Here is a 115343-nt window from a genome sequence, read left to right as displayed (position 1 = left end):
GCAGCTTCCGCAAATACTCTTTTTGTTGAATCAGTGCAAGCTGCGAGTTGACTTTATGTGATTGTTCCAACAACTCAAGCATGCTATGACTTCGCCGAATCTCTTCCATCACATCTTCGACAACAGACATCACCTTGTCATAGCCTTCCGTTTTGAGCAAGTAACGCACATTGGTCATTTGAAAAGCTTGATAGGCATAATCAAAATCGCTATGTCCTGTTAGAAAAATGACGCGACAATTCGGCCAACTGGCTTGAATCCGCTCTGTCAGTTCCAAACCACTCATGCCCGGCATGCGAATGTCCGTTAGAACAATATCAATTCTCGAACGCTGCATCCAGGACAATGCTTCTGTTGCAGAGTATGCCTTACATACATCAAGCTGGTCGGGGATATGTCTGGCGAATGTTTCATAGAGACTATCCGTAATAATCTCCTCGTCATCTACAATCAAAAGTCGATACATTCGTTCTCTCCTTCTTTCCACTGGATTCGAATTGTGACTTTTAATCCTTGCAGTTCACTTCTGGATAGGAAAAGGCCACTTCCTTCTCCATACGTCAGGACCAGACGTCGATGAATATTTATTAACGCGGTCATTTCATCCGTACTTCCGTCGTTATGCAAGCGTTGTTGAAGAGCTTGAATCTGTTGCTCTTCCAACTCATTTCCATTATCCTCTACTGTAATCTCGGCATATGAACCATCCATATTAAACCCAATAATTAGAAGACCGGAGGCCGTATTCTTTTCAAGGCTGTGTTCATATGCATTCTCAATAATGGGTTGAATAATGAGTCTGGGAACGTGAATATGCTCCATCTCAGCAGGTAGTGACCCAAAATCAACGTTGATTCGTCTGGAGAACCGTAATTGCTGAATCTCTGTATAGATTCGTGAATGCTCAACTTCCACTTTCAACTTCACATGATCGGTTTCATTCCGGGTGATGAATCTGAAATACTCCCCAAGCATGTTAGTAAATTGCTCAATACGCTCTGTCTCCCCTGTTCTTGCCAGTGAATTCAGAATAAAGAAGCTATTGTACAGAAAATGAGGATTAATCTGGGATTGGAGCTGTTTCAACTCAGCCCGCTGCATCATCAGTGTTTTCTTGAAATCCCGGTCGATCAGGGATTGAAGATTTTCAATCATGAGGTTGAAACGGGTGTAGAGGAAGCCGAATTCGTCCTTTCGATTATGCGCGATGGGAACATCAAACATGCCTCCCTCCATTTTTTTGAATCTTTTCACCAATAACAGTAACGGAATATGAATCAACTTGTAGCTGGAATACAGATACGCCGTGATGGCAACAAATGATGTAATGGCAAACAGCCAAGCCCAATGATAGAACTTGCTAAGCGGTTTGGTGACAATGGCCTCGGGTAAATATGTGGCTACGGATAAGCCCAGGGCGTCCATATGCAACTGACTAACATGATACATGGTGTCCCCTACCTTCATTCGAAAGCCATCCAGTGTACCTTTTATACTGTGCTCCCGGTAATTCGCGAGAATAACACCAGCTTGATGCTTATCTGTGATGGCATGCCCCGTTTTGTCCTCAATCAGGAAAGTTGAACTCTCCGGGTACAGATTAAGTCGTGTGAGTTCATTTTGAAAATGATTTGTGTCCAGCTCCACTTGAATGACAAAAAGCGGGGGCTCTCCCCTCGTGCCGGTCAGCCTGACGGCACTCAAGTTCAAGGTGTCCTCTTTTACCGTGAAACGTGTACCTTTTCCTTGCATGCTTGAACTGAAGTATAGGTAAGAACTTTTATTAAAATCATCGATGCCTTGGTTCGCGGATATACTTTTGCCGACAGAAGGGATATGTACATGAACGTTTTTGATATAAGCAGTGCTATTCTTAAATGAAGCGAGTCGTTCGGTCAGGTAATTTAATGTATCACGCCGCTCAACCTGATCCATCATGTCCCAGAGAATCGCCAGACGATTCAGTTTTCGATCCTCAACAATATCAAACTGCTGTAATTCCATCCATTCCATCTCTCTGTTCAATTCCACGACATATTGGTTCAACCGTCTCTCCGTTGACAACGATATTTCCTGGCTTGCATTGTCATAACTCCAATGATACAGATACACTCCAAGAAGAATAAGTGGAAGAACGAATACCAGATAGGTAATTATCAATCGCGCAAATATGCTGTTAAGCCATGATCTAGCAGGAATCTTGATCAATACATTCACCTCCAATGCCAAAGGCTGAGTTGGTTCCTTGTATGAATAAAGTGAACATTAGCGCTCCTTTGGCTTGCTGGTGTGAAACCATGCGTTAACTTCCGAAGTGATCTGATCTCCCCCCAGCTTGCGCCAGTTCTCTACGAATTGATCAAACTCATCGATCGACCTGCCTAGAATAATGTTCATATAGGCTTCAAGCTGAAGATCTCGAAGAATGATTTGTCGATCAACCATGGTGTCCGTAATGCCGCCAGTGAACTGGTCATAGAGAAGTTGGCCGTTCTGTTCATAAGAATCTGCAATGCTAAAAGCACCCGAAGGCCCATAGGTTTGTTTCCAGCCCCAACCGCTCTCTACATGGTTCACATCATAGGCTACAATTCGTTTATGAATGGCGAGAGCTTCATTCTGCAGAACAGAGTAGTCTCCTGTACTTCTGGCATCCCGAATTTGTTTGTATGCATCTATATTTTTATTACCGGGAAAAGGAGTCACCGGTGAAAGCATCCACACCGCTTTGGAGTCATCATTGTAGTATGTTTCATACTGTGCCTGATCCCCCCAGTTGATGTCCAGATGCAGATTCATGAGCTTAACCACGACCTCTGGATTAGAGAAGCCTTTTTTTACAGCAAAGTATTGCCCAGTGTTGGAACGTAGCGGAACGAACAGACTCTGGTCAGACTTTGCAACAATGGGATATGCCTGCCATTCTACATCATTATCCGTATCACGGGTGGTCTGAAGCATAAAGGATGTCCACTGTTCCCCGTAGAGCATCCCTATTTTTCCATCCTGAACCATTCTAGACGCTTTACTTCCACTCTTATAGCCAAAATCCGGATCAAGCTGGCCTTCACGATACATCGTTTGCAGTGCTTTCAAAGCCTCTCGAACTTCAGGCTGTATGCCTCCATAAGTAAGGTTTCCTTCTGCATCTTTAACCCATATCGTAGGGTAGGCACCGTAGCCTGACATCAGCCCTGCAGCTCCCATAACTGGATCCCATAGATGGTTCGTTAGCGCAAGTCCGTACGTATCCTGTTCTCCGTTTCTGTCGGGATCTTTCTCTGTAAACGCTTTCGAAATCTGCAGAAGCTCTTCCATCGTTACAGGTGGCCGCAGCCCCAGATTCTCCAACCAATCGGTTCTAATCCACAGGTACTGTGCAGTCTCAATGGAGGAAGAAGATTCGGGAATAGCCATCAGTTTGCCATCAATGGTTGCCGCATCAAATGCGCCTGTTCCCTCTGCCTCTAAAATACTCTTCGTAAGAGGTGAAGCATGCTCTTGGTACACATGGGTTAAATCTTCAATCATTCCAGCGTTGCTCAGTTGTCTGAGTTGATATGGATTTACTTTTACCACATCTGGAAAGCGTCCTGCAGCAAGGGATACACCCAGTTTCTGATTGTACACATCTCCATTAGCAATCCAGTCGTAGTGAATCTGAATTCCTAGTTCCTTCTCATACAAACGAGTCCAGCGATTGTCCAGCATCGTCTCCCCAGGCAATTGGTTAATCATGCGCTCAATGTCATCTCCGGTTTCCCTGACAAAAGAGACTACTATGGGAGGAGAATACCTCTCAAACACAGCGGGGAGTAGAACCTGCTGCCCATCTGGCTGCGAATGATGTTGTTTGGAATTCCCTTCGGTATGGCCTGCTGGTATCGACACAGCAAGGAACAGAATAAAGGTCCATTTTGTTATGTCCAGACATCTCTTATACATGACGACATGCCCCCAGTTCGGTTTGAACAACTCTTTTCTCTCTGGCAACTTTGAATCCATATCATTGTACAACAACTTGTAATCATTGAATACGAAAAGCCGCCGTTGGGCGGCTTTTACATATGTTCATTGTTTCTCTTCCGGATGAATCATACGATATTGGAAATTTGAAAAGTCAGCTGTCCCTCCAACCATTTGGGTTGAATATACAAACAACCCCGTTCGGCAACCCATAAAATGATCCAGTTTATATATCATTTTATGGACAATCCCGATATCTCTCCATTCAATTCCATCGAAATAGGCAAAAGAGCACTCATCCAGATTGTTCTCAAAATTTCCGAATGCTTTTAGTTGAACTACTGGACCAGATACCGGGATACGTTCATGCTCCGTAGCAGGCTCTTGGTCAATCAGATTACCAAATATGGTCGAGTCCTCACCATCTCTAGCATGCATGACCAAGTGAAACTGGTTATCCTGCTTCGTAAGAGCGATCATACCGTATGAACCGATCAGAAAGCATAACCCGGCATAATCGCCATTATTCAGACCACTGCCGTCAAGCGTAACGATTGCTTCGCAAGCGGGCCCCATTGAACGCTGGGTTAGTGTGTTGACGGCGAATGTCAGATTCGGGCTGATCTGTCCGGTTCGAACACGATAAACCCCGGGTTTCTCTGTGACGGACCAGAGTTCTTGATTAGGGGTATGATTCCATTGCCAAAAATCACGGAGGCGTACTCTTCCATCTTCTTCGGCTTCATAATTGAAACTGTCGCTACCTATTAACGGGTTATAACGGTACTCTGGTCTGGTGCTCGGAATATCAATCTGTTTTGGAGCTTTGTTCGCAAATACCGGAATACCTTGATCAAAATGGAGCGGAACCAAAACAGGAATCCGGCCTACAGCCCCATGATCCTGAAACAGCATTGCATACCAATCCCCATTCGGTGTATCCACGATGCCACCCTGAGCAACACCAGAATTGAAATAATCCATATCGTCATTAAATACTTCTCCACCAGTGAAGACATCTTCCAGAGAGTCTGCCGTATAACACGCCTGCGTTCTCCGTCCGGAAGCTTTCGTGATATGAATCAGGAATACAACATATTTCCCATTGATCTTGTAGAAATGTGCTCCTTCATAACCAAGGTGATAAGGCTGCTCTTCTTTTACAATCAAGCGATGCACTCCACCCGGTTTGGGCCCGGTCAGATCGGAGCTTAATTCGGTCAGATAAATCTCGGTATTCCCGTACACAAGATAAACTCGTTCGTCATCATCAAAAAATAAGGAGCAATCATGGTAAAATCCCTCCACTACTTGCTTCTTCCACTCTCCCGAGATGGAGGTCGACGTGTACAAGTACGTTTTACGGGTATCATTTGCGACAAAAATGACATAGAACATGCCTTGATGATAACGAAGGGAAGCGGCCCACATGCCTTTACTATATATATGTTGACCATTTTCAAGCCGTTGCGCGGGTGTATCATCCAATGTGTCGTATACATATGTGGCTACTTCCCAATGGATCAGATCATATGAACGCAGAATGACACATCCCGGCATCATATGCATGGTTGTACTGACCATATAATATGTGTCCTCTACACGAATCACGTCAGGATCCGGGTAATCAGCCCAAATAATCGGATTTGGATACATGCTTTAATTACACCTCATTTTTTCTATTAAACTTCCATTCTCTTAAAAGAATACTTGAGCTGTCTGTTGTACTTTTAAAGATAATATACAAGTCTTGCACACCTTGTGCACCCGTAACTTTGGTTGTTACCTCCATCCATTGAAGAGATTCGGTGGCGGGCGGAACAATGAGTTCTCCAATTAAAGGTCCGTCCGTGCGATCAATCCGAAGCTCCAACGTACCTTCGGTTCCTTGATTCGAAATCATGGCTGAGAACCTAGAAGGTCCTCCACTTTCAAAATCAGCCTTGGATATGGCTATCCAGCTTTCATTTTGCAGCTTGACGGCAATGATATTCGAATCTGATACAGACATCTCACCAGAGTCCGGATATTGCTCAGTGGATACTCTGCTGCTCCATCCAATTGTGGAACCTGTTACCGGCTTATAGGGATTGAAATACTTAATTTGATCCACGCCCTGATAATCTGCATGTACTTTCTTAATCTTACCCGTAGCCTCATCATGCTCGACTCGATTCACATGTGTTGAACGGTAACCTTCGGGAATATTCATGGCTTGGCATAATGTTTGGGCATGATAGACAATGTACCACTGATCTGCTAGTTGAAATATAGCCTGGTGGTTGTTGCCACCAATACCAAAGAAGTGTCCGGGATTCTGGAGCAGCGTGCCCTGATATGTCCATGGACCCATTGGTTGAACGCTAGTCATATAGGCAATCTCACCGGGTGGCGGGCTACCCTCTGGCCGATCTGCCTTGTCAAAATTGGAACAATACGTATAGTAGTAATTATTATTATATTTATGTATCCCTGAGCTTTCAAACATATAAGGCGCCTGAATAACCTTAGCTGTGCCAACGACACTGATCATATCGTCTCCCAATCGCATAACTCTTGCCGTATCAGGTCTTCCTGCTTTCCCTTCCGGAATACCACCACCAAAGTAGAGGTAAGCCTCATGATCATCATCTACAAGTACAGCTGGATCGAACAGCCAAGTTACGTCTTCCACTCCCGGAGTCTCTCTTGTAATAAGTGCTTTTCCGATAGGGTCTACCCATGGACCTACAGGTGTTGGCGCAGACAATACCCCGATTCCACTGGCGTTGTTAGCGAAATAAAGAAAGAAGCAATCCTCGCCATCCAAGATTTGATGAGCAGCTGCCGGGGCCCAGGATTGCGAAGCCCATGTTGCTGCACCTTGAGGTCCGGCAACTCTGATCTCCCCATGATCAGTCCAGTTGATTAAGTCATCTGAGGAAATAACCGTAATCCGGTTGATTGAACTATAGCTGTTTTTCTGTGGAAGACCGTCCTTATCATATTCAAGCTTATCACTTGTCATATATAAGTAGACTCTATTGTTAAATACCAGAGCATAGGGATCGGCTCCGAATTTGTGGGCCACCAGAGGGTTACCGTTGGGACGAAGCTTACCAATCTCCCTTGGAATACTCTCCCAATTGGCATCTTGGTCTTGGTTTTGCTCACCAGCAAGTGGTGTAGAATGATGATTCATCGAATTACTCCCCCTATAATCGTTATTAGTTGTGCTCTATCTAAGAAAGCGTTTGCAATACAAAAGGTATCATGATAGGATGATTACATTTTAAGGTAACCTGAATACAATTTCATTGCGTTAACCGCTCTATTTATTGCGTGAAATGACAGGAGGTACTTCATGAGTGGATCCTCTGAGTGTTTTTATGATCCCATCGAGCCTGAGCTCTTATATCTGCACCGCGTAACGACGTATAAGCTGGAAACAATCTATCATCGCCATAATGCATACGAGATCTACCTGTTTCTTCGTGGGAACGTTCACTTTTATGTAGAAAATCGATGTTACCATGTACAGCCTGGTGATTTGCTTGTAATGTCACCCGAGGAGATGCACCGAGCCTTTATACTGGATGAATCTGAGTATGAGCGCATTACAATCAATCTAAAAAAAACATACCTTTACCAGCTGTCTACGCCATCAACCAATCTGTCGTCATGTTTTGATCATCGCCCAAAAGGAAAAGGCAATATCGTGCATTTAGACAATCAAGGCTTGAAAATGATGATGCAATGGACGAACGAACTGGAGGGACTGCTTGCTTCGGATGCTTATGGCACGGACATCAAAATTAATGCAGCGGTAGCCCAATTATTGGTCATGGTTAACGTCTGGTTTCACAACAATTCATTTGTTCCCAATGACATCATGCCTGAGCTGGTTCGTGAAACGATGGATTATATTGAGGTTCATCTTAATCAAGATATTACACTTCGTAAACTTGCCGAAGCATTCTATATGAACAGCACATACATCAGCCGACAGTTCAAAAAGCATACCGGATTAACGATCCGCTCCTACATTTTGGGTCGTCGTATAGAACGTGCCAAATTCCACCTATCTGATGGAATGAGTATTACGGATGCATGCTTTCAATCGGGTTTTAGTGACTATGCCAATTTTATTCGCAGTTTCACTAAAATGGTCGGCATTTCTCCGGGCAAATATAGCAAACAACGACGTGATGCAATCGAAATATGATGATGATAACGACAAGATAATTCGCCAAGTAAAAAACATCAAGCCATGTAGGTTGGCTCGATGTTTCTCTTTTTCTTCATTTGCTTGCGAGGCGTATCTAATCTGCATTTAACCAGTTAACGAGATCATGTCCGCGGGTTAATTGATCTCTCTTCCAGTCCATAATCTAACGCGATCTTTAATCCACTCTGTATACTGCTGTTCCATGGCAACTGCACCTGCACTATCAAGTTCGGTAATCATGTTATCATATATGTCTTCAAAAGCACTCGGAGAGGATGTAATTGCTTCCGCGATCCGTTTCTGGATAATATCTTGTGTCTTCTGATACACCACGTTATAGTCTCCGCTATCCGTAGGAATCGGCATATTATAGGCTGCACCCCACTCTTTCACCGGGAACTCATCTCCGTCAGGGAACAGCTCCTTCCAGGTTGTAATACCATAACCTTTCAGCGTTTCTTTTTCTATATCAGAATAACCTTCCTGGATCTGCTCAGGATAGTTGGTTGTATAATAGTTGTCCGTTGAATCTTTGACACCGTCTCCATAATGAGCGCCAAAAATGGTGTATAAGTTTATACCGGTTTCTTTGCTGAATGTGCTATTGTCTTTGTTTTTACGCTCCTGAATATCTGCCGGTATTTTGCGAACTCCGTCTTCCACAACGTAATGTTCACCTTCGATACCCCAATTTCTTAATACTTGACCTTCCTCAGAAGAAAGCCAATCCAGGAATTTGATGGCCCGGACAGGGTCTTCAGCATCAACAGTTATGCCGATACCATATCCATCGAATCCGATATCCTGAAAATCTTTGCGTTGGAAGCTGTCGTTCAGCGTTACAGGATAGAATCCGTAAGTCATGTCGTCCTTGCCTGCACTTTTCAAAGCATTTTCCGCATCGCTGAATCCCCAAAGCGGATCAAGCACCGATAGAACACGTCCACTGGCGATTTTGGACTTATACTGATCATCCTTTTGTACAAAACTGTCTTTACCTACTAGACCTTCATTATACATTTTGTTCAACCAACGGAAATATTCCTTCTCCTCAGGACGCTTATAATGAAGAACAGCTTCATATGTGTCAGGGTTAATGAAATATTCACCATCCCCAGGTCCTCCAGTAGCCATCACTGCCGGATCGGTAACGGTGATCATTCGCCGCCATCCATCTGCACTGAGTGTCAGCGGGATTGTCGGTTGGCCATCATCCGTAGTTGGATTATTTTTATAATACTCACGCAGGACATTTTCATAATCCTCCAAGGTTTTGATCTCGGGGTATCCAAGTTCTTTGACTACTCGGTGCTGAATAGCAGCACCATTCGTGGCATCGAAGCTTTCTTGATCAATCGCACCATTCGTTGGAATCCAATATATGGATGGGTCTTCATTGCTATATTTCAAGCGATTAAAATGCTCACCGTAAATTTTTTTCAAATTGGGCGCATGTTCTTCGATCAGATCCGTCAGATCAATCATTGCACCAGCATCAACAAGTCTGCTCAGGTTACCTTTAGGGAATATTAAATCCGGGTAATCACCGCTGGCGGCCATAAGGGATATACGGTCGTTTCCTCCTCCGCTTGAGATATCGAATTCAGCATTAATGGTTACACCCGTTTCTTCCGTAATTTTCCTCCCTACAGCATCCTGCATATTGTTCCAGTTGGGACTTGCATCTGCGCCAAAGAAGGTAAACGTAATCGGACTGTTGGGGTCACTGGTATTCGATTCGGAATTCTCTGCAGCGTTTCCGCAACCTGCGGAAACCAGCACAACACTCGTTACGAGACATGCTCCTAGCATTTTTGAAACGACTCTCATTATTTTTCTGCCCCCTAAATGGTGTTAGTTGTAATAACCAATCCAGACATTAAGATGGTTCGCTATGGAGTAGTATACGCTTACATATTCAACTGTTAGTGTACGAGTACACTCCCGCCTAACCTATTCCATGCTTAAAGTATAAGGAAGTCTACTAACCCCAACCTTGATTATTAAGCCATGAAATAGCATGATCTAGACATGAGTTTGAGTAGAGTTTGAGTAGAGTCTGAGTAGAATCTGAAGACCAAAAAAGCGATGGTTGCCCATCGCCTCATCACACCAAACATACTTTTCAGTAATATAATTCCAACGTAAATCCTTGGATCTCCGCTTCAACTTCCCGCAACAATTCCATGACTTGGTCAGCGTAATCTCCAAGAATTTCTTTGCTCTTCTCAAAGCCAATCCACTGAACAGTAAGCGGCATACTTACAGCTCCAGTTAAGACATCCCACAGCGCGTCCAAATTGCCTCCGTAGTTCTCGTCTAACTCAAGCTGGTTCTGAAGAACGTGATGCAATTCTTCCTTGCTGTGAATGTGGTATCCGTCAATCTGAATATTGCTCATATTAGTTCCTCCATTTATTTTAACTGTTCAAATGACTTGTAATGATCTGTCGTCTTATAGATTAGACCGTCATTCGAATATAGAATTCGGTCGCTTCCGCGCCGTCCTCCTGAGTAATTTATATCGGCTTCATACCATATCCGGCCTTTTTTGTTGGGGAGCAGTCCTTCCCGGTTTCTGAACACGTCGCCGCCAATGCTTTTACCTGGAGCCACTTCACGTAAATTCCCTTCACTTGGTTCCCATCCCAGATCACTGGCCTCTTTCTTGGTGATATAGTTGGGTGGGAGCTCTTTATACTCCGAGATATAATTGGCAACCTCATCAAATCCCATATCCTCCGAAACTTGAGGTGATCCGATATCAAGCACAGACTCTGATGTACAACCGGAGAACAATAATGCAGCGAGGATGATCACTAACGTGTAAGCAAATTTTCTGTAAAACATAATCTTTTCTCCTTTTGATGTTCTTGCTCTTGCTGTCTTCCGTGTATAAGCCTATCATTGAATTGAAATTCAATCAATAAAAGCAGTTAACCCTGTCCCACTGAGGCACAGCCGTATCCTTCAACAAAAAAAGCCGCTAAAATAGCGACTTTAATCGTACCACGAATCATTACCGTTCAGCACATAGTTGATTATATTATTTTAATTTATCCATCCAGTTCCGCAATGCTACGACAACCTCTTCCAACTGCTCTTCTTCCGTAATAGCAGGCTGATTGTCTCCTTTTTGCATGCCATATGAGCCAAATTGACCGTGATTTCCACCCTCAATACTTACATATGTCGTTTTTTCCGGAATATTTGCTTTGGAGTTCTCCCAGTCTTCCCAGTTAAGTACTCCGTCGTCCGAGCCTGTAATCTGTAAGATAGACAAGTCCGTATTCTTCAAGCTCCCACCTTCATCTGCATAGGAAGCCAAGAAAAAGACGCCTTCCAACTTCTCATTGTGCTCAGCAGCATATCGAGATGCAAATGATCCTCCCAATGAATGGCCGCCAATTACAAATGCTTCATCGGGATGTTCCTCGATAAAGGAATTAGCCTTGTTTTGACCGAAAATCGCCAAGTTTATTGGCATGTTCGCGATATATACCCGGTGTCCCTGTTCTGCCATTTCTCTGGCAAGTGGAGAATAACTTTCAGGTTCAACTAGACCGCCCGGATAAAAAATAATATTCGGTTCAGTTACCTCTACACCCACGGGTTCAAACCGGTAACCGTCCTTAATCTTGGTGACATTAACCTGTGCATCACTTGTCATTGCCGCTTCAGCTCGTTCAGAAGGACTATACGTAACCGAATTAAGATATACGAAAGCTCCGGCTACGATGATAACGATGGACAAGATTGTCCATATGATTATCTTCTTCCATTTGTTTGTACGTTGTGCTGTTTTCAATCCTAAAACCACCTTGTTATGAGGATAATGTGTTCTCTTTTTTAACTCTCCATAAATTATACTTACCGGTAAGTATAATTACAAGGTGATTTTGCTAACTATCGTTATTTGTCATAAAATATTCATGGAGGGAAATCTAATGACAGAAAAATCATACAAACGTTTGCCAGGAAGACCCAAACATGGCGACGACGATATCTCAATTCAGCAAACCATTATTCATACAGCTTCAAAGCTATTCATGGAGTATGGCTACGAAACAGTCACACTTCAGCAAATTGGCAAAGCATGTAACGTGTCCAAACCAACCATTTATTATCATTTCACTAGCAAACCAGAGCTGTTTAAAGTCGCGTTTACAACGATGCTTCAGAATGTGAGCCGGTTAACATCGCATATGCTCGATCAAGCCGAGAATCTGGAGTCGGGGCTTGTGCGTTTGGCAGAGGCCAGACTGGCCAATCCACATGCAGAGATTGTAACGATGCTTCGAGAAGCTGAGCCTTTTCTTGACCATGCCCAAATTCAGGACATACGTGAAGCGGAGCATCATATTCACGAAGTGTTAGCCACTCATTTTCAACGGGCAATGGATGCAAACAGACTACGGACGGACGATCCGTTTTTCCTGGCAGAAACCTTCTCGACCATGATGCTAATGGGTAATCGGGAAGATAACCTGCGTAAATATGGTTCCAATTTTTCATTAGGTCAGAGACTAGTGGATATTTTCATTCGCGGAGCGCAGTAAAAATTCAGGGCAACAAGGAGAACTGACATGAATATCCCTAGAGGTACCTATGGGTTTCGATTCGCCGAAGACAAGGAGCTCCAACTGTGTGTACTGTATGCGGCTGGATGTGATTCAATAACCGATCCTTCTTATCATTGGGATGGACTCGAACGTTCGGACGGGCCTCTCCTGTTATTCCAATATACAATCTCGGGTGAAGGTGTATTTGAGTCGAATAATCGCATTCATCATGTTTCCGCAGGACAAGCTTTTTTGGCGGAAATTCCAGGAGCACATCGCTATTACTATGATTCAGCATCAAAAGAACCTTGGGAGTTTCTGTTCCTGCTGTTCAGGCCCACTCTTATTCTGCCCCATTGGCGAAAATTCCTTCGGGAAGCGGGAGAAGTTCCCTATCTTCCCGCTGACTGTACACCCATCCGACTGTTGCGGATGATCGTGACTGATGCGGCGGCAGGCAGAATCACTGATCCTCTGATCGCATCATCCAGCGTATATCAGTTCATGACAGAATTGACTCGATTACAGAAAACAACATTGCACAACAGGGAGAATTGGTCTGAAAACATTCAAATAGCCGTTGAATACATAGAAAACAACTACTCCAAGATGATCAGCATCGATCACCTTGCCGAGCATGTTTCCCTTTCCAAATATCACTTTATACGTCGCTTTTCCTCCAGTACAGGCTTGACTCCAGGTGCTTATCTGACCCGTGTACGTACCGAGAAAGCATTGGAACTGCTGCGCGGAACCACTTTTAGCATTGAAGTCATCGCCGAACAAGTTGGCTATTCCAGTGGAAGTTATTTTATCAAAGCTTTTCGCAGTATAACCGGAGTTACACCAGGTGAATTTCGTAGCGGCGGTGAAAGCCTTGTATACCGCAAATTGTTCTTCGACTAACCGCAATATTTTGCTATTCGACACTCAACATTACTGTAGATATTAATAAAATCCTTTATTATGATGAATTTAGTGAGAGCAATAATTAATCAGTAGAGGAGTATTCCCATGAATCATACGCTTGCAGCATCCACTCCACCGCTTGGCTGGAACAGTTGGGATTGTTACGGCGCGGCCGTTACGGAAGACGAAATTCGTGGCAACGCCGAGTACATGGCAGAACATCTTAAAGACTTCGGCTGGAGTTATATTACGGTCGACATTCAATGGTACGAGCCTTTGGCCAATTCTTCGCAATATCGTCCGTTCGTTCCACTAATCATGGATGAATATTCAAGGCTTATGCCTGCTGAGAATCGGTTTCCCTCCGCTGCGGGTGGACAGGGATTTAAGCCGTTAGCCGACTACGTTCATAGTCTGGGGTTGCAATTTGGCATTCACATCATGCGGGGTATTCCACGTCAAGCTGCACATGCCGGGACTTCGATCCTGGGCACCACCGCCACTGCACGCGATATTGCTCATCCGAACTCCATCTGTCCGTGGAATACGGATATGTATGGTGTCGATAGCTCAAAAGAAGGCGCACAGGCTTATTACGATTCACTCTTTGAACTATATGCACAATGGGGCGTTGACTTGGTCAAGGTAGATGATATTGCCGCTTCCAGGCTCTATGATACTCATCAGCCCGAGATCGAGATGATATCCAAAGCGATTGAGCGCTCCGGGCGACCCATGGTACTAAGTCTCTCTCCTGGGCCTGCTCCGGTGGAATACTCGGAATTTTTAGCCGAACATGCGAACATGTGGCGTGTCACGGACGATTTCTGGGACCTTTGGCCTCTATTGTTGGATATGTTCGATCGCTGCCGGACGTGGCAAGGTGTTCCCCAAGCAGGCTGCTGGCCAGACTGTGATATGTTGCCTTTGGGTCATATCGGTATCCGTTCTGTTGACGGTGGTGGAGCGGATCGCTGGACTCGGTTCACGCCTGACGAGCAGTTAACAATGATGTCGCTGTGGAGTATCTTCCGTTCCCCGCTCATTTTTGGTGGTGAACTGCGAGATAACGATGACTGGACATTGTCCCTGTTAACCAATCGTGAGGTTCTGCGAATGCATCGCGAGAGTTACGGAGCCAAAGAAGCCTTACGCAAAGAAGATCTTATTGTATGGACTGCCCAGCATACGGATGGTTCCTCTTACGTAGCCGTATTTAACACAGGAGAGAAACCTCTTCCTGTGGAGCTCGATATTGAGGAAATCGGCCTTTCGGGCTTAACGAAAGGTACCGAATTGTGGAGCAGAGAAACAGCTGAATTTACGGAGAATTCCTTAGTTACGACTGTACCTGCGCATGGTGTGCGTCTCTATCGTTTTTCTTAAGCTTGCAAAAGAAAAAGAGAGGTCTGTCGTTCATTAGACAGGCCTCTCTCTCATTTCAAGTTCATCGTTAAGATGCACTCGAATGATGAACAGTTTTGGACTTACGCCCAAATTGCAGCATATATAGCATGGTCATCGCAATAACAAACAAAGCGAGCACAATAAAAATATTACTGTACACAAAAGCTGTCTTATCTTGAATCAAAGGGTTCAGTTGAAGCGTGGTTTTTCCCCCGTCAAGCACCTTTCCTAGGGCAGCAGTAGACACAGACACTGCAATGAAGTTAAACATGGATAGCAACCCCATCCCGATTCCAATTTGCTCTTTGGGAAGCGTCTGAGCAATGGTATTTGAGACTGCAATTTGCATATAAGACTGACCCAGAACACCAAAAACAAGAAAAAAGGAAATCAAGACAGGTGTAGCACCTACAACTAACGATAAGCTTATAAAACCAACAACAAGTAGTGAAGATGCCGTATATAGTAGAAAAGGATTCCCTTTTTCATCCGCAAGCCTTCCACCTCTACGCCCGAGAAGTGCAGCTACGAGCGCAGAAGGTAGCATAATGACACCTGTCAATGCTGGGGATAGACCATGTACTTCCGAGAGCAATTGTGGCGTAGTAAATGGAATAGCAGGACTAATTGCGATCAGAAGGAATGCAATTCCCATTCCAGCTGAATAGGCTTTGTTTTGAAAAACAGCGGGTTTCACAAAAGGCACTTCCGCATAACGAATGCGCATGATGAACAGTATTAATAAGACCATCCCGATTAATAGGAACCATGGATTAGATTGGGTTAATGCGAGCAAAAGTGTAGCAACCGTTCCTGCTAATAACGCTCCGCCCAAATAATCCATTTTTTCACTGCCGCCTCTTTCATCATCCAGGTATTTTCGATAAAAAGGTAGTGCAGCAAGAGAAAGCAATGGGATTACAAATAGAAATTGCCAACTTAAAGCACTCGATACAAATCCGGCTACGATCGGAGCAAGAGCATTTCCAAGAGCAATACCAATGGCGGAGGTACCCAACGCTTGACCGCGTTTCTCCGGTGCGAAGTATCGAACGGGAATAATCATGGCCAATGCAGGTATGACCGCTGCACCAGCAGCTTGTACGATCCGTGCAACAATAACCATCCAATACTCTGTAGCCACAATCCCCAGAAGAGAGCCTGCTGCCAATATCCAAAGACCAAATGAAATTAGACCCTTTATGCTGTATTTATCGGTAAGTTTTCCGTAAGTAACTGTACCAATCGCATATACAATCAAATACCCTGTAACGATCCAACTCGCTTGAGAAGCAGTAAGTTGGAACTCTTTGCCAATCACAGGTAATACAACATTAAACATCATTCCATTCATGACTGATATGATCAGTGTGAAAACAAGAACACGGAGCAATAACGCTTCTTTATTGGTGTTCATCATACTCTCCTCAATTCTTTTGAATATAAATTGACTGTCAGTACTTACTGTCATTAAAAACCTTAAAAAAACTAGGGAGTTAATGCCCTAGTAAACGTCCATACACTCTCTGTAATGATGCCTTCCAATGAGAGCCCTGGAAAAAGCACATCTTCTTCGAGATTATTTATGAATACGCCATAATTCAATGACATGAATGAAAAAGCTTGCAGTTCAGGATTGATTTGAACCAACTTTCCTTTATCAAACATGATATTAAAGTAATTGGTTAGAATCTCCAAAAGTTGTTGAGGATGCTTTACCGTTCTCTCTCTATAACCGGGTAGATGCTCTACTTCCTTCAGGCTAATCATAAACAATTTGCGGTTACGGTTCATGATATTATGATATGTCTTGCTGATCAGCAACAAATCTGTATACAGATCCCATACGAGTTTTTCATTGAAGATCCTTGTCATCTCTTCTGCATAATGATATTGGTCAAAGGCAGTCTCTAACAAGTTTTGTTTAGTTTTAAAGAGACGAAACAAGGTTTTCTCACTTAGTCCGGCTGTTGTGGCTATTTCCTGTGTCGTCACACTTTTATAGCCTTTTTTTGAAATTAAATCGATGGCCGTCAACATTAATTTTTCTTTACTGCTAAGATTACTGCTGATGGACATGTCATATCCCTCCTTCCTGGATGTCAGTAACCACTGTCATTGATCAATGTTAACTAAAGAATTTTTTATTGTCAAGGTGTTTTTCCACTACTACTTGAGTGCACAAAAAAAGCCGCTAACTTAGCGGACTCGAAGGAAATATGATCATATATCTTTTATTTCCCATTTTTGGGGTAATCAGAATTATACGTTTTTCCGCCCATGATCAGTCTCTATTCGATAGTCATGGGGGTTATCCATGGCTTGAACGGCCAGATGAAATGCTTTTATTCTTCTTTCCAGAAGAGTCTTTTGAGGGCTACCTTCTTTGGACTTGGCATACATGCTCTCAAGGGATGGAAACAATCCAATCAAGACAAGACGGGCTTCTGCTATATCTTCCTTCGTGTATGAATGAGCTTTTTGATTCCAGTGTTTATCCAACAGTGCTAGACCAATGTAAAAAGCTTGGAGACGTTTCTGTAGCAATGTTGTGTTATTACTATTCTGAGTCATATTCACTAAGGCATTTTCCGATTTGCGGATGGTTGATTGAAAGGCTTTGATAGATTCAAGTTGTTCTTCATGTGATACGTTTTCCATGGAGTACAGACCTCACTTTCTTGCTTGATTTGGTATTCAAATATATATTAAATTAAATCACCTCATAAATATAACAAAAAAAGCCGCTAAAACTAGCGACTTTCAATGTGATAACTGTATAGTCTTGATCAGTTCTAGAGTACCTTTTCCAAAAAGCTGATCGTCCGTTCATTCTTCGGACTTCCAAATATCTGTTCAGGGGTACCCTGCTCGACAATATAACCACCGTCCATGAAGATGACGCGATCAGCTACTTCACGTGCAAAACCCATCTCATGAGTAACAATGATCATCGTCATGCCCTCGCTCGCAAGATCTTTCATTACCCCCAGAACTTCGCCTACCATCTCTGGATCAAGCGCCGAAGTCGGTTCATCAAATAACATCACATCCGGGTTCATGGCAAGCGCACGAGCGATAGCAACCCGTTGTTTTTGCCCACCCGAGAGTTGACTGGGGAAACTATCCGCTTTATCAGACAACCCGACACGATCGAGTAGGCTAAGGCCCGTTTTTCGAGCCTCTTCTGCGTTTAAAACCCCTAATTCTCTTGGCGCAAACGTTATATTTTTCAAGACGTTAAAATGAGGGAATAAGTTAAAATGTTGAAATACCATTCCGATATTTTCACGCGCTTTATTAATGTTGGTTTTAGGATCATTGAGATCCTGATCATCCACGATAACTCGACCAGCTGTGATATCTTCCAATTGGTTGATGCAGCGCAAGAAGGTACTTTTTCCTGAGCCGGAAGGCCCGATGACACAGACCACTTCACCTTCGCTGACAGCCACATCAATTCCCTTAAGAACCTGATTTGTGCCGAAACTTTTTTTCAAACCTTCAACTTTAATTTTAGCCACGACGAACCTTCACCTCCAGATAATCAGCAATTTTGGTCAGTGTGATGATAACAATCAAATACATAACAGCAACCGTTAACCAAATGTCAAAAGAGGAGAACGTTCTTGCAATTACAATTTTACCCGATTGTGTCAACTCTACGAGACCAATAACGGATAAGATTGACGTATCCTTCAGCGTGATAACCATCTGGTTAATGAAGGACGGAATCATAACCCGCACTGCCTGCGGAATGACAATCTTAATCATTGCTTTGCGATAAGGAAGTCCCAATGAACGGGCAGCTTCCATCTGACCACGATCAATCGATTGAATCCCGCCTCGGATAATTTCGGTTACATACGCCCCTGCATTCAGACTAAGTGTCAGAATAGCCGCCAGGAACAATGGCATCGTGAAACCCATCGCCTGTGGAATCCCGAAATAGATAAAGAATGCCAGGACAATCAACGGAATGCCGCGGAAGATATCCACAAATACGGTGGCAACACCACGAAGGAATTTGTTCTGTCCCACTTTCATAAATCCGAAAATCAGACCGATGATAAACGCGAAGAACAGGGACACAATTGTGTATATAAGTGTGTTTCCCAGACCTTTAAAAAGTGCAGGAAGAGATTTCTGAATGAGCTCCCAACGACTCTGATTAGCAACAGTCGGAGCGTTCTCACCAAGATATTTCTCGGTAATGCGCTTATATTCACCATTAGCTTTGATATTGGCGAGACCTGTATTAAACATCTCCAGAAGCTCCTGGTTTTTCCCTTTGCTTACTGCAAATCCATAAGGAGCCCCTTCTTCTTTGTCAGTAACAATTTTCAAGCCGTTTTTCTGATTGACCCCATAAGCCAGCACAGGATAATCTTCAAAGCAGGCTACGGAATTACCGGTTTTTACATCTTCATACATTTGGTAGGACTCATCAAACGGAACGATCGTAAATCCATACTCTGAAGCAATGGACTCTGCAAAACTATACCCTTCTGTTCCGGTTTTTACAGCTACCTTTTGTCCACGAAGGTCTTCATAACTCTTGATTGTGTCATTGTTGGCACTTACCCCCATAACGACACCTGATTCAAAATAAGTATCGGAAAAATCAAATTTTGCTTTTCTTTCATCCGTAATACTCATCCCTGCAATGACACCATCAACCTGATTGGCTTCAAGTGCCTGCACAGCTGCATTAAAACCCAGAGCTTTGATTTGATACTTGAAATTTTGGTCTTTGGCGATGGCATCCAGCAAATCCATATCGATACCTACAAAATCACCATTCTCATCTTCATATTCGAATGGAGCAAATGTGACATCAGTTCCAATAACATAAGTTTTACTGGAATTGGATGTTGCAGCGGCTTCCCCCGCCCATCCTGATAGACCGCTCACCAGGAGCAGCATCAGTGAAAGTATAAAAAATGAGATCTTCGTTGTTTTCATGTGTCCTCCCCGTCTCGGTGTTGTCCGAATAATCATTATTTTCTTTGGAATCGGTATTACTGTTATGCTTCTTGTCGATCTTCTGCACATTTGATTGTTATTATTTACTGTATATTAACAATCAATGCTTTGCCTTTCCACTTGCAACATTTTCCTCCGTCATTTTTTTCCAACCAGTAAAAGCCCTCTTAATACTTACCCTCTAGGTTAGCTATGCGAAACCCAATATTACATTGTGGATCTCATAAAAAGGTACATTTACTTTAAATCCTATTATTTAAAATTTAAAACTCAAAAAAGCCGCGATTTCCGCGACTTTTTGTTGTACAGTTTTTTATCATCTATTAATTTTCTCTGGTTGTCAATACAATCTCGAACTTCGAACCAGCTTCACCCGCGAACACAATGGTTCCGTTCTCAGGCAATACAATTTCATTTTTTCCACTGACCACTGTATGATTAATACCTACACCTGCTTGGTCATATACAGCAAATGCGCTGTTTGAAGACATCTTGACCGTCATTTCTTTACCTGCGGCCGATGCCGGAATTGAGTACCATGTAGCATGACCATTCGCTTGAATTGTTGTCTTCGAATATCTTCCCGCATAGATCGGTTTTATGATTTCTTGAGCAGCGTAGACATTGCCTCCGGCAGTAACGTATTCCACGCCATTTTCCTCATAGAAATTGAACTCCATCGTGTCACGTCCGGCTACTCCAGGAATTTGCAATTGGTTTACGGCTTGGTTAGCTCCAATAATTTTATTGGTATAGATATAACCAGGCAGCTCATTAAAAGTATGAATGGGAATGCTCGGCATAGCTGCGTTGTACAATGTTGATGTGTATTTTTCATTGACCAACACATACGCTTTGCCTTCCCGTTTCTGCCATGCGGCCTTTACTTCTGCAGACAATTCATTAGTTTCAAGCTTTTCTGCCTTATATTCCGAGGAAGCAACTTGTCCGAGTCCGGGAACAGACTGATACGAGCGAGACCACAAGTATGTGTTTCCGTTGACTTCCTGAACGAATTTAAGCTTTTCCGTACCCTCATCATTAATGAATGAGCCATCAGCATTGTAAGTATATGTCTGATTAGGGCTGTTAGGAGACGACAGATAAGATATCGTCATTTGTCCGCCATCCTGCACGGTCAAGTTCATTAACATGTTTGCACCACCGCCATACGTACCCGTATGCTGTGTAAGTTCCTTCGGCATGGTTGTTTTTACCGATGCGCCATGTGACTTCTCCGGCTTACGCTCTGGAATAATATTCTTTTCCTCAAGCGCACCAAGCAACAGTTCAGTTGCCAGCAATTGATCCGTTGAGCTGTGACCACCCGAAGAGGTTACGGCAGCAGCCATATTATATTCCGGTAACACAATCAATGAAGAATGATAGGTTATCGTATTGCCGCCTTTGCTTACTGCCTGGATGCCATAATCATTAAAAGGAAACAGGTTCACGCTGTCCCACCCTAAGCCATATCCAATGGACGAATCTCCTTCTTCCGGCCACATGCCTCTTTTGTATTCTTCTTGCTCCATGGCCTCTACAGATTCCTGTGAAAGAACAGATTCAACCTCACCTGTAAAGATTTTCGAGAATTGAACCAGGTCTTCTGCGGTGGAATAAATGCCTCCTGAAGCAATCATATTTGTAGTCTCTAATGGAAGTTTCTCCTCTTGTGACGGGGAATACGTTGCTGCCATCTGGCTAAGGTCCACAATATCCTGCGGTGTTTTAGTATGATCCATCCCAAGTGGTTCCGTTATGTAACGGTGCATGAAAGTGGTGAAGCTCATGCCGCTGACGCGCTCAACCAGAATTTCAGCTAATGTAAAACCATCATTACTATACACCGAGTATGCGCCAGGATCGGCCTTCAGATGTTGCGTTCCCAATTGTTCCAGTAACGTATCATGTGCGTAGGTATCATGATCTCCAAACAGGATTGCACTGTTACTTGACGTTCCGAGAAGTCCGGATGAATGATTCAGGAGCATACGTGGTGTAATCAGCTGGTAACGTTTGTCTTTCATTTTAAAGTCCGGAATATACTTCGCGACAGGCTCATCAAGATCGATTTTGCCTTGGTCCACGAGCTTCATTACGGCGGTTGTGAGCACCATTTTGCTAGTTGAACCAATGCCATACATTGTTTCAGATGAAAGCGGAATGTTGTTTTGCAGATCATTTTTGCCTGCCTGACCGGAAATTACAATCTCACCTTGATCCATCAGTGCGTACTGCACACTTGTCGTAGCGTATGATTCGGTAAGTATCTTCGCCTTAGCACTTGCTGCCTTTTTAGTTACATCATACGTAGGGCTACTACCGTTACTGGTAGCCGGTGTGGCCATGGCAGACATTGGGGACATCATCGCAAGCACCAAGGTTATAGCGGCGATAGAAGTTCGTTTCCTTCGTGTCAATCTCATCTTCTCCTGTCTAGTCTATGGATTAGGGATCTCTGTGGTAGTACTTCAGCAGTGTAACCGAAGAAGATGAACTGTCTGTGGATTGAATATGAATCGAGTATGAACCAAGCAGGACCGCCCAAAATAGATTGAACACATGATAAAGAGCCCTTTAGTACTGCTTTGTTTTGTTTACAAAAAAACTTTTTCCATGATAATATATCAATCAATGGAGTGCCAATAACGTCCATAAATACATAAGTAAATGCAATCCATAACGCCCCCACACTGGAGTTGAATCCATGCTAAAAGTTAATCGGAATGACCATCGCCCGATCTGGCAGCAACTTCTGGATCAAGCGATTCAACATATTACAACCGGAAAATGGCAACCAGGGGAATTGCTGCTCCCATCACGTGAACTTGCTCAATTAATTGGTGTTTCACGCTCAACCATACAGATTGTGTACGAGGAATTATTTAGCCGAGGGTATACGGTAACTTCCCGTCGGGCAGGGACAAGGGTTAGTGATTGGGCATACGCACCGCGTTCATCAGAAGAAACCACGAATCAAGGGCCGCTTCCTCCCGAACTGCCTGCACTAACCGAATCGATTGGTCATCTGCATCGTTGGTTTGGCAATAGAGACAATCGCAAAATAGAAATTGATTTTAATCCCCACGAGCCTTATCTGGATGAAAGTTTCACTAAAGCCTGGAGGCAATCTTTTTTACAAGTTTCCACTGAATCCAATCTGGATCTTTGGGCTTATGGTGATGCCAGAGGGTTACTGGCGTTAAGAGAGCAGATTCAGCGTTATCTGTCACTTGAACGAGGCATTCATATCGATGTTGATCAAATCTTGTTAACATCAGGTGCACAACATAGCATTGATTTAATTGCCCAGGCACTCTTACGTGAGGGAGACAGAGTCTCCGTAGAAGATCCCGGTTTCCCTGCCGCTTGGATGGCGATGAACTACCGCCGGATGCAAGTCGACTCTGTTCCAGTCGATGAGTATGGATTGTGTGTAGATCGTATTCACCCACAGACGAAACTCGTATTTGTCACACCTTCTCATCAATGCGCAGTCGGCGTTATTATGTCGGAGCCACGCAGGCAACAATTAATGCACATGGCAGCTCATCATCGATATTGGATTGTTGAGGATGATTACGATAGCGAATTTAGGTACCGTGGAGATCCGCTCCCCACTATATTCAGTCAGCAGCCTCAGAATACGCTGTATATGATGAGTTTCTCCAAAATGGTTGCACCTGGCATTCGACTATCCGCTATCATCGGACCCAAAATAGCCATCGATCGCCTTACCCAAGTTCATGAATTAACCTATCGTCATCTGCCGATTATGGAACAATTAACGCTAACTCATTTTATTGAGCGTGGTCATTTTATGCGCCATATGAGAAGAGTTCGGAACATATATCGACGCAGACACGAAGTCATGACAAAAGCCATTGTTGCCTCTGGGCTAGGCTCACGATTTACATTAAGTGGTGTAGAAACGGGATTACATATGCTTCTAGAATCTGAAACGTCATTTGACGAAGAAGCGCTGACGAATGCTGCCCTTGATCAAGGTGTGCGCGTGTATCCGCTTAGTAGATATTGCCTGGAGAGTCATCGAAAAGGATGGATATTAGGTTTTGCAAAAGTGGATGAGGATCAGATTGAGGAAGGCATAGATCGTCTTGCAAAGATTGTACTATGATGGAGAACATGCCCTCCAATCGGATTTGAAAGGATGTTTTTTGATGAAAATTTTAGTATTAGGAGCTACCGGACGGGTTGGAAGTCATTTCGTCTCTCTTGCCCTACGGTCCAATCATCATGTAACTGCACTGGTTAGAAGCCCGGAAAAGCTACAAATCAGCGATGACAATCTCGTTATGTATCAAGGAAACGCGTTAGTTAGAGAGGATATTCTTCACGCCATACAAGGTGTGAATCTCGTTGTTAGTTCCTTAAGTACCGATGGAACGACTACATTAACGCAATCCATGGGACATATTGTTGAGGCTATGGCTCAGGAGCGTATCAAAAGAATCATTACCATTGGTACAGCAGGAATATTGGAAAGTCGAACGGATCCTGGCTTGCTTCGTTTTCAAACGCCCGAGTCCAGACGCAAGTCCACGCGGGCAGCTGAAGAACATCTGGAGATGTACAACATTCTCAAAGCTTCAAAGTTAGAATGGACCATCGTGTGCCCTACCTACTTATATGATGGAGAATCTCTAGGTAAGTACCGGGTTGAGCGTGACTATTTGCCTGACGGCGGAACTTCTATATCTGTTATCGATACTGCGGAGTTTGCCTATCAGCAATTAACATCTGATGAGTATGTACAGTCTCGTGTAGGGATAGCCTACTAGGGCGTGTCTTAAACTTCACTTATGGTGTATATCTTCTGTTCAAAAAGTAAATTTCAATGTAAGCAAGCAAAAATAAGAGCCTGCAATTGTTATCCATCAGGAACAATTGCAGGCTACAGATATGTCTGCTGTTACTATTTAAGGTCTTCATATAGAGGGAATTGCGAAGTGATTTCGCGTACACTTCCTAATATCTGATTTTTCACCTTCGAACTCTTTGGATTTTTGAAAGCAAGCCCTATAAGCTGACCGATTTCTTTCATTTCCCTGGCTCCAAGTCCTCTGGACGTCATAGCGGGAGTCCCAAATCGAATACCGCTCGTGACCAATGGGCTTGCCGTATCGTGGGGGATTGCATTTTTATTTGCCGTGATTCCTGCTTCATCAAGTATGGCTTCGGCTTCTTTGCCTGTAAGGTCGATGGTTCGTAAGTCAACCAACACCATATGATTATCTGTTCCCCCTGATACAAGGGAGAGTCCTTCATTAATTAATGTTTCTGCCAATACTTTGGCGTTATCCAGAACACTCTCCATATATGAGGTGAAATCGGGTTGTAATGCCTCACCGAATGCCACCGCTTTCCCCGCTATGACGTGCATGAATGGACCACCCTGAATTGCCGGGAATACAGCTTTGTCGATCGACTGTGCCCACGCCTCCCGGCACAAAATAGCTCCCCCTCGTGGTCCTCGTAAGGTCTTATGTGTGGTAGTTGAAACAAAATGTGCATGTGGTACCGGGTTAGGATGCAAACCTGCGGCAACAATTCCTGCTATATGAGCCATATCTACAAAGAAAAGCGCTCCCACTTCGGAGGCAATCTGGGCAAATAATTCAAACTCAATGGTCCGCGTGTATGCACTTCCACCTGCAACGATCATGCGTGGACGATACTTATGAGCAAGTTTACGTACTTCGTCAAAGTCAATAAGGCCCGTTTGTGCATCGACACCGTATGGAACAAAATTGTACAATCTCCCTGAAAAATTAACAGGACTTCCGTGTGTTAAATGACCACCATGGGATAAATTCATGCCAAGGATTGTGTCACCGATCTCCACCGAGGCAAAATAAACAGCCATGTTTGCCTGAGCACCGGAGTGAGGCTGCACATTAGCATGTTCAGCTCCAAAAAGCGCTTTAAGGCGGCAATTGGCAATCTCTTCGACCGTATCAACGTGCTCACACCCACCATAATACCTTCTGCCCGGATAGCCCTCCGCGTATTTATTGGTGAACACCGTACCCGTTGCTTCCATCACAGCTTGACTCACAAAATTCTCTGATGCAATCAGTTCAATCGTATTCCGCTGCCGTGCAAGCTCTTGCTGGACAGCACTTTCTACTACTTTATCTTGCTTCTCCAAATGTTTCATGAACATCTTCCTCTCAGAATTATAGTTATCTATTCAATCCAACGTGTTTTTTGGGAAATTTAATATTCATCAGTAGATGTGCCATCATTCCTGCAAACAGTCCCCAAAATGCACCACCAACGCCAAGTAAAGTCACATTCGCTGCTGTCGCCAAAAACGTAATCAATGCAGTTTCACGTCCCTTAAGGTCCGTTAATGCATTGGCAAGACTGCCACCAATGGTTCCAAGTAAGGCCAATCCCGCTAATGTTGCAATAAAGGTAGCAGGAAGAATTAAAAACAGTGCAGCTAATGTTACGCCAAAAATGCCGACAAAAATATAAAAAACACCACAAGCAATTCCTGCAATATACCGCTTTGTAGAATCCTCATGTGCATCTTTCCCTGTACAAATCGCTGCTGTAATAGCTGCCACGTTAAAGGCATGTGATCCGAATGGAGCTGCAAGAAGCGAACCCAAACCTGTTACAGCCAAAATGGGATTGGCACTTGTCTTGAATCCATCATTACGCAGAACAAGCATTCCGGGCATATATTGCCCTGTCAAAGTAATAATGAACAGCGGTAGCGCAACGCCAAGTAAAGCATTTAACGAAAATGCTGGAACAACAAATACAGGCGATGCGACCGCCAATTGGATCGTACTGAAGTCTGTTTTTCCCATGCATATCAAATAAAGCAAACCGATTGCCAATATGCCAACAATGGCGTAACGGGAAGTAAACCTTCTTAGCACGATATAGCCTGCAAACAGTACAATCACAAGCAAAGGATCTACCTTCGCCCCTCCAAAGGCCGATATTCCAAACTGTAGCAAAATACCTGCTAACAATCCGGAGGCGATGCCTGGGGGAATAATTCGAACGAAACGTTCAAACATGCCTGACCAACCCAAAATAATAAATCCGACTGCCGAAATCATGTAAGCGCCAATTGCTTCTGGATAAGGGGTTACCGCTAATGCTGAAACGAGAAACGCCACACCCGGTGTAGACCAGGCTGTAATAATCGGTTCCTTGTATCGATAACTGAGCCAGATTCCCGTTACTCCTACCCCAATCGAGATGGACCAAATCCAGGAAGTGGTCATTTCCGGGCTTAAACCAGCCACTTTTGCAGCTTGAAACACAAGAATAAATGTACCCCCGTAATTAACAATTACGGATATTAAAGCGGCTATGACCGGCGATATCAAATCACAACCACGTAACGAAGGGGTTGCTGTCTTCATATTTAACACTTCCTCTCACCTAATCATCGATGCGTGTGTTTTCATTCCAGTAATACTCGTCCGGTAAATATCGTGGGCCAAATACACTTGTTCCTACACGGATCACTGTAGCTCCTTCTTCAATGGCGACTTTGAAATCACCGGACATGCCCATCGACAGAATATCCATTTCAACACGTGGGATGTTTTTCTCTTTAATCTGAGTGCGAATACGGTTTAACAAACGAAAACAATGCCGTGTTTCTTCGTTCGTCGCATTCAGTTTTCCAATGGTCATTAAGCCTTTCACGTTTAACGTTTCGAATTGAGTTAACTGCTCTACAAGCTCGGCGGCTGTTTCTGGAGAGGCACCAAATTTACTTTCTTCGTAGGACGTATTAATTTGCACAAGAATATCTAAAGTCTTATTCTCTTTGAGAAGCTGGTTATGTAACGCCTGACCCAGTTTCAGACGATCTACAGAATGGATGAGCGTTACATATTTGACAACGTCCTTTACTTTATTCGTTTGCAGATGTCCGATAAAATGCCATTCCACCTGTTCGTGTTGCTGCATAAGTGGAAATTTGTCCCGAAGTTCCTGAGCTTTGTTTTCTCCGAATAGAACTTCACCTGATTGAATAGCTATCTCTAGTTTCTCAAGCGGTACCGTTTTGGTCGCGAGCAACAACTTGATGTCCTCTATGTTGCGACCTGAAGCCTGGCAGGCCAATGCCATTTGCTGTCTTACAGCTTGAAGATTTTCTTCTACTAGATGTTTCATATCAGCCACCATCTTTCTATTCCGCCTAGGAATGTGGGTTAATTGAGATTGCTCCTCCTTATGTATTGAATGTGTAGAACGTCATGCAAGTGTACCAACAAATGGATTGGTTATACATATCCAAAAGGACTCTTTTGGAGCAGTCCAAAACTTCAAAAGAGCCTACAATTCAATTGGGCCACCTTTCGTGAGCTTTTAAAAGCCAATAATCTAATTAAACCGATACCCTCACAATTTTAAAATATAAAAAAGCCGCTAAATTAGCGGCTTGGTTTAATTCTATGTTCATGTCCATAACGAAGAAACATGTTTTATGATGATTTACTCGTTCACATTTTCCTTAGTTACCAGCTTCAATTCAGCCGGAATCGATGGCTCCACCTGCTTGCCACTGAGCACATCCAGAGCTGCTTGCAGCGCCAGTTGGCCAATCAGTACAGGCTGCTGAGCGACTGTTGCCGTCAATTTCCCATCTTTAATGGATTTGATTGCATCATCATTGCCGTCGAATCCGATGACCGGAATGTCTTTACCTGAGCTTTGAATCGCTTCAATCGCACCAAGTGCCATCTCATCATTATGGGCAAATACTGCCTGCACGTCAGGATTACCTTGTAGCAAGTTCTCCATGACATTCAATCCTTTGGACCGATCAAAATCAGCAGATTGTTTGGAAACCACATCGAGTTGCTTGTCAGCCACTTCGTGGAAGCCTTTACCCCGTTCTCTTGTTGCAGAAGCGCCAGGCACACCCTCAAGTTCAATGACTTTGGCTCCTTCACCGAGTTGTTCCACGAAGTATTCCGCTGCCATGCGTCCACCCTTAACATTATCCGATGCTACTAATGCTGCCACTTCGCCTTTGTCTGCGGAGCGATCCAGCGTGATCACGGGAATGCCCACACTATTGGCCGATTGAACCGCTGTGGAGATCGCCGCAGAGTCAGCAGGATTAATCAGAAGTGCACTGACGCCTTGCTGAATGAGATCATCCACATCATTGGTTTGTTTGGCCGAATCATTCTGTGCATCAACCACAATGACCTGCACTCCCTGTTTTTTGGCTTCAGCCATGACTCCATCCTTCAGTGATACAAAGAATGGATTGTTTAGGGTAGATATCGACAAACCTATTTTCTTCTGTCCGTTACTTTTGGAAGGGTCAGGTTTGGCCCATTCCGGTGGCTCCAGAGAGCACCCGGCCAGAACAATGATCATCAGCATACTTACGAGTGTTAACGTCCACTTTTTCATATATATTCTCTCCTTATGCTGTTTTCTTGCGGTCCAGCAGGACAGCAATGGCAATGACGATACCTTTTACAACCATTTGGTAGAATGAGTTTACTTCGAGCAAGTTCAATCCATTATTCAGTACGCCGATAATCAGAACACCGATCAGGGTACCGACGATTCGTCCACGTCCTCCAGCAAGACTTGTACCACCCAATACAACTGCTGCGATTGCATCCAGCTCATAGGATGTACCGGCCGTTGGTTGCGCTGAATTCAAGCGAGATGTCAAGATTGCACCTGCCAGAGCAGCGAGCATCCCTGTGAGGGAGTAGATCATAATTTTCACGCGATTAACTTTGATACCCGAGATAATAGAAGCTTTCTCATTACCACCGATAGCGTACGTTTTGCGGCCAAAAGCCGTTTTATGCAAAATAATCCATAGAATCATGAAGGTAATCAGCATCGTGATTGCAGGTACCGGAATGCCCAGCAGGTATCCACGGCCGAACAGTTGGAACAACAGGTTATCCCCGAGTCCTGTAATTGGATTACCATTGGTGTACACCAACGTTAATCCTCTGAATATTGTCATGGTTGCCAATGTAGCGATAAACGGAGCCATTCTGCCTTTGGTAATCATCAATCCGTTCACCATACCCATGACACCACCGAGTGCTACACCGATAATGATGGACAAGATTGGATCCAGACCGGACAACATCATGTTTGCTACAAAAGCACTGGATAAAGCCAGGATCGATCCAACGGACAGATCAATTCCACCCGTCAGGATAACAAACGTCATACCGAAGGCAATCAGCGCATTAATCGAGACTTGACGCAATAAATTCAAGATATTAAGCGGTTCCAAGAAACTTGGATTCAACACCGATACGATGAGAATAAGAATGATTAAGCCGAGCAGCGGTCCCAATTTTTGTATCACGCTTGAGAAACGGAAGCCGCTTTTAGCCGTTTTGTTTTCCTGCATTGTTGTCATATCACTGTCCCCCTGTGGCCAATGTCATAATGTGTTCTTGTGTTGCTACTTCCCTTGCAACCTCGCCACTGATGTGTCCTTCATGCACAACTGCGATTCGGTCGCTCATGCCAAGCACTTCAGGTAGCTCCGACGATACCATGATGATTGCAACCCCACGGTCTGTAAGTTCATTCATCAATTCATAGATTTCGCGCTTCGCTCCGACATCCACTCCGCGTGTAGGTTCATCCAGGATAAGTACGCTTGGACCGATACCAACCCATTTCGCGATAACCACCTTCTGCTGGTTACCCCCGGATAGATTCCTTGCCGCCGTCTCGGAGGATTGCGTTTTGATCTGGAGACGTTTGATCAATGTATCTACGAAGTCTTGTTCTTTCGAAGCTGAGATGAAACCTTTGTTGGAGAAACTGAACAGATTCGTCAACGCCATATTCTCGCGAATAGAAAAGTCTAATACCAGCCCCTCATCCTTGCGGTCTTCAGTAATAAACCCGATTCCATGTTTCACTGCATCTGCCGGTTTACGAATGTTCACTTTTTTGCCGCGGATGAAGATTTCACCGCAATCCAACGAATCCAAACCAAAGATGGTTCTCATGATCTCGGTTCGTCCAGAACCCATAAGTCCTGAGAAACCGAGTATTTCTCCCGCTCTCACGGTGAAGTTAATATTCTCGAACAACCCTTTGCTGCTTGCATTCCTTACTTCCAGCACAACTTCACCATAAGAAGGATTCCGGACAGGATAACGCTCGGTAAGTTCACGACCTACCATTTTCCGTACCACTTCATCAAAGCTTGTCTGTGGAATTGGCTGAGTGTCTACCGTTCTGCCGTCACGCATAATGGTAATCCGGTCACAGATTGTGAATATCTCCTCCATGCGGTGAGAAATATACACGATGGATACTCCGTCCTTCTTCAGTGAGCTGATTACACCAAACAGTTTCTGTATCTCGCGCTCCGTGAGTGCCGCTGTTGGCTCGTCCATAATGATAACCTTGGCATCTGTCATAAGTGCTTTGGCGATTTCAATCATCTGCTGCTGCCCGACAGAGCATTCTCCCGCAGGACGTTCCAATGGGATGTGAACGGATAGCTTTTCAAACTGTTCTTTGGCAAGCGCTTTCATCTGTCTTGTATTAAGTAGCCCGAAGGATGATGTCATTTCCTTACCAATAAAGAGATTATCCAGGACTGTCATTTCAGGCCATACGTTTAGCTCCTGATGTATAAAAGTGATACCTAACTTCTCTGCTTCCTTCGGACTTGCAAAATAGTTTTCTTCTCCGTCTATCGTAATGGTTCCCTGATCTCGCTCATGGAGACCAATCAGAATGTTCATCAGAGTGGATTTACCGGCTCCATTCTCCCCCATTAAGGCATGAACTTCACCATCTTTTAGTTCAAAATCCACTCCGCTTAGCACCTGGTTGGTGCCAAACGCTTTATGAATGCCTTGCATCTGAATGTGCATTACGCAGCCTCCTTTTAACCGAAATGGACTCCCGATTGTAAAATGCAATTGGCATAAGGGGTCGCTTCACCTGTGCGGATGACCGCCTTCACCTGCCGGGTTAATAATTTGAATTGTTCGTGACTGACGGAAGCATCGATGGCTTCTTCACCGAATTTCTCCGTGATGAATTGCATAGCTACAGGATTGCCTTCGCGAATTTCTTCTGCCACAATAATTTTCTCAATGACCATATCTTCTGCGATAAGCTCTACCACTTCCTGAAAACTTGGTGTTCCCAGTTTGAGGGCCAGATCGATTTTAACAACCCCGTCCGGTACGGGTAGACCTGCATCCGCAATCGCAATCATGTCCGTATGGCCCAGATCAGACAGAATCTTGGAGATGTGACTATTCAACATGCCATTTCTTTTCATTACAAGCTCTCCTCTACTTCATCACGCGTCGGCATGCCGCCCTGCGCTCCGAACTTGGTGACTGACAACGATGCAGCCCGATTAGCGAATCGTATACTCTCTTGCAACGGTTGGCCTTCAGCCAAAGCAACTGCAAATGCAGCGTTGAACGTATCCCCTGCACCGGTACTATCGACCGCCTCCACCTTATAAGTTGGGACTAGAATTTCCTCTGTGCCATCAAAATAACGAACCCCTTTACTGCCCTCCGTAATGAACAGTTTGTTCGGATATTGGCGCAATGCCTGTGCCGGACTCATACCCTGAAACAAAATCTCGGCTTCATGCTCATTCGGTGTGATATATGCGGCGTTATCAATAACCTCTTGGGGCAAGTTTCTCGCTGGTGCTGGATTAAGTAATAATGGTGTTCCGAACTCAGCACACATTGCACTGACATGAACAACAGTTTCCTCCGGGATTTCCTGCTGAATCAGTACGATATCTGCATTGCGGATCACTTCCGCTGCTTCATCGACATATGCAGGCGTGACTTCGCGATTTGCCGCTTCAACCACTACGATACTATTATCACCTTCCGCAAGAATGATATGAGCCGTTCCACTTTCTAAATGTGTAACCGGTTTCACATTTTGCGTATTTACAGCATTTGTTCTGAAGTTCTCTAAAATATCTTTGCCAAAGGTATCGTCGCCTACCCGGCCGATCATCGCAACCTCGGCCCCCAGTCGTGCAGCGGCAACAGCCTGATTGGCTCCTTTGCCACCAGGAACCGTTTTGAAGCTGTCTCCAAGAACGGTTTCACCCGCCCCCGGCCGTCTTGACGAAGTAACAACCAGATCCATTGAACTGCTTCCTATTACACATATTTTAGCCATCTGATCTCACCTTTCTCGTAGTGCCCCGTTCGATGAAGCTTACGGGCAACTGTATGTTTTTGTTCTCTATTGCAGCTTGTTCCACAAGCTGGATAAGTAATCCCGCCGCTTCTCTTCCCATCTCGTATGCTGGCTGATGGATGGTGGACAATGCCGGCGATAACAGGCTGCTCATCGGAATATCATCGAAGCCAATCACTTGTACGTCATCAGGAACCTTCCTTCCGACTCGTGATGCCTCATGCAGTACGGCCATGGCTGCGATGTCATTGCTGGCAATCACCCCGTCTGTGTCCGCATACTTCCTGAATAATTCTTCAGCCCATATACCTGCCTCGTTAATTGAAAATGAGGTCGTCTGGATTACCCGGTAGTCTAACCCAGCATCACGGATGATTTCAATCGCCCCTTCAAATCGATCCTGAGCTGGTCTGATCTGTGACGGTCCCTGCATAACTGTGATCCGGCGACTGCCGCGTTTGATAATTTCCCTTGCAGCTAGTCTTCCACCTTCCCTACCATCCGCATACACGGATGGACGATCCAGTGATGTTCTATCCAGAAACACAACGGGAATCTTCAGGTTTTCATATATTGAAGAATGAGGGTAGTTCGTTGAAGAGATTACACCGACCACATTGTTCTGGATAAACGTCTGGATGTAATCCTGCTCCTTTCGTTCATCCTCATCACTATTTCCAAATATCAGTCTGTAATCCTGCTCCTGCATCCGGTCCTCTACACCGCGGGCCAACTGCGGGAAGTAAGGGTTGGCAATATCCGGCAACAACAGGCCAATCAGTTTGGACTTGCGTTTATATAATGAGCGAGCCACTTCATTCGGCGAAAAGTTAAGCGCCTTCACAGCATCTTCCACTTTCTTGCGCGTGTCGGCATGTACATAACCTCTATCATTAATGACTCTGGATACGGTGGCAACAGATACGCCAGCCAGTTGAGCTACGTCTTTAATTGTTGTCATGAGCTGCTCTCCTTATGTGTAACCGGTTACAGACATTAAATTATCATATTATTTTCAATTTGACAAGCGTTTTTATTCTGGAAATTTCTCCAAGTATACATAAATCTTCACTAAATCCACCTATATCATGGTTTTCACCTGTCAGGGAGATTGATACTTCGTAGACGTAAAGAGGCCATCACTCGATTAAAACTCAGAGTGATGGCACCCAGATCAACACAAGAATCAGCAATCTCGCTGAACTTAAATAGCCTTTAATGTAACAAATTAGGAGTAACCTTTTCGATAAAATCAATTCATAGCTTTTATTTTATAACTTACCGTAAACTTCATCTGTAACAGGTTCCAGCCACTCTGGTGTACCTGCAGTAATCGCAATATGTTCAAACCAACTATCTTTAGCGGCCCCATGCCAGTGTTTTACACCATCATGAGTCACGATAACGTCGCCGGCTTTTAGGAATTGAGCAGGTTTCCCTTCTTCCTGGTACCAACCTTCCCCACCAGTCACTAACAATAGTTGAAATCCACCGCGGTGAATATGCCAGTTATTTCGGCATCCCGGTTCAAACGTCACATTCCCAACACCCACATTCACTTTGTGATCAGCAACCAAGGATTGAAGATAACTTTGCCCTACAAAATATTGTGCATATGCTTCGTTTTTTTCTCCTACTGGGAATATAACTCCATGTTGAACTTCTTCATGTTTAGCCATTTTATTTACCTCCAATATGATCTTTTGGATTAATACGTCCTGTTCCTAAGATGACCTAAAATATATTTTGCACACATACGTGCGATATCGCACATTTGTGTATAATATAGAATAATTGCACTGCTACTGCAAGGATCAAATGAACCCGATCTGTGCCTTATGGCGCAAAGGAACCACATCTGTGCAATTACTCTCTGGAAAGAAAGGTGATTACTATCGTTTCTATCACAGATCGAAGAGTACTTAAGTCTCAAGAAGCTATCAAATCCGCTTTTATTAGACTTATGAACGAAAAATCTTTTGACACTATTACGATGCAAGATATATCAGATCATGCTAATGTCGGCCGCAGAACCATATATCATCACTTTTCGGACAAATTCGACTTGCTGGATAAATTAATTGAAGAACATATTGAAGAACTAAGAAGATTATGCAAGGAAGCATCCGATCTGGATTTTATAGAAAGCAATGTACTTTGGTTCGATTATTTTGAAATGCACTATTCATTCTTCTCAGCTATGATACAGAGTAAAGGAGCCCCTTTTTTCCGCAGTCGCCTCCTCGCTCTCGTCATCGAAGAACTGGAAGATGAGGTGAATATAACAGAGGGAAAAAATAAAGGACTAACGAAAGATGTCATCCTTACGTTTTTAGGTACAGCTCTCGTTGGTATAGTGGAATCCTATTTCACGAATGGGTTACCCCGGAAACCTCACTTTGTCGCAGAACAAGTTGGCATTTTATTCGATAGAAACTTATAAAAAGACGCTTCATGAACCGCTCCTTCTTAAGAATCTTACCACCTGGAGAGCGGTTTATTAATTATCATTACAAATATTAGCGATATGTGATATGGTCAGTGAGGATAGTAGATTCGTACATACATATGTGCATGAAATGCGAGGAGAAGATTGAGAGTGATAGAGAGAAATACCCTTGAAAATCAAAAACCGAGTAAATTTAGTGATCCCATTTTTGTCATGCTCATAGCGAGCCTTTGTTGCTTGTTATGGGGAAGTGCGTACCCGTCCATCAAACTTGGATATATCGCATTTAACATTCTGCCGGAAGATATTGCTTCCAAGTATGTATTTGCAGGATATCGATTCACACTGGCGGGCTTGCTGCTATTGCTACTGTCTCGTATCGTTAGAAAAGAGAAGCTTCAATTGTCCCGGCCTCAGTGGGCAAGCCTTATCATGTTAGGTATATTGCAAACCGGTTTGCAATATATGTTTTTCTACGTTGGCGTAGCCAATACGACGGGTGTCAAAGGTTCCATTATGAATGCAACGACGACCTTCTTCAGTGTTGTTCTGGCCCATTTCATCTATAAGAACGACAAATTAAGCAGAAATAAAATCGTTGGCTGCTTGCTCGGATTCGTTGGCGTTATTATCGTAAACTTTCATACGGATCTGCTTACTTTTTCCTTTTCATTTACAGGCGAAGGCTTCATTATTATAGCAGCACTTGTGTTTTCCGTTACAGCCCTTTACGCAAAACGTCTCACCGCGACCATCGATGTTCTGATCATCACAGGTGTCAGCTTATTCGTCGGGGGACTGGTACTTACGCTGTTAGGTCTATCACTCGGCGGTCGGGTCACCCATTTCACCCTGGAATCCACCAGTAACTTAATCTACCTGGCTTTGCTGTCATCCGTCGCATTTTGTTTGTGGAATATGCTTCTCAAGTATAACAAGGTCGGAAGAGTGTCTGTATACAACTTCCTTATCCCTGTGTTTGGAGCATTATTATCGGCTTTATTCTTAGGCGAAACGATTTTCGAGCTGAAAAACCTGGCTGCATTACTGTTTGTTTCGGTCGGCATTTATTTAGTCAATCGTGTGCGTTCTGTGCAAAGCTCTAATAACATTCCAATAAAATAGACTACCCGTCCACTTCCATGGACAACAAAAAAAGCCGCTGATCAGCGGCTTTTTTTTGTAAATATGATGAAGCTATGCTTTCATTTCTTTACGATGCTATACCTTAATAAATACTCGTAAAGTCAATCAAGTCCTCTTCTTCTTCATAATTGAATACAATGGCGTGATTACCCAATTGGTATACCATCTCATAACCACCAACGACTTCATTGTAATATTCTGAGGAAGGTTTTCCCATCCATATTCTTACATTCCATGGTGAAAGATTCTGCTTCTCATTGTACAAATCAAAAACGGCAATACGTGATTTATTGGTAAGCTCGTGCATATATGAATCAAATCCAACGCCGAATTTAGAATAATAATAGAACGCTCCCCATTCTTCATTTGAACGAGAATTGGGTTTCCCCAGCTTTTTTTGCGCATTTTGAAGCGTCATACCAATCTTGATGTCCGTTCGCCCAGGCAATGCACCTTTTAATGCAGCGTCCTTCAGGCTTTTCAGGTAAGCACGATCGCCAACACCTGAGTTCGGCCAATCTCTTGTACGAAGGTTGCGCGTATCTTCCAACCGCATTTCCAATTTGTTCACATTCAGCTTAAACGTATCTACCCCATAGACGAATTGAAGGTTGTTGTAATTTTTGAACTGCACTCGGGTACCTGAAAGAGTACGGATTCCATCATCTCTGCTTGCAGAGTAGGAATCGTCGATTTTTTTACCCTTATTATCGACATATGTTACACGGCGCAATTCCCCGGAACGAACAATATACGTTTTCACCTCATTGAAATTAGAAGTTCCCCAATCGGTGATCATCAACATGTCTGGTGTACTAGCCTCTTTGCTTTTCACAACAAAGTTCCAGGTTTGAGGCAAAATAATCGTATTCAGATCCAGTTTTGCTGCTTGCACTGTTCCGTATGCTGCACCTTTTTTCAGCAAGGCCGCACGATACGTTCCTGAATAACTCTTGTCGCCTTTTTTATTGTTCGTCCAACCATTTTCTTCGGTCAGCGTACTTTTCTGTTCATCATAAGCAAAAATATAAACGGTGTATGCAGTTTGCTTGGCATCACGAAGCGTAAATGAAAGCCGGCTCATACTTTCCAGCTGTTTGGCTGAGATTTGCTCTCCTTTGGCAGCGGCATTGGGTGGTAGCAGAAGCAATGCGCTCAGAACATAGCCGATTATGGTAAGTAAGGCTAGGGAAGCCCATTTTGCGTTGTGTTTAGGGTATATCATTGTTGACTCTCCTTTGAGTAAAAAATAAAAATCTAAAATCTCTTTTTTAATTTTAAATCGTGCATAATCTCAACATTCAAACAGCTACTTGCTAGATTGTAATCTTGATCAAACTATGTAATTAATATAGGTTCATATTCAATAAGCATGTCCTCCTACTAGTACTATTTTCCTAAGAATGATAACATACCCTTTCTAATAAAGAAATATATAACAATCCAATTCATTGTTTTTAATCCATATCACATAAAAAAGCCGCTGATTAGCGGCTCTTCATATATATACGAAAACGATATAATTATAGGCAGGAGTATATCACATTACGTAAGCGTCGTTGAACATATCCTTCCTGACTGTTCAGCAAATGCTGGGCATACATGACCGTAAGCTCTGAATCCGGATCAATAATAGCCATACAACCAGCAGCACCACTCCATCCAAATTCACCAAGCGGACTCAGCGAACCACTGCGTGCTTTGGAGATATGTGTACGGACACCTAATCCATAGCCGTATCCATACATATGATCCCACGAATAATCACCGCGAGTCATCTCGTTCAGATGATCCGTTCGCATCAGTTCCACTGAAGCTTGTGACAAAATGCGTACACCTTCAGGACTTGTACCACGTCCAGTAAGTGCGTTCAGAAACCGTGCATAATCGCTAACGGTTGATAGCAACCCTGCGCCACCGCTCTCCAGCTCGGTACCTACACGGAATCCATTACCATCCATACGTACAGCCTTTTCAAGTTCATCATTGTAAGCATACTGCGGAATAAGGCGTTTCTGCTGCTCATCGTTCAGATTGAACGCTGTATCGTTCATGCCAAGTGGTCCGGTGATTTCGTCCCGGAGATACGCACCAAAGCTTTTACCACTTACAACTTCCACCAAGGCTCCGAGCACATCATGGCACATGCTGTAATTCCAATGCGTTCCTGGCTCAAACAAAAGCGGTTCCTTCGCAAGCGCTCTCGCGAACTCACGTGTTGGCAGTGTTCCGTGGGTGCTTTTTACAGCTTCCTGAATGCTTGGACTACCCACGTCATAGGAGAACCCAGCCGTCATGGTGAACAAATCGCGTACTGTAATGGCTCTTGTCGCCTTTTCCAGTCGAATCTCTCCGTTCGCCATCGTTTTCTTCACCGTCATATCGGCATATTCCGGCAGATAATCGGACAGTGGATCACTTAACAGCATTTCACCTTTCTCCACTAGTTGCAGTCCTGCCACGCAGGTCATGATTTTGGTCATGGAGTATAGATTGAAGATTGCTCCATCGCTAATAGGCGTTTTGTCCTCCAGATTGGCATAACCATTACGGTAATGGAAAACGGTATCATTTCGATGCATCACCAATACCTCAGCCCACGGTATACGCCAGGATGTCATGCGGTCAATAAATGTAGCAAGCGGTTTAAAGTCCATTTTTTCCCGTCCTTCTATGTAAAATCGTTTATCATTTTGCGATGTGGTCCATGCTCACTCCACAATCCACATAGTAATAATATACGACCTTTTACAACGATTGACCACCATCTATATCCTCTCTTTTGTGCAACTACCATACATAGTCCTCTGTTGTTACAATGCTTCGCATGAATAAGCCGATCCGTGAAAGGATCGGCTTATGTTGTAACGTTTTAGACTTCGCCACGTCTGTTCTCAACCGATTTCATACGATTTTGATCATCTGGTACCCGGTCAACACTGAACTCTTGGCCAGCTTCAACCTCACCATGACCTGAGATATTTCGGGAAAAATTAGTGAACTGCCTTTTTTGCTCATCCAATTCGTGTTTTTGTTTCAATAGCTCTTGCGGGTCCTGCTTTGTCACTATGTTAACCTCCCATTAATAAAACCATATTATTTGTTCGCACTACAGAAGTTTTCCATAAGTGAACTCTAGTTATGCATGAGGTTCAAAATGCTTACATAAAATGAGCTCAAGCTTGCCATTAGCATCAATAGTTGAAAGAGCCTGTTTAGCCGTTTCACTATGGAAAGGGTGCTTGTCCAGAACTGTGCACATCGATTATAGAGGAGAGAACAACTGATGAAACGTCTGCTCTTATCCTATCCGCTTAGCGTAAATACTCCAGTATATAAAGATAATCCTCCAGTTGAGATCCAGCAGCAATCAAGCATAGCTCAAGGAGACCCGTACAATCAATTTATCATCACATCCCTCAACCATAGCGGCACTCATATTGATGGGCCTTGGCACTTTAACCCCAAAGGAAAAAAACTGAGTGAGCTTCCATTTGACGATTTTATCTTCCACTATCCCACGATCCTTGACATTCCCAAAAGTGATGATGAATTGATCACTAAAGCCGATCTGGAGCCATATGAGCACCTGATTGCAAGCTCTGATTTGCTGCTCATACGCACAGGTTTTGGGAAGCTCCGTTCCTCAGACCCTGTTCGTTATAGTGATCATAACCCTGGGTTTGCCGCATCTGCTGCCAGTTACCTCATGGTGTTTGATTCACTACGAGCAATTGGCATGGATATGATCTCTGCGGGCTCTTCACTACATGAGGATGAAGCTATCGCTTTCCATCAGAAGATTTTGGGAAAAGATCGCGTAGATGGCAAATTCATTCTGGTCATTGAGGATATGAATTTAAACCAGGATTTATCAGATATCGGCGTTGTTTATGCTGTGCCTTTGTTTATTGAGGGAGTTGACAGCAGTTTTAGTACCATATTCACTGAAAAATGTTAGCAGGAGCAGCCCGAAGTATTCATAAATAATATGTATTGTACACAAAAAAACGCGCCAAGAGATCCTCTCTAGCGCGTTTTTTATAGTGATTAATATTGTTAGTGAATATCTTTCTTTTTGAAATTGCCGCCTCTTACTTCAGCTACATCGTATACAACTACAAAGGCAGATGGGTCAATTTCATGAATAATATCTTTAATTTTACTCTCTTCCATCCGGTTAATGACACAAGTAATTTCCTTGAATTGTTCATTAGAGTATCCACCGTACGCCTCGGTGTACGTTGCACCACGACCTAGTCGGTCACGAATGGTTTCAACCATAATTTCAGGTTGATTCGTAATAATTTTAAATGTTTTGGAGCCGCTCAATCCCTCTTCAACAATATGTATTACTTTGGAAGCAATAAAATACGCAAGTCCTGACAAAATCGCTCCTTGCAGACCGAACACGGTAGAAACGACAATAAAGACAAACATGTTGAGGAACAGAATGAGATCACTGGTTCCAAAAGGTACTTTGCGCGAAAGGAGTACAGCCAGCATATCTATGCCATCCAGTGCCCCGCCATTACGTAATGCAAGTCCCATACCAAAACCGATAATAATCCCGCCGACAACCGTAACGAGCAAAGTATCGCCTTCGATGATGGTTGGTACATGGTGCATCAGACTAGTGCTGATCGCCAGTGAAGCAATACCGATGATCGAATATAACGCAAAACTTTTACCAATCTGCTTGTACCCGAGCCACACAAATGGAATATTAATAATCCCGATGAGCATCCCGAGTGGTAATCCAAACAGCTGTGATCCTACGATACTCAGGCCTGTGACACCACCATCCGAGACATTATTCGGGATCAATATGGCTTCCAGACCATATGCCGTTATAAATCCCCCAATGATAATCAATAATACTTTGGAGAGGATCTTTAACTTGTTTGATTTTTGTTTCCTGATTTGATGCATTCCATTTCCCCCTTGATGAGCAACCGATAAAAAACAGTCTATAATAAAAATCACTGTTTTGGCAAATAGATCGGCATTGGTATGTGTTATATCATTGCCCGATGAACGTACGGTACGACGAAATTTTATGCTCAAGCATCTCATCGGCTGTGTTAAGTATGTGCATCTGTTTTTGAATTGACTCTTTATGCTCCTCCAGCAGCTTTAAGCGATCTGCCGCTGTATGCTCCCCTTCCTGGAATAAGGATGCATACTTCTTAATGGTAGCAATGGGCATCTGGGTCTCTTTTAGTTTGATCACAAATTGAAGCCATTTCAGGTGGGACTCGTTGTATCTCCTGTCTCCACTGGCATCTCGGAGAGGGGTTACAATCTGTTCTTTCTCATAATAACGCAACGTATGTGCACTGATATGGAGTAAATCTGCCACTTCACCAATGGTATGCATGGTTAACCTCCCCTCTATATTCGAGCTTGACTTAGAGTAAGCTCTAATCAGTATAATCAACTCGTGCTCACATCACAATAAAAAACGAAATCAGATCCAGGAGGAATTCCCATGAAATACACAGTGATTACCGGTGCCAGTTCAGGTATTGGATATGAAGCGGCATTAGCTTTTGCAGCTCGTGGCAAAAATATGATCCTGGCAGCACGCAGAACCGATGAATTGAACAAGTTAAAAGGAAAAGTTGCTGAAATCAATCCTGATCTGGATGTTGTCATTCGTACAGTGGATCTTTCCATTGGCACTAATGTGCATGAATTCTATGAAAGTCTTAAGGATTATTCTATTGAGACGTGGATTAACAACGCCGGATTCGGGAATTTTGCTTCCGTGGGCGAACAACACCTGCCCAAAATTGAGCAGATGCTTCATCTAAATATAGAAGCTCTTACGATTCTTTCTTCCCAGTATGTACGTGATTATGCAGACATCGATGGCACACAGATCATTAATATTTCGTCTGGTGGAGGATATACAATTGTAGCCGATGCTGTAACTTACTGCGCAACCAAGTTCTATGTAAGTGCCTTTACAGAAGGGCTTGCGCAGGAGTTGAAAGGCAAGAACGCAGCATTGCAAGCCAAAGTGCTCGCTCCGGCTGCAACCGAGACGGAATTTGCGAAACATTCCTTTAATGTAGAGGAGTTTGAATATGAGGGCAGAGTTCCCAAATTCCATACGGCGAAACAAATGGCTGGTTTTTTGCTGGAGTTGTATGACAGTGAGAGTGTAGTCGGCATTGTGGACGGGTTAACGTATGACTTTAAACTCAGAGAACCGATCTTTCCATACGCCGCAAGAGCAGCCTCGAAACCACAAAATTAAGCCGAAAACTGAAGTCGAAACTAAGTATGCTCAATACCGATAAACATTCATCTAACCTCACTGATAAACATCATTAAATCTAATCGTTAAACATCAGTTAACGTTAAAAAGGGAACCTGTCTCCAGGTTCCCTTCGTTGTATTTATATTCAATGCTTACTATATAATGAAGTATTATGCCAGCCTCATTTTGAAATCCTGATATCCAAATTCGCGAACAACTTCGCAATCGCCGTCTTTTCTTTTGACTGCAATCGCTGGAAGTGGCATGCCGTTGAACGTGTTGGTTTTCACCATGGAGTAAATCGCCATGTCCTCGAATACCAGACGGTCACCTTCTTGCAAAGGCTGATCGAATGAATAATCCCCAATCACGTCCCCAGACAGACAGGTTTGTCCACCTAGGCGATACAGATGGGCTTTCTCGCCCACTTCGCCCGAACCGATCAGCGGCGGACGATATGGCATTTCCAGCACATCCGGCATATGGCATGTAGCTGAAGTATCCAGAATGGCGATGTCCATACCGTTTTTATGGAAGTCCAGCACAGAAGTCACCAGATAACCGGCGTTCAGCGCAACAGCTTCTCCCGGCTCCAGATATACTTCCAGGCCATAATCATTCTGCATACGCTTGATGCAAGCTTCCAACCTTGGAATATCATAATCTTCACGTGTGATATGGTGTCCACCACCGAAGTTGATCCATTCCATTTGTGGCAGCCATTGTCCGAACTTTTCAACAACTGCGTTCAGCGTAGTCTCCAGATCATCGGAATTTTGCTGACACAGCGTGTGGAAGTGCAGTCCGGAGACACCTTCCAACAGATCTGCTTGGAAATCCTCTTGTTTCGCGCCAAAACGCGAACCCGGAGAACACGGATCATAGATCTCGTGCCCTTCTTGGGTAGAGCATTCAGGATTGACGCGCAAGCCGACCTTACGGCCAGCCTTCAGCGCCTTATCCTTGAATTTGGCAAGCTGTGAAAAAGAATTAAAAATAATATGGTCGCAGATGGAGATAATCTCGTCGATCTCTTCTGCGCGGTATGCCGGAGCAAAGACATGGTTCTCTTTGCCCATTTCCTCGTGGCCCAGGCGTGCTTCATACAGACCGCTCGCCGTAGCACCGCTCAGGTATTCTCCAATCAGCGGATACATCGCAGTCATGGAGAATGCTTTTTGAGCCAGCACGATTTTGGCACCTGTACGCTGCATAACACCGTTCAGGATTTTCAGATTTTTCTCGATAAGCCCCTCGTCAACAACAAAACATGGCGTCGGTAATTGCTCGAACCGCATTTTAACGAACAAGCTCCGATTCTTTAACTTCTTCTGGCAGCTCGTCAACGAGTACCGGGTTGAAGTCTTCTACCCATGGGAGACCCCATTTGTTCAACTCTTCCATGAATGGATCCGGGTTGAACTCTTCTACATTGAATACGCCTGGTTTGTTCCATTTGCCTGTCATGACCATTGCTGCACCAATCATAGCTGGAACGCCTGTTGTGTACGAGATCGCTTGGGAACCCACTTCTTTGTAGCACTCTTGGTGATCACAGATATTGTAAACATAATATGTTTTGTCTTGACCATCTTTTTTACCTTTGAAAATACAACCGATGTTTGTTTTACCTACAGTGCGTGGTCCAAGGGACGCTGGATCAGGCAATACTGCTTTCAAGAATTGCAATGGAATAATTTGTTTACCTTCATATTCAATAGGCTCGATTGAAGTCATGCCTACATTTTCAAGAGCTTTCAAGTGAGTCAGGTAGCTTTGACCAAATGTCATGAAGAAACGGATACGTTTCAGACCTGGCATGTTTTTTGCCAAAGATTCCAGTTCCTCATGGTACAACAGGTACATGTCTTTCTCGCCAACTTCTTTGAAGTCGTAGACACGTTTGATTTCCATCGGTTTCGTTTCGATCCATTCACCGTTTTCCCAGTATCTTCCGTTCGCAGAAACTTCGCGAATGTTGATCTCAGGGTTAAAGTTGGTTGCGAAAGGATAGCCGTGGTCGCCGCCATTGCAGTCCAAAATGTCGATGTACTCAATTTCGTCGAAGTAATGCTTCAGGGCATAAGCGGAGAATACGCCAGTTACACCCGGGTCAAATCCACTTCCGAGCAAAGCAGTGATGCCTGCTTGTTCAAAACGCTCTTTGTAATCCCATTGCCAGCTGTATTCAAACTTCGCTGTATCATGTGGCTCATAGTTAGCTGTGTCCATGTAATTTGTTTTCGTTGCAAGGCAAGCATCCATGATTGTCAAATCCTGATACGGCAAAGCAAGGTTCATAACGATATCCGGTTTAACTTCGTTGATCAGAGCGATCAGTTCGTCAACATTGTCAGCATCAACTTGTGCTGTTGTAATTTTTGTTTTTCCGCCGTCCAGCTTGGCTTTGAGTTCATCACATTTGGATTTTGTACGACTCGCGATGCAGATTTCCTCAAAAACTTCGCTGTTTTGAACGCATTTGTGTACTGCCACGGAAGCAACGCCGCCGGCGCCGATGATTAGTGCTTTTCCCATTTTACATTCTCCTATCCCAATATGTATTTTTTTTAATTGGTTTAATTTGTTTGATACAGTAACGACAACAAGACAACAAAAAAAGCAAGGTGAAAAATGCCCGCAATCGCGCATCATCACACTTGCTTATCGATATACATCATAAAAAAGACGTGAAGTCTCCATGACCAAAAAAGTTCACAAGAACTCCTTTGGCGGAAAGCTCCTTCATGTATATCAATATTGGATCAGAGTCTATATAGCAAATAATTCGCCTTTACCACTCTTATTGACCGTTTCACAAGTTGATGTGCAATTGCACTGGTTGTAAAGTAACCAACTTATAAAATTTGAGCTTTGAACTCAATCAATAAAGCAACGTAAGTTGCCAATCGGCGTTTGACCCGGCTGTCCGTATGGCCTTAACTTCCTGGTGAAGTGGTCAAAATTATCTGCTGGAAAGCTCTAATTCATATTGATAAATCAACTTCCCAAAATCACAGGTCTTACACTATCAGACGTTGAAAAAAAAATCAAGCAATAATTAAAAATTAATTTTTTGTCCGAACGAGGACTAAGAATGAAATTGATATCCTTCGAATACTTTTAAGCCTTCTGCGCCCAGTAATTCCCCCACTACTTCAGGCTTTTGAGGACTTTTCTCAAATACTTCTTCACAGGCGATCATAATGTTGCTGCCAGCAATTTCCGCTAATTGATCATGGGCCGAATGGTTCGTTACCATCTTTGCGGGCTTGCAGAGCAATCTCAATGGCTTTATGCATGAAAAATTCATCTTTATTCATAAGGTTTACCTCCACCACAAAAATTATGTACCCAACTTTATCCTTCACATTTAGCATTGTACAATTCCTTGGCATGCTTCTTGTTCATTCCATTCTATCATCATCACAAATAAAGAGTATGACGAAAATTCGTCATACTCCATTGAGTCAACCTAAGTTCATCTATTAAAATTTAACAGGCAATGATGCCAATCCTTGTGATGACAAAGCGGAGTGCCAATGAATCTCTTCCTGGGGAACACTGAGCTGAAGATCCGGCAGTCGACGTAAAAGCGTAGTAAACGCCACGTCTCCCTCCACACGAGCAAGTGGAGCGCCAAGACACATATGGATGCCGTGTCCAAAGGCCAAATGCCGTTTTATTTTGCGTTCAATATCCAACTCTTCGGGGTCATTGAACTGCTGCTCATCCCGATTCGCTGATTTCAACAGAGGAATCACAACATCTCCCTTTTGAATCAATTGTCCATCCAGTTCCGTGTCCTGCGTTGCATAACGGGGACCTGAAGAAGTGGCGGGTCCGTTATATCGTAGCAACTCCTCCACCGCAGAAGGAACCAGATTCAGATCTTGTTTAAGTTGTTTCAGTTGTTCGGGATGGGTCAGAAGAAGATAAGAGCCAGTTGCAATCAGATTGGAAGTTGTCTCATGTCCAGCAAATATTAATAATGTGATCATGGATATTAATTCATCCTCATTCAGTCGATCCCCCTCCTCCTCAATCGCAATTAATTGACTGATGAGGTCATCTGAAGGTTCTACTCGTTTGTTCGCCACAAGCTGAGCGGTATACTCTGCGAATGATCGCAAATGTTGCGCTACTGCAGGGTCCTGTTTACCAAAACCAAGACCTTTTGCAATGGCTTCAGACCATACATGGATCTGAGGTCGATCTTCCTGTGGTATACCCAGCATCTCGGAAATAACGTTGATTGGAAATGGATAGGCATAGTCTTTTACAAGATCCATCTCTCCTTTCCCTTCAAATTGATCAATTAATTCATCGGCAATTTCCTGGACACGCGGACGCAGGCTTTCCATATATCTTGGAGTGAATGCTTTGGACACTAAGCTTCTCAATCTTCGATGATCCGGTTCATCCACAAAGAGCATCGACTTTCCGGTAAAAAAAGTTTGAGGTTCCGACGAACCAAGCTCGCCTGAGAGATTCTTTCGAATATCATTGCCATGATCAATCGAGTTCATATCGACCGTAAATCGAGCATGATCTTTCAACACTTCCATGGCGACGTCCATCCGAGTTACTATCCAGGTTTGCCCTTCACCACCCATCGGATTAGGAATAGGGACAACGGAGCCTTTGGCACGCATCTGTGCAAACATGGCAAATGGATCTTTACTATTTTCTTCGCTAAATAAACTAAATTCTACTTTTTCTGAGGTCTGGTTATTCGAGTTAGTCATATACATCTTCCTTTCGAAGTGAAGTTATTCAAATCTATGGAAATATATGTTCATTTCGATTATATACCACTCGTATATTTAATTTCAAATTTCATAGATATAACGTCAATAAACGACTGTTATAACAATATTTTATTCATATACGTATAGTATAATATTGATAATTATAAGCATAAAAAAGTATAAAAAAAGAGGTCAGCTATTAGCCAACCCCATATTAATTACGTTGTTTCACCAGTTCCAAATACCACCAACAGGCTTCGGTCACTCTATTGGCTTCGGATTGAAATGCACTGGACTTGTACTCTTTGTGAAACGCTTGAAGTACCACTTCGATTACAGGAATATTTATATCCTCTTTATCTTGTAATAACGCCAAAAGCCCCTTCGAAAGTTGCTTCAATGAAGCAGACTCCTTGGATTTTTGAACACGATTGTTGAACTCATCAAAATCTTCCAATAGATTATCGAGGTCCAGACCCTTATCATGGTTACGCTCATCCGCATTCAGGAAATAGAGTGACTGAAAATCGAAAATATGTTCATTTCTCTGGTGCATTGTTCTTAGGATCACTTCAATGTACGTTAGTACTTTTGGAACCAATTCGCTCCATACCGGTTTTTGCGTATTTAAACTTCTTGATGTGTTGGCAATCTGATGTAATATGCCGTAGCACAATATTGCCCCTTCGTTGGCATATAAGCTAATGTCGTTCCCATACACCTGAACCAAGCGTGTAGACAGCCATTTTAGGTGAACTGTAGCCAGTTTGGCTGAGTTAATCTCCCCTGAATAAAAGCCAGTCCAATATAATTCCCATACTCGCTCTTTATTAGGTACGGACATAGGAATCGCAATCTGGTCTACGAGCAGGTCATAATCCGATGTATAGTGATTTTGTTCAAGTTCTTTGCGAATGAAAACATCCTCTTGCATGCGCTGATCAATAATCGAATATAAACAATCTTCTTTTGAACTGAAGAATTTGTAGAATGTGCCTTTGGATACACCTGATTGATCCAGGATCATCTGGATTGTTGTATTTGCATAGCTATGCTCTAAAAATAGTGCAAGTGCTGTTTCCAATAAACTTTGTTTACGACTACTCATATCTCGTTATCGCCCCAAGTTTTTTTATTGATTATAACATTCAATTCCTCAGGAGTTGAAGCATTGATTCACAGAATAGCCGTCATATAAAATAATTGCACAATGAGTAAATTTGCACAATGGGCAACTTGTTGTTATGATAAACCTCACAAAGTGCATATTGAGTAAGTGTGCTCTTCTTAAAAAGAATTAAACCATAGTCATGGTGTGGGAGGTGAACGCATAAGCGGAGAATAATGATCAAACGAAACTTGCGACATTTGAAGAAAGAAGCAACTGAAAAAGCGCTTGCTGGTGCTGCATATGAACTTACCCTTGAGCATGGGCTTGATGGCTTTACGGTTGAAGATATCGTGCATCAGGTGGGTTGTTCACGTAGAACATTTGCAAACTACTTCACATGTAAAGAGGAAGCCGTAGCAAGAGGTGCAATATCCGTTCAGAATACAACGGAACTCGAAGAGTTACTTACCGAAATGCCTGAACATGCCTCCTTGCTTGACGTACTGTATAACCTGATCAAGATGCAACTTACAACAGAACTAATTGGAAGGCTTCATCAGCTACTCACGCTATCCCAAACCTATCCCGTGCTTGAACCGCATTACCTTGGAGCCATGCACCGGATGCAGACGCAGGCACAAGATACCTTATTAGACTTATCCAACGGGAAGTATGACGAGATCTATACTTATCTTCTGATTAACGCACTATATGGAACGATACTGCCATTAATTGATGGAAGACTCAATGTGTTGCTACCGGGACAAGTCGTGACTGAAGATACCCAGCCCGGTGCTATGACCTTCGATCAATTTTTGGAAACGACGTTTAGTCATTTGCGGGCAGGATTCGAACATGCCAACCATCCACATTCATCATAGAGGGAGTGTAAAATAGATAAATGTCTACATTATTATACAGAGTGGGGAAAACCGCTTTTAGCAAACCTGCAACCTTCATCATTGGCTGGGTATTAATTCTGGGAATTGTCATCTCCATGATCAGTATCAATGGTATTCACATCAGTTCTGAAATGAAGATTGAAGGCACAGAGTCGCAGAAGGTTCTAGATCAATTAGCAAAAGAATTGCCAGCCGCCTCCGGCGGTCAAGGAAGTGTTGTGTTCAAGGCACCGGACAACGAGCGTTTGGATACGCCTGAACGTTTGGCTGCCATAATGAAAGGTGTTAATGAAGTTTACGCATTAGACAAAGTCCTTAACCCTGCGGATTATGCAGCTGAAGCGAGTAATTCAGGGGCTTCTGCTGAGATGGCTCAGAATGCTCAGTCTGCGGGTGCGGCTCAATCCGCAACAACCACGCCTCCTCCCTATGGACCTTTGATGGTGGATGGTGTTCCTGTACCTGGTATGCTGATCTCTTCGGACGGCAGTATCGCACTGTTTCAGTTCCAATTTACAATCGAGCAGTCTGCCATAACGCAGGATATATTTGATTCCGTTATTCAATCCGTTATGACGGTAGAGAAAGGAACCAACATTACGGTCTTGCCTGGCGAAACGCTCAAAGCGGTATCGATTGGGGTCGGCTCCGCAGAGATTGTTGGACTGGTCATTGCTGTAATTGTATTGCTGATCACACTCGGCTCCGTCGTTGCAGCAGGTCTGCCTCTGATCACCGCACTACTGGGTGTTGCGATCGGAGTAGGTGGAGCATTCTCAATCTCCAAATTCATCGAAATGCCAAGTGTCACTTCCGTTCTGGCTCTCATGGTTGGATTGGCTGTTGGAATCGATTACGCTCTCTTCATTGTTAATCGCCAACGTCGAATGATCATTGATCAAGGCTTGAGCGCAAAAGAAGCAACAGCCAGAGCCATTGGTACATCGGGCAGCGCAGTATTTTTTGCCGGGTTAACCGTCATTATTGCACTATGCGGTATGCTCGTCATTGGTCTCACATTCTTGTCTACGATGGCTTTGGTTGCAGCAGCCACCGTACTCATCAACGTATTCGTTGCTTTAACCCTGTTGCCGGCTTTACTGGGATTGGTAGGAGAACGCATCTGTTCCGCCAAAGCTCGTGAGAAAAGCAAGAAACATCCTAAAGCCGCTAGTCACGGAGTTGCGGATAGATGGGTGAAATTCATTATCAAGAATCGTTGGGCTACCATTATCGCCATCATCGTCATTCTTGGTTTTGCCGCGACGCCGATTACCAAAATGGAAATGGGTATCCCCGGCGCTTCCTCAGCGAATCTGGATACAACCGCAAGACAAAGCTATGATGCCATCTCCGAAGGCTTCGGAGAAGGATTCAACGGGCCCCTTATTCTGGTCGCAGAGCCTAATCAATCTTCCGCAAAAGTTACACCGGAACTCTTGGGCGGTCTGATGATGGAACTTCAAGGTCAGAATAACGTTGCACAAGTCACACCGCTTGGTATGACAGAAGATTTAGCTATTTTCAGTCTCATTCCAAAAACGGGTCCTAACGATAATCTCACTAAAACACTAGTCACTGATCTACGCGCGACTGATTCCAGCATCGCACAGACCTATGATGTGAAACTTGGAGTTACTGGACTTACAGCTGTAAACATCGATATGTCAGCCAAATTGGCGCAGGTATTCCCTATTTATGTAGGCATCATAATCCTGCTCTCACTGATCATCCTGTTACTCGTATTCCGTTCAATCATCGTTCCCATCAAAGCAACGATTGGCTTCCTGCTTAGTATCCTGGCTACATTCGGGATCACGACTGCTGTATTCCAATGGGGCTGGCTGCATTCCCTCTTTGGTTTCGATACTGGCGGCCCGCTATTGAGCTTCATGCCGATCATTGTGACAGGTATCCTGTATGGCCTCGCGATGGACTATCAAGTCTTCCTTGTTAGCTCCATGCGGGAATCCTATGTTCATGGTCATCGCGGGACCGAATCCGTCGTTCATGGGTACAATCAGGTAAGTCGCGTGGTTGTTGCCGCAGCAGTGATTATGGTCTCTGTATTTGCAGGATTTATATTCACCGATGATGTCATGATCAAGCAGATTGGTTTCACCTTGGCGGTAGGCATTCTGATTGATGCTTTCATCATTCGAATGGGATTGGTCCCAGCCATCATGGCTATTTTCGGAGATAAAGCTTGGGCCCTTCCGAAATGGCTGGATCGCATTCTGCCAAACCTGGATGTTGAAGGCGAGAAGCTGATTGCTTCCCTTCATGCTGAAGAGCATGCCAACACGAAGTCTGGATTAAAATAATCATTCCACTCGTAAAGGTAAAACCAGGATTACTCATCACAACTACATTCACCAATACAAAGACCTCCTCTGTTTTTTAAACAGGAGGTCTTTTTTTCTGCTCCAAATTATGCAGTGATATCTTCAATATGGACATTATAGCGCGGGGATTGAGAAGCATTAACAAACGCCGCAAATAACTTTTGACTAGAGTCATCTACTTTGTAGCTGTACTCTGGATGCCACTGCACAGCCAAAACAAATGAACGGTTCGGCATGACCACGGATTCGACGAGTCCATCTTCAGCGACTGCCACCGCCGTTAATTTATCCGATAACATCTTGATCCCCTGATGGTGATAGCTGTTTACTTTTATCGTATCGGTTTGCAAAATATCAGAGAGCAGATTATTTTCCTCAATATGTACATCATGTACAAGATTCGTATACGGCGGACTTTGCTGATGATTAACGATCTTGTTCCCATGAAGTTGAAGGCTAGTCGGAATATCTTGATACAACGTACCACCCAAAATAACGTTAAATAGCTGTAGTCCACGGCATATGCCAAAGGCAGGTTTATCAAGCTCAATTACCTTTTGTAATAATACCGACTCCATCCTATCGCGTTCAATACATAACTCTCCACAGGTGACCTCTGCATGCTCATGATACAGCTCAGGATTGAGATCATGTCCCCCGGTGAACAGGAACCCATCGAACTCATTAGCCAATGTTCCTATAATCTCAGTATCTGTTGTCAAAGGCAGCATAATCGGAATCCCACCTGCTCCCTCTATTGCGTTCATATAATCCGGAAGCATCCAGTAACTTTTTTTGTCAGTATCATATAAAGGCAGTACACCGATCATGGGCTTTTTCATGGCTTTACCTCCCAGCTTTTCATTCATTTTATCAGATCTCTTCATATATAAATTCACTGAATTATTGCATTATCCTACCTCTATTGTCTGCGAACCCGTTTCATCCGGAATGCTAGAAAGGATATGTTGAGGATGAGTGATCACATTCTTACTCCTCTCTCTCTAAGCTAAGCGCACAAAAAGACGCTCCCTTTGGGGAACGCCTTTTGCTTAACACGTTTCGTTTCACGCTTACTTACCTCTACTCTAGAGCTTAAACCGGCGAACCAGTGCTTGCATATTCTCAGCTGTTTTGGATAGCTGTGCAGAAGATGCGGATATCTCCTCCATTGCCGCCATTTGCTCTTGGGCTGCTGCTGAAGTTGTCTGAGCGCTATCAGCCGACACTTTAGAGATATGACTCATCGCGGCAACGGTAGCCGAGACTTCTTCCGTACTGGCTGACAACTGTTCGGAGACAGCGGATATCTCCTGAATTTGATCCACGATATGAGTTGTATATTGCTCAATGTTGGATATGGTTGCAGAAGCTTCTTGGCTGATCCGCATTCCCTCACCAACTTGATTGCGAACTTTATCATTCATAAGGGATGTCGATTTGGCAATCAGATCGAGCATTTTGCTAATGGTAGCGCCAATGTTATCCGCACTTTGTTTGGAGTGCATGGATAACGTGCGCACCTCACCAGCAACAACAGCAAAACCTTTACCGTGTTCTCCTGCTCTTGATGCTTCAATAGAGGCATTCAGTGACAGAAGGTTGGTTTGCCGAGAGATATCCGCAATCGCTTCATTCATTCGATTGGCTTCGGCCGACAGACTGGACAGCTCATTAATCAATGCCGAGGTTTCTTCAACAGCTCCCAGAATATGTTCCATTTGTTCTCCCACCTGGTTAATGGTTTTCCCACCATTAGCAACAGCGCGCTCCGTCTCTTCAGCCGAATCAACGATGGCACTCGCAGATTCTGCAATTGTACTGATGCCTCTCGCCATCTCTTCTACGGCATTCGCGGTTTGTTCCGAATTTTCCGCCCCAACGATAGCTGACTCTGCAGTCTGTTGCATGGTTACAGCCACATGTTGTACCGATTGGGTAGTTTGTTCTGTACTCTCCTGAATCATCTGGGAAGAGTGACTTAACAACGATGACGTCTGATGAAGTTCGGCAACCACCGATTGAAGGGAACTGGTCATTTGGTCAAAATCATTGGCCAATATGCCAAATTCATTTTCAGTTTTAAGATTAACCCGTTCGGACAGATTCCCTTCGCTTACGCTGCGAGTGGCCTTTCGCAGTTTTTGCATAGGTACAATAAAAGACCTCAGAATAAAGAAAATAATAACTCCGGCAATCAATACAGATACAGCAATGACGGTTAGACTCGATAACATGATGGGTTTCGCTGCGGCGATGAAGTCTTCATGGCCCATCAAAGCAATGACATTCCAACCGGTCAAAGCATTAACACCGTTATATACCTCCAGATCATACGCCAGATCCGTTCTAACAAATTGGGAGAATGCCATCGGTTCATCGGAACTTGAAGCCGTATTTGGATGAACTGGAATTCCTTCGATGAGCGCTCCACCGAGTTCTCCTCCCCCACCTTTTACAATGGCACCGGACCAAGCCGCGATTGTTCGATTGGCGTCAACCACAATCAGGCTCCCATTACCTCCCACATCCACTTCAGATATTTCTTTTGCTAATTGCTCCAGATCAAGTTTAATACTTGCTACACCATGTTGATTTGAAAGAGCTTTTGAAATTTCTACATAAATCTTCCCGGATACCGGATCTTTCATAATGCTCGAAAAGTAGAGTGATCCATTGTTACTTATACCATTGGTATACCATTCTGCGCTGCGTGGATCATATGTTGCATCCTCTACTGCTGGAGATAATATGAAATCACCTTGGTCGTTACCCACAGTTATGGCAAGAATATCAGGATATGTATCAGCTAATTGGTCAATTCCTACTTGTACCGCTTCGGTATTCGCCTGACTGGGAAGGGAACCATACATACTGTCTATATAACTCAATAATTCTGCTTTTTCCCCTACCAGATTGTTAATATGCTGTCCTGTCATCGTTAAAATTGTATTGATGGGATCTGTCATTTTTTGTTGCACCTGATCTTTGGCACTATGATACGAGAAATAACCGATAAGTGCAGTTGGGATAATAAGCACCGCAAGGAAAGCTGCAATGAGTCTAGTACTCATTAATCGTAAACTGGCTCCTCCTTTCTTATAAAATGACCTTTTTTTCTTTTCTTTTTCCAAAGTGAATCTTCCTCTCTGTATTCATTTTTAGTAGAATCAACCGGCAAGTAAACGCAAAAAAACCCATATATGTACACACCCAAAGAAACTTTGAGCATGTATATACATAGGTATTGCCTGAATGAATTCAGTAACAAGCCGTATTTGTTTCGTATTATAGCATAAATAAAAAGGGTTTGTTAGCTATGATTGGTTCTTTATACCAGGCATCTGTTGTTTATATTCCGTAGGACTTAGCCCCGTATACTCTTTGAACACCTTCGAGAAATAGTGCTGATCGCTAAACGATAGCAAATCGGATACTTCCTTAAACTTCATGTCCGGTTGGCTTTCCATCAGTCTGCAGGCTTCCTGAATGCGAAGCTGGGTGTAATACTGAACAAATGTAATTTGTGTTGCATGTTTGATTACTCTGCTGACATATGACGGGCTGACGTGAAACTTCATGGCAATGTCGTTCATCGACAATGGAGAGTACTTATTAAGTTTTACGTAATCGTCAATCTGTTCGAATAGGATTGCCTTGCTTTTGCGAACGTGGGATTGCAGCATATCGAAACACTGTCCCGTCCATTCCGTTAGTTCCCGGCAAAAATCGGCATAGGACTGTGCCTGGACGAATTGTTTTGCCCGAAGCTCCAACCCCAATCTCATGCCCGAACCCTGTTCCTCGTACAGATGAGCAAACGTATCTACGATCAATCCAATAAACCGCTCCACCTCGGTCATATGTACATTATCCTCTGCCCATCGATTCAACAATTCAGATAGCTTAAGAGCAAACCGTTCTTTCTGCCTGGCCTGTATCATCTGTACAAAAACAGATTCCAGCACCGGATCCAGACAGCCTGACTCGGATCTGGCCATCGACACCGGATTCCCGGTATCCAACACTATTCCTTGTTTCAACCGTTGCTGCTCAGACATAATGGACGACATGCGGTGATAGAGCTCAGGCAGATTACCAGACTCAGCGAATAGGAGTTGTCCTCCAATGATTGCATCGATGTCATGCGCAACCAAATGCCGTCGCAACGCTTCAATACATTCATGTACGGAAGAGTACACCTCAAGTGCACTTTTGTTGACAAAAGCGATAAATTGATATGGGGTTTGACTGGTGTACACACGACAAGAATAGAATGTAAAAAAATTCTGCACTATAGCCTCAAGCTCCACCTGCACCCATCGTTCATGCCCTGCGGTGAAGGGTTGTTTACTCATAATAATCATCATCTGGCTGAATAAGGGCGGAAAATCCTCCCCTTGTTTCAGCGCAGTCTCACATTGGGGATGAATGATTTCCTGCAAATCCAGCAGTTCCTTGGACATCTGTTGATCAAGTTGGTCAATGACCCGGCCCATGACTTCTTCAAGCGCCTCTCGTTCGACAGGTTTTAGCAAATAGTCAAACACTTGCAGGTTCAATGCTTTTCTTGTGTATTCAAAATCGCTGTACCCGCTAATTAGAATGACCTTCAGATCCGGGTTGGCAAGCTTGGCTTGCTCAATCAGGGACAGTCCATCCATTTTTGGCATTCGAATATCCGTCAACAACAGATCAATTGATGACTGCTTTATCGCCGCCAAAGCCTCCTCTCCATTCGTTGCCGTAGCCGCTACACGAATCGGGAAGCTCAGCGTTTCCAAGAGCATTTTAATATTACGTAATATCGGTTTGCTATCCTCTACGATCATCGCATTATACATCGCCTATGCCTCCTAGTTATGTCGTGTCTCACATCTGCTTCCTTCGGAGTTTTCAGACACGCCCTAGTAAAAATCCTTCGTCAGTGAGCCGATGATTTGAATCGTTGCTCCATGTTGCTCTTCCGCATGATTGTTAAATATATTAATAAAGAGCCGGTTGTTATACATTAGTTTGAGTCGATTGACACTGTTGATAATCCCCATATTACCAAGGGCTGTGGCACGATCGGCCGTCTGGTTCATTCCGGAGCCCGATGCCTGAATATTGGCTATAATCTCCTGGATCTTCTCCGGTGGAAACCCCTCTCCGTTATCCTTGATCTCCAAAGCCCATAGTCCGTTATATTGCTTCACGGTAATCCGGATATGCCAGGGCGGCGCGGTGTTGGCAAAGGCATGTTCAATGCAGTTTTCCACAAACGGCTGAATGACCAACCGTGGTAACCGGATTTCGTTCGCCAGCTCGTCAGCAGAGATTTCCCATTCTAGATCCTCCTCGTACTTTTGTTGTACAAGGGACAGGTAATGTCTCGTATGTTGAAGTTCCTCAGCCAAAGTCACATGCGCGTATGGTGAAGAGACAATATAACGCAGACTGTCCGAGAGATGTTTACACATATCAGATACAACTTTGGTCTTGCCCTCTTGGGCGGCAATACTGATCAGGTATAGAACATTATGAATAAAATGAGGTGCAATCTGGGCTTGCAGCGCTGAATTACGCGCCTTTACTTCTTCATGAAGCGCCGATTTTTCCCGGTCAATCGATTGCTGCAGCCTCTGCATCAGATCCTGAAAGGCTTCATTCAGCAACAATAGATCGTTATTTTTCGGCGTTTCATCCACTTTCAGATTCATATTGCTGTAGTTCATGCGCCAGATCTGGCTGCGTAGCTTGCGGATAGGCAGCAGCAGGTTACGCGTCGACAGGAAGATATACACGAACGAAACCAGCATCAGTGCTGTAATCAGCAGAATGGACATCGTCTGAACCGAATGGATCGAGCCTAGAACAGATTTTTTGGGCGTTATGATATACGTGATCCAACCTGTACTGGGTGAAGTGGAATGCGTGATATAATTGTCGTCTTTGTCGACATCTAATCCCTCGTCTAATGCAGGCTTCGTCCAATTGGCAAATGTCACACCCGCTTCCGTGCCTGTCATCTGCTCTCCTTGTTCATTCAGAATATAGACATCCCCTGCTGTAATGCCTTCCGTAAGGTTCTGTATATAAGCCTGTTCCATCTGAATGCTAAGATAACCGTACACCTTGCCATTCTGATCATTGATCGTACGAACAAAGGAAATGGTATCGGCTTGGCGCAGCAGAACAAAACCACTCTCTGTCCAATCTCGTCCGACTTGACTACTCTCCATCATGGTGTTCAGGATGGCGGGCGGATTACCCGAACCCAGATACGACGTCAGGAGAACGCCGTGATTGTCATAGATGGACATGTCCTTGATATTCATGCTCGGCCCGATGGCCTGGAACATGATGTCTTTAATGATCCGAATCTGTTTCAGTCTTTCATAATTACTATGTGCTGAGGAGCTCTTGTCCATGGCCGCAAAAATATTTTTGCTGGATAATATTCGCTGCGACATCTGGTTCTGCTGCTCCACGTAGAGATCCACTTGCTCTCTTACCTTCGTAGCGGTCACGAGCGCATCCTGCTCCGTTTTCAATTTGAGCGGGCGGACAACGATCACATTCACATAAACGATAAAACAGCCCAGCACAAACAAAAGCAGAGCCAGAAACGTCAAAAACACCTTCGTCTGCAAACTGAATTGAGTGGTTTTATGTATGAACTTCGCCATTATTAGAGATGCCCTCCTGTTCTGACATGATGTGAAATCCCTTACATTGATGTCTACTCTATCACGGTACTCCATGAAATGATAGCGATTTCAAGTTCAGGATTTTACACATCAACGTTCAAGCACAGACATGTACCGGGGAGAGAAAAGAATCTATAATCGGACTTGTAAACGGATTCACTACACGTTTTAGAGGGGGATTTGCATTGAAAACAATAAAAAGAAAAAAGGCGATTTCCATTATTCTGGCCAGTTTATTATCCATCTCATTAACCGCTTGTGGTTCAGGGGATACGGATTCAGGTACAGCTGCTGGCGGGGACAGCAAGAGTGGCAAAGTCACATTGGAGCTGGCGATCTCCAAAAGTTCTCAGGACTCTGCCTTCATCCAGCAGGACATTCTCGATGCATTTGAAAAACAAACGAACATTCGCGTCAATTTGCAGCTGATTCCAGCAGAACAAACGACGACAGTACTGCAAACCAAACTGGCTGTAGATGAAACGCCTGATATCATTCAATACAATCTGGCGAGTGCTGTCACGGATCTGAACCTTGAACGTAACTTCGAGATTCTGGACAACGAGCCTTGGGCAAGCAGAATTGTGAACAAGGACGTCCTCTCTTCCGGTGGTCATCTCTACAGCTTCCATGTCAGTCAGGATACAGGGATGCAAGGGGTTGTTTACAACAAACAAATCTTTGAAGAACTCGGGTTGTCGATCCCAACGAACTACGAAGAATTCCTGGCCATCTGTGAAAAAATCAAAGCCAGTGGCATTACACCTGTATTCATGCCTTACAAAGATGCCTGGGCTGCCAACATCTGGCCCGCTGCAGCTTTTGCCGATTTTGTAGCCAAAAATGATCCGACGTTTTTTGATGAGTTGAACAGTAACAAGAAAAAATGGTCCGATATTCCGGAATTCAAAACATTTCTGGAACAACAGTATGAAGTGTACACCAAGGGATACACCAACACTGATGTACTTAGCGACAGCTATGACATGGCAGTAGGTAAATTCCTGAACAAGGAAGTAGCCATGATGTTTATGGGCGATTGGTTAATTGAAGGCGTGGCCGAGCAAGATCCAAATATGGAACTGGGTGTATTCCCGATTCCATCGTCGGATAATGCCAGTCTGGGTGCAAGTCCACTCGGCGGACAACTGTTCATTCCGAAGAAATCCAAACATTTGGATGAAGCGAAGCAGTTTTTGGACTATATCGCTTCCAAAGATGTCGCACAACAGATCGTGGATTCCAAAGGATACGTATCCAATTTCAGTGACGTTACTACACCGGAACTGCCGGCATACAAACAGGATATTGTAGACAATTACATTACGCCGAAGAAAACCGTGCTAACAACGGATGCATACATGCTGGTTGATCGCAGTGAATTGTACCGATTGTTGCAGGATCAATTCGCTGGTGGATTGTCACCAGAAGAAGTGCTGAAATCCTGGGATGAGAAGTTCAGTCAGCTGATGCAGGATAAAGGCGTAGAAGGTTTCTAAAGAGTGAAATATAAGGCAGCATAACAGGATCGAACGTTATGCTGCCTAGCTATAACGGAGTGTGAGACATGAAAAGAACTAAAAATCTGTACTCGTATTACATGATATTTCCCGCACTGATTATCTACTCCATCTTTTTCGTTGTGCCTGCTCTTGCCGCTTTCTATTATTCATTCACAGATTGGCGGTTGGACCGGCTGGAGTTGAAGTTCATCGGGTGGGATAATTTCGATAAGATTTTCTCAGACAAAACGTTGATTTTGGCACTGAAAAACACGGCGATTTTTGCGATTGTCACTGTCGTCGGCAAGAATGTCATCGGCCTATTACTGGCCGTTGGACTTAACATGCGATTAAGAACAAAGAACCTCCTGCGTGCGATCTTCTACTCCCCTTCCATTCTCAGCATACTCGTGATCAGCATTCTGTTCACTCCCATGTTGCGTACCGAAGGTACCATCAACAATTTGTTGGAATCTGTAGGATTACATTCGTTAAGCCAAGCTTGGCTAACCAACCCATCGATTGTAATCTGGACGATTGCCATCGTCTCCATCTGGCAGAGCGCCGGGTTCCAGATGGCCATCTATCTGGCTGGCCTGCAGTCCATTTCCCAGGAGTATTACGAAGCCGCCAAGATCGATGGCGCAAGTTCGTGGAGAAGTTTTTTCAAAATCACACTGCCACTCTTGCTGCCCGCCATTAACATTAACCTGATGCTGACATTGATCGGTGGACTCAAAGTATTCTCCGAAGTATATGTCATGACTGGTGGAGGCCCGGGTAACGCTTCCCAGGTCGTAGGCACGATCATTCTGCGGTCTTTCGGCGAAGGCAACTGGGGACTTGGAACGGCGGTCAACACCCTTCTGTTCGTGGTCGTTACTATTATCGCTATACCGCTATTGATCTTCATGCGGCGTAAGGAGGTTACGGAATAACATGGGCTATACACGCAAACTCGCCATCCGCAACTATATCGTGGAAGGTTTCCTGATTCTGGCCTCTCTTATCGTTCTGTTACCGCTTGTCATTCTGATCTTTGGTTCATTCAAAACCAGCGCCGAAGTGCTCAGCTTCTCCCTGAGTTTCCCGGAAACATGGCAGTTCTCGAACTATGTTCGTGTCTTCCAAGAAGGCGGTCTGTCGCGAGCATTCTTCAACAGTATTTTGATTACTGGCGTATCTTCCATCATTAATATTGTTGCTTCTTCGGCAGCGGCATTCATTCTGGCACGTAGGGAAACCAAACTATCCGGCACCATCTACATGTATTTCTTCATGGGACTGATTGCGCCAATGTCGATTATCACGACCATACGGGTTGTACAGGGATTGGGGTTCTACGGCAGCATCACGAGCGTTATCCTGATCTATGCCGCGTTAAATACAGCCTTCAGCGTATTCTTGTACAGTGGATTCATCAAAACCATTCCACGAGCACTGGACGAAGTGGCCTTTCTGGAAGGAGCAAGTGTGTTCGGCGTGTTCTTCCGCATTGTCACACCGCTCATCCTGCCCGTTAACGCAACGGTAGCGATCATGGTGTTCATGTCCGTATGGAATGACATCACGATTCCCGTGTACTTCCTGACAGACAGTTCCACATGGACGATGCCACTATCGATCTACAATTTCTACGGCAAATATAGCCGGGACTGGAATCTGATCTTTGCCAATCTCGTGCTCACTTCGCTGCCTGTATTCATCCTGTATCTATTCGGGCAAAAATATATTGTCAGCGGCCTTACTGCCGGTGCAGTTAAAGGTTAAACCTTATATTCTCGCAGAACTCTGATGCATTTAGAGGAATCCGAGGGAATTCTTAAGCATTTTAAAAATGCTTAAAGATAGACGTAAAGACCCACCTTAATTGGTGGGTCTTTTCTTTGTATGTTCTGCAATAAGATCAGATCTGCAATACCTTTTTACAACAACGTTTAACGCCTTCACGATTATTATTTTCAATAGGTGTCATACAGATTCGCAGGTAACGCCTGCACAAACGGTGACCACTTGTTCGTTGTATAGAGATGAAGTCGGTGCATGGCCCGTGTACAGGCCGTATATAGAAGTTTACGATCATATTCCTGGCTGTAAGCTTCTGGTGAAGCATCATAGACCAGGACAGCATCGAACTCGACACCTTTCGCGAGGTACACAGGAATAACCATGATTCCTTTTTCAAAAATCTGTGTATCCTTCGTTATGAGTTGTAACCCTTCGCCTCCTTGACTTTGTAACCTTTCATGGGCTTCCCGGCTTTCAGCCGCGGTCTTCGTTATTACAGCGATGGAATCGAACCCCTCTGCCTTAAGCGAAGTGATGTCTGCCAGAATCTGCGCACCACGCTGCTTCTCGTCCTTCAATTTTTTTAAAAGAGGCTTCTGATCTCTCCTTTCAAACGGTCTAATCTCTTCTCCCCCTGGTAACATCTGTCTCGTGAATTCAACAATCTCTTGGGTTGAACGATAACTGCGTACCAGACGGATCAACGTGGTTTCAGCTTCTCCATAAAGGTGGATCAATGGCGAGTTGGATGCTGCTAACTCCGTAGCCTGCATAAAGATTGCCTGCCCGAAATCCCCCAGTACGGTCATGCGAGCACGAGGAAACAGTTTCTTGAGATATTCGTATTGAAACGCCGAATAATCCTGACCTTCATCCACGAAGACATAACGAATCTCTCTATTCGTCCGAACGCCCTCGATCAATTCTTTTACGTATAGGTAAGGAGTAGCATCCTCATGGAAAAGCTTGTTCTGGAGGATCATCTCCTTGGTTTGTTTGCATATCTCAGCCCAATGCTGCGGGGGGATTGCCCCATTCGTTCGTTCCCGATAAGCGTCTTCATCTGCAAATAGTTGTTCATATATACCTTTCACATCCACGAACTGGAATTTCCGCACACTCTTCCTTAAAGGTTTAAACATGTCTTTCACCAGTTTCTGACGAAGCAATTCCTCTTCCCGCACTGCAAAGTTAAATGCACCCTCATCTTGCTCTGCGCTGTTATTACCGTTATCCCGTGCTGCATACTTTTCCGCGACATCGAACACAGGCTTTTCTTTGTGCAACATCCCGAAAGCTTCCACATATTCATCGGTGTCCAGATAATTCAACTCCTCCTGAACCCAGTCGGTTTCACGTTCCAGACGTTCCAGCGTAACGAGTTCTCTCAGCAGCCATTCCTGCACAAGAAGAATTCGGTTGGACAGTGTCAGATTTTGATCCAAACTGTAAAACTGGGTCTTGATTCGGTCTGCAGTGATGAACTCACGTTCCCGAAATCGAATCCCATTGAACAGCATCCCCTCTCCTCCCAACCACTTACCGTAGTTTTGGAGCACTTGAAGGAATGTCTCCGAAGCTTTATACTTGATCGCCTCCATACGAGCTTCATATCCTGGATCTCCCTGGGCTGTCAGCACATATTCAATCTGATCAAAGGCATCCTCTGGTCGTAAGGAGGAATCCAGCCAATAATTCAGATATTCCTGAAAAGTGGTCTGCTGCATGTTCTCTTCGCCAAGTTCCGGGAGTACGGTGGAGGTATAACTGGTAAACATCGGATTCGGCGAGAAAAGTACAATCTGATCTGCTTTGACAGTCTGCCGGTGTTTGTATAACAAGTAAGCCACTCGCTGTAAAGCAGCGGACGTCTTGCCACTGCCAGCTGCTCCCTGAACGATGAGCATTCGGCTTCGGTCATCACGGATAATGGCATTTTGTTCCTTCTGGATGGTTGCTACAATGCTTTTCATTTGTGAGTCTGCACCCTTGGCGAGTACTTGCTGCAACAATTCGTCACCAATCGTCTCATTTGAGTCAAACATGCTAAGAAGCTGCCCGTGTTGGATCTGGTATTGACGCTTGAGCTCCATCTTACCCTCGATTTGTCCTGAAGGAGTGTCATAACTTGCTGGCCCGGGAGAGTGATCATAGTACAAACTAGCAATTGGCGTACGCCAGTCATAGATTAGAAAGCTCAATCCATCTTCATCCATGAAGGAAGATACACCGATGTAGATCTGTTCGGTAAATGTCATGCCTTTTTCCTTATAATCAAAGCGACCAAAATACGGTGTTGGAAGCAATCTCTTTGTATTTTTCCATTGTTGCGTTAGCAGCTTGTGCCCTCGCTCCCTCTCGGCCAACACTCTGGATTGCTGATTAATGGTATAGAATGCATCTTCAAAATCCGTGTACGAACCCGTGTTAATCGTCACTTCTTCCCAAAACCGTTTACGAATTTCGGCAGCCTGTTCATGCAGTCCTTCAACCTTCGGTTCTAGCTCGTCGAGTCTTGCCTGAAGCTTGCTCCTTACCTGCACTAATCTTTCCTCTTCCAACTTCCATTCAACGGTTTTATTCATGAATGAGTCCACTCCCTTTTCCATTTATTAGGACCAAAAAAAGAGCATTGACAAATCGGAATGTCGGATGTAAAATTAAATTAGGATAAATAATGATTCACCCTTTGTACATAATCAAAATGTCAATTGCGCTATAGATTATATCATGGCGTTTTTTCTAGTTCAATCTTTTTTCACTGTCTGAGTTGGAATTCAATAATAATTGATCATGCATAAGGTGTCCCTTGAGTTATAGGGGGCATCTTTTTTTATGTCCTCTATCTAACGGATTCAAGGATTGTGATAGGATTAGGCAAAAGTTTGATAGAAATGTGGTACACGCTGGTTCATTCGTTATGACATAATAATGTGTAAATAGGTCACCATACAGGTGGCAATAATAAACATTAGAAAGGATTTGAACATAACATGGAATATACGAAACTTGGTAACACTGGCTTGGACGTATCTCGATTTTGCCTGGGATGTATGGGGTTTGGAGACGCCAGTAAATGGGTTCATCAATGGGTATTAAATGAAGAGGACTCTCGCCCCGTGATCAAAAAAGCGCTGGATCTGGGCATCAATTTCTTCGATACAGCCAATATATACTCTCTGGGTACGAGCGAAGAGTACCTTGGTCGGGCGTTGAAGGATTACGCCAATCGGGATGAGGTAGTCATTGCAACCAAAGTACATGGACAAATGCATAAAGGACCCAACGGCTCTGGCCTTTCCAGAAAAGCCATCCTGAGTGAAATTGATAAAAGTCTGAAACGATTGGAAACGGATTATGTAGATCTGTATATCATTCATCGTTGGGACTACAACACGCCTATTGAAGAAACCATGGAAGCCTTACATGATGTGGTGAAGTCCGGTAAAGTAAGATATATTGGCGCTTCAGCTATGTTCGCTTGGCAGTTCCAAAAGGCATTACATGTAGCAGAGAAACATGGTTGGACCAAGTTTGTCTCCATGCAGAACCACTTGAACCTCATCTACCGTGAAGAGGAACGCGAAATGTTGCCTTTATGCAAGGAAGAAAAGATTGGTGTGACTCCTTACAGTCCTCTTGCTTCAGGCAGGTTAACCCGTGACTGGTCCGTATCAACGCTTCGATCCGAGACAGACGAAATCCAGAAATCCAAGTACAATGCGACCAGTGATGCAGATCGACTTGTTGTTGAACGGGTTGCATCCATTGCAGAAAAATACGGTGTCCCTCGTACTCACATCGCACTTGCTTGGTTGCTACAAAAAGATACTGTAGCGGCTCCAATTATCGGTGCCACCAAATTATCACATCTGGAAGATGCTGTAGGTGCTCTTTCCGTTAAGTTGACCTCAGAAGATGTGACATTCCTAGAAGAACCTTATGTACCTCACCCTGTAGTAGGTGCTCAATAATCGCCTATAGGTGCTTATAATGTAGAAGCCCCCCTCTTTCCACATACGGAAGTTGGGGGTCTTTTTATGTGTACGATCTATTTGCGCCAAAATGTTGAACATTCTGCCTTATCCGCGATATTAAACTCAATCATTCTCTCAAGCAACGAAAAATCAATCTCCTGCTTCCACTTCATCCGCACCAATTCTTTGGTGTGATCATAACCGGCTTTAATGATCTCTTCCGAAAAACGATTAATTCCTGCCTTCTCGGGAGCAACAGCCAAATGTTGCTTGGATACACTAAAACCGATAATGAAGGTATCATGGTCGGTAAACATCGGTTGGTTCCATGCTATTTTTTGTTTTAAATTCGGGAATCTTTCAGTGATCCAGTTCAACACTTCTTCCGTTCGTGCCTGGTGTTCCGGGTTATCGATGCGTGCTATAAATTCTGCAAAGGTCTCCATTGGTTTCCCCCTATATCATGAAATATACTATCTAATTTGCCCCATTCAAACTCATTCTATCATGAATATCTAATTCAAAACTCCTTATCTGCCCGATAACTCAAAACGATAAGTAGCTTGCTAGACTTTAAATGTTTTCCTTAATCCAAGAACGCAACTGTTCAGCACAGAATGCGCGTTCATCTGGATCGGATTGAGAACCCTTTGTCAGATAAAGTTGATCATTCACGTATCTGGGATAAACATGCAGATGATAATGCCATACATCTTGATTACCTGCAGGTTCATTATGCTGTCGTGTAGAGATTCCTTCACATCCATATGTACTTTTCATTGCCAATGCTGTAAGTTGAGCCGCGCGGTGAATTTCAACAGCGTAGTCCGCAGGTAGTTCAAAGATGTTCTCGAAATGTTGATTTGGAACAATAAGAACATGTCCTTTATTGTTTGGCAACCATTTGCCTGCTATAAATGCCGTTACCTTTTCATTCTGATAGATGATATCCCTTTGTTTGGTTCCCTGACCAGATCGCTCGATACCCCAAATACCACAAAATGGACATTCGTACCCTTCAGGCTGATGTGAAAATAATGCTGTCATCTTTTAAACTCCACTCCTATGCATTTTTTCTAACTAGCTATTAGACGTATGCAACTTCTTTTCGTTGCGTTCATATAAAAGAACAGAAAAGCAGCTGACCTTATCGGCAGCTGCTTTCTTCTAATTTTAAAAGATCAATAATCACACTTCACAATTACAAGGTGTTGATATCAATAACAAAGCGATATTTCACGTCGGAAGCCAGTACACGCTTATAAGCTTCGTCAATCTGATCAGCCGAGATAACCTCAATGTTAGGCGCAATATCATGTTCTGCGCAGAAATCAAGCATCTCCTGCGTCTCACGAATGCCACCGATCATGGAACCTGCGAATGAACGGCGATGACCGATGAGAGAAAATACGTTTACGGCTAATGGTTCTGCAGGAGCACCCACGTTCACGAGTGTACCATCGAGCGTGAGCAGTGAGAAGTACGCGTTAATATCAATATTGGCACTCACCGTGTTAATCATCAGATCAAAGGTTCCTGCAAGTTTTTCGAAGGTCTCCGGTTCGCTTGTGGCAAAGTAATGATCTGCACCAAATTGCAGTCCATCTTCTTTTTTGCTCAAGGATTGGGAGAGGACCGTTACTTCTGCACCCATCGCATGTGCGATTTTGACAGCCATATGACCTAGCCCACCCATACCTACAACGGCAACCTTCTTACCTGGGCCAGCTCCCCAGTGATGAAGTGGTGAATACGTCGTAATACCGGCACACAGCAAAGGTGCAGCTGCATCAAGTGCAATGTTATCAGGGATACGAACGACGAAATCCTCTACGACAACAATATGAGTTGAATATCCACCTTGCGTAGGCTCACCGTATTTGTCTACTCCAGCATAAGTTTGAATATTTCCTTTGAGACAGTATTGCTCTTCACCTTTGCGGCAGTTAACACATTCACCACAAGAGTCGACCATACATCCGACCCCTACTCGGTCACCAACCTTATATTTGGAAACTCCGCTTCCTACATCAGTTACAATCCCGGCAATTTCGTGCCCAGGAACGAGTGGATAGTTCACAGGACCCCATTCACCGTGGGCTGTATGGATGTCAGAATGGCAGATACCCGCATATTTAATCTCGATTAATACATCATTGGTATCCAGATCACGTCGTTTAATTTCAGCACTTCTGAATTGTTGGTCTGGTCCGTCGACGGCTCTGGCTTTAGCTATAATCAATGGTATAACCTCCTCGTAATTTAAAGTCCAAAATAATCTTACTCCCTCTAGTTAACTCTAGGTCAAATGCTTATCTTATTTTTTTATATCCAACGTACTTTGACATCCAATAATCCAACATGGTAGAATTCACTCGGATCAATCCTAGAGTTAACTCGAAGTCTACCCCTAGTAGAAAGGAATTCATTCTAAATGACCTATTCAATCGGTGAAGTTGCCAAAAAATTAGACCTTACGGTATATACATTGCGTTACTATGATAAGGAAGGACTTATGCCTTTTGTAGAACGTACCACGAACGGAACTCGGTTGTTCAAAGATTCAGACATCGACTTTCTAAAGATCATTCAATGCCTGAAGCTGACCGGGATGCCAATCAAGGACATCAAAGATTTTATTGAATGGTGTTCTGAAGGGGACTCCACCCTGAAGCAAAGATATGATATGTTTACGGAACGAAAAGCTAGCGTTGAAGCCCAAATGGAGGAACTAAGAAAAACCATGGAAGTCATTGAGCACAAATGCGCCTACTACGAAACTGCTCTGAAGGCTGGAACAGAAGAGATTCACAGATCAAAACCAACAGTAGATGCCATCACCAATTGATGGTTCATCCTTTCTATTTTCAAAAATTAGCGCACACAAAAAGTAGCTTGAAGTCCTTTAACGGATTTCAAGCTACTTTTTGTGGTACGTCTCTACTCATCTTTTCTCCAAAAGTTTTATCGATACATTGATAATTCGATTTAATTTTTCTTTATCCGTCGAGGTTCTGTTCATGGCTCGGATGCCGACAGAAATATTGTGCAGGTACTCTGCCATTTCCTTTGCATCATGGTCTGAGGAAAATTCTCCATCCCGCTGTCCCCATTCGACGATCTGCTCGAACATTCGCTCTGTATCGTTAAATGATTCAAGGGACCGGATATCTACGTCCGAATCGCGTGTGCCCAGTTCTACTGCCGAGTTCACGATCAGGCAACCCGATGGTGTATCCTCTGCTTTACTGATCAACAATCCATAAATTGTATGCAGTGCTTCCACTGCCGTCTTGGACGCTTTAACTTCTGCAAGTAATGTAGCACTGATCTTGCCTTTATAACGATCCATAGCCTGCAAGAACAATGTATGTTTATCATCAAATGTATCATATATACTTCGGCGATGTATTCCCATATGCTCCACAAGGTCACTCATCGACGTCTTCTCGTAACCTTGTTCCCAGAAGATCTTCATTGCTTTATCCAACACTTCGTTCACTTCAAACTCTTTACTTCTAGCCATTTGACTTCCCTCCCAAAATCAATCTAACACATCGGGAACGATCAGTAAATAAAAGAGGCAGATAACTCTTTTCCTTCTCATCTGCTCACGGATTAGCCGATCCGTAAGTGTATATCTTCTGTACTTGTTGTATATCATGACCTGTGTACTTGTGAATATGTAACAATCGGTCAGCATGTCTTATCTATTTACATCAAATGTTTGCCTAATCCTATCCGTTTTCTACCGTCTTGGGTCAATATGCGATAGAATGTGAGTTATTATGATATTGTGCGAAAAAGGAGATCTACGTATGTCTGATCGATTACACGAACATCAAGACGAATTAGCCAGTCGCATTGACCGCTATTCCAACAAGGATGGGGTGCACCCGACGGCTATCCCTTCATTATTTCTAATCCGTGAATCGGTTGTTACTGAACCTATATTTAGAGTGAATGAACCTTCCTTCTGCATTATCGTACAGGGTCAGAAAGAGGTGCTGCTGGGACAGGATCGTTTCCGATATGGCCCAGGAAGTTATATCGTGGCAACCGTGGACTTGCCGGTAAGTGGACAAGTGATTCAAGCCTCGTCTGAGGCTCCCTATCTGGCCCTGAAACTTGAATTCACATCCAGTGAGATTCTGGAGGTATTGAACCACTCCGATTTCCCAGCAAAACCGAGAAAAACGACGAAACGTGCGATGTTTGTCAGCCAAGCTGAGCCATCTCTGCTGGATGCAGTTGTCAGGTTAACACGTTTGTTGGAAGATCATTCGGAAGATATTCCACTGCTTGCTCCTTTGTTCAAGAAGGAAATTCTCTATAAAGTTCTGAAAGGGCCCCATGGGGTTGCCTTGGAGCAAGCTACCATGGAGGGTAGCCACACCTATCGAATCAAAGATGTTATTGATTATATTATGAATCACTCTGATCAAAATTTTCGGATTGAGGATCTGGCGGATTTGGCGAATATGAGTACTGCCTCGCTGCACAGACACTTTAAAGAAGTCACTGCCATGAGTCCGATTCAGTTTCAAAAACAACTTAGGTTGCAAGAAGCTCGGCGCTTGTTATTATCCAAGTCCACCGATGCAGCAGATGTAGCATTTCAGGTAGGTTACGAGAGCCCTTCACAATTCAGTCGTGAATATTCTCGCATGTTCGGATTACCGCCCAGAGAAGACATTAAACGCCTGCGAGGTAAAACCGATGAGACGACGACCATCTCTTGACTGGTTAGTGGCTAATATCGTTCCTTAACTTGTCTGGGTTAAATACAAAAAGGACTCCTTCTGTGTTGTCAATCGGAGTCCTCTCTTGTTCATGTATTGATATAGATCATAAAATAACTAATTTGTTAAAAACCAGTCGTATATTGTTTTGGAACGTCCGTGTTTTTGCGTAAAGTAGACGCCGCTTCCAATGCCCAGTAAGGATTTCTTAACAATCCCCGGCCAACTGCAACCAGATCAGCTTCTTCATTTCCGATGACTGCGTTCGCCAAGGTAGGATCATCGAGTCTTCCAACAGCAATCACAGGCACATTAAGAGCCTCTTTGATTGCTTTAGCGAGAGGCACTTGATAAGCCGCGTGAGTTCCTGGTCTGCCCCACGCAGCAATCTGTCCCTCGCCACCAGATGAGATGTGAAATACGTCAACGCCTGCCTCTTTATAAGCCTTGGCAAACTCGGAACTTTCGTTAATGCCGTAGCCACCTTCTACATATTCTTTTGCTGAAATGCGCATTATCAAGGGCATATCTTCGGGCATCTCTGCCTTGGCAGCCTGAATAATCTCCCGGCCAAATAACGTTAAATCTTGACCATATTCATCTTCGCGCTTGTTCGTTAGTGGAGAATGGAATTGATGAATCAGGTAACCATGTGCACCATGAATCTCAATCGCATCAAATCCCGCTTTCACAGCACGAGCTACAGCACTCCGGAATTTTTCAACCATGGCTTTCACTTCACCCGTTGCGAGCGCTCTCGGTTGCTTGGAATTCTCATCAAAGGCAATCGCGGACGGAGCAACTGGAACTTCGGCATCTTCTGCCTTGCGGCCTGCATGTGCAATCTGGATACCCACTTTGGCACCATAACTGTGACACGCATCGACAATCCGTTTCAGAGCCGGGATCTGTTCATCAGACCACAGGCCGAGATCAAAGTCTGTAATACGGCCATCCGGTTCGACATCTGTCATTTCAATGATAACGAGACCTGTACCTCCCACAGCACGACTAACGTAATGCATAAAATGCCAATCTGTTGCTATACCATCTTTCTGATCAACTGAATATTGGCACATTGGAGCCATTACAACACGGTTTTTGAGCTCTAAACCTTTAAAAGAATATGGACTAAACAAATCTGTCATCATATTAAAATCCTCTTTTCTTAAAATAATCAAAATGCATGCGCAAGCATTAAATTTACCATATTAATTTTCCCGTATATTTTACGAAATCACATCAACCTTATACTTCATCACATAAAGGTATTTGAATCCACGCTTCCGCAATATGCGTGCAGCCTTTTTGGATTGGAGTATGCCAGGAGACATAATAATCACGTTATCTTCGCGATGTAGGTATTTTTCCCATGTGAAAGCAAGACGTCCCACTGAGATGTTAATGGTATCCGGTGTAGGATTATCCAAGTAATCTGTTGCATCTCGGATATCGATCACCTTATATTGTCGAAAATCACGATGTTGTCTGAGATATTCTTCATAATCTATATATTTAAGATTAGGCAGCGGCCAAAATGGACGAACAGCAATGAAAATTCCTATCACGGACACCAGTATAAATCCAATCATCGCAAAGCCCTCTCTTACCTCTAGGGTTATCGTAAAATGTTTCTCCATTTGATCACACGACTAACACCTTCATATTCAGTACCTCCTTGAAAATAAATCCCCGCACACCATATAGAAGCATGCGCATGCATTTAATTTACCGGATATATTCAAACGTGTCAAGTCTTCTTATAGGGTAAAAATATGATGTTACCCTATAGTTTTCACCCTAAGACTTAAAACAATTTTTTTGTAAGGTTCTCTAATTGAGTCTCGAATCCGTCTTTTTCAAGTTCGGTTTGCAAGACCTGGTTATAGGTTTGAAGTGCTTTGTTATATTTGTTTTCACCAAGGTTAGTAATACGAGTGTAGATCCCACGTCGGTCATCTTCGCATATATGTCTTTCCAATGCCCCACAGTCTTTCGCTTCCATCCTTACTACAAGTCTGGATACCGCACTTTGGCTCAACCCCACCAATTCTTGCAGTTGAAGCAGACGTAACTTCTTTTCCTCTGCATTCGATATAAAATGTAAAACATAAAATTCTTTCAAAGATAGATCATATTCCTGAAGCAGTGCCAGTTCCAACTTCTCATTCAGATGGGTATGAATGTTAGACAAAGACAACCATACATTTAATAGTTCACTTTTTTGTTGCAATTCTAGATCACCCCACTTGATAATAAATGTTCATCAACAGTTCTCTTATTGTATCAAGCTTAATTAGATTGGTCAAAATCCATACATGATCGACCTATATAAATTAATGCCGTCATAAAAAGAGCATTTCCGCGTCTTGTAACGACGCTTGGAAATGCTCCAGTACTATCAATTATGCTGTTCAACCTTACTTCGTCGAAAGCAGACTATCGGAAATAAACTGCAGTTGACCTTCCAACGTTAACGGATCGTTATAAGAGTCTGAAGTCGGGTCAAGCTGGAACACATGATTGGCCTTCACCGCAGGCAAATTCTTCCACAATGGATTATCATATACGATCTTGGGATCAGTTTTATCTCCCGACCATGGGCTGGTGAAGATGATATCCCCCGCATACTCCGGTAATAGTTCCATCGAGATCGATGCCCAACCAGTTCCACTGTCAATCGCTTCAGCTTGAGCCTTGGCAGGTGCCTTGAGACCAAACTCTCCATAAATAATTTCACCGCCTCGGCCGTAGTTGTGACCAAATACAAATAATCCTTTGGCATACGGATTCAGAATGGATACCGTGCGATCACCCACAGCTTCCTGAACCTTAGGCTTCATTTCGTTAATCTTTGCTTCCCATTTAGCATTCCATGCTTTAGCTGCGTCTTCTCTATTGGTGAGCTTACCCATTTCAAGCATGAGATCCTTGAAATTGCGCTTACCATAATCAATCTGTACAACTGGCGCAATCTGCTCCAGCTTGTCGATGCCCTCTGTGCCTGTGTACACAATAAAGAGGTCGGGTTTTAAGCTGATCAGACTCTCTGGTGTAGGTTTTTCACCCAGATCACTGGTGCCCGCTGCAGCAAGTTGATCCTTAATATACTTGTTGTTCATCGCACCTGATAAAGCGCCGACTACTGGTGCATCCAGGGCAACAAAGTACCCTGTCGAAAATGATGTCAAATCAATAATACGCTTAGGATTCTTGGGTACCTGTACTTCTCCTGCATCCGATTGATATGTAACGAGTTCCTCTTCGGCAGTTGCCGTTGGTTCAGCGGAAGAAGCTGAATCCGATTCAGTCTTGGTTTCTGTCTCCGTAGCTGCATTCGTGCTGTCCCCGTTCGTACTATTGTTCGTGGCAGACTGGGCACATGCACTAAGTACAATCAGCAAGATGAGTGCCATTATGATCCATATTGATTTTGTCTGTTTACGCAAAATAAACCCACCTTTTCGTTGATATTGATAATCGTTATCAACGATATCATGCTCTGCAGGATTTGACAAGCTATGTTTATTTCCCTCAATCTATGAACTCTAACTTGCAAGTCACCAACTTAAACGGCTATCATCAATAGAGTAGGCAAGTCATTTTTATTAAAAAGAGAGATCATTGGAAAGACAATGAAACGTATTCAAGGAGGACAACATGGAAGAGATTATATTGTGGTTAAAGTATTTGTTTTTAGGTATTGTTCAAGGTGCGACGGAGCCGATTCCCGTCTCCTCTAGCGGTCATTTGATCATCGCCCAGAAACTGATGGGCATTAAGCAGAATGGATTGTCATTTGAGATTTTAACAAACACGGCATCACTTATCGCTATTATTTTTATTTTCCGGGAAGATATCAAAAAGTTGATTATTGGCGCAGTTGGTTACCTGAGTACTCGTAAAGAAGAATATAGAGCAGACTTCATGTTTTGCTTATACATAATTATTGGTACGATCCCTGCTGCTGTTGTTGCGGTCCTGTTCAAGGATCGCATTGAAGAAATTTTCTCGTCCGTATATACCGTTTCCATCGCGTTATTGATCACCGGGGTTGCCTTGTGGTTGATTCGTAATCTTCGTGGTCGCAAGCAAGACGGTGATCTGTCTACGAAAGATGCGCTGTTGGTGGGTTTGGCTCAGGCGGTCGCTCTTATTCCAGGCATTAGCCGCTCTGGAGCGACGGTAATTGCCTCCATCGCTGTCGGCATGAAACAGGAAACGGCTTTGAAGTTCTCCTTTATGCTGTACATTCCCATAAGCATTGGTGGACTCATCATGGGTGTATCGGACATTGCCAATGATCCGAACCGATCACAGCTGGCTATTCCTTATCTAATCGCATTCATCACGACACTATTCGTTACCTATTTCTCCATGAGATGGTTTATGGGCATTATGGCGAAGGGCAATCTGAAATACTTTTCGTATTACTGTTTTGCCGCAGGAACATTGTTGCTGATCTTCTTATAAATATGACGTATACAAAAGGAACAACCCACATGGGTTGTTCCTTTTGTATACTATGGATAGTGCCATATTCCATGAAAGCACTGTTTAAAATGCCGCTCTATAATGTTAGACTGGGCTCTTTATCTCTCTTGTTAACCCGTTCTGTCGCAACAAACATGATTCCAAACAGGAAAAGTAAAATTACAGGGACCATCGACATCCCCCATTGGCTTGCAATAAGCCCCATACCTAACGGAATGAGTGTTGACCCCGTATAGGCACTAGCCATTTCAAGTCCAATTACACTTGGGGATGCCTTCTCTCCGAAGCGTTCGGGTGATGCATGAACAATGCTTGGATAGATTGGCGCTCCACCTAATCCCACGATCAATAAAGCACCTGCAGCAACCCAATACGGAATCGGCATAACCAGGATAACCAGTCCGAAGCATCCAACGATTCCACCATATCTAATGAGCATTTTGCTGGATACATGAGTCGAAAGAAAGCCTGAGATGACACGTCCCAAGATGATGCCAATGAAAAATAGGGAGGAAAGTGCTGCGGCAGTACCTGGAGATACTCCTTTGCTACCTATGAAGAACGAAGCCATCCACAGACCGGCTGCAGTTTCGGAACCATTATAACAAAGCATGGCAAGCATCGACATTTTCACGCCAGGGATGCGTATGGCCTCACGATTGCTCACCCGTTTCTTCTCATCAGCAGACTCCTCTACTCTTTCCTTCTCGAAAATTCTCCATAGAGATAACGTTGATAATAAGATCACCGCGATCCCAAGCAGAATTAATCCTACAGTGACGTATCCTGCACGCCAGTTGTTTGCTTGATTCAGCCAATATGCCATAACGAGTGGGCCTGTCACTGCACCAATTCCCCAGAAACAGTGCAACCAGTTCATATGCTTGGCCTTGAAATGCAATGCTACATAATTACTTAGTGCCGCATCCACCGAACCTGCTCCCAGACCGAGAGGGATCGCCAGAATCAGTAAAAACACAAAATTCTCAGAGAATGAGAATCCCAACAGAGCGATCGTTGTTGAGAGGATACTGAATAGTGTGACTTTACCTGTTCCAAATCGGTGTAACAATCGACTGGCCGAGAGACTGGACACGACTGTACAAAATGAAACAATTAACGATATGTACCCTGCCATTTCTGTTGTCGCATGTATATCGTTCTTCATAATGGACCAGGCACTGCCAAGTAAAGCATCTGGCAATCCAAGCCCTATAAATGCGAGATAGATAATAATTAACAATAACGTGACCATCTGGGTATGCTCTCCTCAGTTTGTTTAATTTCTGACTCTCATTGAACCACCCATATAATAATATTGATATTTTTATCCGTAATCTTCCTATATTTTGACTTGATATATCAGTATTCTGATATGTGGGCAACCAATTAATTATTCCTATCCATCAGGGATGAATAGATGCAAAAGATAAGTCGCCGATAAGGTGACTTACACCCTTTTATCCTGCAATTGCAGCTTGAACAGAAGAATTTTTTTTGAGGCATCGTAAATCTCCTTTACTTCAAAGTAAGGTTAGTATAAACTGAGCCCAATCCAATAAATAGTACGGTCTTTAAGGATAGGTACTACCCGAAAGGATAGTGTTAATGATGAGTATGGCTGAATACCACGGTAAAGTTAAAAACATTCAAGATACCCCTTTTGGATATACGTTGTCCGTTATTGGTGGTAAATGGAAAATGGTGATTATGTATCTTCTGGCAGAAAACCCGCCTGTTCGCTTCAATGAACTGAAAAGGCAGATCGGAGCCATCACGTATAAAACGCTGAGTTCACAGCTCAAAGAACTCGAAGCAGATGGCATGGTAGAGCGGAAAGAGTACCCTCAAGTCCCTCCTAAAGTCGAGTATAGACTGACAGTCAAAGCTGAGAGATTACTGCCCGTTTTGGAAGGATTGTGCGAATGGGGCGCTCAACATCAAGACCCATCGATCATGCATTCCGCAAAGGATTAAAATCCTTGGTCTATCCTTTCAAAAACCGGATAAGTTAAAGCTAAAAAAGTCGCCCATAGGCGACTTTTTCTTGTATCTTATGCTCCTCTACCCGTTCAGTGAACAGAAGTTATGATTTGTGCGTAGCATTTACCTTTTCGTGTGCGAGGTCTTTCTGGTAGGCTAACACTTTGTCCCAATTGCCACTGAACACAGGGATTCGATAATACCCTACGCGCTCATATAGCGCTGCAGCTTCCGGCTGCAAGGGACCGGTTTGCAGTTTCAGGTTGGTATAACCAAGTTCGATTGCAAGACGCTCCGCCTCAGCCAAAATCGCCTGGGCTATCCCTTTACGGCGGTAGCCACTGCGTGTATACATGCGTTTAACTTCTACAGATGTTTCATCAAGGGGTCTAAGTGCTCCGCAACCAACCGGGTATCCGTCGATCCTGGCAACGATAAAAGCCGCCCGTGGCACCTCAACGTCGGACAGTTGAAATCCCGCCGTTCCATCACCGCCATATAACAAACCGAGTTCTTCACTCAGTTCCTTGATCAATTGCAGCGAATCCTCGCTCCGAATATCTTCAGCTGCTGCATGCACGATATGTGTCACCCCACATACCCCCTTTATCTTATTGGACTTATTGGTTTTAATGATATATCTAAATTATCATTCCCAACAGCAAGCGTCAATTCCCCCATCCATTGAATATTTCTATAAGTATTCACGTATCTTTTTGCCGTCTTTATTCGTTTACCTAAGTAATATAATGATCTTTTTCTATATCAATTTATTTTTTGGAGGTCGGCATTATGGAAATTCTAAAAGGAATAGAGATGTTACAGCTCAATTTTGAAGGGAATGTGATTCACCCTATTCTAATACGGGATGAAGAAACAGCTGTGTTAATTGATACCGGTTTCCCAGGGCAATATGACGATTTACGTCGTGCGTTAGAAAAGTTAGGCATGCCGATCAGCCAACTTAAAGCAGTAATTTTGACGCATCAGGATGTGGACCATATCGGGTGTCTTCCCGAGATTTTGCAAGATTGTGGCTCACAAGTCAAGATATATGCGCATGAACTGGATAAGCCGTATATTGAGGGACAGCTGCCTCTTCTCAAAGACGGTCACCTTGAACATCTTCCAAAGGGCAGAGTAGATGAAACGGTGACTGATGGTCAGGAACTTCCGTTTTGCGGTGGAATTCGCGTTATTCATACACCTGGTCATACGCCAGGTCATATCAGTCTTTATCTGAAGCAAAGCAAGACACTCATTGCCGGAGATTCAATGTACAGTGTGGACGGCATGCTTGGAGGCATTCATGAACCAACTACCCTGGATATAGAGATTGCCCGGTTATCATTGAAAAAATTTACCGAACTCGACATTACATCTGTGTTTTGTTATCACGGAGGACTGAGTCATAGGAATGTAAATGAACAGATCTCAGGACTTACTCAAGAGTTATAAATAATAATATTGCTGTTCCACGAAAGGGCCGTCTAAACCAGTAACCATCCATAATTCTTGGCATAGTAGTTCTATGGTTTGGCATACTGCAAAATGGCTGTAGCCGCACGAATTCGCAGCTCTTCTTCTTCACTGTGCAACGCTTCCTTCAACACATGAATAGCTGCTTGAATTGTGGCTTCATCTATTCCTGTTGAGAAAGTGTGTGTTGCTTCAGTTGCTATGCCGACTGCAAGTCCGCGATCCAGCTGTGCTTGTGAAACGGGATGTTCAAACTTTGCAAGGGTGGATGAATCTTTTAGCAGTGCCTGAACTTTGTCATTTAGCTCAGCGAGAGGAATACGACCCAACCATGTAACCCCGCGGCGGTGACAGATCAAGTCCTCTTCTGTGCCAGCAGAATCATCGTAATAATAATCCCCGATATCCCCAACATACGTCCATTCATCATCGCTAATTAATACATAATCTCCATCCTGCATGAGGTTAGCAAACATATGTAGTGTCTCGAGTGCTCTCGCCAATTCCGTTTCATCCAATCTAGCGTGTTGAACCAACTGTTCCTTCCATAGCTCCGGGGGCGTTTGTTCCAGATCTCCTGTACCGGACCAAGCGATACCAATATAATTTTCTTCCAAAAATGATGCTACTCTGTTGATTCCGTGCACGGTAGACTGGATGTGATACAGATTCATGCTTATCGCCTTCCCTTCAATCATTCGTATGAACATAGTTAACCATTGTAACATTAGCGGTGTCTATATCAAACGTAATGATCTCTTTCCCATATGGCGGGTTATGTGGACCGTAGAAAGTTCTGACTTCCAGAACGGTTCGAAAGCTATAACCACCTTGTGTGCGCCTTTTAAGTTCCAATACGTTCATATCATATAGCCCATAGCCAGGGACCGGCATATGATTTTCTTGATAATAGCTGGTAATCTCACGGGCAATGTATGGGTTGAGTATCGTAAGTGCTAATGCCTTATAGTTTTCTTGTTGTACAAACTCAGGATCTGCATATGTAACATCTGTGGATAGGAAAACACTATTTAACATTAATGTTATAGCTGCAAGTATTGAGAGAAAAATTTGTTTTTGAATTACCATACTCATCCACCTTTTTACTTTCTATTATCCCGAGCGAATGCAAAAGCATACAAAATATGATTACGATCTATTATTTATCCTTAGCTGAGTCGGAAGGTTATTCTGTCATCGGAGTGGCAAGTGTAAATACTCGTTAATTCAACTTATGTATCATACACCTTTGGATATAGTCTCAGGCTATAACTAGGTATAATTTAATGGAATTACATTATAACTCCGGATCTGTGATAAATTTTGTGTAACATAAAAGCAGAGGGGTTTTAAACGATGACAAAAAGTAGTGTATTGGGATATCCGCGTATTGGTGCTGATCGGGAATGGAAGAAAGCGTTGGAAGCGTTCTGGGCAGGCAAATTGGAGGAAACAGAATTTCACGCACGTTTGCAGGAGATCCGCTTAGATCATTTGCGCAAGCAGCAAGCGCAAGGCATCGACCTCATTCCGGTTAATGATTTCAGTTATTACGATCATATCCTGGATACGGCTGTGATGTTCGGCATTATTCCTAAACGTTTTGCTTATGATGGTGGCTCGGTTCCGTTGTCCGTATATTATGGCATTGCCCGGGGAACAAAAGATGCCGCTGCGAGCGAAATGACAAAATGGTTTAACACCAACTATCACTACATCGTACCTGAACTGGATGGGGCTTCCCCAACTCTGACGGAGAACAAACCCCTTCTCGCTTATCGTGAAGCAAAAGAAAAACTCGGCATTGAGGGAAAACCGGTCATTGTTGGACCATTAACCTTCCTGAAACTCTCCAAAGGATATGATAAATCCGAGACAGACGCATGGCTGGATCGCTTGCTTCCACTTTACACTCAATTACTCCAGGAACTTGCGAGTGAAGGTGTTCAGTGGGTTCAGATCGACGAACCTAGTCTGGTCACCAAATTAAACGATGAAGACGTACAGCGCCTTAATAAAATATATGAAACTTTTGCAGCAGCCGTTCCAGGCCTGAATATTATGCTGCAAACGTACTTTGAATCTGTCGAAAACTACAGCGACATTGTGTCATTGCCAGTGCAAGGTGTAGGCCTAGATTTTGTACACGGACTCTCTGGTAACACACAATCTATTCGGACATCCGGTTTCCCGGCAGACAAAGTGCTCGGTGCAGGTATTATTGATGGACGTGGGATCTGGAAAGCTTCCCTTCAAGCAAAACTGAAGTTGCTGAAAGAATTGGCTGAAGTCGTGACGCCTGAACGTATCATCGTGCAATCATCCTGCAGCCTGCTGCATGTGCCCGTTACCACTGAACGTGAGGCAAAACTTACATCTGAACTGAAGAATGCTCTTGCATTTGCAGATGAAAAGCTGGATGAGATTGTTCTTTTGACTACAGCCTTATCTTCACCAAGTGCAGAGATTACGGCCAAAATAGACGAAGCAGAGCTTCCTCTTCAGGCACTTCAGCAATCCGAAGATCGGAACCGCACCGCTGTTCAGAAAGCCGTTGCTTCCATCAGTGTTCAACAGCCAGAGCGCTCCCGTCCTTTTGCCGAGCGTCATGAAGCTCAACAGGCCAAGTGGCAATTACCACTCTTCCCAACGACAACGATTGGTAGTTTCCCACAATCTGCTGAAGTCAGAAAAGCACGTCAGTTGTGGCGCAAAGGTGAGTTGAACAACGAACAGTATGCTGCCTTCATCCGGGAGCAGATTGATATCTGGATTAAGCTTCAGGAAGAGATCGGAATTGACGTGTTAGTGCATGGTGAGTTTGAGCGTACCGATATGGTTGAGTTCTTTGGCGAGAAACTGGCCGGCTTTGCCTTTACACAGTTTGGCTGGGTACAGTCATATGGTTCCCGTTGCGTGAAGCCACCTATTATCTTCGGGGATGTTGCGTTTACGGGTGAAATGACGGTGGAAGAAACGAAATATGCTCAATCGCAGACAGAGCGCCCTGTTAAAGGTATGCTGACTGGCCCGATTACCATCATGAATTGGTCGTTCGTACGCGAAGACATTGCTCGGGAGCAGATTGCCTATCAATTGGCGTATGCGTTGAGACAGGAAGTCGAAGCACTTGAACAGGCAGGTATTGGTATGATCCAGGTCGACGAACCTGCTGTTCGTGAAGGGCTTCCGTTGAAAGAAAATGAACAAGCCGATTACCTGGCCTGGGCAGTCAAAGCGTTCCGTATCTCTACATGCACAGTGCACGAAACGACTCAAATCCATACACATATGTGTTATTGCGAATTCCATGACATGATCGATTCCATCGAAGCCATGGATGCCGATGTTATCTCCATCGAGACATCCCGTAGTCACGGGGAACTGATTCATAGTTTTGAAGAAAATACGTATGAACTGGGTATCGGTCTTGGCGTATATGATATCCATAGTCCACGTGTTCCAAGTGTGGATGAAATGAGCAGCATGATTGAACGTGCCCTGCGTGTTCTTGATCCGAAGCTGTTCTGGATCAACCCGGACTGCGGATTAAAAACCCGTGGACAGGAAGAAACAGTTGCTTCCCTGCGCAACATGGTTGATGCAACCAGAATCGCCCGTTCAAATCACGCTTCAGCTGCTGTATTGTAATCAGCTGCGAAACATCATATTTTCAAAAGCAAAGCCGGACACCCCTTCGTTAAATGGGTGTCCGGCTTTTTATGTTATATTTTTGTAGTTACTTTTATCATAAATTCATCTACTCTAAATTTGGGCCATCTCGAGCGTTCCTGCCCCTTTTCTCACCATCCAACTCTTACGACTAGATACTCTCTTCCAGCCATTGCTGCAATGGGATGTCTTCAGTCAATTCGCCGAACAATATATGTCGGAACTTCCCTTCCTTATCAATGACCAGCGTAGCGGGCAAACCCGTAATACGATACATGCCTGATATGTTACCCGTCACATCAATGATAACCGGAAAATCAAACGCTTGTTTATCCATAAACTCACGAATCGTACCCTTCGATTCCCCCACGTTAACAAACAGGGTTTCCACATCATTCTGATAGTCCTGAGCAATCTGATGAACGAGCGGCATCTCCCTTACACAGGGCGTACACCATGAAGCCCAAAAGTTGATCATGACGGCTTTGCCCCGATAATCCGACAACTTGACTTGCTCACCTGCTGAATTTACCGCTCTGAACTCAGGAGCCACGGCACCCACTTCAATGGCGTTGCCTCGCTCAGACTCGGGTGTCGACACATTTTCGTAAATGGCCCATGCACTTGTAAGCACTGCGACCACGCTAATCAAAATGGTAAGTATACGCTTGTTATTAAACCTCTTATTCTGCAATGAACTCACCTTCACTTTAAGCCAAGACTTTGATGAAATGCTGCATGGAGCGAACCAAATTGATCACGAAAATCATGGGTGGAGCCCTCTCCAACATTGCGTCCATGGTTCATAAATATTACCTGATCCGCAATATCGTCTGCGATCTCCAGCTGATGGGTCGAGAACACGACCATGTGGCCATCCTGTTTGATACCCTTGAGCAGCTGAGCTAACTCCTGCATCCAGAATGGGTCCAATCCATTCGTTGGCTCATCCATGATAAGAAGTGGAGGTTTGGACAGTACAGCCTGGGCGAATAACACACGTTGGCGCATGCCTTTGGAGAAGTTCGTAACCCTTTTGTTCTTTTGATCCTCCAACCCGACCATGATGAGCACTTCCTGCACTCTCTCCTTCGGAACTTTCCTCAGAGAAGCCCAGAATAACAGCATTTCCTCCGCACTCAATCCCTGATTGAATTGATAATCATCCGGCATATATCCAATCTGCTCTGAATAACGCTTGCGTTCCTTCAACCAACGCACATTGTTCACCACAACCTCACCGGAGGTAGGCCGAAGAATTCCTGCGATCATACGCAGCACCGTGCTTTTCCCTGCGCCATTCCCTCCACAGAGGGCAAGCACTTGGCCAGAATTCATGTGAAAGGAGATATCCTCAACAATTGGTTGCTTTTTAATGGATTTTCCCAATCCCAGTACTTCGAGTCCCACCTTATCCATGAGAACGCCCCCTCTCCCAGATCACGTATATGGTCAGGACAGAGCAGGTTATCCAGAACAGGCATATCCCGAAGAAAATCCAACTGCCACTTGGTTGCTGCACCCATTCCACCCATTGATAATATTCCGGTCCCAGAATGGAGCCGCCTCCCAATTTAATGACTACAACCAATCGCACCAGCTCTGCCGGATTGATGAACGTTAGCATAACCAGTAGCGGTTTCACCCACAGATAAGGCATCAATCCCAGCACAGAGAGCAGTAACGTCGGCCATCCAATGACAGCGAAAAACCATACGGTCACCGAGATGGTCAATGCCTGCCACCGATTGCGCGACAACGAACCGATAAATAGAGCCAGCGTCAGGAATAACAACACCAGTCCACGCGAGAATGCCAGAAATAGAAGATATGTCATGACATCCAGTGAATTCCCGATTACTCCGCTAATCACTCCCATCAGGCCGTATCCAAACGCAACAATGGTGATTAATACAATCGACAACCCAACATACTTGCCCACAATAAAGGACATCGTACCGATGGGATATGTCGCCAACAATTGCCAACTTCCATCTTCCTTTTCGGATGTTAATGAGAAGGAACCGAGGAACAGCGTCATTAGTGGCAAAAGGTAGAGAATCAGATTCAACATCGAACCTGTTGTGCCCGAATATCCTTGAACCAAATTCTGCGAATTCAGGAGTAACAAGCTTAAGCTAAATGTGCAAAAAAGAATCAGAAACGAATACGCCCAGGGATTGCGAAATCCCATCTTCACTTCTCGTCTTGCAATCTGTATCATATCTGCCATCATTGATCACCATTTTCTATTGTCATACCTAGTGACCTGACTCTTCTTTCATCTCACCTTCCTGGTGTGTGCCTTCACTTTCCTCTTGTTCACCATGTTCCTGTTCCTCGTGCCCATGTTCACCCATCATGTCCATATTCTCTGTATTCTGTTTCCAGTCATGCGATGCAAGATCCTCAGCGGTCATAACGGTCCCCACACCTTGCTCTGCAACGAATGCTTCAGCCGAAGCCTTGTCCTTAAAGTTAAGAATCCCATAGGCCATAGGCGTGCGCAATGAAGCATCATATACATACGTGGCTTTGCTGTATTCAATCCATTCCTTGTCATTATAATCACGCACATAGTCCATGCCGATGTTATCTGTGCCATTTTCTGTTTTCCACTGGTTCATGCAGCCGATATCATCGAACTTGTAATTTTGGCCGTCTTTCGTAGTGAGCTGTGTTGCATATGCATCGTCCTTCACCTGCATTTTACAGATCGCACAGATATCCACATCTTCATTAATCGGCAATGCCGCGTATTTTGTTCCGCAAGCTGTTAACAATACGATGCCAAACATAAGTACCATAAGCATTGACCATCTTCCGTTCAAGCTTTTGTTCATTTTCGTAATACCCCCATATTGATAATTATAAAAGTTGCTATACCCAACAGAACTAGTCCAATGATCCAAACCACATGGTTACCTGTAGCTATTTCCACTGGCATGTGCAGGTCAGATCCCTTATCCATGCTCATTCGTGGCGACTTGTCGGTAGTCCACTGTTCTCTGCCTTCTGTAAACAAGTCACTCAGAAAAACCATGCCCGGTGATTGAAAAAAGAGCTGATACGCAGAATTTCGACTGACCAGTTGCTCATAAAAAGGATTAATGGCATAGGAGATTTCACTGATTCCGTCCTGATTTAGATCGAGCCCCTGAAAGGAGTCCCAGTAATTCTCCATCATGACATTATTCGAGCTATCCAAGGCCGAAGCTTCAATAACATTGGATATCAATTGGTTACGTGTAAACTCGTTAGCTTCTGCCAGAACCAGCTGGATGCCAACAAAATTCCGAAGCACCGCATTGCCACGGATCTCATTCTCCGAAGATTCAGCAATATTCATGCCGACACGGTTACCCTCCACCACATTGTTGAGAACGGAAGATTGATGTACGTCATACAACAGAATGCCTTGGGAATGAACATTGGTACTCTGTTTGCGAAAAGAATTACCAGATATAACCGTATTCTTGACGCCCATGATCATGGCACCTGTCATGTTCTCCTCTCCGGTATTATCCATGACAGAAGAACCGTCAATGTACATGCAATGGATGCCATACCTTGTATGTACCAGCCTGTTATTTCGAACGGTAGATTTGCGACTGTTCTCCAGATAGATGCCATCCCTCATGCCAGTGATCTCATTGGAGTCAATATAGCTATCATGGGCGTTATACAGATCTATTCCATTGCCTTTCTGGCTGCTGGTTGCAGAACCAGACCCCACCCAAGTGATCTTGTTCCGCTGAATCGTTGCCTGACTCGAATTCCGGATAATCATGCCAAAACCCTGGGTCTGAATATGCAGATCCGTGATCTCACTATTGTTCCCTTCAACCTGAATGGCTGCAGTCTGTTCATTCGTATCATGTTCAATTGTAAAACCGCTCAACTTTACCCCATGCGAACGAATCATTACTGTAGATGTGGCTTCCGCATTAACAACTACGACCGTAGAGTCACCCTGAATGGTAATGTCCTTATCAATCGTTACGGGGCCTGAATATCGGCCTGATTCAAGTACAATGACATCTCCGGATGCAGAACGGTCAATTATAGGCTGGAGGGGAATGAGATCACGTTCTACAGAGGCGGCGATGGCCTTATCCTGCGGGAAATACAATAGGGTAATCAGCATGCCAATCAGAAAAGGTAGAGCCAGACCACTGCTTTTCTTGCAACAGCCGAACACACGCAACCTTTCCCAAAAATTACTCATGATTCATCCCGCGCAAATCTGGCTCCTTGTTGCTGAGGTGTATTGCTGTGGCGTTGTGTTTAACAGATCTTACGTCAATCTCAAACATACTTGGGCTGTACACACCATCCCTCCATTCCACTCAGAATCAACTCTCCATGTTCCTCTTCCATTGAAGCAACGTAATAAATGAAGCGTTATCACAATCCTGATCACAGTGTACTTAAAACGAATTTTTTTCCATATAGCTCAATTAGGCTATAGACAGCACATTTTTGTGTCGATATTGTGATGTAACCAAAAAAAGCCGCCATAATGGCGACTTCTAAGTGATCCGATTATTCAAATGGATAGGTCCAAAATGTTTCTTTACCAAAGCGTTTCTTGATTTCTTCATCATTCAGCTCACGATTTCCGACAAGTTCTGCTGCCTGGAATTGTGAACGATGGGCACGAATGGATGCCATCTTTTGACTTAAGTATCCAGTCACATCAACGAATACATCTGCTTTGCCAATGAACTGTTCATGATTATTCGAAAACGCAACACAGTGAACCACTGGGCGCTCAGCTACAGGAAGACGAGTAATCGTGCGAATGACGGCTTCTCCGGTAGCATCATGATCGGGATGAACACTGAAACCCGGATAGAAAGTGATGACGAGTGACGGTTTCAGTTCCTCAAGCAGTGCCATAATACGATCGTCGAGCAGCTGCGGGTCTTCAAACTCAATCATTTTATCGTGGAAACCAAGCATTCTTAAATCCTGAATTCCAATCGCTGCGGAAGCTTCAATTAGTTCTTGCTTGCGAATCGCAGGCAATGTGACTCTGTTGGCAAAGGGAGGAATGCCCATGTTGCGCCCCATCTCGCCAAGTGTCAGACAAGCGTAGGTTACATGGGCACCGCCATCTATGTATTTGGCTAACGTACCCGATACAGAGAAAGCTTCATCATCCGGATGTGGATACACCACCAAGATTCGCTCATGCTCATTGTGTGTAGTATTCATGGTTTTTCCATCCTCCACTTTCATCAGAACATCTCCCGACTCAGTTGTAACGCCACAACCAGCTTGCCTTGAGTGTCGTGACCAGCCAGAATAAGTCTTTCGTTTTCCAGTTCGTCAATATGTGTAAGACCCTCGGCATATATCCATCCCTGAGTGGTTTTTAGACCTACCCGGTATGGACCCGTACCCGAAATAGAGCCCTGCGTATATCGTATGGCCGCATTGGTAATGAATGCCGAAGCCGGATGCTTCGAACTGTCATAGTGATGTGCATATGCACCAGACGTGAGTTCGAGATGTACGTATAAGTCCTGATCAGCAAGTTCACTGATTCGGAGCTGAATATCTTGAGGTTTGATCGGTTGCATGGCGGCCTCCTTATTTAATGTAATTGTTCGAATTCCATTTTAACATAACCACGAGAGAATATACATGGAAGGACCGAGTCATCACGGTTGAGGGATACAATGTTGAAAAACAAGAACAGATTTGTGCGTTTTTTTCTCTTTTTAATCACAGAAATATCTATATGATGAAGTGTAGGCAAAAAATCGCCTATAATGAACACCCTAAATCTTAAATAAATCTTGCTCCAACGTGTTGGGAAAGGAGTTAAATTTGAAATGAAACCGATAATACAGCTGCTTCATTTCGGCTATCATCAGGCGATGAGCTGCATATTTCCTGTAGCGATCTTTGGAACATTGGCCCTATCCAGCGTAATCCCAATTCCTTTTCTTTATCGATATGATGCCATCCTGCTCGTATTACTTGTTGTGCAGTACCTGATGTATCGAAGCGGCTTGGAAACCCGGGATGAAATCAAGGTCATCTGTGTATTTCACATGATTGGCCTGGTGTTGGAGATCTATAAAGTATGGATGGGCTCATGGTCATACCCTGAGCCAGCGTACACCAAAATCTTTGGTGTCCCTCTTTATAGTGGATTCATGTATGCAAGTGTAGCCAGCTTTATGTGTCAGGTGTGGCGAAGACTGCGAATGGATATGACTGGCTGGCCTGGTTTATTACCTTCCATTCTGCTCGGAGCAGCCATTTATATCAACTTTTTCACCCATCATTTTATTCCCGATTTTCGCTGGTGGCTGACGGCGCTTGTATTTATTGTCTTCTGGAAAACGTGGATTATCTACCGGGTGCGAGCAACAACCTATCGAATGCCGTTATCCATTGCTTTTGTTATTGTTGGTTTCTTCATCTGGACTGCGGAGAATATCGCTACATTCTTCAATGGCTGGAAATATCCTGATCAGCATGATGCCTGGCAACTGGTTAGCTTTAGCAAGATCAGTTCGTGGTTCCTGCTGGTGATCATCAGCGTCATCATCGTTGCGCAGCTCAAACATGTGAAAGCCAATCGAACAACAGATGATCCTGTGTAATATCCATCATCACATCTATATGAATCATCTTTCAACATTCAATGAGCCGCTGTCATTCGCATCTTCAATTCGTTTGCTTGCTATAAGTTCGCCCTCAACATTATAAGCTTGAATTATATAAGGGATATCTGCTGCGGATGGCAGGAAGGCATACCAGATCAGCTGGTCCCGACTCACTTCAACCAATTTGGTTTCTATCGCTACTGGTTTTCCATTTTGCTTGATCTCAACAGTTACACGTCTGATGATTGGGTCTATTATGTCACCAAACAACATGGGAAACGGGGCCGAGACTTTATCCAACTTCGGTATATTCATATAATTCAAAGCAAACTTGGTGTCTAGACCCTCACTTATGGAATAACCCCCGCCCCATACCCATTTCCATCCGAAAATGTTCTTGCGGGTATACTCCATTTGAAGATTACTGTTGTTTTCCCGCCCCTTTTTTTGTGTGAACAAAATCATGCCTCCGTCTACGGCCTCCTGATGAATAAATTGGGAGGTATAAAACTCACCTCTAAATTCCTGAACTGCGCTCTCAGGACTGTTCGCTATAGGAATATGTATAGGTTCACTCAATCCCCAAAGCTTGGATATCCGTTGATCAGCTAGCCCGCCTGCACGTTCATTCATATACATATATGTCAGGACTAACAAGGGGGACAGTAAAATTACCATTGCCGCGATTAGCAGGATTCTCCTGTTACGTTTGGACATCTCCAAGTGCACTCCTTATAATAACGATGAAATATTAAATACAATCACTCTGATATTACCATAATTAGCATATGGATTCTTGGTTGAGTCCAATTCGTCCAATCAAAAAAGGTCGCCAACGGCGACCTTTCAAGTCATTCATCGAAGCTATTCTCCCAGAAAGATGACTTCGGTTTCCAATTCAACCTGGAACGTATCATATACTTTCTTCTGAATAAATTGGATCAGATCCATATAATCCTGGGCAGTAGCGTGATCCACATTTACGATAAAACCTGCATGCTTCATGGAGATCTCTGCGCCTCCGATGCGAGTGCCCTGCAAGTTACAATCCTGAATCAGTTTACCGGCAAAATGTCCTTCAGGTCGTTTAAATACACTTCCACAAGAGGGGAACTCAAGCGGCTGCTTGGATTCTCTCAGGAACGTTAGCTCCTTCATTTTGCTTGCAATATCTTCCTTGTTTCCTTTTTTGAGTCCGAATTCGGCCTCCAGTATGATATAGTGATCCATCTTGAAGAGACTATTTCGATAACCAAACTTCATCTCTTCTCGCGGGATCTCCAACACTGCACCGTCTTTGGTGATCACAGTTGCTCGTTCAACAACATCTGCGATCTGACCGCCATAGGCACCCGCATTCATATAAAGTGCGCCCCCCGTGCTTCCGGGAATACCACAGGCAAACTCCAAACCAGTTAAGCTATGCTCCAAAGCAAGTCTGGATACATCAATGATGTCAACGCCGCTTTGCGCAATCATGCTGTCCTCATTCACTTTAATTTGATCGAAATGACTAAGGGAAATGGTTACGCCACGGATGCCTTCATCTTTAATGATGACGTTGGAGCCTTTGCCAATAACCGTCAGCGGCAATTGATGTATGTTGGCAATCTCTACGATTTTAGTGATTTCGTCTATCGTTGTTGGATGGATGAGGATATCTGCTTTGCCACCAATTTTAATAAACGTGTGATTTTTTAGCGGTTCATTAAATTTCACTTTTTCCAAAGGTATGTGTTGCTCAAAAATATTCATGATTTTCTCTCCCTGCGTTCTCAAAAAGAACATGATTCCTCTATTTTAAATGGAAAAGCACTCACATTACAATCCATCACAGTTATTTCAGTTCACTGAGCCGTATAATGTATCCTTTCTTCCCTCTATTCTGATATATGATATTCACCTAACCATGAGGGATGTTACTTTCTTAATTCGTATGAGCAAAAATATAAAAAAACGCTACTGACAACTTCAGTAGCGTTTAGTGTGTATCTCAATTTAATTGTTGTGTAAATCAAGGTTTTACGTGGTTGGGATATCCGTATCCGTCAGCTCCACGGACAGTTTCCATAGACGAAGAGCTTGCTCAGGATCAATCGCATATTCCTTCACCCCGTAGAAACCTCCATCTTCGGGAGCCATTTCACTGATGTCACAATCCTCGCAGTAGACACCGCCTTTGCCCTCAAGCTGAGGAGAGGTTGCTGCCCAGACTTGCGTTGCCGCCCCCTGCTCAGGTGTTTTGAACGCCGGATTGGCGACTTGTCCAGATTCATCAATCCATCCCAGAGCAATCATCTCATCTTTCGGCATATGACGCTGCAACGGCGTCATTATTCCACCTGGATGAACCGAGAACGCACGCACTCCCTGTTCAGCACCACGTCTGTCCAGCTCAACGCTGAATAAAATGGTTGCTGTCTTGGACTGTCCATAAGCAGGGAATTTCTCATAACCATGTTCAAACTGGATGTCATCCCAACGAATTGGTGAGAAATGATGTCCCGCTGATGCCAAGGAAACAACACGTGCGCCACCCTGACTTGAGAGTGCTGGCCATAACAGATTAGTCAGTGCAAAGTGGCCTAGGTGATTGGTTGCAAATTGAGCTTCCCAGCCCGGACCTACCCTTGTCTCCGGACAAGCCATGATACCCGCATTAAGAATCAGCATGTCGATATTGCGATCACTCTCCAGAAACCGCTCGGCAAAAGCACGAACGCTGGATAAATCAGCGAGGTCCAGTGCATCTATCTCAACACCTTCCAGACCAGAGAGTGCTTCCTGGGCAACCGCTGGACGACGCGCAGTCACCACTACCCGCGCCCCCGCACTAACAAGCGCACGTGTCGTCTCGAGCCCCAATCCTGAATAACCGCCTGTTACAATAGCAAGCTGTCCTGACAAGTCGAGATCTCTCAATACATCCTGCGCTGTACTGTTATGGTTGAAGCCAGAGCCCATTTTACGTTGTAAAGTTTTGAAATTATTTTCTTGTGTCATATTGTTCAACTCCTTGGCAATAGTTTTTCTTTTGCCAAGTCTACACCTTAGAGTGTGGTCTAAGTCAAATGGGTTATTCCCCATGGCAGAGAATCGGAACCCATAGTTCCAGCCTATGAACTTATCCATAATCAGTATTTCCCTTGTTTCCTTCCAGTTTGTAAACTATGGAGAAAACCTCAAGGAGTGATGAGCATATGGAACTCTCAGTAAAGCAACTGTTCGATAAGGTAGCGCAAGATTATGATGTGCAGCGAAAACAGCTTATCCCTTGTTTTGATGATTTCTATGGAATGGCTCTGAATCTAATGGAATGTTCGCTCGATTCGCCACGTATTCTTGATCTGGGTGCAGGAACGGGGCTTCTCTCAGGATTAGTCCTGCAAAAGTATCCCAACGCACGATTAACCTTAATCGACATCAGTGATCAGATGCTCGAAGGGGCACGTCGAAGGTTTGCTGATGCTACACATGTAGAGTACTTGGTCGGGGATTACTCAAAGTATAACTTTACCAGTTCCTACGATATGATTATTTCCTCCCTGTCTATTCACCATCTGACCCACGCTGACAAGAGAAAGGTATTTGAAATTGTACATAAGCTGTTAGAACCAGGTGGTCGCTTCATTAACGCAGATCAGGTTCAGGGAAGAACCCCCGATACAGACACCTATTACCGCGAGCGGTGGTTAGAAGCAATTCATCAAAGTGGTTTGTCTGAGGAAGCCATCTCGGCTTCGATTGAAAGACGCAAAGTGGATATCAATGCCACGCTGGAGGATCAGTTTGTGTGGTTGGAAGAAGCGGGGTTTCCTGTGGTTGATTGCATGTACAAATCCTTGGACTTTGCGGTATTTTACGCGCAAAAATAAGAAAGAGACCGGATTAGAAGCGAATACTATGCCATGATCCGGTCTTCTCCCTTAATTTTCATTCTGAATCACTTATTTCAGCGATGCTGGAAGCTTAACCCCAAGAAGTTTGCCTTCGGCTTGAATGATGATCATTCCGTTTGTCTTCAACGTCGTGTTGTGCAGGTCACCACCGGTGGAGACTCGAAAAGCAGGCTGCCCCGTCATCATGTTGAGTGCAAGCAGGGTGCCGTTACGTTGCGCTCGATACATGCCTTTACCATATACATCAATCTGAGAAACGGGAGCATCACCATGCCACTGCACCTCCTGACCATTTGCCAGCTTAATGCCTGTGAGCTCTCCTGTATTGGCATTTTTGAAGATCAACCGTTCCTGTGTAATGCCAACCCACACCATATTTTCTCCATGAGGGCTATGAAAAGTTCGAAGTGGCTTGGGTTCCGACTTGGTTGAGGTCAACGAGTACTCCGCTATCTTATCCCCTTGTAAAATGTATAGTTTATCTTTACTCGCAAAAATTCCGCCATACCCTTTCACATAGGGTGGATCACCAGGAATTTTCCAAGTGTACTCCTGACTTCCTTTTAACATACCAGTCTTCAAGTTGTACGCATTAACTTTCCATTTGCGTTCAGGTGAAGACTCGTCATATTCCAACATCGGAGAATAGTAGTCCGCTGAGTATACAAGACCGTCTTTGATCTGCAGAGCCTTCCCCTGACCAAAATGACCCCATAGCTTCTTGCCCGTTTTCTTGTCATATGCATTAAGCTGAGTGGACGTGAGTGCTCCTTGGACTAAAAAGGTTCTCAGTACCACACCATTCGACTCTTCAAGATATTCGGTACCATGGCCTTCACCCAGCGGTTCATCTGCCGTCCAACGCAGTTTACCTGACTTGATATCCAAAGCAAACGTTGTACTCCCCTTAATCACGTAGAGGGTATCCATCGTTGGAATCAAGACTTCTGTACGTTGATACGTATCAATCCAGGTGGATGTGACAGATTGCCATTTTGCTTTGCCTGTTTTTGCATTCAAGGCATAAGGCTTATGATCACTGGTCAGTCCGTAAAGGATGCCGTTTTGATAGGTGATGTAAGGTGTCAGATCTTTGCCGTAAGTCCACAGCCGTTTACCTGTTGTCGCATCGAGTGCAATCAGCTTTGAACCAGCAAACGTGAATACTTTGCCTTCTTCAGCAATAGCATTAGCTCCGATGTACGTCTCATTCATATTCAGATAGTTATCTACATTTGCTGTCCAAGTAGGTTTCAGTTCAGGTACAGTGATTCGCTGATACGAATACCAGTTACGAATGGATACATCCGATGCTTCAGCATGTGCCTGAGATGGCAGCACGCCAAGGACTCCGTGAACCATCAGTATTCCGGCAGTAAGGCCAGCAATGATGGGTCTGCCTGTTCTTCTTTTCCATTGCTTCATTGCGTGACGTTTATGTCGATTGATCATAGAAAGTGATTCCTCCTGTGAAAAATGAGCCTATATATAACTTCATAAAATATAACGAGCAGTGAGGCCGAAAAGTTACCCGATTGTTAAATTATTCTAAAACATCAAAAAAGCCGCCATAAGGCGACTTCCTGAATACGACATTATTTATAGACACGTTGGGAACGTGAATTTGTAAGCGAGATCCCTGCTTTACTTTAATTCAATCTGGAATACATCACCGGCGTCACCACCAAAAACGATAAAACCACTTTTCGGGAGATTCGTCGATTTCTGATTGGTTGCTACAGAGAAGTCAACCATTTCCCCTTGTTCATCATACACTGCGTAACCTCCGCTCTTCGGAGAATCCACCGTAATGGATTTGTTCGCCGATCGGGCGTCGATCGTATACCACCTTGCTTGACCGTTTGCCGGGATAGTCGTCATTCCTTTTTTACCACCAAAGATTGGATTAATTGCATCCTCTGCAATGTATTCCTGCCCATCCTGGATCAAAATCTCGGCACCATTCTTCGTGTAAAATTGCAGATCAAATGCGTCTCTTCCGTTCATCACAGGAATCTGGGCGATATTCTGTGCATTATTCGCATCCATGATTTCCGTGCCATTGGCGAAACCATTTTGAGCATCAACAGACAGATTTTTGATCAGCATCGATGGAAGCAGATAAAAGATCGATGTTATTTTTTCATCCAGTGCGTAATATTTCGAACCGTCACGAGCTGTCCATTTCTCTTTTGTTGTTGCGTCCAGCGCATGTTGATCCAGTTTTTGATAATCATATGTGTTCATTATGGTTTGGCCTATGCCTGGTAGCGTTATAACGCCATTAACTTTAACATACACCTTGTCATTACGTTCCTTCACAAAACTGACTTTCACGCTGCCATCTGAACTAGTAAAATGTTCATCGCCTGTGTACACATAGTTCTGCTCTGGAATAATACCACCCAGCAATGCTGGCAATTTGAACTCGTCATCCTTGATCTTTATGTCCAACGTCTCTCCTACCGTACCATAGAGACCGGAGTACGCGCTTAATTCCCTGGGCATCTTCACTTTGTTGGGTGACGAGAAGGTCTGATCGGGTTTAACCTTGTCAATGATACCTTGATCCGCCAGAACTTCCAGCAGCACTTTGCTGGCAAACATCTGATTGTAGACGGAAGATCCGCCAGAGGATAGGACCGCCATTGAAATATCATGTTCCGGTATGGTGATTAACACGGCATGGTACAACATGGTATCTCCGCCTTTGGCAAGCGCTTTAATCCCATAATCGCTAAAGGGTGCAAGGTCAACCGAATCCCACCCCAAGCCATAATTGATCGTATTTTGCTCATCTGATACCCACATGCCCTTACGATATTCATGTGATTGCATGGCCTTCACTGCAGATTCGGAAAGAATATCCGGTCTGTTCCCCATTAAAACCTCTCCGAATTGACTCAACTCCTCTGCGGTGGAGTACACTCCGCCTGTACCGATAATGTTTGCATTTTCGGTCGGCATCTTCATTGCAAGTGTTGGCCAATAGGTTTCGGATAACTGCTTTCTATCAAAGTCATCCAGTGGCGTCTTCGTTGAATCCAATTTCAACGGCTCGCTGAAATACTGGTCGATATATTCGCTGTAGGTTAACCCACTTACCCGTTCCACCATAAGCTCCAGCAACTGGAAGCCATCATTGCAGTAGACAGAATAAGCTCCCGGCTTGGATTTCAGTTTTTCGGACTGGAGTTTGAGCAATAGTTCGTCATGATTACGGGTGTCATTATCGTCAAACAACATGCTGTTTCCATAATGTGTGCCGTAAAGACCGGATGAATGGTTCATCAACATACGCGGTGTAATTTGAGTATAGCGCTCATCTGCCATTTTAAAGTCCTTGATATACGAAGTAAGCGGCTCATCCAGATCAATTTTGCCGGAATCAACCAGCTTCATGGCAGCTGCCGTAACAACCATTTTGCTAACCGAACCTATGCCATACATGCTTTCCTTGTCTATTGGCTTCTGTGATGCCTTGTCGTGCAATCCAACACTATCTGATAAAATGAATTCCCCTTCATCCATGATTGCATATTGGACACTGGTGACACCGTAGTTTTGCACCATCTCCGTGGCGATCTGCTCCGCCCGTTCCTCAATCGTTGTAGTGGTATTCGCCTCTGCGCTGACACCTGACATCGGTGTAATTACAAGTACCGCTGTACATAAAAGACTAATTAATTTTTTCATCCTCATGTCCTCCCTCACATATTCTTATGAATGGATTCATCATATCTCAGAAAAGATTTAACTAGCGCGAACGGACCCTGAATGGAAAAAAACAATCCCCGAACGGTAGGTTCAGGGATTCTCGGAGTGAAATGGAAGCACCACCATGTTGTTAAACTTCCGATGCTGATGCTCAATGCTCATATGTCCACCATATTTCTCGCACATTCTCGATATATTGGTTAGCCCGATCCCATGGTACTCCGGATTGGGCTTCTCACTTTTCAAATCAACGATCGGTTGCTCTACATGATTCATAATCTGGATGACAAGTGCGGATGATGTGGAGTGAATGGCAATGAGGACATATCGATCCTCCGCCTGTCTAACTTTCTTGGAGGCCTCAATGGCGTTATCGAGCATGTTACCGAGCACCACACATAGATCATATCGATCAATCTGGATATGTTGCGAGTGAAGCTGGATTTTGGTATCGATTTTGATTCCATTTGCCTGCCCCATAGCCAGGGTATTCGTAACGAGAGCATCAATCACCAGATTGCCGGAGTTCACCCGCTGATATGCACCTTCAATGGTATGTAATGTAGACTTGATATGGTCACCTGCCGCCGCCAATTCGTTACGTTTGATACATTCTTCAATATACAGAAATTGCTGATTGATATCATGAATGATGGATTTAATGTTTTTGAAACTGTGAACGGTCTTCTCATAGTTGGCATCCTGGTAGTCCATCTGACGCTGTAACTGGCTATTTTCATGCGTAAGCTGTACCTTTTCCACCATATTATCGAATACATAAACAATGAACACATTGAGAAATAGAGAGCCTAGTACAGAAAAAACGTAGAAAATGTTTTTTTCACTATAGATGGAGGCCACATTGATCTGATAGATCGTAATGATCGGCACGATGAGAAACAGCAAATAATAACGATAATGCACAGCAAAACTTCTACGTTTGGCGACTAGACGGACAACTTGAATAACAATGAACATGATACTGCAACCTAGCAGCATCACCTTGGAGAGAATCCAGTGGTTTTCTCCATTGAACTGTTCCCAAGAGATGAAATCTCCAGTCGATTCCAAAACGCCGAGAATATATACAGCTATCGTATTCGCCATCGTAATTAAGACCCCGTACAGGATGGTAAAAACAAGCTTGATTTTAAGCTCCACATCATAGGATTGTGCCAGACTGAAGATTAATACCAGGGCAATCGCTGTCGAAACGATGTCGGAGAAGGAAGTTGCCAAATAAAAATAATCCAGGACAATAAATGCCATGAAATAGATCGCTCTCTTTGGCTTCCGCTTGGACTTGCCCAGCACAGAATCAAAATAAAAATTCGCCTGAAACGCCATGAGCAAGGTCACGAAGATGATGGAAAAAATCATATAGGTATCCATATCATTGAATCCTCATAATCATAAATTTAGTGTAAGCGTCTTTAACTTCCTTGACTTTGGATCGGCCTATGGGCAGCTCTGTCCCATTTAACATAACGACTTGAGTACCGGAAAACTTCTGCACATGCATCAGATTAATGATAATCGAGCGATGAATCTGCAAAAAACCATGTTCTTTCAAACCGGTAGCATAGCTTGATAGAATGCCTTGGGTCTCATGTACATGTTCCTGTGTCACAAAATTCAATTTGTTCTTGATCGTTACACTTTTGACCACCTCAATCCAAAGAATATCATCATATTTCAGCAACAGTTCATCATAATCTGACTTGATTAATACATACTTTTTGTCCAATGCCTGAAAATATTGACACAGCTTGATCATCTTTTCCTCGAAAACGTGCGGCTGTATTGGCTTGATCAGATATTGAAAGGTGATGACATCGAAGCTCTCCACCATGTATTCCGGATAACTGGTCAAGAATATAATCTGTACATCCAGAAATTTCATGTTCCTGATCTCTTTGGCGGTCTGAATCCCGTTCATTTCGCCCATCTCCACATCCATGATGAGAATATGAAAGGTATCTCCAACCTCTCTATAGTGTGAGAGTAATTGTTCGCCAGAGGTGAATAAGCTAATTTGAAAATCAAAATTGGTTTTTAAGGATAAGGAAATCAGCATTGATTTCACACGTTCTCGTTGCTGCTCCTCATCATCACAGATTGCAATATTAAACATGGAGGGACATCCGCCTTTCATCAACATCGACTCTGAATTTCACTCTCGAATATACTATTTTAGCATAGGTTTCGGAATCGAATTGGGATGAAATGCAATATTCTGACCCTAAACTGTAAGAGAATAAAGAATGTCAAAGACCCCTCCACGAATGGAAGGGTCTTATAAGCGCATATTTCAAAAAAAATATTTAAGAATAAGAAATCTGCTGCCTCTTCTTCACCAGTCTTAGATAAACAACTGGCGCAGTTCCTCGACTTCCAAACGGGTAGCTGGCTGGTACGCCGGACTTTGTACATAACGCTGGAAGCTATATAACAATTGTCTTCCCTCCAGCGTAGTCAATAGACTCTCCAGATTCAGAGCACCCATCAGTACTCTCCCATTCCGCACCCTACACTCCATCAATAGTCCGAGCTTATGGTTCCGTTCAAAATTATCAATGGTCTGCACAATTGGTTGCAGATCTTTACTCAGCTCATCCAAGATGATCGATGATGATTCGGAAACGATGCTCCACCACGGATAGGTCGAGTATTCCTCTGTGACAAAATGTTCGAAGGCCGGATGGTCCTGTTGAATCAACAAGCCCATTGTGCCTACAGGTACTTCTCTTTTCATATTCTCCGATATCGATCGGAACATCGGGTAAGACCAGAAATCGGTGCTATAGAAACCTTGAATCGCGTGTTGCATCTGATTGGGGTTCGGGAAAAGTAAAATATCCTCGCCCTGCTCAAGCAGAGCCAACGCTTGGTCCGATAGCTCGGTAAAGAGGTTAAGACCGCTCAGATCCACTTCGAGTTGATCCGGGTAGATCCACAAGTCGTAAGACTTACGGATATCCGTGCCCGGAATGGATAATTTCAGCTCCACTTTGGTCATATTGGAGACATCAGGGATACGAATACTAAGATCCGTGATACTCACATAATGTTCTCCATGGAACGCTGGTAAGTCAGCTTTCCCTTCTACAAGGATACCATCTTGTTGCTGCTCGCCTTGTAACTCCCATTTCAGTTGAAGTCCATCCAACACTTGTCTCCGGAAGTAACTTAGTTCAATGCGCACTTCGAACAATTCACCAGCTCGATAATTATATTTGGGGAATCTCGCGAGCAGCACCGCATCGGAACAGAACGTTCTCCACTCCTCAGGTGTAATCATGCCTTTGGAATCCATGAATGCGTCCAGTATACCTACCAGCGCTGTTCCCTGACCACTGAAATCCTGGAGATCCAGCAGCTGGAACCCGGCTAATTCCTTTGAACGAAAAGCCGCTTCCAGTTCCTCTTTGTAACATGCGACCGCAAGCTTACCAGAGGCTCTGAAGTAGGCTTCTGCCAGATGTCCCAACCCTTTGGCTTCCAGGCGTTCTCGGAACACTTCGAAGTTCTTCGCTTTAAGGGAGCCCGTATACTTGTTGATCTCCTCGAAATTGGGAAACGTGGCGTACTGTCCAATTTCATGCGAGATGATCGGTACATGTGAGACGAGTTGATCACTTCCGGCTTCAGCCTGCACGGTTTTGGAACCTGTGCCATACTGGATTTGAATCTCTTTGTCCCCCGTTTGACCAGAAGGGTCAGCGTCGCTGCCTTGCTCAGGTAGAATGTTTGAATCGTAATCTTTCAACGTATTTGGCATATCGGTTTGCACGTGACCAAGCGGAGCATCACACATCGCATAAGATCCCCTGAACAACCGTTCTTTGGAGAACCGCACCCCGCAGAAGAATTCACTCTCCTCCAGAATGTCCGGCACGAACTGAAAGTTATTCGAACCTTCGGTATATAGATGACGATGATCGTATGCTTTGTATGCCTTCAAAATGGAATTCAGTCTGTCCTTACTGCCCCACAGTTCATTTCCCAAGGACATCATCACAAACGAAGGATGATTACCAAAAGCTCGCAGCATCGCAAACCCCTCGCTGATCAAGTAATCCTGCTCTGCTTGATTATGCCCCTCTGTTGTTTCATCCGTAATAGTTCCCCAGAACGGGAGCTCAGGCTCCATATAGATGCCTAACAGATCCGCAGCAATAAAAGCAGCCTCTGGAGGACAACAGGTATGGAAACGGTAGTGATTAATACCGTAGGACTTGGAGATGCCAAGAATGCGAACCCATTCATCCACATCTGTTGGCGCATATCCTGTGAGCGGAAAGATCAGCCCGTCATGTTTGCCCCGAAGAAACGTTTTGCGACCATTAATCGTGAATTTGTCCCCAGCTGCCCGGAATTCCCGTAATCCTGTCCATACTTCGGTGGAGTCCAGTATTTCCCCGTTCTCGTCTTGCAGCTGAATGTGAAGTTGATACAGATTAGGCTCATCATCACTCCATAACATGGCATCTTCACCAATCTGGTACGTCAGCTGGATCTCCGGCGAATCAGGGATGAAGATCTGCTCCTCCGTCGTATGAACCGGATCTGCACTAATAGCAACAGCGGATACCCCGATTCGCACGCCCTGCAGATCACCAACAAATGCTGCTTTAATATCGAAAGCTCGACTCGACAACACCGGGTAAACTTGAACATTATGCAGATAAACACGCTCAAAAAACTGAAGTTCCATTTTCCCCGTGATCCCGTTCCAATTCGTCTGCGTGTCTTCGGATGTAAGGTGCCCACCTTTGGTTGGATAATCGGTATTATCTACTCGAATCGTAATGGTGTGAGTACCGGCGGTTAGCCCTGCCTCCATCTCATAACGGTGAGGTGTGTTCAGACTGTTTTGCGTACCCCATTCAACCCCATCGATCCAGACCGTGGTAACCCTTGTTCGTTCCAGATGCAAGAAGCAACGTTTATTCGCTAGATGTTCGGGAATATCGATCTCACGTGAAAACCAGGCATATCCTTCAAATAAGTACTCATCTGTCAGCGCACCGATTAACACATGTTCGTTTCTCTTGCCTTTGGCCGCGTGAGATGTGGTATTGGGCAATGTAATGACGTCTGAGAAATTCAGACCTCGCTCTACCTTATGTTCATCGAGTTGAAGTTTCCAGACACCTTCCAGATTAAGTGCAGCTATCATCATGTTGTCTCCTTTTAAGTTCGTCTAATGGATACAAGTAATCGCTTCCAAATAACAGAAACCGTTTTCGGTAAATCATACCTGTATTATAAACTTGATAGCCCCCCTCGCATAGGTCCTATGAATAAAATAACGCACCTCTTTTCAAAACACAGTCTTTAAAGCTAAATAGTATCTTTTATCATTTGGACGAATGATTATAAATTTTCTAGAACATCGTCAATATTATTCCATTCATAGGTCAGTTCGTTTAACATTTTTCCACCGATCCCAATTTGACTTGTTTTGACTAATTCAGCACCAAAATGTTCATAAAAATAGCGAGTTTTATTTCCCTCAAGAACGTCAACAAATATCCTGTTATAGCCCAATTCTTTGAAATGTTTGAACAGTGCTTTGAATATCTTCCTTCCTATGCCCTGTCCTTGATATTCCTCAAATAGATAAATAGAGGTTAAGTCCCCCGAATTCGTCACTTTATTGGTTTCTCTCTTAAAAGCATCTGCGAAACCTATGATTTGGCCTTCTGTATTTTCTGCAACAACAACATAATTATCTTCTTTTGCAATGTTTTTCGTCCACAGTTTTGTTCGTTGTTCATAAGATAAATTCTTTAGAAATTCATCTGAGATAATGCCTTTATAAGTTGTTCTCCAACTATCAACATGAACTTTCGCGATACCTGATGCATCATTTAATATTGCTTTTCTTATTATCATTTACGCCCCAACCTTTCCTCGTAGATTGATGACTTCATTATAGAACATTTTTGTAAGCAAATATCAACAACGATCTTTAACATAGGCATTAAAAAAGTCGCCAATACTGGCGACTTCTTGAGATACATATGCTGTATCCTGAACAATTTTAGAATATGGTGGGAATCATACCCCCGTCCATACGGATCGGAGATCCTCTAAAGGCTGAAGCATACGGGCTGCATACAAAAGCGGCGAGTCTGCCTATTTCACTTGGCTTGATGAATCGCTGTAATTCAGACTGAGGCAGATTGCTTTTCATAAATTCCTTCTCTTTTTCCTCGAAAGTCAACGTCTCATCTGGGTATATGCCATCAATGATCTCACGCACATTCTCAGACAGGGTTGGCCCTGGCATGATCGTATTGATCGTAACTTGGGTGCCTGCTGTCAGTTTGGACAAACTTTTGGATAATGACAGTAGCATTGACTTGGTCATGCAATACTGAGGCATCTGGCCTGAGGGCATGAGGGCTTCTTCACTTGCTATGAAAATAATACGACCGTCATTGTTCTTCATCATTTTAGGTAAATAAAATTGGGACAGACCATTGGCCGCCAGAACATTGGTACGGAAATATTTTTCCCACACTTCATCGTTCACGTCTTCATAACTCATGATTTCATATATGCCCATGCTATTGATTAATATATCAACTTCAGGAAATTTCTCAAATAAGGCTTGGCGTTGCGCCTGATCAACAAGATCAGCCGTTGCCTTTTGCGGAGAGGTGTCTGGAAAAGTGGTCTTGATTTCACGAACTGTTCGTTCCACCTCTTCATCATTGCGTCCATTAATCAGCACATGAACACCTTCTCGGGCGAGTTCCATGGCAATCGCTTTACCGATTCCTTTTGTTGATCCTGTAACTAAGGCTGTTTTCTCTTTTAGTCCCATATCCATCCTTCATTCTCCTTCTTGATTACAACTATCCGGCAGCGGCTTCTTGAATATTGCCAACAGCTTCATGCACCGGATAGTTATAATATTACGAGGTCTGAAGGGCTCAGTAACTAGCACCTTGCGCCAGAGTTATTGCCTGACACGCCAATTCGAAGGTGTATCTCCTTCCCAGGTCCGGAACGCACGATAGAACGAATTCTGGTCTTCATATCCAACCAGGAATGCTACTTCTTTGATATCGAGCGAAGGATCTGCCAGGTACTCCCGGGCCTGCTCACGTCTGGCTTCGGTTAATAATTGCTTGAAATTTGTGTTCTCTTCCGTCAGTCGCCGTTGCAAGGTACGATCACTCATGCGAAGCTCTTTGGCGACCGTCTGGATGTCAGGGCGTTTTCCTGTGAGGTTACGTTTCAAGATCCATTTGACCACTTCAGTAACGGAACGACTGCTCTTCTGTTCATCCAGCGACCGATCCAGAGCCGGGGTCAGAATCTCCAGTAACTCCTCGTTATACGAGAGAAATGGAAGACTCAGATCTTTTCGCTCTAGCGTCAGCCGATTATGGTTGGAATTCGTATCGACTCCGCAGCCGAAGTAAGCCTCAAGGGTATATACGTTGCCCATAGGTTGGGAGAATTCGACCCTTTTGGCCATCAAAGGCTGGCCTGTGCCCCTCCGTCCAAGTTCGAGCAGAAATACCAGTGTAATACCGACCAGTAATGGCGGACCCGGTACCTCCTTATGTAACCATTCGAGTTCAATGATACATTCCTCCCCCGCTTCGGTAAGCTGCAAACTCTCGGGAGGGCACATTTGCTTGTAACGAACCATTCGATTTAACGCATCATGATAATCACGAGCATGGTACATCGCCAGCACAGGCGGAGGATACTTCGATATCTCATATCCGGTTGCAAGTTTGATGATGCCTTCGGCAGTTTCTCCAATGAGATCTGAATAAGCCTGCCAGATTGCATAGTACTGAGATTGAGTCACTACAGGTTTATTTATTGTCTCAAGAGATAGTTGTGCTGTGCGAGCGATGTCTTCTGCACCAATCCCTATTTGATGTAATCCGGCCCAAAAGCCTGGGTGAACTTTAATTCGATCATTCGGTTGAGATTGCATACATCCAGACTCCTTTTACTTGTTCCATTTTTCATTCTGATTTCTAATTATAGAACGGACGAAGCTATTTTTGAATCTTACCTCGCAGAGCCACTTCCCATCACCATAACATAAATGGAAGAGGCCCTTGCTGTTCAGCAGGGACCTGTTCTACTCTTCTAGAAATCTTTAACCGTTTCAACCGCATATTGCGGCAGAGGATTGCCAGTTAAGGTTATTTTGGTGATTGCAATCAGTTGTTTATCCGACATGAACAGCTTTAGGATTGTTCCTTTGGTCGTTAGTGTATCCGTCACTTTAAGTGTTTCAGTATCATACTGTTTAATCAAGCGATCTTTTCCTGTGAAAAAGGTTTCCTTATGCGCTGAATGTACAGCTACATAGTCAAACGGATCAATTGCAGTCACATATTGCATATTACTTGCAGAGTTATTGGTAGCGGACAAAACCGTACCGGCTCCGTTTAATACGTACTTTCCATCAGGTGAAATGCCAATAACCGTTGAGAACTTGTAATCACCGTGATATGGAGAATCCTGGTTACCAGTAAACTTGCCATCCACTAACCGAAACATCTCAATATCTCTCGGCGAAGCATCGGAGTCAACAGCATAGATCCGATCTTCCGCTGGATGCAGGACCATGTGACTTCCTTGTCGTATGGTTGCACTGGAGATCTCCTTCTTTGTCGCCCGGTCATAACTAATGATAGAGGTCCATTGCCCGGAGCCCGAATTAACGTAGACGTGACCGGAATGATCTACCTCAATCTCATATGGATCGATTCGAGTATCCCACTGATCTTTGATTTTAAGCGTGTCAGCTTCAAGTACAACGATCTGTCCTCCCTGCTGCTCATCAAAGCGGTATGAACTGTAATCAGCATTACTGAATATGACATAGATCTCACCATTTGCATGCAGAAGCTTTCTTGGAGGAGTACTGAATGAAGTGGACTCTGCCAGAACCTTATTGTCAGCGTAGCGATAAGCAAAAATCGTTGATTGGTTCTCATCAATTGCATAGACAACGGAATGATTCGAATCTGGAATGGCTTCACGTACTGTTCGGCCCATTAGATGAACATTCTGGCTAACAGTTGATGGCTGTTCTACAGTTGGTTCTTGTTCCGTCACTGCTGTTTCCCTGAATTGATCTTGGTTAAGCACAGGAATGGACGAAAAGGATAATGCCGTGTATTTCTTGATCCAACGGGATGCATAATCAATGGGAATAGCAAAGTTCAAATCCCCTTTTTCTATACCCATTGTATTTACCCCAATGACTTCACCTTTCATATTAAGCAATGGTCCTCCGGAACTGCCGTTGGTGATGGGAGCCGTAGTCTGTATCAGCCTGTCACTTCCGTAGTTTCGAATACCGCTAATGATCCCTGTCGAAATCGTGTTTTGAAGTCCTTCAGGATTACCTATGGCTACTACAGGCTGCCCCGTAGTAATTTTGGTCGTCAGTCCTACATGAAGCGGAGGAATATTTGTACGCATGGATGTTTTGACTATTGCCAAATCGAGATTCTCATCCGCTGCAATGACGCCTTGTACGTCATAATACTGGTCCTGACTCGTCTGGATCATATAACTGCTGGAATCAGCAATGACGTGATAATTGGTTAAAAACAATCCGTATCCGATCGATATGGCACTACCGAATCCGAGATAATTATCATCCTTGTCATACGACTCCAGCATGACTACACTCTGTTCCAGACGGGCAACTTGTTCTGTGGACAATGTTTTACCCGTATATGGATCTTTCGAATAAGGAGCAAGTACAAACTTCAAGTAATCAACGATTTCTCTATCCCGTTTTGCATTAAGAATAGTGGTATTACTTACGACGATAATGCCCCGGTCAAAAAACACCTTTTTAGCAAACGCTTCGCTTACAGCCCTTAACGGGATGAACACTCTGCCTTCTTTGTATTGTGCCGGAGCATCCAATGCAAAAGATTTGCCGTTAATGAACATCTTGCTGCTGCCTAATGTTACTTTGATAGATTTACCTGAGGCTTTAATTGTAGCTGTGGACGTTTTCGAATCCCATGCCACTTGTGCTCCCAGACTCTCGCTTATGAAACGCAGAGGCAGGAGTGTCCGGTTATTTTTAACCAGAGGAACGATATTAAAATTGGTTTGGTCAATCAATGTGTCCGTATTATCAACGACTGCGTTTGGGCTGCCAAGCGAGAGCATGATAGCCCCTTGGAATGTTGCATTAAAATCAAACGAATCTTCTTCTGCGTAACCTGTAAAAGGTGTACATGATAACCCCAAAATCATGGTTACCATTATAACAAGTGTGCGTTTCATCATTTTCTTGCTGTCTCCTCGTGATGTCAGATGATAGGCTGTTGCCTTTGACAGTTTACAGGAATTCTACCTATATTTCCTCTGGTATTATATTGTTTTTATTTACATATATCGGATAATCATGGAGCTCGAGTGGATCGCGGGAAGGAGACCGCATTATCCTTCCGGATCATACAAAAACACGACTACCCATGAATGGTCAGTCGTGTTCAAGTCAATCATTCAATATATTATGAAAGAATACCATTTTACAATGTTAGCTACTCGTTCAACGCGGTTTTGATCAGTGCGTTTACCCGTGAATTAAACAGCAGACCGATATGGGATACAAGGGAAACAGAGATGTTGTTCGCCCCGTTCAACCGCGAAAGTGCTGGGGACACAATCGTGTCACTGGTGGAATAGATCGAAGTCACCTTTATCCCACTAGGTGCTGTAGATGTGGTCAATCGATTAGCCCCACCAAGGGTAATTAATTTGTCCACTTTGGAAGCGCCGTCACGGTTAAGTATGTAATACAGACTATTCGCTCCGCCCATGCTATGCGCTACAATGTTAACTTTTGTGTGACCTGTTTGTTGCAGTACATCATCTACAAAACGACTAATTGCTGCGGAGTTCAATAGTTGGTTTCCTTGTTTGCTAGGGAGGTCAATGGCAAATAGTTCATCTCTCGTCCACCCTTGACTACGCAAATAACTCTCAATTGCTGTAAAATTGCTATCTGAACCAGTCAGTCCATGTACCAATACAATGGGTGTACGTGCCGTAGCTGCGGAAGCCTGTGAACTGGATCCTATCCCAGGTACCGATACAGCAAGGATCAAACTCATGAATACAACAAGTAATAATTTAGCCTTTTTCACTTAATCCAACCTCCTGTAAAATGATTTATATTCCATATATTACAAGATAACATATGGAATATAAATGAATCTTTAGTCTCATTTTTACAGTAATGTATAAATTTCACTTCGGCTAACTTGATTGCTTTTTATCAAACTCTAGTTCTCTACTTCCTATCCTTCAACGATATCTGCACGTAGATCGGTTGCAATCTCAATCATTTTGGGTACAATAGCTTCGTTAGAAATAGCTACATAGATGTCCCCCATGTACAAACGAAAAGCAATCTGTGTTCCCTCAAGTTCCCACATAAAAAAATCCCCATCGATGGACATGGTGCTCTCTGCTCCAACAATGTGAAGAACCGGTGAATAGGTAAATTCGGGCTTGGACTCGAAGTAGAGTTTGCACTCTTCCAGGGAGATGGATTGTTCCGCATTGCTATCTTGTATGGACCGGGTAATTCGAAAACGCTGATTCATTGAGATGCCTCCACCACTTTATATATTTTTCATGTTCTACAGCATTATATTTTCTCATTTCCATCTTCCACTGTCAAAACCATACATGCTCTATTCTTCGAATTCATATATACTGAGTACAGTGCACAACGAATTGCTACAATCAGGAGGCGTCAAATCAATATGTTAAAAACAGAATTCATTGATGTACTATCCATAGTCTCACATAAATTATATGATTCAGCTGCTAATGTCATGGACACGGCAAGCAGGTTAATTCCTGCAAATACGTTTTGTATCGCTCAGTTGGATCATCTCTCCACCAAAGTTCTGAATGTATATAATCGCGACAAATTAATCCTGGGTGAAGGGCTAGTCGTTGATAACGCCGAGTCATACTGTGCACTCGTGACAGAACATGCCCAAGGCCCGTTGGTAATTAATAATAATCTGACTCATCCGTTAACCAAACATATGGACGCTACAGAATTCGTAGGCGGTTGTTCATTTGTCGGTGTGCCCATACATAATGAGAACGGAGAAATTTACGGCTCCCTTTGCTCATTTGATCAGGATTTCTATTCCTATCAAGAAAAAGACGTGGATCTGCTTCTCTCCTTGTCTTCATTTTTCACAAGCCTTCTGGAGATGGAAACGACGCTGCAACAGTTAAAACATGCGGAAGAAACCGCTGCAAAAGTGCTGGAAGAGAAGAAAAATCTCCTAGCCGTCCTTAGCCACGAAATCCGTACCCCGATGAATGGTGTTCTTGCCATGGCCAATCTGTTGCAATCGACCAGGCTCAGTGAGGATCAATCGTTATATGTTAATGTCATTGAATCAAGTGGCGCCAGCCTTCTGTCGATGATGGATCAAATTCTGGACTATTCCAAAGCAGAAGCTGGTGCGATCTCTCTGGAGATCAAGCCCTATAGTATAACTGAAACTGTTGATCATGTATTACAATTATTCTCTTCTGAAGCACAGAAAAAAGGAATTCGTTTATATGCAGAGTACAATATTAATGATCATTTGATGCTTATGGGCGATCAGCATAAAGTTCGTCAGATTCTCATCAATCTTGTTGGGAATGCGCTTAAATTTACGGAGAATGGTGAAGTATGCATCTCTACTCAGGTAACTGCTGATACCGAAGGTACTCTCCATGCGTCCTACGAAATAAAGGATACAGGCATCGGCATCCCGCAGGATCGCCAGGATCTGTTGTTCAAATCCTACTCACAGATTCATGGTAATTCAGGAAAGTATGGCGGAGCGGGGCTGGGCCTGTCCATCTGTAAACAACTCGCCGAATTAATGGGTGGCGTTGTATGGCTTAAAGATTCCAGTGATTTGGGCAGTCAGTTTGTCTTTAATATTTCCAGCACTGCACCCACCGTCCAAGCGAATATCTGAATGATGAATATATTATTCTATCTGAAACAGATAGGAGGTATATACATTGACGCAATTTCTAGACGCACGGACATCCCAGAATGCCGCCTTGTTTAATTCCATCTCCATACCGATTCCAGTGATTAATACACCTCAACTATTTGCACAGATTGGTCTGCAAACGGCTGGAGCTGGAGCCAATCTACGAGTTTCATTAAAAGGAACCATTACGGTGCGACTACCGCTTGCACTCTTTCAAGTTAGAATTACTATTGTTAGAGGCACCGTTGCTACGGATCCAATTGTGTACTCTGCTAACTTCACGTATGGGCTAAGCGGTCTCCTTAACCCCGAAGTTATTGTTTTCTCTGCCAACGACTACAATCCACCGATCCAGCCACAAATAACGTACACTGCTTTTATCAGTACTAACCTGCTCGGAACGGTGAGGGTGGGTCCAGAAAGTTTCGATGGATTTATCGTTTCGGATTAAAATGCATGTGTCCACCTGTTCCCCCATACTCTTAGCCTGTATCAACATGGGCTAATTGGTATGGGGATGTTTTATTTCTGTCGAATTAGTTTCCAAAATAAATATCTAGTTTGCCGGTAGGCGGTGTTGTAGCCATCCAGACGGCTGCCAGATTATCAGGACTAACCGTAGCTGCCGCTATGTAATCTCCGATCAGAATCGTAGGCATCGGTGAGTTACCATTGGGATTAAACGATGTGGTTGTAATTCGACGGTCGGTGAAGCTCGCCCCGCCATCGAACGATTCTGCCACAAAAACGTCCAGAAGGAACCCGTCAATTCGGTTGCTGTAATAAATAACCCTGATCGTCCCGGCAAACGGTGATACGGTTATGGAAGGAAAGAAATTCTGCGTGCCTGGAGGGGCACCTGTAATACTGATCGGGTCTGACCACAGGAGACCATCTGGAGATTCGCAGAGTAATACATTGGTATAGCCAGCTCGTGCATCATTCCATACGGCATATACGGTTCCACTGTTAGGTCCAACGGAAATATCTGCTCCTAGACTTAGATTGGTCTGTACCCGAAAAGCGTAATTCGGTACAGGTAACGGCGAAGGTGCTGGCACAACGGATGATATAAACGTTGCCTGTCGCTCGATTGGGGGCTGATAAGTAATTCCTCCATCGTATGAAATACGCAAAAGCGCAGAGGGACTGGCAGGCCCCGTTATGATATACCCTGCATAAACTTCACCCGAGAATCCAACAGTCAGCGCTGCCCGGTCATGAATTCCTCGCGGATTCGACTGTCGGTCAGGTGGCTCCCAGGTTAGCCCCTGCGAGACCGACCGTTGTGTAAATATGGCGGAAGAAGTCGTAGCAAGTGGTGTATACCCTACATATGCGTTGCCTCGATATGGGCTACCCGGAGAACGGTCTACAGCAATGAAAGGCTCATCATTATGAACAATGGTACCGAAACCCGCCTGCACGATAACCGGTGGCTGCCACGTTAGTCCATCGTCAAATGAGGTGTAACTTGCAATTGTCCCATCATTAACTCCGTTAAACAAGTGAACGGTAACGATAAAGGTATTGGGAAACGTATAATCTATTGTGGGTGCCTCTGCTCCTGCATACCCTGCCGGTTGAGGAAGTAGAGTAGTGGACCATGTACTGCCACCATCAATGGAACGATAGAATCCAGTCAATGTCGGTCCGGTACTGGTATCTACGGCGACCACGCACATGACATTGGGGGTCAGCGTGTTAACCGCAATGGAAGGTTCGAATTGGTTGCCTGCTAATGCTCCAGTAATATTCACAACTACCATCTGCTCATCTCTCTTCCTTTAAGGGATATTTGTGAATCGGTCAATTAATGTCATCTCGGATTGGAGCACACGCTGGATGATCTGACCTGTAGAATCAACACCATATACATGAATGATGGTGCTTGTAGCGCTAAAATAATCACTTTGCACCTCGAAAAAAGCGGCGTTGATCAGTGGATAGATTACGGTTCTAGTCGCTTGAGGCAATAATTCAAACAGATCATGACCAATAGGTACGCGCGCAGTTTGAGATGTGTCCCATCTGAAAACTTCAAGCTCAATATTAACAGGAGCATTAAGCGAGTCATTGATGCATGTCACAATGAGCTGAGTGGATTGAGTTGCACCCGTGGTCGGATTGTATATAAAACCCGTAGAGTTTGGCAAAAAGCACACTCCTTCCGCAATGTATAGTAAAGTATATTGCGATTCTTGCTGCCAGTATGACTAATCTTCGACTCTTATATTGGAACCATATGAAAATTTTGTTATGCTACATATGCTAGATTACTAGATTACTTTTAAAACAAGAATCTACTATTATGTACCGAGTTGGAGGAAATAGACGATGTTCATTAAACGTGTTGGAAAAATTGCTGCGGCTACAGTGATAACTCTCTCTGTCCTTGGAAGCACCCCAAATATCGGTGGAGCCTATGCTGCTCCGGCCATTACCGTTCAACTGGACGATGTCCCCTTAACGTTTGATGCAGCTCCACGCATGGATAAGGGTGTCACTTATGTTCCGTTTCGGACGGTTGGAGAGGCTCTTGGTATCAATATAACGTGGAACAGCAAAACGCAGACTATAAAAGCAACGAATACTGTCAAAGGTCAAACCACCGAGGTAGTATTAACGGTAGGCAGCACTACAGCAACCGTAAACGGAAAGAACGTAAAACTTCCTGCGCCACCAGTTCAGCGGGAAGGACGAGTGCTTATTCCGCTCAGTTCATTCAGTAACCAATTCGGTGTACAAGTAAGCTGGAATCAGTCAACCAAGACGGTCTCCCTCGTCTCCCCACAACGCGAGATGCACCTGAGAGCCTTCTATGCATTGCAATCCTTTCAAGAAAAGGATCTCATTACTTCCATGAATTCTGTAGCATTTGGCTGGAGCCGCATTGATCGCGAAGGTCAGTTTACACTCCAGGGGGAAGAGTACCGTCTTCCTGCTGCTGCGGGTGATATTACGCCGCAGTCCATCGTTGCTGACGCAGCAGATCAGCATATCCAACCGCAATTAATGGTATATGCATTGGACGGAAACGGCGAACTGACCAAAATGTTGAGTGACACCAACCTGCGTCAGAAATCGATTGATGGTATAACCTCTGCTGTTACTGAGCACGGTTTTGGCGGAGTGGTTCTGGATTTTGAAGGCCTTGGCTTTCGATTGGATGCGGCTCAGCAACAGAAGTTGCTCAATGTTTATGTGAAACAATTAAAGAGTTCCTTGCCTCAGGATACAGCCTTATCACTAGCAGTCCCGCCTCTAAATAGTGCTTATAAAGGTTATGATTACAAGACACTTGCCTCTATTGCAGATGACCTTATTATTATGGCCTATCAGTATAATCCGGTTGGCACCAAATCTCAGGTACCTGAGCCCAATAGTCTTGTAGATCAGGCGATTCAATTAGCCATACAGGCCGGTGTCCCGAAGAGCAAGCTTCTGCTCGGGATCAGTCTAGGCAGTGAAACGCCCTCCTCTGTAGATGATAAGCTCGGTCTTGCCAAACGTTATGACCTCAAAGGAGCTGCGTTCTGGCGTCTGGGTCTGTTCCGTTCCTACAATACAAAGATGGAAGATGCCGTGAACGCTTCTGTGATCAAAGAATAGACATCTTTAAGTGGATGCAGCTCACTTAAAATAAAAGAAGGACCTCATCTCTGGTACGTAAAGACGTGGTCCTTCTGTTCCATATTCTCACTTCATTATTTTATCCACGCTTCCAAATACAAGCTTCATAACCTGGGTAGGACCAGGAAAACGGGGCTGAAAGAGAAGGATGATCCCAATGGCTGTCGTCACTGCAGTAATCCCCGCACTCACTATTCTGGCTCGCTTCTCTTTGCTACTCTTCCACTCTCCATACATTATCGCAGCCGCCAGCATCAAAATTCCAAGGATTGAGCCTATTTTCATACAATCACCTCATTTCTCAGGCTTATAACAGGAGCAATCTCTGTTCAATTTTCGTCCTCATCAGGTATCCCCTGCGGTCCTGTTGATTTTCCGGTACGTACTACATGTGCATCCACTTTGACTTCCACGTCCAATTCAGGATAGAGGGTTTCCCAGTTCTTCTCCTGCTTCTTCCATTGATTTGGATAATATCTACGAAATTCAACAGCAAATTTGAAGAAATCGGTGCGCAATTCCTTCTGTGCCATCTCTAAAGCATCTTGAGCCAGAGTTGTAAGCTTAGCTGACCATTCCTGTTCCAATTTAGATAACACAGCAGGATCAGTCAGATCGGCCTCCGTCGTATTTAACACCACTTCTCCCCGGGTTTGGATGTCGACCTTCATACTCCACTGTTGGTTTACAATCCGAGGTTTTAAGACCGTTTGGATTTCAATGGGCTGGATCGAAAAAGAACCTTTTAACGGCTTAATTTCAACAGGCATTATAATGTTGTTCAGTTCTTTTGCAAGTAATAATACACCTACACTTAATGGTTCTTTGACCGTCTTGACGTAGCGATCCTCCTTATACAAGCTCAAACCTTTTACATATGGAGTGGTTGTCAGTTTATCCTGATCGGGCTCCGGGGGTAAGATTAACATGCGAGACAAGATGACGGAGCTACCTGGACCTTCGATCGATTTACCTAGTTCAAGAGCAGTCATCCGTGTACCCAGCTTCATATTGGCCATTTCTCGCAATGACTCTGCAGAACTTCGCTCCAGAGGATCAAGCAAGGCAAGGATATCTTTCGCCGCCCTTTCGCTGGAAAAGACATATGCATGTTCCCTGAATTGAGGGTAGCGCAAGAAGAAATCGATGTACTCTCGGATACCACGTTTGCCGGCTTGCTCACTAATGATGATGACTTCGCAGTGGCCCCAGAACATATTCCGGGGAACCTTACGTTGTAACCGATTCAATGCCTCGGCAATTGTAAGTCCTTCCGCCGTTCGAATCATCGTAACCCCGCTTGGACTGCCTCCGCTCCCACTGCTATCTCCTGCACTGGCCTTTCGCGGAATGAAAATCTGTGAAGTCAGTTGTACTTTGCCATCTTCGTAATCTATACCCGTAGCCAGCACAATAGCCAAATCGTTAATCTCAATGCGATCCCAGCATCCACTTAAAAGTACACAACACAATATTGGCATTAGTAGTACTCTATATATTCGCAAGTGCTCCTCCCCCATCAATCAGGTGTTCGCTTGATTCTTTCGAAAATGTGCCCACCCTTTCTTCAGCCATGCGACACCGTAGATCATAGCCGGAAGGATCAATAAAATGCTGATCGTATACAAGTTAGCTGAAGGCCCAATCAGACTGGATGCACCCGATCCGCCGGACACAACCCAGTAGGCATATACCATGCATAGAAACGAAAGCGGCACAACGACGGGTTTGTAATCGTTCAAACCGAACCATTCTGCTGTGGATGTCGCAAAAATATAAAGAAAAACAGAAATTTTGACGAAGATTCCAAAAATCCAAACCGCAATAATCAGGGATTCAATATGTTGCAGAAAGTCTGCAATGGTTATG

At 44.0% G+C, this 115343-nt stretch carries 105 protein-coding genes (2 of these 105 only partly in view); 27 read left to right on the top strand and 78 right to left on the bottom strand.

Annotated features, from left to right (window positions below; all coding sequences use genetic code 11):
• From NKT06_RS14675 to NKT06_RS14655, 5 genes are all read right to left on the bottom strand, one after another.
• Window positions 1-466, bottom strand: the beginning of a protein-coding gene (locus NKT06_RS14675) for a response regulator (RefSeq protein WP_253435624.1). Its footprint begins 1160 nt before the window's first position; the window shows 466 of its 1626 coding nt (coding positions 1-466); its start codon is at window positions 464-466; its stop codon lies off the left edge, out of view.
• Entirely contained in the window at window positions 451-2217 is a 1767-nt protein-coding gene (locus tag NKT06_RS14670) for a sensor histidine kinase (RefSeq protein WP_367399893.1), read from the bottom strand. The genes NKT06_RS14675 and NKT06_RS14670 overlap by 16 nt, the downstream gene beginning before the upstream one ends.
• A gap of 48 nt (window positions 2218-2265) precedes the next feature.
• The gene (locus NKT06_RS14665) at window positions 2266-3945 is read right to left on the bottom strand and encodes an extracellular solute-binding protein (RefSeq protein WP_253435617.1); all 1680 of its coding nucleotides are present in this window, start codon (window positions 3943-3945) and stop codon (window positions 2266-2268) included.
• A 126-nt stretch (window positions 3946-4071) separates the two neighbouring features.
• On the bottom strand, window positions 4072-5622 hold the full coding sequence (locus NKT06_RS14660) for a glycoside hydrolase family 43 protein (protein ID WP_253435615.1): 1551 nt from the start codon (window positions 5620-5622) through the stop codon (window positions 4072-4074).
• Between the two features lie 7 nt (window positions 5623-5629).
• Window positions 5630-7147, bottom strand: a complete 1518-nt coding sequence (locus NKT06_RS14655; RefSeq protein ID WP_253435613.1) for a glycoside hydrolase family 43 protein — start codon at window positions 7145-7147, stop codon at window positions 5630-5632.
• A 162-nt stretch (window positions 7148-7309) separates the two neighbouring features.
• Between NKT06_RS14655 and NKT06_RS14650 the strand changes: the two genes are divergently transcribed.
• Window positions 7310-8170, top strand: coding sequence for an AraC family transcriptional regulator (locus tag NKT06_RS14650; RefSeq protein WP_253435610.1), 861 nt, complete (start codon window positions 7310-7312; stop codon window positions 8168-8170).
• Between the two features lie 138 nt (window positions 8171-8308).
• On the opposite strand, the gene NKT06_RS14645 is transcribed toward NKT06_RS14650, so the two are convergent.
• From NKT06_RS14645 to NKT06_RS14630, 4 genes are all read right to left on the bottom strand, one after another.
• Window positions 8309-10003, bottom strand: a complete 1695-nt coding sequence (locus tag NKT06_RS14645; protein WP_253435608.1) for an ABC transporter substrate-binding protein — start codon at window positions 10001-10003, stop codon at window positions 8309-8311.
• A gap of 295 nt (window positions 10004-10298) precedes the next feature.
• Entirely contained in the window at window positions 10299-10574 is a 276-nt protein-coding gene (locus NKT06_RS14640) for a barstar family protein (protein WP_253435606.1), read from the bottom strand.
• Between the two features lie 14 nt (window positions 10575-10588).
• On the bottom strand, window positions 10589-11023 hold the full coding sequence (locus NKT06_RS14635; protein ID WP_253435603.1) for a ribonuclease domain-containing protein: 435 nt from the start codon (window positions 11021-11023) through the stop codon (window positions 10589-10591).
• A 196-nt stretch (window positions 11024-11219) separates the two neighbouring features.
• The gene (locus NKT06_RS14630; RefSeq protein WP_253435600.1) at window positions 11220-11981 is read right to left on the bottom strand and encodes an alpha/beta hydrolase; all 762 of its coding nucleotides are present in this window, start codon (window positions 11979-11981) and stop codon (window positions 11220-11222) included.
• 139 nt (window positions 11982-12120) lie between these two features.
• Here NKT06_RS14630 and NKT06_RS14625 point away from each other — a divergent pair, with 139 nt between their 5' ends.
• The 3 genes from NKT06_RS14625 (at window position 12121) to NKT06_RS14615 (ending at window position 15030) form a co-directional block, all read left to right on the top strand.
• Entirely contained in the window at window positions 12121-12732 is a 612-nt protein-coding gene (locus tag NKT06_RS14625; protein WP_253435597.1) for a TetR/AcrR family transcriptional regulator, read from the top strand.
• A gap of 27 nt (window positions 12733-12759) precedes the next feature.
• A complete protein-coding gene (locus NKT06_RS14620; RefSeq protein WP_253435594.1) occupies window positions 12760-13641 on the top strand; it encodes an AraC family transcriptional regulator in 882 nt (293 codons plus the stop codon).
• A gap of 108 nt (window positions 13642-13749) precedes the next feature.
• Window positions 13750-15030, top strand: a complete 1281-nt coding sequence (locus NKT06_RS14615) for a glycoside hydrolase family 27 protein (RefSeq protein ID WP_253435590.1) — start codon at window positions 13750-13752, stop codon at window positions 15028-15030.
• A gap of 67 nt (window positions 15031-15097) precedes the next feature.
• Here the strand turns inward: NKT06_RS14615 and NKT06_RS14610 are convergent, their stop codons facing one another.
• From NKT06_RS14610 to NKT06_RS14585, 6 genes are all read right to left on the bottom strand, one after another.
• On the bottom strand, window positions 15098-16471 hold the full coding sequence (locus NKT06_RS14610; protein WP_483311573.1) for an MFS transporter: 1374 nt from the start codon (window positions 16469-16471) through the stop codon (window positions 15098-15100).
• Window positions 16472-16539: 68 nt separating this feature from the next.
• Window positions 16540-17130, bottom strand: coding sequence for a TetR/AcrR family transcriptional regulator (locus tag NKT06_RS14605; protein ID WP_253435587.1), 591 nt, complete (start codon window positions 17128-17130; stop codon window positions 16540-16542).
• A gap of 183 nt (window positions 17131-17313) precedes the next feature.
• Window positions 17314-17712: a hypothetical protein gene (locus NKT06_RS14600; protein WP_253435584.1), complete on the bottom strand. Its 399-nt coding sequence runs from the start codon at window positions 17710-17712 to the stop codon at window positions 17314-17316.
• Between the two features lie 134 nt (window positions 17713-17846).
• Window positions 17847-18575 (bottom strand): amino acid ABC transporter ATP-binding protein, encoded by a 729-nt coding sequence (locus NKT06_RS14595; protein ID WP_253435581.1) that lies wholly within the window; start codon window positions 18573-18575, stop codon window positions 17847-17849.
• Window positions 18568-20016: an amino acid ABC transporter substrate-binding protein/permease gene (locus tag NKT06_RS14590; protein WP_253435578.1), complete on the bottom strand. Its 1449-nt coding sequence runs from the start codon at window positions 20014-20016 to the stop codon at window positions 18568-18570. The genes NKT06_RS14595 and NKT06_RS14590 overlap by 8 nt, the downstream gene beginning before the upstream one ends.
• A 344-nt stretch (window positions 20017-20360) precedes the next feature.
• Window positions 20361-22466 (bottom strand): serine hydrolase domain-containing protein, encoded by a 2106-nt coding sequence (locus NKT06_RS14585; RefSeq protein ID WP_253435575.1) that lies wholly within the window; start codon window positions 22464-22466, stop codon window positions 20361-20363.
• 281 nt (window positions 22467-22747) lie between these two features.
• Between NKT06_RS14585 and pdxR the strand changes: the two genes are divergently transcribed.
• A complete protein-coding gene (gene pdxR, locus NKT06_RS14580; protein ID WP_253435572.1) occupies window positions 22748-24178 on the top strand; it encodes a MocR-like pyridoxine biosynthesis transcription factor PdxR in 1431 nt (476 codons plus the stop codon).
• A gap of 43 nt (window positions 24179-24221) precedes the next feature.
• Window positions 24222-24842, top strand: a complete 621-nt coding sequence (locus NKT06_RS14575) for an NAD(P)-dependent oxidoreductase (RefSeq protein WP_253435569.1) — start codon at window positions 24222-24224, stop codon at window positions 24840-24842.
• Window positions 24843-24976: 134 nt separating this feature from the next.
• Here the strand turns inward: NKT06_RS14575 and NKT06_RS14570 are convergent, their stop codons facing one another.
• The 10 genes from NKT06_RS14570 to NKT06_RS14525 all read right to left on the bottom strand — a co-directional run bounded on the left by NKT06_RS14570 (window position 24977) and on the right by NKT06_RS14525 (window position 34931).
• Window positions 24977-26221 (bottom strand): serine hydroxymethyltransferase, encoded by a 1245-nt coding sequence (locus tag NKT06_RS14570; RefSeq protein ID WP_253435566.1) that lies wholly within the window; start codon window positions 26219-26221, stop codon window positions 24977-24979.
• Window positions 26222-26246: 25 nt separating this feature from the next.
• Window positions 26247-27452: a benzoate/H(+) symporter BenE family transporter gene (locus tag NKT06_RS14565; protein ID WP_253435562.1), complete on the bottom strand. Its 1206-nt coding sequence runs from the start codon at window positions 27450-27452 to the stop codon at window positions 26247-26249.
• A 19-nt stretch (window positions 27453-27471) separates the two neighbouring features.
• Complete coding sequence (locus NKT06_RS14560; RefSeq protein ID WP_253435559.1) at window positions 27472-28215, bottom strand: YggS family pyridoxal phosphate-dependent enzyme; 744 nt, start codon at window positions 28213-28215, stop codon at window positions 27472-27474.
• A 321-nt stretch (window positions 28216-28536) separates the two neighbouring features.
• Window positions 28537-29469 (bottom strand): ribose ABC transporter substrate-binding protein RbsB, encoded by a 933-nt coding sequence (gene rbsB / locus NKT06_RS14555; RefSeq protein WP_253435556.1) that lies wholly within the window; start codon window positions 29467-29469, stop codon window positions 28537-28539.
• Window positions 29470-29482: 13 nt separating this feature from the next.
• Window positions 29483-30445 carry an ABC transporter permease subunit gene (locus NKT06_RS14550; RefSeq protein ID WP_445252824.1) on the bottom strand — a complete coding sequence of 321 codons (963 nt, stop codon included), beginning with the start codon at window positions 30443-30445 and terminating at the stop codon, window positions 29483-29485.
• A 10-nt stretch (window positions 30446-30455) separates the two neighbouring features.
• Window positions 30456-31937, bottom strand: coding sequence for a sugar ABC transporter ATP-binding protein (locus tag NKT06_RS14545; RefSeq protein ID WP_253435551.1), 1482 nt, complete (start codon window positions 31935-31937; stop codon window positions 30456-30458).
• A gap of 14 nt (window positions 31938-31951) precedes the next feature.
• Window positions 31952-32353: a D-ribose pyranase gene (gene rbsD / locus NKT06_RS14540; RefSeq protein WP_253435549.1), complete on the bottom strand. Its 402-nt coding sequence runs from the start codon at window positions 32351-32353 to the stop codon at window positions 31952-31954.
• Complete coding sequence (rbsK, locus tag NKT06_RS14535) at window positions 32353-33231, bottom strand: ribokinase (protein WP_253435547.1); 879 nt, start codon at window positions 33229-33231, stop codon at window positions 32353-32355. Before rbsK ends, rbsD begins: the two co-directional genes overlap by 1 nt.
• Window positions 33224-34213 carry a LacI family DNA-binding transcriptional regulator gene (locus NKT06_RS14530; RefSeq protein ID WP_253435545.1) on the bottom strand — a complete coding sequence of 330 codons (990 nt, stop codon included), beginning with the start codon at window positions 34211-34213 and terminating at the stop codon, window positions 33224-33226. Before NKT06_RS14530 ends, rbsK begins: the two co-directional genes overlap by 8 nt.
• A 310-nt stretch (window positions 34214-34523) precedes the next feature.
• Window positions 34524-34931: a cupin domain-containing protein gene (locus NKT06_RS14525; RefSeq protein WP_253435543.1), complete on the bottom strand. Its 408-nt coding sequence runs from the start codon at window positions 34929-34931 to the stop codon at window positions 34524-34526.
• A gap of 206 nt (window positions 34932-35137) precedes the next feature.
• On the opposite strand from NKT06_RS14525, the gene NKT06_RS14520 reads away from it, so the two are divergent.
• Both NKT06_RS14520 and NKT06_RS14515 read left to right on the top strand, forming a co-directional pair.
• The gene (locus NKT06_RS14520; protein WP_367399859.1) at window positions 35138-35695 is read left to right on the top strand and encodes a TetR/AcrR family transcriptional regulator; all 558 of its coding nucleotides are present in this window, start codon (window positions 35138-35140) and stop codon (window positions 35693-35695) included.
• A gap of 156 nt (window positions 35696-35851) precedes the next feature.
• Window positions 35852-36826, top strand: a complete 975-nt coding sequence (locus tag NKT06_RS14515; protein ID WP_253435541.1) for a DMT family transporter — start codon at window positions 35852-35854, stop codon at window positions 36824-36826.
• Window positions 36827-36929: 103 nt separating this feature from the next.
• Here the strand turns inward: NKT06_RS14515 and NKT06_RS14510 are convergent, their stop codons facing one another.
• The 3 genes from NKT06_RS14510 to NKT06_RS14500 all read right to left on the bottom strand — a co-directional run bounded on the left by NKT06_RS14510 (window position 36930) and on the right by NKT06_RS14500 (window position 39914).
• On the bottom strand, window positions 36930-38072 hold the full coding sequence (locus NKT06_RS14510) for a DUF4309 domain-containing protein (protein WP_253435539.1): 1143 nt from the start codon (window positions 38070-38072) through the stop codon (window positions 36930-36932).
• A gap of 298 nt (window positions 38073-38370) precedes the next feature.
• Window positions 38371-39504: a serine hydrolase domain-containing protein gene (locus NKT06_RS14505; RefSeq protein WP_253435537.1), complete on the bottom strand. Its 1134-nt coding sequence runs from the start codon at window positions 39502-39504 to the stop codon at window positions 38371-38373.
• Between the two features lie 215 nt (window positions 39505-39719).
• Complete coding sequence (locus tag NKT06_RS14500; RefSeq protein WP_017688524.1) at window positions 39720-39914, bottom strand: hypothetical protein; 195 nt, start codon at window positions 39912-39914, stop codon at window positions 39720-39722.
• Between the two features lie 219 nt (window positions 39915-40133).
• Between NKT06_RS14500 and NKT06_RS14495 the strand changes: the two genes are divergently transcribed.
• Window positions 40134-40808 carry a cyclase family protein gene (locus tag NKT06_RS14495; protein ID WP_253435533.1) on the top strand — a complete coding sequence of 225 codons (675 nt, stop codon included), beginning with the start codon at window positions 40134-40136 and terminating at the stop codon, window positions 40806-40808.
• A 98-nt stretch (window positions 40809-40906) separates the two neighbouring features.
• On the opposite strand, the gene NKT06_RS14490 is transcribed toward NKT06_RS14495, so the two are convergent.
• The gene (locus NKT06_RS14490) at window positions 40907-41779 is read right to left on the bottom strand and encodes a YitT family protein (RefSeq protein ID WP_253435530.1); all 873 of its coding nucleotides are present in this window, start codon (window positions 41777-41779) and stop codon (window positions 40907-40909) included.
• Between the two features lie 91 nt (window positions 41780-41870).
• Window positions 41871-42227: a MerR family transcriptional regulator gene (locus NKT06_RS14485; protein ID WP_253435527.1), complete on the bottom strand. Its 357-nt coding sequence runs from the start codon at window positions 42225-42227 to the stop codon at window positions 41871-41873.
• A gap of 111 nt (window positions 42228-42338) precedes the next feature.
• Between NKT06_RS14485 and NKT06_RS14480 the strand changes: the two genes are divergently transcribed.
• Window positions 42339-43112 (top strand): SDR family NAD(P)-dependent oxidoreductase, encoded by a 774-nt coding sequence (locus tag NKT06_RS14480; protein ID WP_253435523.1) that lies wholly within the window; start codon window positions 42339-42341, stop codon window positions 43110-43112.
• Window positions 43113-43285: 173 nt separating this feature from the next.
• On the opposite strand, the gene nspC is transcribed toward NKT06_RS14480, so the two are convergent.
• The 5 genes from nspC to NKT06_RS14455 form a co-directional block, all read right to left on the bottom strand.
• A complete protein-coding gene (gene nspC, locus NKT06_RS14475) occupies window positions 43286-44413 on the bottom strand; it encodes a carboxynorspermidine decarboxylase (protein WP_253435520.1) in 1128 nt (375 codons plus the stop codon).
• A 1-nt stretch (window position 44414) separates the two neighbouring features.
• A complete protein-coding gene (locus NKT06_RS14470; protein WP_215078946.1) occupies window positions 44415-45653 on the bottom strand; it encodes a saccharopine dehydrogenase family protein in 1239 nt (412 codons plus the stop codon).
• Between the two features lie 553 nt (window positions 45654-46206).
• Window positions 46207-46377: a hypothetical protein gene (locus NKT06_RS14465; RefSeq protein WP_253435516.1), complete on the bottom strand. Its 171-nt coding sequence runs from the start codon at window positions 46375-46377 to the stop codon at window positions 46207-46209.
• A gap of 226 nt (window positions 46378-46603) precedes the next feature.
• A complete protein-coding gene (locus NKT06_RS14460) occupies window positions 46604-47863 on the bottom strand; it encodes a cytochrome P450 family protein (RefSeq protein WP_253435512.1) in 1260 nt (419 codons plus the stop codon).
• 217 nt (window positions 47864-48080) lie between these two features.
• Window positions 48081-48974 (bottom strand): TetR/AcrR family transcriptional regulator, encoded by an 894-nt coding sequence (locus tag NKT06_RS14455; protein ID WP_253435509.1) that lies wholly within the window; start codon window positions 48972-48974, stop codon window positions 48081-48083.
• 236 nt (window positions 48975-49210) lie between these two features.
• Here NKT06_RS14455 and NKT06_RS14450 point away from each other — a divergent pair, with 236 nt between their 5' ends.
• Window positions 49211-49858: a TetR/AcrR family transcriptional regulator gene (locus NKT06_RS14450; RefSeq protein ID WP_253435506.1), complete on the top strand. Its 648-nt coding sequence runs from the start codon at window positions 49211-49213 to the stop codon at window positions 49856-49858.
• A gap of 20 nt (window positions 49859-49878) precedes the next feature.
• The gene (locus tag NKT06_RS14445) at window positions 49879-52203 is read left to right on the top strand and encodes an MMPL family transporter (protein WP_253435503.1); all 2325 of its coding nucleotides are present in this window, start codon (window positions 49879-49881) and stop codon (window positions 52201-52203) included.
• A gap of 107 nt (window positions 52204-52310) precedes the next feature.
• Here NKT06_RS14445 and NKT06_RS14440 read toward each other — a convergent pair whose 3' ends face one another.
• The 4 genes from NKT06_RS14440 to NKT06_RS14425 all read right to left on the bottom strand — a co-directional run bounded on the left by NKT06_RS14440 (window position 52311) and on the right by NKT06_RS14425 (window position 58895).
• Entirely contained in the window at window positions 52311-53066 is a 756-nt protein-coding gene (locus NKT06_RS14440; protein WP_253435500.1) for a gamma-glutamyl-gamma-aminobutyrate hydrolase family protein, read from the bottom strand.
• Between the two features lie 246 nt (window positions 53067-53312).
• Entirely contained in the window at window positions 53313-55298 is a 1986-nt protein-coding gene (locus tag NKT06_RS14435) for a methyl-accepting chemotaxis protein (protein WP_253435497.1), read from the bottom strand.
• A 243-nt stretch (window positions 55299-55541) separates the two neighbouring features.
• Entirely contained in the window at window positions 55542-57068 is a 1527-nt protein-coding gene (locus NKT06_RS14430) for a response regulator transcription factor (RefSeq protein WP_253435493.1), read from the bottom strand.
• A gap of 63 nt (window positions 57069-57131) precedes the next feature.
• Entirely contained in the window at window positions 57132-58895 is a 1764-nt protein-coding gene (locus NKT06_RS14425; RefSeq protein WP_253435489.1) for a sensor histidine kinase, read from the bottom strand.
• Between the two features lie 206 nt (window positions 58896-59101).
• Here NKT06_RS14425 and NKT06_RS14420 point away from each other — a divergent pair, with 206 nt between their 5' ends.
• From NKT06_RS14420 to NKT06_RS14410, 3 genes are all read left to right on the top strand, one after another.
• A complete protein-coding gene (locus NKT06_RS14420) occupies window positions 59102-60415 on the top strand; it encodes an ABC transporter substrate-binding protein (protein WP_253435486.1) in 1314 nt (437 codons plus the stop codon).
• Window positions 60416-60483: 68 nt separating this feature from the next.
• Entirely contained in the window at window positions 60484-61356 is an 873-nt protein-coding gene (locus NKT06_RS14415) for a carbohydrate ABC transporter permease (protein WP_253435483.1), read from the top strand.
• 1 nt (window position 61357) lies between these two features.
• On the top strand, window positions 61358-62188 hold the full coding sequence (locus tag NKT06_RS14410; RefSeq protein ID WP_017688542.1) for a carbohydrate ABC transporter permease: 831 nt from the start codon (window positions 61358-61360) through the stop codon (window positions 62186-62188).
• 191 nt (window positions 62189-62379) lie between these two features.
• On the opposite strand, the gene helD is transcribed toward NKT06_RS14410, so the two are convergent.
• Window positions 62380-64791, bottom strand: coding sequence for an RNA polymerase recycling motor HelD (helD, locus tag NKT06_RS14405; RefSeq protein WP_253435479.1), 2412 nt, complete (start codon window positions 64789-64791; stop codon window positions 62380-62382).
• Window positions 64792-65199: 408 nt separating this feature from the next.
• Here helD and NKT06_RS14400 point away from each other — a divergent pair, with 408 nt between their 5' ends.
• The gene (locus NKT06_RS14400) at window positions 65200-66180 is read left to right on the top strand and encodes an aldo/keto reductase (protein WP_253435475.1); all 981 of its coding nucleotides are present in this window, start codon (window positions 65200-65202) and stop codon (window positions 66178-66180) included.
• A 77-nt stretch (window positions 66181-66257) separates the two neighbouring features.
• Here NKT06_RS14400 and NKT06_RS14395 read toward each other — a convergent pair whose 3' ends face one another.
• The 3 genes from NKT06_RS14395 to NKT06_RS14385 all read right to left on the bottom strand — a co-directional run bounded on the left by NKT06_RS14395 (window position 66258) and on the right by NKT06_RS14385 (window position 68425).
• The gene (locus NKT06_RS14395; RefSeq protein WP_253435472.1) at window positions 66258-66629 is read right to left on the bottom strand and encodes an iron chaperone; all 372 of its coding nucleotides are present in this window, start codon (window positions 66627-66629) and stop codon (window positions 66258-66260) included.
• A gap of 127 nt (window positions 66630-66756) precedes the next feature.
• Window positions 66757-67230 carry an HIT family protein gene (locus NKT06_RS14390; protein ID WP_253435469.1) on the bottom strand — a complete coding sequence of 158 codons (474 nt, stop codon included), beginning with the start codon at window positions 67228-67230 and terminating at the stop codon, window positions 66757-66759.
• 154 nt (window positions 67231-67384) lie between these two features.
• Complete coding sequence (locus NKT06_RS14385; RefSeq protein ID WP_253435464.1) at window positions 67385-68425, bottom strand: NAD(P)-dependent alcohol dehydrogenase; 1041 nt, start codon at window positions 68423-68425, stop codon at window positions 67385-67387.
• A 192-nt stretch (window positions 68426-68617) separates the two neighbouring features.
• On the opposite strand from NKT06_RS14385, the gene NKT06_RS14380 reads away from it, so the two are divergent.
• On the top strand, window positions 68618-69031 hold the full coding sequence (locus tag NKT06_RS14380; protein WP_253435461.1) for a MerR family transcriptional regulator: 414 nt from the start codon (window positions 68618-68620) through the stop codon (window positions 69029-69031).
• Window positions 69032-69127: 96 nt separating this feature from the next.
• Here the strand turns inward: NKT06_RS14380 and NKT06_RS14375 are convergent, their stop codons facing one another.
• Window positions 69128-69709, bottom strand: a complete 582-nt coding sequence (locus NKT06_RS14375; protein WP_253435458.1) for a TetR/AcrR family transcriptional regulator — start codon at window positions 69707-69709, stop codon at window positions 69128-69130.
• Between the two features lie 292 nt (window positions 69710-70001).
• Between NKT06_RS14375 and NKT06_RS14370 the strand changes: the two genes are divergently transcribed.
• Window positions 70002-70925 (top strand): AraC family transcriptional regulator, encoded by a 924-nt coding sequence (locus tag NKT06_RS14370; RefSeq protein WP_253435455.1) that lies wholly within the window; start codon window positions 70002-70004, stop codon window positions 70923-70925.
• Between the two features lie 125 nt (window positions 70926-71050).
• Here NKT06_RS14370 and NKT06_RS14365 read toward each other — a convergent pair whose 3' ends face one another.
• The 4 genes from NKT06_RS14365 to NKT06_RS14350 form a co-directional block, all read right to left on the bottom strand.
• Entirely contained in the window at window positions 71051-72073 is a 1023-nt protein-coding gene (locus NKT06_RS14365) for an NADH:flavin oxidoreductase/NADH oxidase (RefSeq protein WP_253442569.1), read from the bottom strand.
• 81 nt (window positions 72074-72154) lie between these two features.
• Complete coding sequence (locus NKT06_RS14360; RefSeq protein WP_253435452.1) at window positions 72155-72517, bottom strand: rhodanese-like domain-containing protein; 363 nt, start codon at window positions 72515-72517, stop codon at window positions 72155-72157.
• Window positions 72518-72732: 215 nt separating this feature from the next.
• Window positions 72733-73158 carry a MarR family winged helix-turn-helix transcriptional regulator gene (locus NKT06_RS14355; protein WP_253435449.1) on the bottom strand — a complete coding sequence of 142 codons (426 nt, stop codon included), beginning with the start codon at window positions 73156-73158 and terminating at the stop codon, window positions 72733-72735.
• 187 nt (window positions 73159-73345) lie between these two features.
• On the bottom strand, window positions 73346-74374 hold the full coding sequence (locus NKT06_RS14350; protein ID WP_253435446.1) for an ABC transporter substrate-binding protein: 1029 nt from the start codon (window positions 74372-74374) through the stop codon (window positions 73346-73348).
• 211 nt (window positions 74375-74585) lie between these two features.
• Between NKT06_RS14350 and NKT06_RS14345 the strand changes: the two genes are divergently transcribed.
• The gene (locus NKT06_RS14345) at window positions 74586-75398 is read left to right on the top strand and encodes an undecaprenyl-diphosphate phosphatase (RefSeq protein ID WP_253435443.1); all 813 of its coding nucleotides are present in this window, start codon (window positions 74586-74588) and stop codon (window positions 75396-75398) included.
• A gap of 97 nt (window positions 75399-75495) precedes the next feature.
• On the opposite strand, the gene NKT06_RS14340 is transcribed toward NKT06_RS14345, so the two are convergent.
• Window positions 75496-76674, bottom strand: coding sequence for an MFS transporter (locus NKT06_RS14340; protein WP_253435440.1), 1179 nt, complete (start codon window positions 76672-76674; stop codon window positions 75496-75498).
• 356 nt (window positions 76675-77030) lie between these two features.
• Here NKT06_RS14340 and NKT06_RS14335 point away from each other — a divergent pair, with 356 nt between their 5' ends.
• A complete protein-coding gene (locus NKT06_RS14335; RefSeq protein ID WP_253442567.1) occupies window positions 77031-77396 on the top strand; it encodes a winged helix-turn-helix transcriptional regulator in 366 nt (121 codons plus the stop codon).
• Between the two features lie 109 nt (window positions 77397-77505).
• Here the strand turns inward: NKT06_RS14335 and NKT06_RS14330 are convergent, their stop codons facing one another.
• Window positions 77506-77994: a GNAT family N-acetyltransferase gene (locus tag NKT06_RS14330; protein ID WP_253435436.1), complete on the bottom strand. Its 489-nt coding sequence runs from the start codon at window positions 77992-77994 to the stop codon at window positions 77506-77508.
• A gap of 200 nt (window positions 77995-78194) precedes the next feature.
• On the opposite strand from NKT06_RS14330, the gene NKT06_RS14325 reads away from it, so the two are divergent.
• On the top strand, window positions 78195-78860 hold the full coding sequence (locus NKT06_RS14325; RefSeq protein WP_253435433.1) for an MBL fold metallo-hydrolase: 666 nt from the start codon (window positions 78195-78197) through the stop codon (window positions 78858-78860).
• A gap of 71 nt (window positions 78861-78931) precedes the next feature.
• Here the strand turns inward: NKT06_RS14325 and NKT06_RS14320 are convergent, their stop codons facing one another.
• Both NKT06_RS14320 and NKT06_RS14315 read right to left on the bottom strand, forming a co-directional pair.
• Entirely contained in the window at window positions 78932-79555 is a 624-nt protein-coding gene (locus NKT06_RS14320) for a hypothetical protein (protein ID WP_253435430.1), read from the bottom strand.
• Between the two features lie 16 nt (window positions 79556-79571).
• Window positions 79572-79970, bottom strand: a complete 399-nt coding sequence (locus NKT06_RS14315; protein WP_253435427.1) for a DUF3888 domain-containing protein — start codon at window positions 79968-79970, stop codon at window positions 79572-79574.
• Between the two features lie 267 nt (window positions 79971-80237).
• On the opposite strand from NKT06_RS14315, the gene metE reads away from it, so the two are divergent.
• Window positions 80238-82532 (top strand): 5-methyltetrahydropteroyltriglutamate--homocysteine S-methyltransferase, encoded by a 2295-nt coding sequence (gene metE, locus NKT06_RS14310; protein WP_253435424.1) that lies wholly within the window; start codon window positions 80238-80240, stop codon window positions 82530-82532.
• 172 nt (window positions 82533-82704) lie between these two features.
• On the opposite strand, the gene NKT06_RS14305 is transcribed toward metE, so the two are convergent.
• The 7 genes from NKT06_RS14305 to NKT06_RS14275 form a co-directional block, all read right to left on the bottom strand.
• The gene (locus NKT06_RS14305; RefSeq protein ID WP_301289941.1) at window positions 82705-83247 is read right to left on the bottom strand and encodes a redoxin domain-containing protein; all 543 of its coding nucleotides are present in this window, start codon (window positions 83245-83247) and stop codon (window positions 82705-82707) included.
• A gap of 11 nt (window positions 83248-83258) precedes the next feature.
• Window positions 83259-83972 (bottom strand): ABC transporter ATP-binding protein, encoded by a 714-nt coding sequence (locus NKT06_RS14300; RefSeq protein WP_253435419.1) that lies wholly within the window; start codon window positions 83970-83972, stop codon window positions 83259-83261.
• Window positions 83965-84786: an ABC transporter permease gene (locus NKT06_RS14295; RefSeq protein WP_253442565.1), complete on the bottom strand. Its 822-nt coding sequence runs from the start codon at window positions 84784-84786 to the stop codon at window positions 83965-83967. Before NKT06_RS14295 ends, NKT06_RS14300 begins: the two co-directional genes overlap by 8 nt.
• Before the next feature lie 28 nt (window positions 84787-84814).
• On the bottom strand, window positions 84815-85396 hold the full coding sequence (locus NKT06_RS14290; protein ID WP_253435416.1) for a nitrous oxide reductase accessory protein NosL: 582 nt from the start codon (window positions 85394-85396) through the stop codon (window positions 84815-84817).
• Entirely contained in the window at window positions 85393-86781 is a 1389-nt protein-coding gene (locus NKT06_RS14285) for a right-handed parallel beta-helix repeat-containing protein (protein WP_253435414.1), read from the bottom strand. Before NKT06_RS14285 ends, NKT06_RS14290 begins: the two co-directional genes overlap by 4 nt.
• 317 nt (window positions 86782-87098) lie before the next feature.
• Window positions 87099-87773: a bacillithiol biosynthesis deacetylase BshB2 gene (gene bshB2, locus NKT06_RS14280; RefSeq protein WP_253435411.1), complete on the bottom strand. Its 675-nt coding sequence runs from the start codon at window positions 87771-87773 to the stop codon at window positions 87099-87101.
• A 23-nt stretch (window positions 87774-87796) separates the two neighbouring features.
• Window positions 87797-88141 (bottom strand): YojF family protein, encoded by a 345-nt coding sequence (locus tag NKT06_RS14275; RefSeq protein ID WP_253435407.1) that lies wholly within the window; start codon window positions 88139-88141, stop codon window positions 87797-87799.
• Window positions 88142-88396: 255 nt separating this feature from the next.
• Between NKT06_RS14275 and NKT06_RS14270 the strand changes: the two genes are divergently transcribed.
• Window positions 88397-89176, top strand: coding sequence for a DUF817 domain-containing protein (locus NKT06_RS14270; protein ID WP_253435404.1), 780 nt, complete (start codon window positions 88397-88399; stop codon window positions 89174-89176).
• Between the two features lie 24 nt (window positions 89177-89200).
• Here NKT06_RS14270 and NKT06_RS14265 read toward each other — a convergent pair whose 3' ends face one another.
• The 3 genes from NKT06_RS14265 to NKT06_RS14255 form a co-directional block, all read right to left on the bottom strand.
• On the bottom strand, window positions 89201-89896 hold the full coding sequence (locus NKT06_RS14265; RefSeq protein ID WP_253435401.1) for a hypothetical protein: 696 nt from the start codon (window positions 89894-89896) through the stop codon (window positions 89201-89203).
• A gap of 147 nt (window positions 89897-90043) precedes the next feature.
• Window positions 90044-90934: a UDP-N-acetylmuramate dehydrogenase gene (gene murB, locus NKT06_RS14260; protein WP_253435398.1), complete on the bottom strand. Its 891-nt coding sequence runs from the start codon at window positions 90932-90934 to the stop codon at window positions 90044-90046.
• A gap of 267 nt (window positions 90935-91201) precedes the next feature.
• On the bottom strand, window positions 91202-92182 hold the full coding sequence (locus NKT06_RS14255) for an SDR family NAD(P)-dependent oxidoreductase (RefSeq protein ID WP_253435395.1): 981 nt from the start codon (window positions 92180-92182) through the stop codon (window positions 91202-91204).
• Window positions 92183-92379: 197 nt separating this feature from the next.
• Between NKT06_RS14255 and NKT06_RS14250 the strand changes: the two genes are divergently transcribed.
• Complete coding sequence (locus NKT06_RS14250) at window positions 92380-93054, top strand: class I SAM-dependent methyltransferase (RefSeq protein WP_253435392.1); 675 nt, start codon at window positions 92380-92382, stop codon at window positions 93052-93054.
• A 72-nt stretch (window positions 93055-93126) separates the two neighbouring features.
• Here NKT06_RS14250 and NKT06_RS14245 read toward each other — a convergent pair whose 3' ends face one another.
• The 11 genes from NKT06_RS14245 to NKT06_RS14195 all read right to left on the bottom strand — a co-directional run bounded on the left by NKT06_RS14245 (window position 93127) and on the right by NKT06_RS14195 (window position 108425).
• Window positions 93127-94530, bottom strand: coding sequence for an outer membrane protein assembly factor BamB family protein (locus NKT06_RS14245; RefSeq protein ID WP_253435389.1), 1404 nt, complete (start codon window positions 94528-94530; stop codon window positions 93127-93129).
• Between the two features lie 192 nt (window positions 94531-94722).
• Window positions 94723-96774 carry a serine hydrolase domain-containing protein gene (locus NKT06_RS14240; protein WP_253435385.1) on the bottom strand — a complete coding sequence of 684 codons (2052 nt, stop codon included), beginning with the start codon at window positions 96772-96774 and terminating at the stop codon, window positions 94723-94725.
• A 111-nt stretch (window positions 96775-96885) separates the two neighbouring features.
• Window positions 96886-98187, bottom strand: a complete 1302-nt coding sequence (locus NKT06_RS14235) for a sensor histidine kinase (RefSeq protein WP_253435382.1) — start codon at window positions 98185-98187, stop codon at window positions 96886-96888.
• 1 nt (window position 98188) lies between these two features.
• Entirely contained in the window at window positions 98189-98929 is a 741-nt protein-coding gene (locus NKT06_RS14230; RefSeq protein WP_253435379.1) for a LytR/AlgR family response regulator transcription factor, read from the bottom strand.
• Window positions 98930-99157: 228 nt separating this feature from the next.
• A complete protein-coding gene (locus tag NKT06_RS14225; protein ID WP_253435376.1) occupies window positions 99158-101980 on the bottom strand; it encodes a glycoside hydrolase family 2 TIM barrel-domain containing protein in 2823 nt (940 codons plus the stop codon).
• Between the two features lie 194 nt (window positions 101981-102174).
• Window positions 102175-102696, bottom strand: coding sequence for a GNAT family N-acetyltransferase (locus NKT06_RS14220; protein WP_253435373.1), 522 nt, complete (start codon window positions 102694-102696; stop codon window positions 102175-102177).
• A gap of 148 nt (window positions 102697-102844) precedes the next feature.
• The gene (locus NKT06_RS14215; RefSeq protein ID WP_253435369.1) at window positions 102845-103639 is read right to left on the bottom strand and encodes an SDR family NAD(P)-dependent oxidoreductase; all 795 of its coding nucleotides are present in this window, start codon (window positions 103637-103639) and stop codon (window positions 102845-102847) included.
• 129 nt (window positions 103640-103768) lie between these two features.
• Window positions 103769-104767, bottom strand: coding sequence for a helix-turn-helix transcriptional regulator (locus tag NKT06_RS14210; protein ID WP_253435366.1), 999 nt, complete (start codon window positions 104765-104767; stop codon window positions 103769-103771).
• Between the two features lie 158 nt (window positions 104768-104925).
• Complete coding sequence (locus NKT06_RS14205) at window positions 104926-107100, bottom strand: stalk domain-containing protein (RefSeq protein WP_253435363.1); 2175 nt, start codon at window positions 107098-107100, stop codon at window positions 104926-104928.
• A 257-nt stretch (window positions 107101-107357) separates the two neighbouring features.
• Window positions 107358-107930, bottom strand: coding sequence for an alpha/beta fold hydrolase (locus NKT06_RS14200; protein WP_301290355.1), 573 nt, complete (start codon window positions 107928-107930; stop codon window positions 107358-107360).
• A 186-nt stretch (window positions 107931-108116) separates the two neighbouring features.
• Entirely contained in the window at window positions 108117-108425 is a 309-nt protein-coding gene (locus NKT06_RS14195; protein ID WP_253435357.1) for a hypothetical protein, read from the bottom strand.
• A gap of 162 nt (window positions 108426-108587) precedes the next feature.
• On the opposite strand from NKT06_RS14195, the gene NKT06_RS14190 reads away from it, so the two are divergent.
• Together NKT06_RS14190 and NKT06_RS14185 are read left to right on the top strand one after the other, a co-directional pair.
• A complete protein-coding gene (locus tag NKT06_RS14190; protein ID WP_253435354.1) occupies window positions 108588-109820 on the top strand; it encodes a GAF domain-containing sensor histidine kinase in 1233 nt (410 codons plus the stop codon).
• Window positions 109821-109866: 46 nt separating this feature from the next.
• On the top strand, window positions 109867-110292 hold the full coding sequence (locus tag NKT06_RS14185) for a hypothetical protein (protein ID WP_253435351.1): 426 nt from the start codon (window positions 109867-109869) through the stop codon (window positions 110290-110292).
• A gap of 85 nt (window positions 110293-110377) precedes the next feature.
• Here the strand turns inward: NKT06_RS14185 and NKT06_RS14180 are convergent, their stop codons facing one another.
• Window positions 110378-111610 carry a sialidase family protein gene (locus NKT06_RS14180; RefSeq protein ID WP_253435348.1) on the bottom strand — a complete coding sequence of 411 codons (1233 nt, stop codon included), beginning with the start codon at window positions 111608-111610 and terminating at the stop codon, window positions 110378-110380.
• A gap of 18 nt (window positions 111611-111628) precedes the next feature.
• Window positions 111629-111997, bottom strand: a complete 369-nt coding sequence (locus NKT06_RS14175) for a hypothetical protein (RefSeq protein ID WP_253435345.1) — start codon at window positions 111995-111997, stop codon at window positions 111629-111631.
• A 181-nt stretch (window positions 111998-112178) separates the two neighbouring features.
• Here NKT06_RS14175 and NKT06_RS14170 point away from each other — a divergent pair, with 181 nt between their 5' ends.
• Window positions 112179-113453, top strand: a complete 1275-nt coding sequence (locus NKT06_RS14170) for a stalk domain-containing protein (RefSeq protein WP_253435342.1) — start codon at window positions 112179-112181, stop codon at window positions 113451-113453.
• A gap of 87 nt (window positions 113454-113540) precedes the next feature.
• On the opposite strand, the gene NKT06_RS14165 is transcribed toward NKT06_RS14170, so the two are convergent.
• The 3 genes in view from NKT06_RS14165 to NKT06_RS14155 are tightly spaced (at most 44 nt apart) and all read right to left on the bottom strand, a layout consistent with a single transcriptional unit that may run on beyond the window.
• Window positions 113541-113759, bottom strand: a complete 219-nt coding sequence (locus NKT06_RS14165; protein WP_253435339.1) for a hypothetical protein — start codon at window positions 113757-113759, stop codon at window positions 113541-113543.
• A gap of 44 nt (window positions 113760-113803) precedes the next feature.
• The gene (locus NKT06_RS14160) at window positions 113804-114979 is read right to left on the bottom strand and encodes a Ger(x)C family spore germination protein (protein ID WP_253435335.1); all 1176 of its coding nucleotides are present in this window, start codon (window positions 114977-114979) and stop codon (window positions 113804-113806) included.
• A gap of 18 nt (window positions 114980-114997) precedes the next feature.
• Window positions 114998-115343: the end of a GerAB/ArcD/ProY family transporter gene (locus NKT06_RS14155; protein WP_253435332.1), read on the bottom strand. 770 nt of this gene lie beyond the right edge of the window; only the last 346 of its 1116 coding nucleotides appear in the window; its start codon lies beyond the right edge, outside the window — the gene reads right to left on this strand; it ends in the stop codon at window positions 114998-115000.

Origin of the sequence: Paenibacillus sp. 1781tsa1 (assembly GCF_024159265.1) — a bacterium.
GTDB lineage: Bacteria > Bacillota > Bacilli > Paenibacillales > Paenibacillaceae > Paenibacillus.
Note: the sequence above shows the minus strand (reverse complement) of the source record. Positions and strands in the feature narration are given on the sequence as shown.

Excerpts from the sequence above, each read along its gene's own strand:
- NKT06_RS14665 (WP_253435617.1), bottom strand. The coding sequence starts at position 3,945 with ATGTATAAGAGATGTCTGGACATAACAAAATGGACCTTTATTCTGTTC.
- NKT06_RS14660 (WP_253435615.1), bottom strand. The coding sequence starts at position 5,622 with ATGTATCCAAATCCGATTATTTGGGCTGATTACCCGGATCCTGACGTG.
- NKT06_RS14655 (WP_253435613.1), bottom strand. The coding sequence starts at position 7,147 with ATGAATCATCATTCTACACCACTTGCTGGTGAGCAAAACCAAGACCAA.
- NKT06_RS14650 (WP_253435610.1), top strand. The coding sequence starts at position 7,310 with ATGAGTGGATCCTCTGAGTGTTTTTATGATCCCATCGAGCCTGAGCTC.
- NKT06_RS14645 (WP_253435608.1), bottom strand. The coding sequence starts at position 10,003 with ATGAGAGTCGTTTCAAAAATGCTAGGAGCATGTCTCGTAACGAGTGTT.
- NKT06_RS14640 (WP_253435606.1), bottom strand. The coding sequence starts at position 10,574 with ATGAGCAATATTCAGATTGACGGATACCACATTCACAGCAAGGAAGAA.
- NKT06_RS14635 (WP_253435603.1), bottom strand. The coding sequence starts at position 11,023 with ATGTTTTACAGAAAATTTGCTTACACGTTAGTGATCATCCTCGCTGCA.
- NKT06_RS14625 (WP_253435597.1), top strand. The coding sequence starts at position 12,121 with ATGACAGAAAAATCATACAAACGTTTGCCAGGAAGACCCAAACATGGC.
- NKT06_RS14620 (WP_253435594.1), top strand. The coding sequence starts at position 12,760 with ATGAATATCCCTAGAGGTACCTATGGGTTTCGATTCGCCGAAGACAAG.
- NKT06_RS14615 (WP_253435590.1), top strand. The coding sequence starts at position 13,750 with ATGAATCATACGCTTGCAGCATCCACTCCACCGCTTGGCTGGAACAGT.
- NKT06_RS14610 (WP_483311573.1), bottom strand. The coding sequence starts at position 16,471 with ATGATGAACACCAATAAAGAAGCGTTATTGCTCCGTGTTCTTGTTTTC.
- NKT06_RS14605 (WP_253435587.1), bottom strand. The coding sequence starts at position 17,130 with ATGTCCATCAGCAGTAATCTTAGCAGTAAAGAAAAATTAATGTTGACG.
- NKT06_RS14600 (WP_253435584.1), bottom strand. The coding sequence starts at position 17,712 with ATGGAAAACGTATCACATGAAGAACAACTTGAATCTATCAAAGCCTTT.
- NKT06_RS14590 (WP_253435578.1), bottom strand. The coding sequence starts at position 20,016 with ATGAAAACAACGAAGATCTCATTTTTTATACTTTCACTGATGCTGCTC.
- NKT06_RS14585 (WP_253435575.1), bottom strand. The coding sequence starts at position 22,466 with ATGAGATTGACACGAAGGAAACGAACTTCTATCGCCGCTATAACCTTG.
- pdxR (WP_253435572.1), top strand. The coding sequence starts at position 22,748 with ATGCTAAAAGTTAATCGGAATGACCATCGCCCGATCTGGCAGCAACTT.
- NKT06_RS14575 (WP_253435569.1), top strand. The coding sequence starts at position 24,222 with ATGAAAATTTTAGTATTAGGAGCTACCGGACGGGTTGGAAGTCATTTC.
- NKT06_RS14570 (WP_253435566.1), bottom strand. The coding sequence starts at position 26,221 with ATGAAACATTTGGAGAAGCAAGATAAAGTAGTAGAAAGTGCTGTCCAG.
- NKT06_RS14565 (WP_253435562.1), bottom strand. The coding sequence starts at position 27,452 with ATGAAGACAGCAACCCCTTCGTTACGTGGTTGTGATTTGATATCGCCG.
- NKT06_RS14560 (WP_253435559.1), bottom strand. The coding sequence starts at position 28,215 with ATGAAACATCTAGTAGAAGAAAATCTTCAAGCTGTAAGACAGCAAATG.
- rbsB (WP_253435556.1), bottom strand. The coding sequence starts at position 29,469 with ATGAAAAAGTGGACGTTAACACTCGTAAGTATGCTGATGATCATTGTT.
- NKT06_RS14550 (WP_445252824.1), bottom strand. The coding sequence starts at position 30,445 with ATGCAGGAAAACAAAACGGCTAAAAGCGGCTTCCGTTTCTCAAGCGTG.
- NKT06_RS14545 (WP_253435551.1), bottom strand. The coding sequence starts at position 31,937 with ATGCACATTCAGATGCAAGGCATTCATAAAGCGTTTGGCACCAACCAG.
- rbsD (WP_253435549.1), bottom strand. The coding sequence starts at position 32,353 with ATGAAAAGAAATGGCATGTTGAATAGTCACATCTCCAAGATTCTGTCT.
- rbsK (WP_253435547.1), bottom strand. The coding sequence starts at position 33,231 with ATGGCTAAAATATGTGTAATAGGAAGCAGTTCAATGGATCTGGTTGTT.
- NKT06_RS14530 (WP_253435545.1), bottom strand. The coding sequence starts at position 34,213 with ATGACAACAATTAAAGACGTAGCTCAACTGGCTGGCGTATCTGTTGCC.
- NKT06_RS14525 (WP_253435543.1), bottom strand. The coding sequence starts at position 34,931 with ATGGCTAAACATGAAGAAGTTCAACATGGAGTTATATTCCCAGTAGGA.
- NKT06_RS14510 (WP_253435539.1), bottom strand. The coding sequence starts at position 38,072 with ATGATATACCCTAAACACAACGCAAAATGGGCTTCCCTAGCCTTACTT.
- NKT06_RS14505 (WP_253435537.1), bottom strand. The coding sequence starts at position 39,504 with ATGGACTTTAAACCGCTTGCTACATTTATTGACCGCATGACATCCTGG.
- NKT06_RS14495 (WP_253435533.1), top strand. The coding sequence starts at position 40,134 with ATGAAACGTCTGCTCTTATCCTATCCGCTTAGCGTAAATACTCCAGTA.
- NKT06_RS14490 (WP_253435530.1), bottom strand. The coding sequence starts at position 41,779 with ATGCATCAAATCAGGAAACAAAAATCAAACAAGTTAAAGATCCTCTCC.
- NKT06_RS14485 (WP_253435527.1), bottom strand. The coding sequence starts at position 42,227 with ATGCATACCATTGGTGAAGTGGCAGATTTACTCCATATCAGTGCACAT.
- NKT06_RS14480 (WP_253435523.1), top strand. The coding sequence starts at position 42,339 with ATGAAATACACAGTGATTACCGGTGCCAGTTCAGGTATTGGATATGAA.
- nspC (WP_253435520.1), bottom strand. The coding sequence starts at position 44,413 with ATGCGGTTCGAGCAATTACCGACGCCATGTTTTGTTGTTGACGAGGGG.
- NKT06_RS14470 (WP_215078946.1), bottom strand. The coding sequence starts at position 45,653 with ATGGGAAAAGCACTAATCATCGGCGCCGGCGGCGTTGCTTCCGTGGCA.
- NKT06_RS14465 (WP_253435516.1), bottom strand. The coding sequence starts at position 46,377 with ATGGTAACGAACCATTCGGCCCATGATCAATTAGCGGAAATTGCTGGC.
- NKT06_RS14460 (WP_253435512.1), bottom strand. The coding sequence starts at position 47,863 with ATGACTAACTCGAATAACCAGACCTCAGAAAAAGTAGAATTTAGTTTA.
- NKT06_RS14455 (WP_253435509.1), bottom strand. The coding sequence starts at position 48,974 with ATGAGTAGTCGTAAACAAAGTTTATTGGAAACAGCACTTGCACTATTT.
- NKT06_RS14450 (WP_253435506.1), top strand. The coding sequence starts at position 49,211 with ATGATCAAACGAAACTTGCGACATTTGAAGAAAGAAGCAACTGAAAAA.
- NKT06_RS14445 (WP_253435503.1), top strand. The coding sequence starts at position 49,879 with ATGTCTACATTATTATACAGAGTGGGGAAAACCGCTTTTAGCAAACCT.
- NKT06_RS14440 (WP_253435500.1), bottom strand. The coding sequence starts at position 53,066 with ATGAAAAAGCCCATGATCGGTGTACTGCCTTTATATGATACTGACAAA.
- NKT06_RS14435 (WP_253435497.1), bottom strand. The coding sequence starts at position 55,298 with ATGAGTACTAGACTCATTGCAGCTTTCCTTGCGGTGCTTATTATCCCA.
- NKT06_RS14430 (WP_253435493.1), bottom strand. The coding sequence starts at position 57,068 with ATGTATAATGCGATGATCGTAGAGGATAGCAAACCGATATTACGTAAT.
- NKT06_RS14425 (WP_253435489.1), bottom strand. The coding sequence starts at position 58,895 with ATGGCGAAGTTCATACATAAAACCACTCAATTCAGTTTGCAGACGAAG.
- NKT06_RS14415 (WP_253435483.1), top strand. The coding sequence starts at position 60,484 with ATGAAAAGAACTAAAAATCTGTACTCGTATTACATGATATTTCCCGCA.
- NKT06_RS14410 (WP_017688542.1), top strand. The coding sequence starts at position 61,358 with ATGGGCTATACACGCAAACTCGCCATCCGCAACTATATCGTGGAAGGT.
- helD (WP_253435479.1), bottom strand. The coding sequence starts at position 64,791 with ATGAATAAAACCGTTGAATGGAAGTTGGAAGAGGAAAGATTAGTGCAG.
- NKT06_RS14400 (WP_253435475.1), top strand. The coding sequence starts at position 65,200 with ATGGAATATACGAAACTTGGTAACACTGGCTTGGACGTATCTCGATTT.
- NKT06_RS14395 (WP_253435472.1), bottom strand. The coding sequence starts at position 66,629 with ATGGAGACCTTTGCAGAATTTATAGCACGCATCGATAACCCGGAACAC.
- NKT06_RS14390 (WP_253435469.1), bottom strand. The coding sequence starts at position 67,230 with ATGACAGCATTATTTTCACATCAGCCTGAAGGGTACGAATGTCCATTT.
- NKT06_RS14380 (WP_253435461.1), top strand. The coding sequence starts at position 68,618 with ATGACCTATTCAATCGGTGAAGTTGCCAAAAAATTAGACCTTACGGTA.
- NKT06_RS14375 (WP_253435458.1), bottom strand. The coding sequence starts at position 69,709 with ATGGCTAGAAGTAAAGAGTTTGAAGTGAACGAAGTGTTGGATAAAGCA.
- NKT06_RS14370 (WP_253435455.1), top strand. The coding sequence starts at position 70,002 with ATGTCTGATCGATTACACGAACATCAAGACGAATTAGCCAGTCGCATT.
- NKT06_RS14365 (WP_253442569.1), bottom strand. The coding sequence starts at position 72,073 with ATGACAGATTTGTTTAGTCCATATTCTTTTAAAGGTTTAGAGCTCAAA.
- NKT06_RS14360 (WP_253435452.1), bottom strand. The coding sequence starts at position 72,517 with ATGATTGGATTTATACTGGTGTCCGTGATAGGAATTTTCATTGCTGTT.
- NKT06_RS14345 (WP_253435443.1), top strand. The coding sequence starts at position 74,586 with ATGGAAGAGATTATATTGTGGTTAAAGTATTTGTTTTTAGGTATTGTT.
- NKT06_RS14340 (WP_253435440.1), bottom strand. The coding sequence starts at position 76,674 with ATGGTCACGTTATTGTTAATTATTATCTATCTCGCATTTATAGGGCTT.
- NKT06_RS14335 (WP_253442567.1), top strand. The coding sequence starts at position 77,031 with ATGAGTATGGCTGAATACCACGGTAAAGTTAAAAACATTCAAGATACC.
- NKT06_RS14325 (WP_253435433.1), top strand. The coding sequence starts at position 78,195 with ATGGAAATTCTAAAAGGAATAGAGATGTTACAGCTCAATTTTGAAGGG.
- NKT06_RS14320 (WP_253435430.1), bottom strand. The coding sequence starts at position 79,555 with ATGAATCTGTATCACATCCAGTCTACCGTGCACGGAATCAACAGAGTA.
- NKT06_RS14315 (WP_253435427.1), bottom strand. The coding sequence starts at position 79,970 with ATGGTAATTCAAAAACAAATTTTTCTCTCAATACTTGCAGCTATAACA.
- metE (WP_253435424.1), top strand. The coding sequence starts at position 80,238 with ATGACAAAAAGTAGTGTATTGGGATATCCGCGTATTGGTGCTGATCGG.
- NKT06_RS14300 (WP_253435419.1), bottom strand. The coding sequence starts at position 83,972 with ATGGATAAGGTGGGACTCGAAGTACTGGGATTGGGAAAATCCATTAAA.
- NKT06_RS14295 (WP_253442565.1), bottom strand. The coding sequence starts at position 84,786 with ATGGCAGATATGATACAGATTGCAAGACGAGAAGTGAAGATGGGATTT.
- NKT06_RS14290 (WP_253435416.1), bottom strand. The coding sequence starts at position 85,396 with ATGAACAAAAGCTTGAACGGAAGATGGTCAATGCTTATGGTACTTATG.
- NKT06_RS14285 (WP_253435414.1), bottom strand. The coding sequence starts at position 86,781 with ATGAGTAATTTTTGGGAAAGGTTGCGTGTGTTCGGCTGTTGCAAGAAA.
- bshB2 (WP_253435411.1), bottom strand. The coding sequence starts at position 87,773 with ATGAATACTACACACAATGAGCATGAGCGAATCTTGGTGGTGTATCCA.
- NKT06_RS14275 (WP_253435407.1), bottom strand. The coding sequence starts at position 88,141 with ATGCAACCGATCAAACCTCAAGATATTCAGCTCCGAATCAGTGAACTT.
- NKT06_RS14270 (WP_253435404.1), top strand. The coding sequence starts at position 88,397 with ATGAAACCGATAATACAGCTGCTTCATTTCGGCTATCATCAGGCGATG.
- NKT06_RS14265 (WP_253435401.1), bottom strand. The coding sequence starts at position 89,896 with ATGTCCAAACGTAACAGGAGAATCCTGCTAATCGCGGCAATGGTAATT.
- murB (WP_253435398.1), bottom strand. The coding sequence starts at position 90,934 with ATGAATATTTTTGAGCAACACATACCTTTGGAAAAAGTGAAATTTAAT.
- NKT06_RS14255 (WP_253435395.1), bottom strand. The coding sequence starts at position 92,182 with ATGACACAAGAAAATAATTTCAAAACTTTACAACGTAAAATGGGCTCT.
- NKT06_RS14250 (WP_253435392.1), top strand. The coding sequence starts at position 92,380 with ATGGAACTCTCAGTAAAGCAACTGTTCGATAAGGTAGCGCAAGATTAT.
- NKT06_RS14245 (WP_253435389.1), bottom strand. The coding sequence starts at position 94,530 with ATGATCAATCGACATAAACGTCACGCAATGAAGCAATGGAAAAGAAGA.
- NKT06_RS14240 (WP_253435385.1), bottom strand. The coding sequence starts at position 96,774 with ATGAAAAAATTAATTAGTCTTTTATGTACAGCGGTACTTGTAATTACA.
- NKT06_RS14235 (WP_253435382.1), bottom strand. The coding sequence starts at position 98,187 with ATGGATACCTATATGATTTTTTCCATCATCTTCGTGACCTTGCTCATG.
- NKT06_RS14230 (WP_253435379.1), bottom strand. The coding sequence starts at position 98,929 with ATGTTTAATATTGCAATCTGTGATGATGAGGAGCAGCAACGAGAACGT.
- NKT06_RS14225 (WP_253435376.1), bottom strand. The coding sequence starts at position 101,980 with ATGATGATAGCTGCACTTAATCTGGAAGGTGTCTGGAAACTTCAACTC.
- NKT06_RS14220 (WP_253435373.1), bottom strand. The coding sequence starts at position 102,696 with ATGATAATAAGAAAAGCAATATTAAATGATGCATCAGGTATCGCGAAA.
- NKT06_RS14215 (WP_253435369.1), bottom strand. The coding sequence starts at position 103,639 with ATGGATATGGGACTAAAAGAGAAAACAGCCTTAGTTACAGGATCAACA.
- NKT06_RS14210 (WP_253435366.1), bottom strand. The coding sequence starts at position 104,767 with ATGCAATCTCAACCGAATGATCGAATTAAAGTTCACCCAGGCTTTTGG.
- NKT06_RS14205 (WP_253435363.1), bottom strand. The coding sequence starts at position 107,100 with ATGATGAAACGCACACTTGTTATAATGGTAACCATGATTTTGGGGTTA.
- NKT06_RS14200 (WP_301290355.1), bottom strand. The coding sequence starts at position 107,930 with ATGAGTTTGATCCTTGCTGTATCGGTACCTGGGATAGGATCCAGTTCA.
- NKT06_RS14195 (WP_253435357.1), bottom strand. The coding sequence starts at position 108,425 with ATGAATCAGCGTTTTCGAATTACCCGGTCCATACAAGATAGCAATGCG.
- NKT06_RS14190 (WP_253435354.1), top strand. The coding sequence starts at position 108,588 with ATGTTAAAAACAGAATTCATTGATGTACTATCCATAGTCTCACATAAA.
- NKT06_RS14180 (WP_253435348.1), bottom strand. The coding sequence starts at position 111,610 with ATGGTAGTTGTGAATATTACTGGAGCATTAGCAGGCAACCAATTCGAA.
- NKT06_RS14170 (WP_253435342.1), top strand. The coding sequence starts at position 112,179 with ATGTTCATTAAACGTGTTGGAAAAATTGCTGCGGCTACAGTGATAACT.
- NKT06_RS14165 (WP_253435339.1), bottom strand. The coding sequence starts at position 113,759 with ATGAAAATAGGCTCAATCCTTGGAATTTTGATGCTGGCGGCTGCGATA.